The organism is Pseudomonas sp. 2, from assembly GCF_056627435.1.
This window is the reverse complement of the sequence record NZ_JBWXNG010000003.1, coordinates 57,672-172,249: the sequence shown is the minus strand read 5'-3', so window position 1 is coordinate 172,249 and position 114,578 is coordinate 57,672. Positions and strand designations below refer to the sequence as shown.

At 61.5% G+C, this 114,578-nt stretch carries 102 protein-coding genes (2 of these 102 cut by a window edge); 48 read left to right on the top strand and 54 right to left on the bottom strand.

All coding sequences use genetic code 11. The annotated features are described in order from the left end of the window. The 16 genes from AC1MEK_RS06315 to AC1MEK_RS06240 all read left to right on the top strand — a co-directional run. Positions 1–124, top strand: partial view of a hypothetical protein gene (locus tag AC1MEK_RS06315; protein ID WP_480395412.1) — the end only. It extends 176 nt beyond the left edge of the window; 124 of the gene's 300 nt are visible here — the last part of the coding sequence; its start codon lies beyond the left edge, outside the window; it ends in the stop codon at positions 122–124. Between the two features lie 55 nt (positions 125–179). Continuing rightward, positions 180–938 (top strand): recombinase family protein, encoded by a 759-nt coding sequence (locus AC1MEK_RS06310; RefSeq protein ID WP_480395411.1) that lies wholly within the window; start codon positions 180–182, stop codon positions 936–938. After that, positions 925–2,535, top strand: coding sequence for a lambda-exonuclease family protein (locus tag AC1MEK_RS06305; RefSeq protein ID WP_480395410.1), 1,611 nt, complete (start codon positions 925–927; stop codon positions 2,533–2,535). Before AC1MEK_RS06310 ends, AC1MEK_RS06305 begins: the two co-directional genes overlap by 14 nt. A 2-nt stretch (positions 2,536–2,537) precedes the next feature. Then, complete coding sequence (locus AC1MEK_RS06300; RefSeq protein ID WP_480395409.1) at positions 2,538–2,738, top strand: hypothetical protein; 201 nt, start codon at positions 2,538–2,540, stop codon at positions 2,736–2,738. A 9-nt stretch (positions 2,739–2,747) separates the two neighbouring features. After that, complete coding sequence (locus tag AC1MEK_RS06295) at positions 2,748–3,782, top strand: DNA translocase FtsK (protein WP_480395408.1); 1,035 nt, start codon at positions 2,748–2,750, stop codon at positions 3,780–3,782. A gap of 73 nt (positions 3,783–3,855) precedes the next feature. Further along, positions 3,856–4,443: an Lcl C-terminal domain-containing protein gene (locus AC1MEK_RS06290; protein ID WP_480395407.1), complete on the top strand. Its 588-nt coding sequence runs from the start codon at positions 3,856–3,858 to the stop codon at positions 4,441–4,443. Between the two features lie 65 nt (positions 4,444–4,508). Beyond that, positions 4,509–5,123, top strand: coding sequence for an Lcl C-terminal domain-containing protein (locus AC1MEK_RS06285; protein ID WP_480395406.1), 615 nt, complete (start codon positions 4,509–4,511; stop codon positions 5,121–5,123). A gap of 56 nt (positions 5,124–5,179) precedes the next feature. Continuing rightward, positions 5,180–5,533, top strand: coding sequence for a four helix bundle protein (locus AC1MEK_RS06280; RefSeq protein ID WP_480395405.1), 354 nt, complete (start codon positions 5,180–5,182; stop codon positions 5,531–5,533). A gap of 204 nt (positions 5,534–5,737) precedes the next feature. Next, the gene (locus tag AC1MEK_RS06275) at positions 5,738–6,892 is read left to right on the top strand and encodes an RNA-directed DNA polymerase (RefSeq protein ID WP_480395404.1); all 1,155 of its coding nucleotides are present in this window, start codon (positions 5,738–5,740) and stop codon (positions 6,890–6,892) included. 64 nt (positions 6,893–6,956) lie between these two features. After that, positions 6,957–7,568: a 3'-5' exonuclease gene (locus tag AC1MEK_RS06270; RefSeq protein ID WP_480395403.1), complete on the top strand. Its 612-nt coding sequence runs from the start codon at positions 6,957–6,959 to the stop codon at positions 7,566–7,568. A gap of 43 nt (positions 7,569–7,611) precedes the next feature. Further along, a complete protein-coding gene (locus AC1MEK_RS06265; RefSeq protein WP_480395402.1) occupies positions 7,612–8,832 on the top strand; it encodes a phosphoadenosine phosphosulfate reductase domain-containing protein in 1,221 nt (406 codons plus the stop codon). Positions 8,833–8,845: 13 nt separating this feature from the next. After that, positions 8,846–9,172 carry a hypothetical protein gene (locus AC1MEK_RS06260; RefSeq protein WP_480395401.1) on the top strand — a complete coding sequence of 109 codons (327 nt, stop codon included), beginning with the start codon at positions 8,846–8,848 and terminating at the stop codon, positions 9,170–9,172. Then, positions 9,169–9,642 (top strand): hypothetical protein, encoded by a 474-nt coding sequence (locus AC1MEK_RS06255; protein ID WP_480395400.1) that lies wholly within the window; start codon positions 9,169–9,171, stop codon positions 9,640–9,642. The genes AC1MEK_RS06260 and AC1MEK_RS06255 overlap by 4 nt, the downstream gene beginning before the upstream one ends. After that, positions 9,639–9,794 carry a hypothetical protein gene (locus tag AC1MEK_RS06250; RefSeq protein ID WP_480395399.1) on the top strand — a complete coding sequence of 52 codons (156 nt, stop codon included), beginning with the start codon at positions 9,639–9,641 and terminating at the stop codon, positions 9,792–9,794. The genes AC1MEK_RS06255 and AC1MEK_RS06250 overlap by 4 nt, the downstream gene beginning before the upstream one ends. After that, positions 9,791–10,381: an Arc family DNA-binding protein gene (locus AC1MEK_RS06245; protein WP_480395398.1), complete on the top strand. Its 591-nt coding sequence runs from the start codon at positions 9,791–9,793 to the stop codon at positions 10,379–10,381. The genes AC1MEK_RS06250 and AC1MEK_RS06245 overlap by 4 nt, the downstream gene beginning before the upstream one ends. 107 nt (positions 10,382–10,488) lie before the next feature. Next, positions 10,489–10,707: a helix-turn-helix transcriptional regulator gene (locus AC1MEK_RS06240; RefSeq protein ID WP_480395397.1), complete on the top strand. Its 219-nt coding sequence runs from the start codon at positions 10,489–10,491 to the stop codon at positions 10,705–10,707. A 240-nt stretch (positions 10,708–10,947) separates the two neighbouring features. On the opposite strand, the gene AC1MEK_RS06235 is transcribed toward AC1MEK_RS06240, so the two are convergent. The 5 genes from AC1MEK_RS06235 to AC1MEK_RS06215 all read right to left on the bottom strand — a co-directional run bounded on the left by AC1MEK_RS06235 (position 10,948) and on the right by AC1MEK_RS06215 (position 17,823). Beyond that, positions 10,948–11,364: a BRO-N domain-containing protein gene (locus AC1MEK_RS06235; protein ID WP_480395396.1), complete on the bottom strand. Its 417-nt coding sequence runs from the start codon at positions 11,362–11,364 to the stop codon at positions 10,948–10,950. A 342-nt stretch (positions 11,365–11,706) separates the two neighbouring features. Then, complete coding sequence (locus tag AC1MEK_RS06230; RefSeq protein WP_480395395.1) at positions 11,707–12,075, bottom strand: hypothetical protein; 369 nt, start codon at positions 12,073–12,075, stop codon at positions 11,707–11,709. Between the two features lie 19 nt (positions 12,076–12,094). After that, the gene (locus AC1MEK_RS06225) at positions 12,095–12,940 is read right to left on the bottom strand and encodes an RNase A-like domain-containing protein (protein WP_480395394.1); all 846 of its coding nucleotides are present in this window, start codon (positions 12,938–12,940) and stop codon (positions 12,095–12,097) included. A gap of 720 nt (positions 12,941–13,660) precedes the next feature. Then, complete coding sequence (locus AC1MEK_RS06220) at positions 13,661–16,534, bottom strand: autotransporter family protein (protein ID WP_480395393.1); 2,874 nt, start codon at positions 16,532–16,534, stop codon at positions 13,661–13,663. A gap of 545 nt (positions 16,535–17,079) precedes the next feature. Next, positions 17,080–17,823 carry an SDR family oxidoreductase gene (locus AC1MEK_RS06215; protein ID WP_480395392.1) on the bottom strand — a complete coding sequence of 248 codons (744 nt, stop codon included), beginning with the start codon at positions 17,821–17,823 and terminating at the stop codon, positions 17,080–17,082. A 132-nt stretch (positions 17,824–17,955) separates the two neighbouring features. On the opposite strand from AC1MEK_RS06215, the gene AC1MEK_RS06210 reads away from it, so the two are divergent. From AC1MEK_RS06210 to AC1MEK_RS06190, 5 genes are all read left to right on the top strand, one after another. After that, on the top strand, positions 17,956–18,870 hold the full coding sequence (locus AC1MEK_RS06210; protein ID WP_480395663.1) for a LysR family transcriptional regulator: 915 nt from the start codon (positions 17,956–17,958) through the stop codon (positions 18,868–18,870). A gap of 250 nt (positions 18,871–19,120) precedes the next feature. Further along, on the top strand, positions 19,121–19,783 hold the full coding sequence (locus AC1MEK_RS06205; protein WP_480395391.1) for a hypothetical protein: 663 nt from the start codon (positions 19,121–19,123) through the stop codon (positions 19,781–19,783). A 96-nt stretch (positions 19,784–19,879) separates the two neighbouring features. Further along, the gene (locus AC1MEK_RS06200) at positions 19,880–20,470 is read left to right on the top strand and encodes a DedA family protein (RefSeq protein ID WP_480395390.1); all 591 of its coding nucleotides are present in this window, start codon (positions 19,880–19,882) and stop codon (positions 20,468–20,470) included. 227 nt (positions 20,471–20,697) lie between these two features. After that, the gene (locus tag AC1MEK_RS06195; protein ID WP_480395389.1) at positions 20,698–21,483 is read left to right on the top strand and encodes a transporter substrate-binding domain-containing protein; all 786 of its coding nucleotides are present in this window, start codon (positions 20,698–20,700) and stop codon (positions 21,481–21,483) included. An 83-nt stretch (positions 21,484–21,566) separates the two neighbouring features. Beyond that, entirely contained in the window at positions 21,567–22,529 is a 963-nt protein-coding gene (locus AC1MEK_RS06190) for an ATPase (RefSeq protein WP_480395388.1), read from the top strand. Between the two features lie 75 nt (positions 22,530–22,604). Here AC1MEK_RS06190 and AC1MEK_RS06185 read toward each other — a convergent pair whose 3' ends face one another. From AC1MEK_RS06185 to hmpA, 9 genes are all read right to left on the bottom strand, one after another. Beyond that, positions 22,605–23,228 carry a CatB-related O-acetyltransferase gene (locus tag AC1MEK_RS06185; RefSeq protein WP_480395387.1) on the bottom strand — a complete coding sequence of 208 codons (624 nt, stop codon included), beginning with the start codon at positions 23,226–23,228 and terminating at the stop codon, positions 22,605–22,607. A gap of 40 nt (positions 23,229–23,268) precedes the next feature. Next, the gene (locus tag AC1MEK_RS06180; RefSeq protein WP_480395386.1) at positions 23,269–24,171 is read right to left on the bottom strand and encodes a glycosyltransferase family 2 protein; all 903 of its coding nucleotides are present in this window, start codon (positions 24,169–24,171) and stop codon (positions 23,269–23,271) included. 250 nt (positions 24,172–24,421) lie between these two features. Further along, positions 24,422–25,312: a heme o synthase gene (cyoE, locus tag AC1MEK_RS06175; protein WP_480395385.1), complete on the bottom strand. Its 891-nt coding sequence runs from the start codon at positions 25,310–25,312 to the stop codon at positions 24,422–24,424. A 10-nt stretch (positions 25,313–25,322) separates the two neighbouring features. After that, a complete protein-coding gene (cyoD, locus tag AC1MEK_RS06170; protein WP_480395384.1) occupies positions 25,323–25,655 on the bottom strand; it encodes a cytochrome o ubiquinol oxidase subunit IV in 333 nt (110 codons plus the stop codon). Then, complete coding sequence (locus AC1MEK_RS06165; protein ID WP_274134024.1) at positions 25,656–26,282, bottom strand: cytochrome o ubiquinol oxidase subunit III; 627 nt, start codon at positions 26,280–26,282, stop codon at positions 25,656–25,658. 3 nt (positions 26,283–26,285) lie between these two features. After that, the gene (gene cyoB, locus AC1MEK_RS06160; RefSeq protein ID WP_480395383.1) at positions 26,286–28,301 is read right to left on the bottom strand and encodes a cytochrome o ubiquinol oxidase subunit I; all 2,016 of its coding nucleotides are present in this window, start codon (positions 28,299–28,301) and stop codon (positions 26,286–26,288) included. 3 nt (positions 28,302–28,304) lie between these two features. After that, a complete protein-coding gene (gene cyoA, locus AC1MEK_RS06155) occupies positions 28,305–29,240 on the bottom strand; it encodes a ubiquinol oxidase subunit II (protein ID WP_480395382.1) in 936 nt (311 codons plus the stop codon). Positions 29,241–29,708: 468 nt separating this feature from the next. Beyond that, positions 29,709–30,218, bottom strand: a complete 510-nt coding sequence (locus AC1MEK_RS06150) for a disulfide bond formation protein B (protein WP_480395381.1) — start codon at positions 30,216–30,218, stop codon at positions 29,709–29,711. Positions 30,219–30,494: 276 nt separating this feature from the next. Then, positions 30,495–31,676 (bottom strand): NO-inducible flavohemoprotein, encoded by a 1,182-nt coding sequence (hmpA, locus tag AC1MEK_RS06145; protein ID WP_480395380.1) that lies wholly within the window; start codon positions 31,674–31,676, stop codon positions 30,495–30,497. Between the two features lie 295 nt (positions 31,677–31,971). Here hmpA and AC1MEK_RS06140 point away from each other — a divergent pair, with 295 nt between their 5' ends. The 5 genes from AC1MEK_RS06140 (at position 31,972) to AC1MEK_RS06120 (ending at position 35,717) form a co-directional block, all read left to right on the top strand. Next, positions 31,972–32,868 (top strand): chemotaxis protein CheW, encoded by an 897-nt coding sequence (locus AC1MEK_RS06140; RefSeq protein ID WP_480395379.1) that lies wholly within the window; start codon positions 31,972–31,974, stop codon positions 32,866–32,868. A gap of 41 nt (positions 32,869–32,909) precedes the next feature. Then, positions 32,910–33,371 (top strand): GNAT family N-acetyltransferase, encoded by a 462-nt coding sequence (locus tag AC1MEK_RS06135; protein WP_480395378.1) that lies wholly within the window; start codon positions 32,910–32,912, stop codon positions 33,369–33,371. 54 nt (positions 33,372–33,425) lie between these two features. Then, positions 33,426–33,749 carry a hypothetical protein gene (locus tag AC1MEK_RS06130; protein WP_480395377.1) on the top strand — a complete coding sequence of 108 codons (324 nt, stop codon included), beginning with the start codon at positions 33,426–33,428 and terminating at the stop codon, positions 33,747–33,749. A 243-nt stretch (positions 33,750–33,992) separates the two neighbouring features. Continuing rightward, positions 33,993–34,745 (top strand): YkgJ family cysteine cluster protein, encoded by a 753-nt coding sequence (locus tag AC1MEK_RS06125; protein ID WP_480395376.1) that lies wholly within the window; start codon positions 33,993–33,995, stop codon positions 34,743–34,745. A gap of 9 nt (positions 34,746–34,754) precedes the next feature. After that, positions 34,755–35,717: a GlxA family transcriptional regulator gene (locus AC1MEK_RS06120; protein WP_480395375.1), complete on the top strand. Its 963-nt coding sequence runs from the start codon at positions 34,755–34,757 to the stop codon at positions 35,715–35,717. Between the two features lie 134 nt (positions 35,718–35,851). Here the strand turns inward: AC1MEK_RS06120 and AC1MEK_RS06115 are convergent, their stop codons facing one another. The 6 genes from AC1MEK_RS06115 to AC1MEK_RS06090 form a co-directional block, all read right to left on the bottom strand. Further along, on the bottom strand, positions 35,852–36,838 hold the full coding sequence (locus tag AC1MEK_RS06115) for a fimbrial protein (protein ID WP_480395374.1): 987 nt from the start codon (positions 36,836–36,838) through the stop codon (positions 35,852–35,854). A gap of 2 nt (positions 36,839–36,840) precedes the next feature. Further along, the gene (locus AC1MEK_RS06110; protein WP_480395373.1) at positions 36,841–37,569 is read right to left on the bottom strand and encodes a fimbrial biogenesis chaperone; all 729 of its coding nucleotides are present in this window, start codon (positions 37,567–37,569) and stop codon (positions 36,841–36,843) included. A 23-nt stretch (positions 37,570–37,592) separates the two neighbouring features. Beyond that, entirely contained in the window at positions 37,593–40,022 is a 2,430-nt protein-coding gene (locus tag AC1MEK_RS06105) for a fimbria/pilus outer membrane usher protein (RefSeq protein ID WP_480395662.1), read from the bottom strand. Between the two features lie 279 nt (positions 40,023–40,301). Beyond that, on the bottom strand, positions 40,302–41,057 hold the full coding sequence (locus tag AC1MEK_RS06100; protein ID WP_480395372.1) for a fimbrial biogenesis chaperone: 756 nt from the start codon (positions 41,055–41,057) through the stop codon (positions 40,302–40,304). 60 nt (positions 41,058–41,117) lie between these two features. Beyond that, entirely contained in the window at positions 41,118–41,702 is a 585-nt protein-coding gene (locus tag AC1MEK_RS06095) for a fimbrial protein (protein WP_480395371.1), read from the bottom strand. Between the two features lie 326 nt (positions 41,703–42,028). Continuing rightward, positions 42,029–42,358, bottom strand: coding sequence for a hypothetical protein (locus tag AC1MEK_RS06090; protein ID WP_480395370.1), 330 nt, complete (start codon positions 42,356–42,358; stop codon positions 42,029–42,031). A 299-nt stretch (positions 42,359–42,657) separates the two neighbouring features. Here AC1MEK_RS06090 and AC1MEK_RS06085 point away from each other — a divergent pair, with 299 nt between their 5' ends. The 4 genes from AC1MEK_RS06085 to AC1MEK_RS06070 are packed head-to-tail and all read left to right on the top strand — an operon-like array spanning position 42,658 to position 49,030. Further along, the gene (locus AC1MEK_RS06085) at positions 42,658–43,824 is read left to right on the top strand and encodes an efflux RND transporter periplasmic adaptor subunit (protein WP_480395369.1); all 1,167 of its coding nucleotides are present in this window, start codon (positions 42,658–42,660) and stop codon (positions 43,822–43,824) included. Further along, positions 43,821–46,955 (top strand): multidrug efflux RND transporter permease subunit, encoded by a 3,135-nt coding sequence (locus AC1MEK_RS06080; protein ID WP_480395368.1) that lies wholly within the window; start codon positions 43,821–43,823, stop codon positions 46,953–46,955. The genes AC1MEK_RS06085 and AC1MEK_RS06080 overlap by 4 nt, the downstream gene beginning before the upstream one ends. A gap of 43 nt (positions 46,956–46,998) precedes the next feature. Further along, complete coding sequence (locus AC1MEK_RS06075) at positions 46,999–47,673, top strand: heavy metal response regulator transcription factor (protein WP_480395367.1); 675 nt, start codon at positions 46,999–47,001, stop codon at positions 47,671–47,673. Next, positions 47,666–49,030, top strand: a complete 1,365-nt coding sequence (locus AC1MEK_RS06070) for a heavy metal sensor histidine kinase (protein WP_480395366.1) — start codon at positions 47,666–47,668, stop codon at positions 49,028–49,030. Before AC1MEK_RS06075 ends, AC1MEK_RS06070 begins: the two co-directional genes overlap by 8 nt. Before the next feature lie 162 nt (positions 49,031–49,192). On the opposite strand, the gene AC1MEK_RS06065 is transcribed toward AC1MEK_RS06070, so the two are convergent. The 7 genes from AC1MEK_RS06065 to pmbA all read right to left on the bottom strand — a co-directional run bounded on the left by AC1MEK_RS06065 (position 49,193) and on the right by pmbA (position 55,191). Beyond that, positions 49,193–49,534 (bottom strand): zinc ribbon domain-containing protein YjdM, encoded by a 342-nt coding sequence (locus tag AC1MEK_RS06065; protein ID WP_274134066.1) that lies wholly within the window; start codon positions 49,532–49,534, stop codon positions 49,193–49,195. A 160-nt stretch (positions 49,535–49,694) separates the two neighbouring features. After that, positions 49,695–50,582 (bottom strand): ZIP family metal transporter, encoded by an 888-nt coding sequence (locus tag AC1MEK_RS06060; protein ID WP_480395365.1) that lies wholly within the window; start codon positions 50,580–50,582, stop codon positions 49,695–49,697. 26 nt (positions 50,583–50,608) lie between these two features. Continuing rightward, positions 50,609–51,220 carry a superoxide dismutase gene (locus AC1MEK_RS06055; RefSeq protein ID WP_480395364.1) on the bottom strand — a complete coding sequence of 204 codons (612 nt, stop codon included), beginning with the start codon at positions 51,218–51,220 and terminating at the stop codon, positions 50,609–50,611. Between the two features lies 1 nt (position 51,221). Further along, positions 51,222–51,683, bottom strand: coding sequence for a hypothetical protein (locus AC1MEK_RS06050; protein ID WP_480395363.1), 462 nt, complete (start codon positions 51,681–51,683; stop codon positions 51,222–51,224). 43 nt (positions 51,684–51,726) lie between these two features. After that, a complete protein-coding gene (locus tag AC1MEK_RS06045) occupies positions 51,727–53,103 on the bottom strand; it encodes a class II fumarate hydratase (protein WP_480395362.1) in 1,377 nt (458 codons plus the stop codon). After that, entirely contained in the window at positions 53,096–53,491 is a 396-nt protein-coding gene (locus AC1MEK_RS06040; RefSeq protein ID WP_480395361.1) for a FagA protein, read from the bottom strand. Before AC1MEK_RS06040 ends, AC1MEK_RS06045 begins: the two co-directional genes overlap by 8 nt. 353 nt (positions 53,492–53,844) lie before the next feature. Beyond that, complete coding sequence (gene pmbA / locus AC1MEK_RS06035; protein ID WP_480395360.1) at positions 53,845–55,191, bottom strand: metalloprotease PmbA; 1,347 nt, start codon at positions 55,189–55,191, stop codon at positions 53,845–53,847. A gap of 93 nt (positions 55,192–55,284) precedes the next feature. Here pmbA and yjgA point away from each other — a divergent pair, with 93 nt between their 5' ends. After that, the gene (gene yjgA, locus AC1MEK_RS06030) at positions 55,285–55,806 is read left to right on the top strand and encodes a ribosome biogenesis factor YjgA (RefSeq protein WP_480395359.1); all 522 of its coding nucleotides are present in this window, start codon (positions 55,285–55,287) and stop codon (positions 55,804–55,806) included. A gap of 119 nt (positions 55,807–55,925) precedes the next feature. On the opposite strand, the gene tldD is transcribed toward yjgA, so the two are convergent. From tldD to mreB, 8 genes are all read right to left on the bottom strand, one after another. Then, positions 55,926–57,365 carry a metalloprotease TldD gene (gene tldD / locus AC1MEK_RS06025; protein WP_480395358.1) on the bottom strand — a complete coding sequence of 480 codons (1,440 nt, stop codon included), beginning with the start codon at positions 57,363–57,365 and terminating at the stop codon, positions 55,926–55,928. Between the two features lie 2 nt (positions 57,366–57,367). Beyond that, positions 57,368–58,219, bottom strand: coding sequence for a carbon-nitrogen hydrolase family protein (locus AC1MEK_RS06020; RefSeq protein ID WP_480395357.1), 852 nt, complete (start codon positions 58,217–58,219; stop codon positions 57,368–57,370). A gap of 248 nt (positions 58,220–58,467) precedes the next feature. Then, positions 58,468–62,283, bottom strand: coding sequence for a YhdP family protein (locus tag AC1MEK_RS06015; RefSeq protein WP_480395356.1), 3,816 nt, complete (start codon positions 62,281–62,283; stop codon positions 58,468–58,470). Positions 62,284–62,481: 198 nt separating this feature from the next. Beyond that, positions 62,482–63,939, bottom strand: a complete 1,458-nt coding sequence (rng, locus tag AC1MEK_RS06010) for a ribonuclease G (RefSeq protein WP_480395355.1) — start codon at positions 63,937–63,939, stop codon at positions 62,482–62,484. Beyond that, positions 63,936–64,547 carry a Maf family protein gene (locus AC1MEK_RS06005; protein WP_480395354.1) on the bottom strand — a complete coding sequence of 204 codons (612 nt, stop codon included), beginning with the start codon at positions 64,545–64,547 and terminating at the stop codon, positions 63,936–63,938. The genes rng and AC1MEK_RS06005 overlap by 4 nt, the downstream gene beginning before the upstream one ends. Before the next feature lie 245 nt (positions 64,548–64,792). Then, the gene (gene mreD, locus AC1MEK_RS06000) at positions 64,793–65,284 is read right to left on the bottom strand and encodes a rod shape-determining protein MreD (RefSeq protein WP_480395353.1); all 492 of its coding nucleotides are present in this window, start codon (positions 65,282–65,284) and stop codon (positions 64,793–64,795) included. Then, positions 65,284–66,453: a rod shape-determining protein MreC gene (gene mreC, locus AC1MEK_RS05995; protein WP_480395661.1), complete on the bottom strand. Its 1,170-nt coding sequence runs from the start codon at positions 66,451–66,453 to the stop codon at positions 65,284–65,286. The genes mreD and mreC overlap by 1 nt, the downstream gene beginning before the upstream one ends. Before the next feature lie 207 nt (positions 66,454–66,660). Beyond that, complete coding sequence (gene mreB / locus AC1MEK_RS05990) at positions 66,661–67,698, bottom strand: rod shape-determining protein MreB (RefSeq protein WP_020292894.1); 1,038 nt, start codon at positions 67,696–67,698, stop codon at positions 66,661–66,663. Between the two features lie 220 nt (positions 67,699–67,918). Here mreB and gatC point away from each other — a divergent pair, with 220 nt between their 5' ends. From gatC to AC1MEK_RS05965, 5 genes are all read left to right on the top strand, one after another. Further along, positions 67,919–68,206 (top strand): Asp-tRNA(Asn)/Glu-tRNA(Gln) amidotransferase subunit GatC, encoded by a 288-nt coding sequence (gene gatC, locus AC1MEK_RS05985; RefSeq protein ID WP_480395352.1) that lies wholly within the window; start codon positions 67,919–67,921, stop codon positions 68,204–68,206. A gap of 15 nt (positions 68,207–68,221) precedes the next feature. Next, a complete protein-coding gene (gene gatA / locus AC1MEK_RS05980) occupies positions 68,222–69,673 on the top strand; it encodes an Asp-tRNA(Asn)/Glu-tRNA(Gln) amidotransferase subunit GatA (RefSeq protein WP_480395351.1) in 1,452 nt (483 codons plus the stop codon). Positions 69,674–69,684: 11 nt separating this feature from the next. Next, complete coding sequence (gene gatB / locus AC1MEK_RS05975; protein WP_480395350.1) at positions 69,685–71,130, top strand: Asp-tRNA(Asn)/Glu-tRNA(Gln) amidotransferase subunit GatB; 1,446 nt, start codon at positions 69,685–69,687, stop codon at positions 71,128–71,130. 334 nt (positions 71,131–71,464) lie between these two features. Continuing rightward, a complete protein-coding gene (locus AC1MEK_RS05970; protein WP_480395349.1) occupies positions 71,465–71,839 on the top strand; it encodes a septal ring lytic transglycosylase RlpA family protein in 375 nt (124 codons plus the stop codon). Positions 71,840–71,903: 64 nt separating this feature from the next. Beyond that, on the top strand, positions 71,904–72,956 hold the full coding sequence (locus tag AC1MEK_RS05965; protein WP_480395660.1) for a calcium/sodium antiporter: 1,053 nt from the start codon (positions 71,904–71,906) through the stop codon (positions 72,954–72,956). A 117-nt stretch (positions 72,957–73,073) separates the two neighbouring features. On the opposite strand, the gene AC1MEK_RS05960 is transcribed toward AC1MEK_RS05965, so the two are convergent. The 5 genes from AC1MEK_RS05960 to ptsP all read right to left on the bottom strand — a co-directional run bounded on the left by AC1MEK_RS05960 (position 73,074) and on the right by ptsP (position 81,598). Continuing rightward, entirely contained in the window at positions 73,074–74,015 is a 942-nt protein-coding gene (locus AC1MEK_RS05960) for an AEC family transporter (protein ID WP_480395348.1), read from the bottom strand. Between the two features lie 212 nt (positions 74,016–74,227). Further along, on the bottom strand, positions 74,228–75,793 hold the full coding sequence (locus AC1MEK_RS05955; RefSeq protein WP_480395347.1) for an alkaline phosphatase D family protein: 1,566 nt from the start codon (positions 75,791–75,793) through the stop codon (positions 74,228–74,230). A gap of 246 nt (positions 75,794–76,039) precedes the next feature. Then, on the bottom strand, positions 76,040–77,782 hold the full coding sequence (locus AC1MEK_RS05950; protein WP_480395346.1) for a PTS fructose-like transporter subunit IIB: 1,743 nt from the start codon (positions 77,780–77,782) through the stop codon (positions 76,040–76,042). A gap of 16 nt (positions 77,783–77,798) precedes the next feature. Beyond that, entirely contained in the window at positions 77,799–78,737 is a 939-nt protein-coding gene (gene pfkB / locus AC1MEK_RS05945; protein WP_480395345.1) for a 1-phosphofructokinase, read from the bottom strand. Next, on the bottom strand, positions 78,737–81,598 hold the full coding sequence (gene ptsP, locus AC1MEK_RS05940) for a phosphoenolpyruvate--protein phosphotransferase (protein ID WP_480395344.1): 2,862 nt from the start codon (positions 81,596–81,598) through the stop codon (positions 78,737–78,739). The genes pfkB and ptsP overlap by 1 nt, the downstream gene beginning before the upstream one ends. Positions 81,599–81,920: 322 nt before the next feature. Between ptsP and cra the strand changes: the two genes are divergently transcribed. The 4 genes from cra to AC1MEK_RS05920 all read left to right on the top strand — a co-directional run bounded on the left by cra (position 81,921) and on the right by AC1MEK_RS05920 (position 85,778). After that, positions 81,921–82,916 carry a catabolite repressor/activator gene (gene cra / locus AC1MEK_RS05935; protein ID WP_480395343.1) on the top strand — a complete coding sequence of 332 codons (996 nt, stop codon included), beginning with the start codon at positions 81,921–81,923 and terminating at the stop codon, positions 82,914–82,916. After that, positions 82,913–83,701 (top strand): TatD family hydrolase, encoded by a 789-nt coding sequence (locus AC1MEK_RS05930; protein ID WP_480395659.1) that lies wholly within the window; start codon positions 82,913–82,915, stop codon positions 83,699–83,701. The genes cra and AC1MEK_RS05930 overlap by 4 nt, the downstream gene beginning before the upstream one ends. A 201-nt stretch (positions 83,702–83,902) precedes the next feature. Next, positions 83,903–85,024: a DUF3182 family protein gene (locus AC1MEK_RS05925; protein ID WP_480395342.1), complete on the top strand. Its 1,122-nt coding sequence runs from the start codon at positions 83,903–83,905 to the stop codon at positions 85,022–85,024. After that, complete coding sequence (locus AC1MEK_RS05920) at positions 85,008–85,778, top strand: alpha/beta hydrolase family protein (protein ID WP_480395341.1); 771 nt, start codon at positions 85,008–85,010, stop codon at positions 85,776–85,778. The genes AC1MEK_RS05925 and AC1MEK_RS05920 overlap by 17 nt, the downstream gene beginning before the upstream one ends. On the opposite strand, the gene AC1MEK_RS05915 is transcribed toward AC1MEK_RS05920, so the two are convergent. From AC1MEK_RS05915 to AC1MEK_RS05895, 5 genes are all read right to left on the bottom strand, one after another. After that, positions 85,726–87,303, bottom strand: a complete 1,578-nt coding sequence (locus AC1MEK_RS05915; RefSeq protein ID WP_480395340.1) for a sensor histidine kinase — start codon at positions 87,301–87,303, stop codon at positions 85,726–85,728. The genes AC1MEK_RS05920 and AC1MEK_RS05915 overlap by 53 nt on opposite strands. 111 nt (positions 87,304–87,414) lie before the next feature. Continuing rightward, positions 87,415–87,792, bottom strand: a complete 378-nt coding sequence (locus AC1MEK_RS05910; RefSeq protein ID WP_480395339.1) for a response regulator transcription factor — start codon at positions 87,790–87,792, stop codon at positions 87,415–87,417. Positions 87,793–87,887: 95 nt separating this feature from the next. Next, positions 87,888–88,538: a response regulator transcription factor gene (locus AC1MEK_RS05905; protein WP_480395338.1), complete on the bottom strand. Its 651-nt coding sequence runs from the start codon at positions 88,536–88,538 to the stop codon at positions 87,888–87,890. 100 nt (positions 88,539–88,638) lie between these two features. Then, positions 88,639–90,084, bottom strand: coding sequence for a mechanosensitive ion channel domain-containing protein (locus tag AC1MEK_RS05900; protein WP_480395337.1), 1,446 nt, complete (start codon positions 90,082–90,084; stop codon positions 88,639–88,641). A 69-nt stretch (positions 90,085–90,153) separates the two neighbouring features. Then, positions 90,154–91,353, bottom strand: a complete 1,200-nt coding sequence (locus tag AC1MEK_RS05895; RefSeq protein WP_480395336.1) for an NAD(P)/FAD-dependent oxidoreductase — start codon at positions 91,351–91,353, stop codon at positions 90,154–90,156. 343 nt (positions 91,354–91,696) lie between these two features. On the opposite strand from AC1MEK_RS05895, the gene AC1MEK_RS05890 reads away from it, so the two are divergent. Then, complete coding sequence (locus AC1MEK_RS05890; RefSeq protein ID WP_480395335.1) at positions 91,697–92,377, top strand: nitroreductase; 681 nt, start codon at positions 91,697–91,699, stop codon at positions 92,375–92,377. A gap of 7 nt (positions 92,378–92,384) precedes the next feature. Here the strand turns inward: AC1MEK_RS05890 and AC1MEK_RS05885 are convergent, their stop codons facing one another. Both AC1MEK_RS05885 and AC1MEK_RS05880 read right to left on the bottom strand, forming a co-directional pair. Beyond that, positions 92,385–93,386: a GlxA family transcriptional regulator gene (locus tag AC1MEK_RS05885; protein WP_480395334.1), complete on the bottom strand. Its 1,002-nt coding sequence runs from the start codon at positions 93,384–93,386 to the stop codon at positions 92,385–92,387. 196 nt (positions 93,387–93,582) lie between these two features. Further along, positions 93,583–94,800, bottom strand: coding sequence for a zinc-dependent alcohol dehydrogenase (locus AC1MEK_RS05880; RefSeq protein WP_480395333.1), 1,218 nt, complete (start codon positions 94,798–94,800; stop codon positions 93,583–93,585). 276 nt (positions 94,801–95,076) lie between these two features. On the opposite strand from AC1MEK_RS05880, the gene AC1MEK_RS05875 reads away from it, so the two are divergent. Next, positions 95,077–96,081, top strand: a complete 1,005-nt coding sequence (locus tag AC1MEK_RS05875) for a ketopantoate reductase family protein (RefSeq protein WP_480395332.1) — start codon at positions 95,077–95,079, stop codon at positions 96,079–96,081. A gap of 183 nt (positions 96,082–96,264) precedes the next feature. On the opposite strand, the gene garD is transcribed toward AC1MEK_RS05875, so the two are convergent. The 7 genes from garD to AC1MEK_RS05840 all read right to left on the bottom strand — a co-directional run bounded on the left by garD (position 96,265) and on the right by AC1MEK_RS05840 (position 105,224). Beyond that, positions 96,265–97,818 carry a galactarate dehydratase gene (garD, locus tag AC1MEK_RS05870; RefSeq protein ID WP_480395331.1) on the bottom strand — a complete coding sequence of 518 codons (1,554 nt, stop codon included), beginning with the start codon at positions 97,816–97,818 and terminating at the stop codon, positions 96,265–96,267. 11 nt (positions 97,819–97,829) lie between these two features. Next, positions 97,830–99,203: an MFS transporter gene (locus tag AC1MEK_RS05865; protein ID WP_480395330.1), complete on the bottom strand. Its 1,374-nt coding sequence runs from the start codon at positions 99,201–99,203 to the stop codon at positions 97,830–97,832. Between the two features lie 253 nt (positions 99,204–99,456). Further along, on the bottom strand, positions 99,457–100,368 hold the full coding sequence (gene kdgD, locus AC1MEK_RS05860; RefSeq protein ID WP_480395329.1) for a 5-dehydro-4-deoxyglucarate dehydratase: 912 nt from the start codon (positions 100,366–100,368) through the stop codon (positions 99,457–99,459). A gap of 346 nt (positions 100,369–100,714) precedes the next feature. After that, complete coding sequence (locus tag AC1MEK_RS05855) at positions 100,715–101,464, bottom strand: FadR/GntR family transcriptional regulator (protein WP_480395328.1); 750 nt, start codon at positions 101,462–101,464, stop codon at positions 100,715–100,717. 107 nt (positions 101,465–101,571) lie between these two features. Beyond that, positions 101,572–103,308, bottom strand: a complete 1,737-nt coding sequence (locus AC1MEK_RS05850; RefSeq protein ID WP_480395327.1) for an ABC transporter ATP-binding protein/permease — start codon at positions 103,306–103,308, stop codon at positions 101,572–101,574. 99 nt (positions 103,309–103,407) lie between these two features. After that, positions 103,408–103,968, bottom strand: a complete 561-nt coding sequence (locus AC1MEK_RS05845; protein ID WP_480395326.1) for a response regulator transcription factor — start codon at positions 103,966–103,968, stop codon at positions 103,408–103,410. Then, positions 103,965–105,224, bottom strand: a complete 1,260-nt coding sequence (locus tag AC1MEK_RS05840; protein ID WP_480395325.1) for an ATP-binding protein — start codon at positions 105,222–105,224, stop codon at positions 103,965–103,967. The genes AC1MEK_RS05845 and AC1MEK_RS05840 overlap by 4 nt, the downstream gene beginning before the upstream one ends. A 322-nt stretch (positions 105,225–105,546) precedes the next feature. On the opposite strand from AC1MEK_RS05840, the gene AC1MEK_RS05835 reads away from it, so the two are divergent. From AC1MEK_RS05835 to AC1MEK_RS05810, 6 genes are all read left to right on the top strand, one after another. Beyond that, complete coding sequence (locus AC1MEK_RS05835) at positions 105,547–106,263, top strand: SIMPL domain-containing protein (RefSeq protein WP_480395324.1); 717 nt, start codon at positions 105,547–105,549, stop codon at positions 106,261–106,263. A 258-nt stretch (positions 106,264–106,521) separates the two neighbouring features. Next, a complete protein-coding gene (locus tag AC1MEK_RS05830; protein ID WP_480395323.1) occupies positions 106,522–108,705 on the top strand; it encodes an HET-C-related protein in 2,184 nt (727 codons plus the stop codon). A gap of 84 nt (positions 108,706–108,789) precedes the next feature. Then, the gene (locus tag AC1MEK_RS05825) at positions 108,790–110,388 is read left to right on the top strand and encodes an ABC transporter substrate-binding protein (RefSeq protein WP_480395322.1); all 1,599 of its coding nucleotides are present in this window, start codon (positions 108,790–108,792) and stop codon (positions 110,386–110,388) included. A 302-nt stretch (positions 110,389–110,690) separates the two neighbouring features. Next, positions 110,691–112,319, top strand: coding sequence for an ABC transporter substrate-binding protein (locus AC1MEK_RS05820; protein ID WP_480395321.1), 1,629 nt, complete (start codon positions 110,691–110,693; stop codon positions 112,317–112,319). 337 nt (positions 112,320–112,656) lie between these two features. Beyond that, a complete protein-coding gene (locus AC1MEK_RS05815) occupies positions 112,657–114,258 on the top strand; it encodes an ABC transporter substrate-binding protein (RefSeq protein ID WP_480395320.1) in 1,602 nt (533 codons plus the stop codon). A 155-nt stretch (positions 114,259–114,413) separates the two neighbouring features. Beyond that, on the top strand, positions 114,414–114,578 hold the beginning of the coding sequence (locus tag AC1MEK_RS05810; protein ID WP_480395319.1) for an OprD family porin. It continues 1,218 nt past the right edge of the window; 165 of the gene's 1,383 nt are visible here — the first part of the coding sequence; it begins with the start codon at positions 114,414–114,416; its stop codon lies off the right edge, out of view.

Here is a 114,578-nt window from a genome sequence, read left to right as displayed (position 1 = left end):
CGATGGCGATTATCTGCGCTTGCGCGCTATCGCTGCTGGTCACGATCTGCAAAGCGTGAGTCAGTTTTTCGCGCAAGAAGCTTACAAGCAAGCCGACGCAATGTTGGCCGCCCGCTCCGTTTAACCCCTCCCTTTCCCAACCCACTCAATGCTGCGCACAGCGCCGCAAGGGATCTCTCATGTCCGAATTAGCCATCAAACAGACGTTCAGTCTGGCCCCGCAAAACATCGACGAGGCGTTGAAGTTCGCCGATTTCCTCGCCAACTCCGACATCGTGCCCAAGGACTTCCAGCGCAAGCCCGCGAACATCCTGGTGGCTGTTCAGTGGGGCATGGAGCTGGGCCTGCAACCAATGCAGGCCATGCAAAGCATCGCTGTCATCAACGGTCGCCCGTCCCTGTGGGGCGATGCGGTAATCGCTCTGGTCCGCAGCTCGCCGCTGTGTGAGTACGTGAAAGAGACCGACGACGGCGAGACGGCGACCTGCCGCGTTAAGCGCGCTGGTGAAGAAGAGCAGGTGCGTACGTTCAGCATGGCCGAGGCCAAGTTGGCTGGCCTGTCCGGTAAGCAAGGCCCTTGGAGCCAGTACCCGAAGCGTATGCGCCAGATGCGCGCCCGCGCCTTCGCGCTGCGTGACGTGTTCCCGGACGTGCTGCGCGGCATGCCGATGGCCGAGGAAGTCCAGGACATCCCGACCGAACGCGAGATAAACAGCCAGCCGCGCAGGGCCGAAGAGCCCAAGCAGTTGCCCTCCTATCCGGACGAGAAGTTCAAGGAGAGCAGCGCGCAGTGGCGGGCGCTGATCCAAGGCGGAAAGAAAAAGCCCGACGAGATTATCGCCACTGTCAGCAGCCGTTACGCGCTCAGCGAACAGCAAATTGAAGCCATCCGCGGATTCACCGTCATCGAAGGGGAAGTCGAAAATGCAAGTGCATAACGTCCAACAGGGCAGCCCAGAGTGGCTGGCCCTTCGCGCAAGCCACTTCACCGCTTCCGAAGCGCCCGCAATGATGGGCGAATCGAAGTACCAGACTCGCACCGACCTGCTGTCGATGAAGAAAACCGGCATCGTGCCGGAAATCACCGAACAGCAGCAGCGCGCTTTCGACCGCGGCCACGCCACTGAAGAGCTGGCGCGCCCGCTGGCCGAAGAGCTTGTGGGCGAAGAGCTGTTCCCCGTCGTCGGCACCAAAGGCAACCTGCTGGCCAGCATGGACGGCGCCACCCTGATGGGTGACACGCTGTTCGAGCACAAGCTCTGGAATCAGAAGGTCGTCGCTCAGATCAAGGCCGGTGAGCTGGAGCCAAACTACTACTGGCAGCTTGAGCAACAGCTGTACGTCAGCGGCGCCGAACGCGTGTATTTCGTGTGCTCGGACGGCACCAAAGACAACTTTGAGTACCTGGTGTACGAGCCGGTACCGGGTCGCGCCGAGCAGCTGATTGCAGGCTGGGCCCAGTTCGAGGAAGAACTCGGGTCGTTCGTGCCGCCTGTTGCGCACGTTGAGGTGGTCGGATCGGCGCCGGATCAGTTGCCAGCGTTGCGGATCGAGGTCACTGGCATGGTGACGGCCAGCAACCTGGACGCCTTCAAGGCTCACGCGCTGAAGGTGATCGGCGATATCAGCACCGACCTGAGCACTGACCAGGACTTCGCCGACGCTGAGACCACCGTGAAGTGGTGCAGCGACGTCGAAGATCGCCTGAAGGCCGCGAAAGAAAACGCCTTGGGCCAGACGGAAAGCATTGATGCGCTGTTCAAGGCCATCGATGACATCGCCGCTGAGACTCGCCGCAAGCGTCTGGATCTGGAAAAACGGGTCAAGACGCGCAAGGACGATATCCGCAACGACATCGTGATGAATGCTGCGAAGGCGCTGCAGGTGCACATCGATCAGATCAACGGCACGCTGAACAGCCGCATCCGCATGCCCAAGGTTCCGGCCGACTTCGCGGGCGCCATCAAGGGCAAGCGCACCATCGCGAGCCTCAATGAAGCCGCTGACACCGAGCTGGCCCGTGCCAAGATCGAAGCCAGCCGCATCGGTGATCAGATCCATGTCAACCTGAAAAGCCTGAACGAGCTGGCCAGCAAACACGGTTTCCTGTTCGCGGATGCGCAGGATCTGGTGTTGAAAGCCAACGATGACCTGGTTGCCTTGATCAAGGTCCGGATCAATGACCACGAAACCCAGCAGGCCGAACTGAAACGGCAGGAGGCGGCAGCGGCAGCAGTTAGCAAGGTCGCAGAGCCTGAGCCTCAGAAGGCTGAACCGGCGCCGATTGCTGCTGTGGCAACGGCCACCGTTGCGAACATCGCCAAAGACGCTTCAGACGACGGCCAGCGCATCAAGCTGGGCGAAATCTCCGAGCGTCTTGGGTTCTCCATCCCTGCCGAGTTCCTGCGCACCCTGGGCTTTGAGCCTGCCGAACGTTCAAAAGGCGCTGTGCTGTACAAGGCCGCTGACTTCCAGCGCATCTGCTTCGCCCTGATTGCTCACATCCAGCAGGCCAGTGTTGGCCAGGCGGCATAGCCATGGCCGGCCTGACCGTGGAAGAGCAATACGACCGGGTCGAGGAATTCGCCGCCATCCTTGCTGCCGCTGAGCTGTACGCCAGCGGCGCATGGGAAATCGAGTTCACCGAGAACATGCGGGCCTGCTTCAAGCGTTACGGCCCGCACACCCACCTGAGCCCCGCCCAGCGTTCAAAGCTTGAACGCATTGCCAAAGTCTGAGGATCACCCATGAAAATTGAACACCTGGAAGCCATCGAGCGCGCACAGCTCCACGGTTGCATGCCGTCGATGTTCGATCACACGCTGCTACACCGCGATCTGGTCGAGGCTGCGATGTTCGAGTGGAAGAACATTGCCGCACCGTACAGCAAGCTGAATGAAGGTCAGCAGCAGGAGGTCATTGACCGTATAAGCGAGAAGGTCAAGGATGCGGTGAACACTGCAATCGCGATCATCTCGTCCCGCGCCACCATCTCGATCCCGGTGACGGTGGCCGATGCTAAATTCAAAGCCAAGAGCATCACGATCACTTCGGTGGTCGACGCTCAAGACCCGAACCGTCACGGCCTCATCGATGTTGCCGGCAAGCTGTGCCTGTTGGTGCTGGCGCCGAACGATTACAACGAAGGGCTCGACAGCATCAAACCTGACCGTGATCAGCCTGATTTGCCGCTGCATGTCAGCGAATTGACCGGAAGCCTGTTTGAAAACAAGCCATCTGGACCGTCGGAAGCCGGCTTCACTACCGATACCGGCACCGATCCGCTCTACGAGAAGGCCGCGGCCTTCGTGATTGAGAGCCGCAGGCCGACCATCGCCAGCATTCAGCGCGAGCTGGGCATCGGTTACAACCGCGCTGCCGTGCTGATGGATGCTCTTGAACTGAATGGCGTTGTCACCCCAATGGACAGCCACGGTGCCCGCGAGGTGCTGCTGAACCCACGGGGGGAGCCAAAGCTTCAGATCCCGCCTGACGACGAAGAAGAAGCCTTGATCGACTCCATCGCCAAGGGCGGAGACGAACCCTTCAAGGAGTTCGGCGACTTCACCTACGAAGACGCGGCCCAACTGTTGGTGCTCAAGGCTCCGAAGAAAGGCTTCGACGCCGACTGGCTGCAAGGTCGTCTCGCTATCAGCAGCGACCAAGCCACCACCCTGCTGTTGCGCCTGATCGACAACGAGGTGATCAAGGTCGAGACCGAAGGCGACAGCGCCCTGACTCACAAGTACGTGGTCACCGCCAAGCTGGAAGACGTGGCCTAGTTATCCACAGAAAAAACTACACACCCGGCGCCGTATGGCGCCATTTTTGTGAGATGGACTCATGAAACCTGAAATGATCACCCTTACCGTAGGCGAAGCGAAGATCAAAATCCCGGCGGCGACCGTCGCGGGTCTGGCTCTCGCCAGCGTCGTCGCGCAGATCTCGCCGCAGACGGTTCAGCCTGCCGTAAATGCTCCATTCGCTGTTCCTGCTGTAGGCGACATCTGGCCAGGCCAAGGCGGCTTCAACGCCGGTTTCGTTGCGGCTCGCGGCGATGTCCCGGCGCACTACCTGATCGTCGCAAAGGACGATGCCGGGAAACACAAATGGGGCGGCTACGAAAAGGAATCAGGCGCCACCAGCAAGACAGATGGCGTAGCTAACACTGCCGTCCTGATTGAGGAAGGCAGTCACCCAGCCGCCGAGATCGCCAACGCCTACCAGGCAGAAGGTCACGCTGACTTCTATCTGCCCGCCTGCGCCGAGCTGTACCAATGCTGGGTGAACTTGCCTGAGCTGTTCCAGAAAGACTGGTACTGGTCGTCAACGCAGCGCTCCGCCCACTACGCATTCTACATGGGCTTCGATGATGGCTTTCAGTACTACGGCGCCAAGACCAACGAGCTTCGCGTTCGTCCCGTCCGCAGATTGTTCATTTAATCCTTCATTCATTCAAAAACGGGCGCATCGGCGCCTTTTTTGTTGCCTCCAAAAAGGAAAATCACATGACCGCAACCGCACAAGCAGCACAGGCGTTTCAACTTCCGGAGATCGGCCAGCCTTTCGAGGGCGGCTTTCTTACCGGAATTTTGCTGCAAGATGGCAAGCGCTACGCAATCGTCACAGCACCGGCAAGCGCCGAGCTGGAAGGCAAGTGGGGCGAGTACGGCACGAAGATCGAAGGCGCCGACAGCTTCACAGACAGCCGTGCTAACACCGAGGCCATGGTCGCATCTGGTAGCGAACTGGCGATGAAGGTACTGTCTCTCAACATCGGCGGCTTTACCGACTGGGCGATCCCAGCACGCGACGCGCAGGAGCTGCAGTACCGGCACTTCAAGCCAACCACCCAGAGCAACTGGTGCTACGGGCGTGACGGTGACAACCCGAACAGCGTGCCAGTCGGCTTGCTGTACACCGATGAGTCGCCGGTTCAGACGGCTGTTGATCTGTTCCGCAAGGGCGGTGCCGAAGCCTTCCGTGACACCTGGTACTGGTCCTCAACGCAGCGCTCCGCCTACTACGCATTCTACATGTACTTCGCTGATGGCTTTCAGTACTACTTCGGCAAGGGCATCGAGCTTCGCGTTCGTCCCGTCCGCAGCGTGCTTATTGATTAATTCGCTCATTCAATCCGGCCGCTTGCGGCCGGTTGCTTTTCAGGGAGATTTGCCGGATGGCAATGCACACGGATTTGCAGATACACAAGGTTGCCTTTGACCTGCTCAGCCTTGCTACTGACCTGACTCGAAACATCCCCCGGGATTTCAAAGTCAGCCTTGGCGCCAAGGTCAGAGACGAATGCATCGAGATCATGGTGCTGATCGCTCGAGCCAACGCAGCAAGGGACAAGACACCGCATCTCGGATCGCTCGTCGAGCGAGTCCAGGTGATCGAGTTCCTGATGAGACTATTCAAGGAGAAGCGATTCATCAGCATCCCACAGCACGCCAAGGCCATTGAGCTGACAGCGTCAATCGGGAAGCAGGCCAACGCCTGGAAAAGACACTCCGCCGCGCCCGCTACCTGAGAGCCAAGGCTTTCAGGTCTGTGCGATTTGAATCTGGTCGTGCCGCTAACTCGATGAGTCACCGCCATGCGCATCAGAGATACCGCCGGTCTAAAGCGTCCGAGTAGGTCTCGCGCAGTTTCCCCGATGAGCAATCGCCGGGGCGACGTAGATAGCACGACAGGTCGCAGCGCTCCGCCAACAACGCATTCAACATGAACTTCGATGATGGCAATCAGAACAACAACGACAAGAACAACGAGCTTCGCGTTCGTCCCGTCCGCAGATTCAACCCCCTACCCGTTTCAGGATTTGGTTCAGGCCTACTACGATTGCCGACGCTCGAAGCGCAACAGCGCCAGTGCGCTGGCATTCGAGCAGGATCTAGAGGGAAACCTGATTCAACTGCACGACGACCTGGTCACCGGCAATTACCGGCCAGGCCGATCCATCTGTTTCGTGGTGACGCGGCCAAAGGCCCGCGAGGTGTGGGCCGCAGATTTCCGCGACCGCCTCGTTCACCACCTGCTCTACAACCATATAGGCCCAGGCATCGAGCGCACTTTCATTGCGGACAGCTGCGCTTGTATCCCAGGACGCGGCACGCTCTACGCCGGTAAGCGGCTTGAGGCGAAGATCCGCAGTGCAACGCAGAACTGGTCGAAGGCGGCATTTTATTTGAAGTGCGACTTGGCCAACTTCTTCGTCGCGATTGACAAAGGCGTGTTGGCGCGGCAGTTGGCTGAGCGGATCACGGAACCGTGGTGGTTGCAGCTCGCGCTTAAGGTGCTGGTGCACGACCCGCGCGAGAACTACTCGCTGCGCAGTCCCGCGCATCTGTTCAATCGCGTACCGCAGCACAAGCGGCTTGATGCTCAACCAGCGGATCGCGGCTTGCCCATCGGCAACCTGTCGTCGCAGTTCTTCGCGAACATCTATCTCGACGCGCTCGATAAGTTCGTGAAGCACAGGCTGCGCTGCAAGCACTACATCCGGTACGTCGATGACTTTGTTCTGCTGCATGAGTCGCCGCAGCAGTTGAACGAATGGTTGGCAGAAATCGAAGCATTTCTACCGAGTCTCGGTGCCAGGCTAAACCCGTCGAAAACCATCCTGCAGCCGGTTGATCGCGGCGTCGACTTCGTCGGGCATGTGATCAAGCCTTGGCGCCGCACCACGCGTAAGAAGACGGTAGCCGTTGCAATGAAACGAACTGCGGCCGTCGCGCCCGAAGACCTGCGAGAAACAGCCAACAGCTATTTCGGTCTTCTCACCCAAGCCAGCCATAGCCAGAGAGGACGGGCGAATCTGGCCAACCTACTGCTTAAGCGCGGTCAAGTCGTAAACGGCGACCTGACCAAGACCTATCGAAAGACCTGATCCATAAATTTAACCAACAACACAGGCGCCAATCGGCGCCTTATTTTCGTCTGGAGAAAACCCAATGTCCGATCTGATCCTCATCTACGACACCGAAACCACCGGCCTGCCTCTGTTCCGCGACCCAAGCGACGACCCGCGCCAGCCTCACCTTGTCGACATCTGCGGCCTGCTCTACACGCCCGCTGGCGAACTGGTCGATTCGTTTGAAGCCCTGGTCAAGCCTGACGGCTGGGTGATCCCCGACGACGTCGCAGCAATCCATGGCATCACCACCGAGATGGCCCTTGAACAAGGCATCCCGGAAGCGGACGCCCTGACAGGCTTCCTGTCGCTGTTCGAGCGCGCAGGACTGCGGGTTGCGCACAACGTCAGCTTTGACGACCGCATCGCACGCATCGCCATGATGCGCTTCATCGGTCAGGAGTACGCCGACAAGTTCCGGGCCGGGCCGAGCTACTGCACCTGCCTGAACTCCACGGCCATCGTGAAGTGCCCACCCACGCCGAAGATGATCGCCGCCGGGCGTGGCCGTCAGTTCAAGCAGCCGAGCGTGGCCGAGGCCCTGCTGCACTTCACTGGAGAAGAGCTGGTAGGTGGGCACCGCGCACGTCCGGACGCAGAAGCCTGCGCCCGGGTGTACTTCGCACTGAATCCGCCTGCTCAGGTGGCTTGAAATATCCCACGCGCCGGGTAGCCGGCGCTTTCAGGAGAACGCCATGGGCGCCCAAATTGATATTTTCGCCGCAGGCGCGCAGCGCTTGCAGATGACCGAGAGCATCGAGCTCACCATCCAAAGCCTGCAAGCCTATGGCGCCGACCATGAACACTGGGGAATTGCATGGTCCGGGGGGAAAGACAGTAGCGCCACCCTCACCCTGATCATCTGGCTGATAGAAACCGGACGTATTCCAAAGCCAAAGACACTGACTGTCTTCTACGCAGACACCCGACAGGAACTGCTGCCGCTGGCCAATGCTGCCCAGCAGATCATGGATGACCTGGAAGAGCGCGGGATTGCCGTCGAGGTTGTTACCGCGCCGCTCGACAAGCGCTTCATGGTCTACATCCTTGGGCGCGGGGTACCACCACCGAACAACAACACGCTGCGTTGGTGCACCCGACAGATCAAGATCGACCCTATGCAGCACGCCTTAGAGAAGCGCCTGGCCGAACTTGATGGCAACGTGCTGATGATCACCGGCGTTCGCCAGGGCGAGAGCGCGATCCGCGATAAGCGAATAGAGATGAGCTGCGGAAAGGACGGTGCTGAATGCGGCCAAGGCTGGTACCAGAAGGTTTTGCCCGAGGCCAAAGGCTTAAAGGGACGACTTGCCACTCTCGCCCCGTTGCTGCACTGGCGAGTATGTCATGTGTGGGAATGGCTCAAGCACTGGGCGCCCCAAGCCGAGTTTGGAGACTGGTCAACAGCCACCATTGCGGACGCCTACGGAGGCGATGAGGCAGAAGAAATCAACGCGCGCACCGGTTGTACCGCCTGCCCACTGGCAAGTGAGGACAAGGCGCTCGACACCATCCTGCTCAATCCGGATTGGACTTACCTCGCCCCGCTTAAGCGCATCAGGGCCGTCTGGCGAGAGCTGCGCGAACCTCAGCACCGCTTGCGCAAGGCCGGTATCGAGAGGCTGAAAGACGGCAGCATCGCTGCAAACCCACAACGGATGGGTCCGATTCTGCTCGAATCCCGCCTCATGGCCCTTGAGCGGCTACTCGATATCCAGCGTGAAATAAATGATGCGGCCCAGCAGCTTGGGCGACCCGTGGTAGACATGATCAATACAGAAGAAGAGACGCGTATCCGCGAACTCATTAGCGCTGAAACTTGGCCAGATGGCTGGGATGGCGACGAACCCATCGCCACAACCCCTCTCGACAAAGTATTCGCCGACGGCGCCGTGCAACCACTCCTGTTCCCGTAACCGAGGCAACCCCATGAACCCCATCGCAAACGCGGCCCTCGCAAAGGCCCGCTCTTCCGCTGTGCCCACGATTCCCACACCACCCAAACCGGCGCCGGTCGAGCCGAAGAAGATCGCGCTGCCCGGCAAGCCTGAGCGCCCCAAGAACTTCGATCAGTGGGGCTTTCGCGAAGGCCACAAGGACGCCACCGACATGGTCCTGTCGATGAAGGATGACCTTCAGCAGCCGCACGGCGTGCGCAAGGTTATCGATCGACTGAAGCAAGCGGCGAGTCAGCGGCCCGCGTCTCAGGCGCTGGGCTTTTGGCATGTGATTGAGTTGTTGGAGGGGCAGGTATGAGCCAGACCATTGCAGAACGCGCCGTTGCCGCAATCATCCGCTACGAGCGTGCTGCCGCCGATCTGGGCGCAATCAAGAAAGGGATCGTGGCTGAGTTGGAGAAGTGCCCGATCACCATCGAGGCCTACCACGGCAACGACATTCACAGAGGCATCTTCAGCAGCATCAGTGACGCCGACTACAAAAGACTGTGGGACGGCTCGCGGGTCAGACACCACCTGCATGAAGTGCTTCAACTGACATCCCACGACGGTGGCGAATACGACCGTGAGCGCAAGCTGCGCGATGACGAAATACGTGCAGAGCTTGAAGGCTACAGCGAAGACGAGTCGCAGCCTTACCAGTGCGAACACTGTCTCTCCGCCTGGCTGTTGATCGAGCGCCGTAAGATCGCCCGTCAGGAGTTCGGCCAAGCCAAGCGCACGGTTCGCGCCTTGGGCAAGCTGGCCATCAAGGCGGCTTCGCCATGAACACCTACTCCACCTTCCACGTCCGGCCCCTATACGCCGAAACCATCTGCGACGTCTGCAAGAAGTCGCGCACCCACGGAAACCACGACAAGTGCAGCCGCCAGCGTCAGCTTGACTACGCCCTGCAGCGTGCACGGGAGATGCAGAAATGAGCCGTCAATACGATTCCCGCACAGCCGAGAAATTTGTAATGCGCTTGCCGCCTGGCCTGCGGTCTGAGGTCGAAGAGGCCGCAAACGCTGCTGACACCAGCATGAACACCGTGTTCATTCAGGCTGTGCGCCAGCATCTTGATGGGCAACGGCGCCAGACCATGCTGCTGAATGCGCTTGACGAGGCCGTTGGCACGAAGACCCGCCTGCTGCTAGAGCGCCTGGATAAGGCAGACCAGCGGGTCGACGATCTGGAGAGCCTTCTTTCTCGATGGGCTGACTTGATGGGGGTGGGCGCCCCACACCTGCGCGATGAAACGCTAGCCTTCATCAAGCCAGCCGCGAAAGATGGTGCCCTCACTGGTGAGGGTACCAAACCTGACGACATCCCCGACTTCAGTCCGGGCAACGGCAACAAGGCGCGGCGCCGAGCCGAAGCGCTCGGCTTAAAGATCACTGAAGATCCATCGCTTGCGCCGGATGAAATTAAGTTCGTTCAACCGATTGATCATTGGCAAGAGCGTGTTTGCCCTGGCTGCGGCAGTAAGGGATGGCCTGCCAATTGCGATCAGTGCATCCCATTCTGAGGTGATGCCATGACCTTCCTCGCCTGCTGGGCCATCCTCTCGATCATCACCGCCGTGGTGGTCTGCCGCTTCATTCACATATCGAAAATCAAACAAGGTGAGTAACCATGACCAATCCACCACCAGGCCGCGTGCTGCTGTCCATCAAAGACGTGATGCTCAAAATGAGCATCAGCCGTACCACGCTTCACCGGCTGCGCGAAAACGACAAGACCTTTCCAAAACCGATCAAAGACGGCAAGCACCGGTCGGCAATGACACACTTCGTGCTCGATGAGATCGAGGCGTACATTCAACGCCGGATGGACAGCCGCGACGTCGCGTGACCACAATACCCCTCTCGCCCCGCCATCAGCGCGGGGCAATATCCCCGTAAATTCGCTTCAGCCAAAACTTTCCTGTATGGCCAGATGTATGGCCACCCACGCACCGCCTTATAAACCCCGGCTTTGTTGAAATATTCAATGCCCCCTCGGGGCACCAAACAGCAGTACCTTCAAGGGGTTACGCGACTTGAAGATGAAAGGAACCGGCCAGGATTGAGCCGGTTTTTTTGTGCCTGGGATTCAAGCCGCGCTCAGCGAGCCCATCAGCTTCTGCCACCACAGCCCGGCTTTTTTCCACGGTGGTCGCCGACTGCTTGCCTCCTGCAAATACGACCCCGTCCCCTCTCTCAACACTGGCAGCACTTCGTGTGTCAGCCAATGCCTCAACGCACGATTTTCCGGAACGTAGTGGTGCACGAGCATCGCGAACAATGCTGACTCGCTGATGAGGGTTTGCTTGCTCCATTGACCATCATTGTTAAGCCAGGCGGTTCTGTGCTGATCGGGGTCGAGCTTTCGCAGGGAGCGTTCGTCGAGGGATTTGCCCATGAGGCGCGCGGTGTCCTGGAGGCAGAACCAGGCCTGGTGATCGAGTTGCAGGGCGCGGAGTTGGCGGTGGTGGCGGATGAAGACTTGGGGTTCGGAGCAGTCGGTCATTGCCTTGGTCCTCTTGGAGAGGATGGCGCTGGACGGGGCGATCGTTGAGTGTGCAGTGCCTGCATGGGTGAAGCTCCTTTAGCTAGAGCGACCACCTGATGTCGTCAAACATTAAGGGTGGCAGCTGTGCGAAGGTTGACGAACCGGCCCCAAAGACACCGGCAGACCCGAAGGCCTCCGACGCACAGCCGCCATGACGCAGGCCTCAAGCAGTGAGCTTAATGCACGGCATGAACGCTGATGCGCTTCGGGAAGATCGGATCGTCAAATCCGGTCACTGATTTCAGCGACGGCGGGGAGACTAGCGCTGGGCTTTTTGCTGAACAAGGCACCAGGAGAAATTCAGAAACGTCCTACACGTCGTAAGCCTCTGATAAGGTCATCCAGCAGCGATCTACGCTGCTCAATCACCTTAACATCGAGCATGCGAAAGACTTCGCTGAGTAGTTCCCCCTCCTCACATCCAAACCGCTCAGGTACGAACAAAAGGTCATACCACGCGAAAATCTCGTCAATTTCGTAGTCGCCCGCGGTGTGTTTGCTCACGTATCGCTGGATGTCTCTACGCAGTGATCGGATGGCCCAGTACGACTTGGCAGCCATCCATTGATCGACTACTTCATTCAGGGACATGACCTGCGTGCGCTGCCCTGCTGGCAAATGTTCCTGTATGCCATCCGCCAACTCACGCATGAAATCCAGAAGCTGCATGTATCCGCGCATAGATGCCTCACAGGGTTGGATAGGCCGTTACTATAAACGCAGGCATGTGATTGTATTGGGTGAACTCCACAACCACGACGATGTTTTTCATACCGACAGGAGTATTCGGAGCGGCTCGGGTTACACCCCAGCCGATATCCTCAACAAATTTCATCTTCAACGTAACGCGATTGCTTGAGCGTATGAACGATGCTTTGGAATACGCCAGAATCTTGTATCGGTTCATGGCAAGCGTATGACTTACCGCCCATTCAGCTTTCTCCAGACTGCTGAACGTCGACATCGTGTCAGAGGTTCTGTTTCGCTTGAACCTTTTCTGCAATGCGGCCAGATCTTGATCGATATGCAACTTTTGTGTGTGGCCGCCCGGACCTTTATTTGGGGCATGGGGAAATTTTTCGCTGACCACAATGGTCATCTTGCCCGCCTGAACGGAAGACGCCCTAAGCGCTCCGTATATGGAAGCGGTAGAAAAAGGGACGGCAAACTCCGTCGCGAGCCCGACCACACGGCCGGTGGCTTTCGAAGCCCCAACGACCTCGGCAGCGGACGCGCCTATTTTGAAAGCAAAGGAATCCGTGGCTCTGCCGGTGACGAACTGGTGAGCGCCTGCTGCCAGTTGATCAGAGCCATGGACACCCATTGCAATACAACCGGCTTTGGTTATCAGGGTGGGCTCAGGCGCCGCACAAAGCACACCAGCACCAGCGAGTTCTACAATCCCGCCCAACAAACGCAGACTGCCGAATATTCGATTTACGCTGATTTCATGCTCAGAAAGTGTTTCATGCTCAAGAATGGCTGCCATTTGAGCAAAACTCAAAACTACCCGAAAATCGTCCTGATCTGACATCCATTTCCTATCGTTTTTCAGCAGCGGGAGAATTGATTTTAGAAGATAGAGCTTCGTGACATCAATAAAATATGTCGCTTCTCAAACTAACCAAATGGTCGCGTCATCCGACGGCTGGATCGAATGCGTGGTGAAAACTAGCGAGAGAAAATTGCGTATACAAGCAGACTGTGTGAGAAATAGCGTTTTCCATCCGATTCTTACTTCACTCTCGGAATAGTCCTACAACAGCTTCATACAACCCAATATCTATAAAGCTTTTCAAATACACGGCTGAATCGTCCGGAACCCAATTCCCGTAGCAGTCCGGCGTTAGCCGCTCGCTTTTGATCTTGATCTTCATGCGCAATAGCCCAGACAACGCAAAACGCGACTTGGGTGCAGGCTGAGCGGAGGTCTCGCGGAGTGGGTCGAGCGGCATGGATGCCGCGAGAGGCGTGTGGGCCATGGATGGCCCTTTCACGCCGGGCCCACGGAGCGAGACCTTCGTTCAGGAACCCGACGCAGGAGGGCCCAACCAGGAGCAGGACACCTTAGTTACTTGGGTGTGGTGCGGCATCCCGACTTTTCCAAGTAACTCGGCGAAGCCGAAACAGGTCTGGCGTTAGCCAGAACAAGACGGCAGGTCAGCCACCTCAAGGTTGATGACCCACCGCAATCGCGGGCAAGCGCGCTCCTACGGTCTGTCGACCGCACCACCGCCGCCATCACCCAAACGATCTACCACATCACCCGAACCCCGACCCTGGCCCCCACCGAATGGCTGTCGCCAAAGTCCTGCAGGCTGGTGCGGCCCAGCAGTTCGCCGAACAAGGTGGATTGGCGGTTGTCCCAGTTCAGCGCGCCGCCCACGCCCAGGCCTGCCCACAACGCCTGTTCTTTGCTGCGCACGTGCAGGTCGGAGATGTCGGCAGAGGTGCCGTCGTCGAAGTCGTAGTAGAGGTTGCTGATGCCGTACAGCCGTGAGCCGCTGAAGGTGCCGTCACTCGCTTTCCAGCGGGTTTCGCGGTCGAGCATCACGCCCAGGCGGGTGACCAGGCTGTTGCCGTCATCCTGGGAAACATCGGCACCGTATTGATCGGTGAAACCGTCGAAGCGTACCCGCGACCAGGAAAGCTGGGCTTGCGGTGTGACCGACCAGGTGTCATCCAGGGCCAGTCGATGGCCGACCTCGATGCTCGCCGCCACCCCGTGGCCGCGGTTGCCTTCCACCAGTTTGCGGCCCAGTTGCGACGAACGCAGATCGCTGTCATAGCGCGTCACGGTCGTCTGGCCATCGACGTAGGTGCCGTCGTTGCCGTACCAGGTGGCGGTGAGGCCTACCCCGTAACCGGTGACGTCGACCGAGCCGTCGCCGTACAGCGACGAAACGCTGGAATCGGCCTTGCCGTAATGCGCAGTCGGGCCCACCACCAACGTGCCGGCCGGGCTCTCGTAGACCGGTACATCAAAGCCAGTTTCGAAGGTGCGGCTGTGAACGTTGAAGTCGGCGCCGGTGGTGCTGGTCGCCGGGTTGATATCGGCCTCAGAACCTTCGACGCGCACCCAGGCACCGCGTCCGATGGCAGGCATGCCAGCACTGGACTGAGCCTGAACTTCGGCATCGGGCTGCCAGTAACGGTTGCCGATGCGGTCATGCAGGGTGCCGAGTTGGTTGAAGCGTTGCAGCACGCTGGCGTAGCTCTCATACAGGCCCACGGTCGGTGCCAGCAGCGGGGCCGACGGCGTCGTGGGCGACACAGTATCGGTGCTGTCCAGCGTCGAGCGCAGGTACCAGTCACCATCACTGCTGTCGGTGACGCCGTTCTTGTAGAGCCGGTAGGCATAGGCGCCGGAGACAATGGCTGCCTGCCCTTGGTAACGGTAGTCGCCCGCGAGGCTGAATACGCCATTGGACAGGCCCTGCACATCGATCAGCTTGATGCCTTCGACTGTCTGCGCGCCAAGGCCTGCAAGGTTGGTGACCGCGATGGTGCTGGTACCGGAGGTATCGCCGGTGACGACGAGGCGACCGGTGCTGGAGCTGTCATCGCCCAGCACGCTGTTCAGCCGGATCACACCGCCGTTGCCGATGTAGTTGCCGTCAATGGTCAAGGTGCCCGAGCCACCGCCCGGGGTGATGGCGCCGCTGTTGGTCACGTCGCCAAAGACGGTGCCGCTGCCCGACAGCGTGCCGCTTGCCATCACGCTCACCGGGCTGTTGATCGAGCCGTCGACTGCCAGGGTGCCGAAGTTGATGGTGGTGGGGCCGGTGTAGGTGTTCACGCCGGTCAGTGTGGTGGTGCCGCTGCCGTTGTGCACCAAGGCCCCATCGCCGGAAATGACACCCGCATAAGTGGAGGCATCGCTACGGTTGAAGGCCAGGGTCGCGCCGCTTTGCACTTCGACGTCGCCGGCCAGCGAACCGCTGGTGCCACCGTTGCCGACCTGCAGCGTGCCTTGTTTGACGGTCCATGGCGCGGTAGAGGTACCTTCGCCGATCAAGGCCCAGGTGCTCGCGCCGGTCTTCTCGAGGAGGTCGAAGTTGCGATACTGGGCGGCATTGCCGATGCTCGAAACGTCGAACACGCTGTCCGTGTCGCCACCCAGACGCAGGACATCAGTGGTGCTGACAGCGCTGGCAATGACATTGCCGACAATGGTGGAGCCTGCCTGCAGCTCCAGGGTTGCAACGCCGGTGCCGGTGGCGAATTCAATGGCGTTGGCACCGCTGCCGCCACGGATGGTGCCTGAGTTGACGATGGAAATGCTGGAAGAGGCATTGGACATGAAAATGGCTGGCGCACCCGCCCCGGCCTCGATCAACCCGGAGTTATTGAGGGTTGTTCCGAAGGCAGTGGCAAACCTGATACCTATGCCACCGGCCGAACCACCGCTCAGGTCGGTGCCGCCACGAATGATCCCCTGATTGTCCAGCGTGGAATTTACGGTGTTGGCGACGTAGACGCCGGTACCGCCGGTACCGAATCCGCTACCACCCGCTATTACGCCAGAGGCAGCGTTGAGCAGCACATCTCCGTTCTGCAACGAAACGCCAGCGCTGAGGGAACTGTTGGCCGTGCTGAAGCCCGATGCCGCTCGGCCACCGGTGATCGTTCCATTGTTGGTAATGGTCTCGCGTTGACCGAACGAAACACCCACCCCGCCCCCACCTGTGGCGCCCGTCTGATCACCACCTGTCACAGTACCGTTAATGGTGACCTGCCCGCCGCTGCCGCTCACAATCGCGATGCCATTTCCCGCCGTAGTGGCCGACTCTCCATTGAAGGTGCCGTTGAAAACCAACGATGCTGCAGGGGAAGTGACAAACGGAATGACCGAACCGCCCGGGTTCTTGGTCGAGGTCAGAACGAAGCCATTGGAGTCCACGACAATCGGCTTGCCCGGCTGGGCAAGACTGACCCCAAGATCCAGGGTGAAACTGGAAGTCAGGCGGATCGTCGCGCTGGGATCACCGTCCGTGCGTGCAGCCAGCATGGCTGCACGAAACTCGGCATCGTTCGAAACCAGGTATTCGGCGGCATGCGCGTGCTGGGGCAGCAGCCAAGCCGACGCCAGCGCCAGGCTGAGCAGGGAAAGTTGCGGGGCGCGCACGCAAGTACGCCGTGTTCCATTTTTGCGGGATGGTTGCTTCATGCATTAAGGCTCGTCGTTATTAGTTATGCTGCAAGTCCAATACTGCCGAGCCTGTATCCGCCACCAACTCCAATACTTTAGTTAACACATGAATCAATGCTTATTGAACACACTCAAACAGATTAAATACTGGCTTTTGGATATCAAACAAAATTGTTAGTGGAACTGGCGTACCAATTAGTTGAAAAAAAGCGCTTTGTGATGGCACAGAAATTCGCTTTCAGCGAGACGACCAAAGCATGAGAGAGGGAGAGACGAACCGCTCGGAATAGAGGGGTTATGGCAGCAAATAGCCATAACTTAGTTCAATTTTGTACAACTGCGTGTAAATGCGATCGACAACTAATAGCGCGACACGCAACTGTGGATTCGAGCCAATAACTGTAGGAGCGAATTCATTCGCGAAAGAGGCATCAGGCGACAGAGATGTATCGCCTGACCCGCCTTCGCGAATGAATTCGCTCCTACAGGGCTACTACACAGCTATGGGGTCGATATCTCGATCAGAAATCCTGCGAAGTTGGGCGCAACACGATTTCGTTGATATCGACATCACTCGGCTGTTCGATCGCGTAGGCAATCGCGCGGGCCACGGATTCGGCCGGGATGGCCTGTTTGTAGAACTCTTTCACCACATCGGCGCTAGGCTGGTGGCCGCTGCCGAATTTGAGTTCCGAATCCACCGCACCCGGTTCGATGGTGGTGGTGCGGATCTTGCCGCCGACTTCGTGGCGCAGGCCGTCGGAGATGGCGCGCACAGCGTATTTGGTGCCGCTGTAGACCGAGCCGCCCGGGCTGAAGACCTTGATGCCGGCCACCGACGAGATGTTGATGAAGTGGCCGAAGCCCTGGGCTTCGAACTTGGGCAATGCGGCGGCGACGCCGTAGAGCACGCCTTTGATGTTGATGTCGATCATGCGGTCCCATTCGTCGACCCGCAGTTCGGAGATCGGGGCGATGGCCATGAGGCCTGCGTTGTTGATCATGACGTCGACTTTGCCGAAGTCGCGTACGGCGTTTTCGATCAGTGCATTGAGGTCTTCGCGGCGGGTGACGTCGACGGTGTAGGCCGAGGCCTGGCCGCCTGCTGCCTTGATTTGCTCAACGATCACGTCCATGCGCTCTTGACGGCGGGCGGCGAGCACGACTTTGGCGCCGAGCTTGGCCAGATGGCGGGCGGTGGATTCGCCCAGGCCGCTGCTTGCGCCGGTGATGACGACAACCTTGTTTTGAATGCCATTGCTCATTTTGGATCTCCTCAAGCGAGTGGTAACTGGTTGAGGCAGATATTGAAGTGGATATACGCTCCAGAAAATGGAAGAGTTCGGATTTTAGAATTCCACTTTTTGGAATCATCTTTTCGAAACGTGAGGCACGTGATGCTCAACCGGATGGAAATGCTGCGGGTGTTTCTGGTGGCCGTGGAGGCGCCAAGTTTTCGTGAAGCAGCGCACCGGCTAGGCACTTCGCCGCAAAAGGTGACGCGGGCGATCAAGGAGCTGGAGCGTACCTTCGCCGAGCCGCTGTTTCACCGCAGCACGCGGCAGGCCCATGTCACGGCGTTCGGGCGGCAGATTGCCGAACAGGCGCGGCAGACGCTGAATCAGTTCGATCAGCTGTTCGTCGCCCACAGCAAGTCCGGCAGCAGCGAGATCTCCGGACGAGTGGGGATTACCGCGCCCCATGCGATCGGCAAGCTGTATTTGCCGGGGTTTCTGAAACCGCTGATGGAGCAGCACCCGGGATTGCGGATCGAGCTGAGCCTGGATGACCAGTTGACCGATGCGGTGGCCTCGCGCATCGATATCGGCATACGCGTCGGTGCGGTGCGCGACCGGCGTTATATCGCGCGGGCCGTGGCGCAGGTGCCGTTGAAGGTCGTCGCCGCACCATCGCTCATTGCCAAAACAGGAACGCCTGTGAGCCTCGAAGATTTAAAGGCGCTGCCCATGTCGCTGTTGATCGACCGCAATCATGGCCGACCCTGGCCGTGGTTTTTCGTCCAGGGCCAGGGCCATCTGCCGCCCTCCCCGGCGTTCAGTTGCGACGATCCGGAAACCGAACTGGAGTTCGTGCTCGGCGGACTGGCCTTTGCGCAGATGCCGCACTACCTGGCCGAGCCGCATTTGAGCGAGGGGCGGCTGGTCGAAGTGCTGGCCGAATTCGCGCCGCCTTCGACGGATCTGATTATTTACCGCACGCAGTCGGGGCCGGTACCGCCGCGTGTAAGGTTGGTTTACGACCACCTGATGAAGTGCCTTTCGGATTCTCAGTTGTTCCCGCACCGCCACTGACAGCCAACACCCCCGCGCATCATCGCCCCCCCCGTAGCAGCACGGCTTGCCGGCGGGTGGCCCTTGAGAGCAATGGAGATCTCAAGGGCCACCCGCCGGCAAGCCGTGCTGCTACGGGGGCCTGCGGTACTTGTAAGCAATCATTTCGTCACCCTGCCTGCAAATCCCCAGTTCTCAACTAGCCTGAAAATTGACTGATCCAGAGCGAATGGACCGAATGTTTAACCTCGCTGATCGGATAAAAACAACAATGAAAGATCCCTATGCGTTTGGTTTCTACTGTGCCCTTTTTGCCCTTGCGGCAATGACCGGGGCTGTCTTCTACGAGTCTTACACCGGCGCCGGTGTTTCCGGTTCGGCCCGGGCGTACGACGTCATCAACTCCTGTTCGGCCCTGGTGCAGGCGCTGGCAGCCATCGGTCTGGTGGGCCTGGCGTTCAAGGCGTACCGGGCCTGGAAAAACGAGATCATTCACAACAAGGCGCTGGGCATCATCTGGGATGCCAATGTGGCCTTTCGTGAGATCGAGCTCAGTTTCAATGAGTGGTTCTTCGGCCCCAATGCGGTGGACAAGGCCAACAGCGACGGCTCGCGCATCACCTCGCAACTGGCCGCCAGCCCGTTCGGTGCGAGCCTGCGCAGCTTCAAGAAGCAGTGCATTCTCATCGACAAGCTGGTGATCAAGGACAATTGGCAGTGGGTCAACCACGCCACCGAGCTGGACATGCTGGCGCGGGTGTTGAGCATGGACGCCTTTCGTCCCACCACCAAGGCCAAGGAAACCGCCAACGTCATCGACTTCCTCTACTCGCGCGAAGGCGAGGCGATGAAACGTACCCAGGGCGAGTGGGAAATGTTGATGAAGGTGATCGAGAAAGATCTCGCCGCGCTGGAAGCCGAGTACAGCGAGTGAGCATCTGAATGCGATAGAACTGTTGGCGAAGCGCTCAGGTCGAACGGCAAACCGTCCGCCCCATGCGGCGGGTCCTGCCAGAGGCCGCTTTCGCCCATGTTCGAACACCTCGACATCAACGCACTGCTCGTCAATTACGGCTACTGGGCCGTGTTCATCGGTTGCCTGCTGGAAGGCGAGACCATTTTGATTCTCGGCGGGCTGGCCGCACACCAGACTTCACTGCGGCTGGTGGACGTCATCCTCATCGCCACCCTGGGCGGCATGCTCGGCGATCAGATCCTGTTCTGGACCGGGCGCTATTTCGGCCCAAGGATTTTGCCGCGCCTGCATCGTCAGCAGGCAACGATCGACCGGGTTTCCGGGCTCATTGAACGCTATCCCATGGCATCCGTGTTCTCGGTCCGGTTTCTCTACGGCATGCGCCTGATCGGGCCGCTGGTGATCGGCGCCAGTCGCCTGTCGCCGCTACGTTTTTCCGCCATCAACCTGCTCGGTGCCGCCGCGTGGGCCACGCTGTTCGTCATGGCCGGCTACTGGGCCGGCGAAGCGCTGCAGAACCTGCTGGGTAATCTGAAACCCTATCGCCTGCCGATCTTCATCGGCGTGGTGGTGATTGCTGCGGCGGTGGCGTTGTTTCGGCATCCTCGGGCGAAGGTTCGGGCGGGTCGGTCAGCGGGAGAGTGATGGGAACCGGCAGGTAGCCCTGACTGCGTAGTACATCTGACACGCCTGAGGTGTCTGGTTTTACTGCTGCTGCGCAGCAGATCGCGAGCAAGCTTGCTCCCACGGCCTTCGGCCAGAATCAAAAGCCGATCGGATTCGCAGGCTGATCATGCAAACCGCCCCCTTCCCATCCCTCTCCCCCACCTCTATAACAACACCTCGGACTTCTTCTTACAGGGATCGACCACATGAACAAGAACATCACTGCCACCCTGCTGCTGAGCCTGCTCGGCGTGGCTCAGGCGCAGGCGGGCGAGGCGGTTTCGCGGCTGGATGGGGTACAGCAGAGCGGCACGCTGTCGGTGTGCACCACGGGGGATTACAAGCCGTACACCTTCCACCGCGCGGACGGCGAGTACGAGGGCATCGATATCGAGTTGGCGCAGTCGCTGGCGCAGAGTCTGGGGGCGAAAGTTGCCTGGGTGCCGACCAGCTGGAAAACCCTGATGACCGACTTCACGGCGGGCAAGTGCGACATCGCAGTGGGCGGGATTTCGGTGACCCTGGAGCGGCAGAAGAAGGCGTTTTTCAGCGACACGCTGGACGTCGACGGCAAGGTGCCACTTGTACGCTGCGAGGATGAAGCCAAATACCAGACCATCGCCCAGATCAACCAGCCAGGCGTGCGCCTGATCGAGCCCCAGGGTGGCACCAACGAAGCATTTGCCCGGGCGTTTTTACCCAATGCGAAGCTGGCCTTTCACGACAACAAGACCATCTTCCAGCAACTGCTGGACAAGAACGCCGATGTGATGATCACCGACGCCTCCGAGGCCCTGTATCAGCAGAAGCGCATGCCGGGCCTGTGCACCGTGAACCCGCAGCGCTACATGCAGTACGGCGAGAAGGCGTACCTGCTGCCCCGCGACGATCTGAGCTGGAAGGCCTACGTCGATCAGTGGCTGCATCTGGCCAAGGCTACCGGGGCTTACCAGAAAGTGGTCGGCGAGTGGTTGGCGGTGCCGGGCCAGTAATGCGTGTGCCGGGGGTTGTGCCGGGCACTGGCTATTACGCATCATGCCCCCATGACCTCTCGGCACAGGATTCGCCCGCGTTCATGAAGACCAGCAAGAGCATCACCCGCGCGTTTTGCGTCGAGCTGCAGCAGGAGCTGTCGATCGTCGCGGCGCGGCGTGAGTATTTTTCCCAGGAGCCGCCGCGCGCGCGCTTCAGCTTTCTGTGTTCGAGCGAGGCCTGCCGCGCCCTGGGCGTAAAGGTCACTGGCGTACGCTATGACGTCAAACCCCAGGAAAATCCCGCGTTCGTCGCCGCGCACTTTCGCGCCAATCCCAACTACGAACACCACGCCGATTGCGAGTGGGTCGACGATACCGCCGAGGATAAACCGGCACCCGAAGAAACCGAGGCTGAGAGTGCGTTGCGCAAGGCCAGGCGCAAGCTGGATGACTACATCGATGTGTTCGATCCCTCACTCAAAGAGAGGGTGAAGCCGACAGGCTCTACCGAAAAGCCTGACAAGCCACAGGAAGAAACACCTGCACAGCCAGCGTCCGAATCCGACACATCGAAAGGCACTCAAGCCAAGGAAACCCGCACCAGCAACCTGGAACGGCTGGTCGACAGTTTCCGCCAGGCCCAGGCCGAACTGACCAAAGAAGAATTCGCCCTGCTGACGTTGCGCATCCCCGGCCAGGGCGAGGTGACGCTGCGCTCCTACTTTCGCCACATCAAGTACGCGCAGGTCGGGGACGAGCAGCGGGTGCTGTATGGCGGCGGGTTGGTGGAGCGTTACGGCACCGGCTTCAAATTCAAGTTCTTCGACCGTTTGCAGGGCAAGCTGGCGACGCTGTATGTATCGCCCGCGCAGATGCAGGCCTACCGTTCCAGCCGTTACATCAGCGAGTTGCTCAGCCATGCCGACGAGGTGAAGTTCTTCACAGTGTTCGCGCTGGGGACGCTCAAGGCGAGCCCCTCAGGCAAGAGCCTGAGCGTGGAGATCGAGGATTTGCGCCATCTGGCGATTGTGCTGGGGCCGCAGAAGGACGCCCCGGCTACGTAGCAGCATGGCTTGCCAGCGGGAACGATCTTGAGGGCGCGCCCGCCGGCAAGCCGTGCCGCTACGGGGTGAGGCGCGTCACGCCGCTTTGCGCGACTTCGCGTAGTCGAGAAACGCATCCAGGTCGGAACCCGACAGCATGCGGGCCACGGATTTGACCTCGTCCATTGGCCAGTCCCACCAGGCGGTCGCCAGCAATTGCTCACGAACCGCTTCTTCAAAACGCCAGCGAATGAATTTGCACGGGTTGCCGCCGACCACGGCAAACGGCGGTACGTCGCGGGTCACCACTGCACCCGCAGCGACGATGGCGCCATGCCCCACGGTCACGCCGGAAAGGATCGTGGCGCCGGCGCAGATCCAGCAGTCGCTGCCGATCACCACGTCGCCTTTGCTCGGCGCGTAGTCCTTGATGTCTTCAAGTCCCTTCATCATGGCCGGGAATGGGTAGGTGGTCAGCCAGTCGGTGCGGTGCTCGCCGCCCAGCAGGATTTTCACGCCCGCCGCGATGGAGCTGTAGGAGCCGATGCGCAGGATGGTATCGTCGCCGAACTCGAAAACCTCGGGAATACCATAGGTACCGGTGCCCACTTCATAACGGGGATAGCGCAGGCGAATCTTCTCCGGGGCACGTTCGAGTTTGTCCAGGCTGCGCAGGTGCTTTCTGGTTTTGCGGGTTTTCAGCAGTTCGAGGAATTTCATGCAAGGGTCCGTGAACGAAAGCAGACGCGGCAGAGGCTGATCAACTGCTCTGACGGTGTAGCAGAAGGCGCTTGAAGCGACGGAACGTCGTCCTGTTGAACTGACGCAGCGGAATGGACCGCAGCAAGGTCCAGGCGTACTTCTTGTCGTTGACCACTGCGTACTTCAACGCTTTGTTGATGATGGCAGTCAGCCCGCGATTGTAGGCCGGATGCGCGCGGTAAGGCGCAATGGTGCGCATGTCGGCTTCAAGCAGCACCTTGTAGCGACGCGACAGGTTATTGGGGTGGCGCCGATAGCGGGTCACGCTGACCGGCAGGACGTGAACCTCGTAGCCTTTGCTGGCGATCTTGAGGGTCATCTGAAAATCCTGGACCTTGATGTCCGGATCGTAGAAACCCACGGTGCGCAGGGCATCCATCCGGTACAGCGACACCGGCGCGCCCACCACAATTGCGTCACCCAGAATCTCGTCGAAGCTGAGTTTTTGAATACTGGACAGTTTCTGCGACTTGGTGTCGTTGCCGTCCGAGTCCATGTAGATGATCAGTGCGCCAACACAGCCCACTTCCGGGTGCTGATCAAGGTACTCGGCCCGCAGGCGCACCGAAGCTGGCAACATGATGTCGTCCAGGTCCGGGGTGCAAACATACTCGCCACGGGCATGGCGCAGACCATGATTGAGGGCAGCGCTGACGCCCTGGTTGGCCTGGGAGTAGAGCTGGAAATCGTACCGGGCCTGCAGCGCCTGGAGCATTGCCATGCTGTTATCGGTCGACCCGTCATCGACGATGATGACCTCGAAGTTCGGGTAGTCCTGGGCGAAGATGCTGGCCATCGCAACGTCCAGATATTTCTCTGCGTTGTAGCAGGGCGCGATGATCGACACGAGCGGAATCGAGTCGTTTTTCGGCCGGATTTCTGGAGTGAGGTTGTCAGTCATAATTCTGTTTATTTGTATCACTACGACTGGATCAGTGCGGTTTTTTTGCCACGATCCTTGTACAAAACAGGTACATGATGCGGTAAGTCGATGGCCTTTGTCATGGCCTGATTAGAGCCTGAGCCTGTCAGACTCCGGACTTTCCCTACAGAGAACTACCCTCATTCGAGGTGGGACATAAACCTTTGATCAATAAAAAACCCCGTAGCTCTCGCGAACTACGGGGTTTTGAGTGTTTCAGTTCAGGCAATCAAGGCGCTGCGTAAGTGACCAGCAGCTCCTTGGTGACCTGAAAGTCCAGCGACATCGCCACGCTCAACGCCGTGATGGTGAAGATGGAGAACACGAACAGCTTGCGTGCCCAAACGGTATCATCCTTGGCCTTGTAGCCCGTCCACGCCATGTACAGCCAGTACATGCCCATGGCAGCCGCGACGGCCAGATAGTTCATTCCTGCGGCACCGCAGAAGGTCAGCATCAGGGTCGCGACCAGGAAGGCCAGGATGTAGATCAGGATATGACGCTTGGCGACCCGGATACCGCGCTTGACCGGCAGAACCGGAATCGAGGCAGCCAGGTAGTCGTTGAAACGGAAGATCGCAATGGCGTACGAGTGAGGCATCTGCCAGAGGCTGAACATCACCAGCAAGGTCAGCGCCGCGAGGTCGAAGGTGTTGCTGACCGCGACGTAACCGATCACCGGTGGCATCGCGCCCGACAGGCTGCCGACCAGCGTGCCATGAACGGATTTGCGTTTGAGGTACAGGCTGTAGAAGCCGACGTAAATCACGAATCCGATCACCGCGCACAGCGCCGCCAGCGGGTTGGCCTTGTAGTACAGGAGGCCAACACCGGCAACGCCGAGCACCGTGGCGTAGACCAGAGCCAGTTTCAGAGAAACCAGCCCTTGAACCAGCACACGATTCTTGGTGCGTTCCATCTTCAGGTCGATGTCACGGTCGATGCAGTTGTTGAATACACAACCGGACGCAACCACCAACGAAGTACCGATCATCGCTACAAGGAACAGGGCGAAATCGACATGCCCCTTGGACGCCAGGAAAAAGCCACCTGCCACCGAAAGCACGTTACCGAAAATGATCCCCGGTTTGGTGATTTGGATAAAGTGCTTCAGTGACATCAGTGTTTCCTCACTTCGCCATCATGACGGTGTGAATGCTGAACATGATCCAGACGGACAGGCCGACCAGCAGCAGGATGACCAGCGACGCGAACGCAAATGTGATCACGTTGTTGCGCTGCGCGGCCGAGCGGTCCAGGTGCAGGAAGTACACCAGGTGAACCAGAACCTGCACGACTGCGAAGATCAGCACGACCCACAGGGTGGCGACTTTCGAGATGGTCGGGAACATCACCAGACCGAAAGGAATCGCGGTCAGGATGATCGACAGGACGAAACCGACCATGTACGACTTGAAGCTGCCGTGGCTGGAGTCGTCGTGGTTGTGATGCGAATTAGCCATTTAAATGGTCCCCATCAGGTAGACAACGGTGAACACGCAGATCCAGACCACGTCCAGGAAGTGCCAGAACAGGCTGAGCATGCTCAGGCGAGTCTGGTTGGTCGAAGTCAGGCCGTTTTTCGACACCTGATACATCAGGATCGCCATCCAGATCAGACCGCTGGTCACGTGCAGACCGTGGGTACCGACCAGCGTGAAGAACGCCGACAGGAAGCCGCTGCGGTTAGGACCATAGCCTTCGGAGATCAGCAGGTGGAATTCGTTGATTTCCATGCCGATGAAGCCCAGGCCGAACAGGAAGGTCACGAACAGCCAACCCAGTACGCCGCCTTTGTTGCCTTTGTGCATCGCCAGCATGGCGAAGCCGTAGGTGATCGAGCTGAGCAACAGGCAGGCGGTTTCGCCCAGCACGTATGGCAGCTCGAAGATGTCGTGGCCCGAAGGACCACCGGCGACGTTGTTAACCAGTACTGCATAGATTGCGAAGATCGACGCAAACAGGATGCAGTCGGTCATCAGGTAGATCCAGAAGCCGTAGATCTTCATCTCGCCGGCATCGTGGTGATCATGGGCGTGGTCATGATCGTGATCGTGACCTTTCGCCCCATCAAATACTAAGTTGGACATTGTTTATGCCTGCTCCAGCTTGTTGACAGGAGAGTTTGCCTGGGCGCGAACCGAGGCCAGGATCTTGTGTTGCTCGCCTTCGATGCGGGCCACTTCAGCAGCAGGAACCATGTAGCCCTGATCGTCACGTGCAGCATGGATGACGAAGTAGACGACAGTACCTACCAGGCTCGCAGCGGCCAGCCAGAAGATGTGCCAGATCATTGCGAAACCGAAGACGGTCAGCAGGGCACCCATCACCAGACCGGTCGCGGTGTTGTTCGGCATGTGGATGTCGGAGTACTTGGCCGGAACCTTGTACGCCTCGCCATCACGCTTGGCTGCATAGAACGCGTCGATCTCGTTGGCCTTCGGCAGCTCAGCGAAGTTGTAGAACGGCGGTGGCGAAGAAGTGGACCACTCCAGGGTGTGGCCATTCCATGGGTCGCCGGTGACGTCCAGGTTCTGCTTGCGATCACGGATACTCACGTAGATCTGGATCAGCTGGCAGGCGATACCGATCATGATCAGTGCCGCGCCCCAGAAGGCTACGTGCAGGTACGGCGTCCAGTCAGGGTTGTCAGTGGTGTTCAGACGACGGGTCATGCCCATGAAGCCCAGCGCGTACAGCGGCATGAATGCCACGTAGAAGCCCGAGATCCAGAACCAGAACGCTGCCTTGCCCCACTTCTCGTTCAGCTTGAAGCCGAACGCTTTCGGGAACCAGAACGCGAAGCCAGCGATGTAACCGAATACCGCACCACCGATGATCACGTTATGGAAGTGCGCGATCACGAACAGGCTGTTGTGCAGAACGAAGTCGGCACCCGGGATAGCCAGCAGAACGCCGGTCATACCACCGATGGAGAAGGTGATCATGAAGCCCAGGGTCCACATGACTGGCGCGGTGAAGCGCAGACGGCCCTGGTAGATGGTGAACAGCCAGTTGAACAGCTTCACACCGGTCGGGATGGAGATCAGCATGGTCGCCAGGCCGAAGAAGGCGTTGACGCTTGCGCCCGACCCCATGGTGAAGAAGTGGTGCAGCCAGACCATGAAGCCCAGTACGGAAATCGCGCCCGATGCGTAGATCATCGAGTGATGGCCGAACAGACGCTTGCCGGTGAAGGTCGAGATGACTTCGGAGAAGACACCGAAGGCCGGCAGAATCAGGATGTAAACCTCAGGGTGACCCCATGCCCAGAACAGGTTCACGTACATCATCGGGTTACCACCCAACTCGTTCGTGAAGATGTGGAAGTCCAGGTAACGGTCAAGAGTCAGGAACGCCAGGGTGCCGGTCAGGATCGGGAACGAAGCCACGATCAGAACGTTGGCCCAGGTGCAGGTCCAGGTGAAGATCGGCATGTCCATCAGCTTCATGCCAGGAGTACGCATCTTCAGAACGGTAACCAGGAAGTTCACGCCCGTCAGTGTCGTACCCAGACCCGATAGCTGCAGGGCCCAGATGTAGTAGTCAACACCCACGCCCGGGCTATAGCCCAGTTCGGACAGCGGCGGATAGGCAACCCAACCGGTACGTGCGAATTCGCCGACGCCCAGGGACACGTTGACCAGCACCACGCCGGAGATCAGCAGGTACAGGGACAGCGAGTTCAGGAACGGGAAGGCAACGTCGCGAGCGCCGATCTGCAGAGGCAGAACGATGTTCATCAGGCCGGTGAAGAACGGCATCGCCATGAAGATGATCATGATCACACCGTGAGCGGTGAAGATCTGGTCATAGTGTTCAGGCGGCAGGTAGCCGGGCGAACCCTCAGTGGCCAGGGCCAGCTGGGAACGCATCATGATGGCGTCGGCAAAGCCGCGCAGCAGCATGACCATGGCGATGATGATGTACATCACACCGATTTTCTTGTGGTCGACCGACGTCAGCCACTCGGTCCACAGGTAGGTCCACTTCTTGAAATAGGTGATCAGACCCAGAACCACTGCACCGCCGATCGCGATCATGGCGATCGTGATCATGACTATCGGTTCGTGGAACGGGATCGCGTCCAGACTTAATTTACCAAACATCGTTTACTCCTCTGCCTGCGCAGCTGAATTCTTACCCATGTCCATCCCTTCCATACCGGCCACTTCTTTCTTCTCGTGGACAATCTTGCCCGGCTTCATACCTTCATACTTGTCGATGATGATCTGGAACAGGTTCGGAGTGACCGTGGAGTAGAGTTCAACGGGGTTACGTTCGCTAGGCTTGGCCAGAGCTTCGTACTCAGCTGATGCCAGCTGTTTTGGGGAATTCTTGACTTCGGCAACCCAGGCGTCGAAACCAGCCTGATCGGTTGCAGTCGCCTTGAATTTCATGCCGGTGAAACCTGCGCCGCTGTAGTTGGCGGAGATACCATCGAACTCGCCGTTTTCGTTGGCGATCAAGTGCAGCTTGGTCTGCATGCCGGCCATCGCGTAGATCTGGCCACCCAGTGCAGGGATGAAGAACGAGTTCATGACCGAATCAGAAGTGATGCGGAAATTGATCGGCGTGTGGGCCGGGAAAACGATCTTGTTGACGGTGGCGATACCCTGTTCCGGGTAGATGAACAGCCACTTCCAGTCCAGCGCGACCACTTCGATGGTCACAGGCTTGACGTCGGATTCAAGCGGACGGTAGGGGTCCAGCGCGTGGGTGGACTTGTAGGTGATGTAGCCCAGCACGATGATGATGGCCAGGGGCACCAGCCAGACGACCAGTTCGATCTTGGTCGAGTGAGCCCAGTCAGGGGTGTAGGTAGCGCTCTTGTTCGAGGCGCGGTATTTCCAGGCGAAGATGATGGTCATGAAGATGACCGGCACCACCACCAGCAGCATGAGCAGAGTTGCGGTGATGATCAGATCACGCTCTTGCATGCCAATGTGGCCCTTGGGATCCAGCAAGGTGTAATCGCACCCGCTGAGCAGGAGCATGCTGAAAAGGGCCAAGAAGCCAAACAATCTGGGGTACCTTTTTTTACTCATCTCACGACCTCTAAAAGCAGCTTTCGCATCGCAGTTGGGTTTCGACCGCCAACACTTCACCCTGCCAGGTGCTGGCAAATTCTTGGATTGAACAGGGGCCTGTCAGGAAGCTTGTGGCCTCGTAACAATTCCGGTTTTGCTGTGGTTTCTTATTCGAATGGTGGCAACTGCCATTGCGGACCAAATCCCTTGGCGCAGACATTCAGAACTTGACGCATGAGGCCATCCAAACGGCGTCTACAAAGGCGTAAAAACGCTTTCTGACCTCGATTTACGCGACCGCCAGGGGCGGAGGGGCGTTAAGTGGGGGCGATTGTAGATACGTAAAGTTTTATTGACTATGAGTTATTGCGCAACAGTTAATTTCCCATTCTGTAAGAATGCGCTCATATGTCGCACCCAATTCTGTCGGTATGGCCCCAGATTTCTTGAGGAATTCGAGGCGGTTTTTTACGCAACATCCTGTAATCAACGCGCTTTCATCCGGTTGCGGATGATGCCCGCCGGTACCAGAATTACCGTCAGAACAAAAGCGATCAGTGCCCACTGCGCCAGCGAAAGTCCGAAAACTGGCGGATATGGCGTCTCGCAGAAGCCGGCGACCTGGAAACCCAGGGGAAACCACGATGCTAGCGGCAAGCCATCAACGATCGGCTGCAGTACGTCGATGCCGCAGCTTTCGGTCGGATGGGTCTGAATCCAGACATGACGCCCCGCTGCAACAATCCCGCCCACGGCGCTCAGGGTCACCAGCGCTTCACAGATGGTCAGGCTCAAGCGCCCGGGCATCGCTGCGCCGATGAAGGCGAAGATGGCGATGAACAGCAAGGCGTAGCGCTGCAGGATGCACAGCGGGCATGGCGCCTCGCCGAGCACGACCTGCATGTACAGCGCCCCGCCGATCAGCGCCAGGCAGATGATGCCCAGCAGAACCAGGAACTGTTTTTCGCGCCGCAGGTAAATCATCTCGTCAGTCATTCACATGCCCTTTGCATTGGGTGTCCATTCAGATCTGTGGTGTCGCGTGCCCGGTTGCCCGGAAAGCCGGCAATTCTACCATCGTCGCGGGCGCGCGCCGGTGCAGATGGTGAACACAGGGGCATTACCCGAACATTAAGCAAATCCGCAACAATCCACAGACACCCGGGCCGACTCCTTCCTTATATATAGAAGCGTGCGACGCTTTGCCGCAGGGTCATGACGTCGCACCTCTTCCTTATATATAGAAGCATGCGTCTATTTGTCGCAGATGGATCACTCCAGCGCCGAAGCCGGGCCGAAGAATTCGTAACGGGCCTGCTTGTCCGGCACGCCTGCCGCCTTCAACTGGCGCTTGATCGCCGCCATGAAGCCTTTCGGACCGAGGAAGTAGGCATCCAGATCGCGATCCTCTGGCAGCCACTGTTCCAGACGCGCCTGGTCGAGCAGGCCGACTGCATGGGCCGCCGGGCTCACGCCGTCGTCTTCGGTGTAGCAGTAGAAGCGCTGGAGTTGCGGATACTGCGCGGCCAGTTGCTCGATCCAGTCGCGGAAGGCATGGACCGCACCATTGCGCGCACAGTGAATGAAGTGGATCGGACGCTGAGTGTCCAGCGCCGCCTGCAGCATGGCCAGCGTCGGGGTGATTCCGACGCCGCCGCTGATCAGCACCAGCGGTTTGTCACTGTGGGACAGCGTGAAGTCGCCTGCAGGCGGATACAGATTGATGCTGTCACCCACCTGCACCTGATCATGCAGGAAGTTGGAGGCGCGACCGCCAGGCTCGCGTTTCACGCTGATGCGGTACTGGCCATTGCCGGCCCGCGCCGACAGCGAATAGTTGCGGCGAATCTCTTCACCATTCACGAACAGCTGCATGCCGATGTACTGGCCAGGAGTGAAGTCCAGGATCGCCTGACCATCGGCCGGGGCGAAGTAGAACGAGGTGATCTCGGCGCTTTCCTGCACCTTGCCCACGACCTTGAACGCGCGAGCCCCACGCCAGCCGCCGGCGGCCAGTTCCTTGTCCTTGTAGATGCCTTCCTCGGCCCCAATCAGGATCTGCGCCAGTTGGCCGTAGGCATTGCCCCAGGCGTTGATCACTTCGTCAGTGGCGATTTCGGCGCCCAGCACTTCGCGGATCGCTTCGAGCAGGCACTCGCCCACCAGCGGGTAGTGTTCAGGCAGAATCTGCAGCGCCACGTGCTTGTTGATGATCTTGGCCACCAGATCGCCCAGCTGCTCGAGCTGATCGATGTGGCGCGCGTACATCAGCACGCCGTTGGCCAGGGCGCGAGGCTGGTCGCCGCTGGCCTGGTGGGCCTGGTTGAACAGCGGGCGGACCTGCGGGTAGCGCTGCAGCAGCTTCTTGTAGAAATGCGTGGTCAGCGCTTCCCCACCGCTTTCCAGCAGGGGAACAGTGGATTTGACGATGGCACGATCCGAAGCATTCAACATGATGGACTCCTGAGACTCGATGGGTAAGGACTGCTATCGTTATTTCAGGATCCGTGCCAGAAAATATCTCGTTATAAATCAACAACCTACTTAAAATTTGTCATTTTGACCAACAGCCGCTTGCGGTCATAAAGACTCCACACAGGTCTTTATGACTCCAGCCAGAATCACCCCCACCGCGCATACAGCGGGCCGAAAACGCTAAAGCCTGCAATCGCCGGGTCGATAAACCGTCATCGACAGCTGTTCGCGCCTCCCGATGCGCCAGCCAGACACCGCATCACAGAAGGTTCATATGTCCAAAAACGTCCGTGCAGATTCCCTTTCGCTTCTGCTGTTCACGTTACGCAGCGGAAAGCTGATGGCGATCAACCTGCTCAAGGTCAGTGAAATCATCCCCTGCCCTCCCCTGACCCGGCTGCCCGAGTCGCACCCGCACGTCAAAGGCGTGGCCACGTTGCGCGGCAATTCGCTGTCGGTGATCGACCTCAGCCGTGCCATCGGCGAGCGCCCGTTGCTCGACCCCGATGGTGGCTGCCTGATCGTCACCGATGTCAGCCGCTCCAAGCAGGGCCTGCACGTGCAGGCGGTGAGCAAGATCGTCCATTGCCTGACCACCGACATCCGCCCGCCGCCGTTCGGCTCGGGCAACAAGTCGTTCATCACCGGCGTGACCCAGGTCGACGGCACACTGGTTCAGGTGCTGGACATCGAGAAGGTCATCCACGGCATCGCACCGATGCAGGTGACACCGGAGCCTGCCGAGCTAAGCCCGGAAGAAGTCGAGGTGCTGAACAAGGCGCGCATCCTGATCGTCGACGACAGCCAGGTCGCGCTGCAGCAGTCGGTGCTGACCCTGCGCAACTTGGGGATCGACTGCCACACCGCGCGCAGTGCCCGCGAAGCCATCGACCACCTGCTCGATCTGCAAGGCACCGCGCAGCAGATCAATGTGGTGGTCTCGGACATCGAGATGTCGGAGATGGACGGCTATGCCTTCACCCGCACCCTGCGCGAGACCCCGGACTTCCAGCAGCTGTACGTCTTGCTGCACACTTCGCTGGACAGCGCGATGAACGCCGAAAAGGCCAAGGCCGCCGGCGCCAACGCAGTGCTGACCAAGTTCTCCTCACCCGAGCTCACGCGATGCTTGATCGAAGCCGCACGTACGGTCGAGGCCCAGGGCATCTGAGGCCCGGCCCGCACGACGCATCGGCCAGCCATTACTGGCTGATGCGCCGCGATCTGCGCCACCCCGTCCCCACGGCTGTCTGGCCAGATTCGACGCATCTGCTGGCGTTCAACGACGACAACGCCGTCGCCATTCACCAGCTGTTCACGCTGGGCGCTGAACTGGGCGGCGGCCATGTCGGTGATTTCAACACGTGGCTGCAAGGCTTTCAGACCGACCCGGAATTCGACCCTGCGCTGTGCCTAGTGGTGGAGGATCCGCTGGGCGTGGTGGCCGTCGCGCAATGCTGGACCAGCGCCTTCATCCGCAATCTGGTGGTGCATCCCCGGGCACAGCGCTGCGGTCTTGGGCTAGCCTTGTTGAATCAGGCGTTCAAGATCTTTGCAGAGCGACATGAAGGACAGGTCGATCTCAAGGTCATGGAAAGCAATCTGGCGGCACGGCAGCTGTATGAGCGCGCAGGGATGCATTATGTGCAGCGTTGCGAACTCGATCCCCGTTGAGTCAGTCCAACAGGCTTTCAAACGCCTGCCCGGATGACAACAACGGAGATTGCCATGAAAACCACCACCCTGCTGCTACTCGCCCTGACTGCGGTCGCCGGACAGGCCAGCGCCTCCAGCGATGAAGCCTGGAAGGCCTTCGATAAAACCCTGGTCGACAGTTGCGTGGCCGCCAGCTCCCTGAAAAACGCCAAGCCGGCCGGCAGCTCGGCGATGTTCGATGACAGCATCGGCTACAGCGCGCTGCTGATCAAAGGCCAGTACAAACAGGCGTTCATGAAGAACAAGACCGGCACCGAGCTGTGTCTGTACGACCGCAAGAACAAGAAAGCGCTGATCACCGAGTGGGATAACGTCAGCACCTTGCCGAAGAAATAAGCACAAGGTGCGGGCACATATCACCCGTAGCCGCACGGCTTGCCGGCGGGTGGGCCTTGAGAACGCTCCCGCCGGCAAGCCGTGCTGCTACGGGACCAGTTAGGCCGTGCAGTTTGTGTCAGACACCTTACTGGCGCATAACTTGCTGCAAATCCCGCCACTTTCAGAATTGCGCCCTGCAGCGACACGCAAAAGCCGCAGAGCGCAGCGCTGATTTCTTTTGAGCGGGCGGCGTTTCTTTCGATGAATACTCAGTTTTCCTGCGTCGGTTGCGGCAAATGCTGCACCGACCATCACGTCCCGCTGACCCTGGCCGAAGCCGCGCAGTGGGCGGCGGACGGCGGTTCGGTGATCGTGCTGACCGAGGCGTTTCTGGCCAACGGTTATGGTGTCCCGCCAGATCAAATCATCCATGCCACACGCAGGTCACACCCGGTCACAAGCGGTTCGGCCCAGGCGCTGGTGGCCATCACCTTTGCCGCCTACAACGCCGGGCGCTGCCGAAATCTTGACGCGGATAACCTCTGCCGCATTTACGAACGTCGCCCGCTGGTCTGCCGCATTTACCCGATGGAGATCAATCCGCACATCCCGCTGCGCCCTCAGGCCAAGGACTGCCCGCCCGAATCCTGGGAACAGGGGCCGGATCTGATCGTCGGCGGGCAACTGGTGGATCAGCAACTGATGACCCTGATCGAGCGCTCCCGCCAGGCCGATCGCGACGACATCGCCCGCAAACAGGCGATCTGCATGGCGCTGGGCATCAACATCACCGCGCTCAAGGGCAACGGCTTCGTCGCCTACCTTCCCGATATGGACGCTTTCGCCTCAGCCGTTACTCGTTACCAGACAGGCGAGTTGCCCGCCGTCTGCGAAAACGGCTGGCGCTTCCGGGTGGCCGGTGAAGCGGCGACGCAATCCCTGCAACAGGCCGGCGCGCGGCTGGAGACAGGCGAAGCCATAAGCTATATGTTCATCCCCTTGCAAAGCAGCTGAGACGTTTCGATGAAGAGCGTTGCCATCGTGCTGTTCCCCGGCGTTCAGGCTCTGGACGTGGCTGGCCCGCTGGATGTATTTGCCGAAGCCAATCGCTTCGTGGGCCAGGATCAGGGCTACACGATCACCACCATTGGTGCGGCGCCCTACCCTATCGTCGCGTCCAACGGCATGCCGCTGGGCGCTCGGTTCGACATCAACAACGCCCCCCTTGAGTTCGACATTCTCTTGGTGCCCGGTGGCCCGCACTTGCCGGAGAGCGCCGAGATGCCACAGGTGTCCGCGTGGCTGCGCCAGGCCACTCCACTGGCTGGCCGCTTCGGTTCGATCTGCACCGGGGCATTCATTCTGGGTCACGCCGGATTGCTCGATGCCAGGCAGGTCACCACCCACTGGAGCCATGCCGGGCAACTGGCCGAGCTGTTTCCTCTTGCCCAGGTCGAGGCTGACCGTATCTATGTGCGCGACGGCAAGATGATGACCTCGGCCGGTGTCACCGCCGGGATCGACATGGCCCTGGCGCTGGTGGCTGAAGACCACGGCACGGCGGTTTCCCTGTTGGTCGCCAAACGGCTGTTGGTGGTGGCACAGCGTCAGGGCGGCCAGTCGCAGTTCAGCCCTTACCTCAATGCGCCCGCCGATGACGAGTCACCGGTGGCCAAGATCCAGCGTTACGTCATGGAGCACATCAGCGAGCCGTTCTCGGTGGAGCGCTTGGCCGAAGTGGTTGCCATGAGCCCGCGCAGTTTTGCCCGGGTGTTCGCCCGCGAGGCCAAGGTCACCCCGGCCGAGTTCGTGCAGCGCGCCCGCATCGACGCCGCCCGGCATTTGCTCGAAGGCAGCGAGATGGTGATCAAGGCCGTGGCGTACCACTGCGGTTTCGGCAGCGCGGCCCGCATGCGCCTGATCTTCACCCAGCGTCTGGGCGTGACGCCGACGCAATACCGCGACAGTTTTCGCAAGCAGAGCTGAGCGCAATCCCGGCCAACGACACACGTCCGTAGCAGCACGGCTTGCCGGCGGTAGCGTTCTTGAGATCGCCCCGCCGGCAAGCCGTGCTGCTACGGGGCATTCATTGAAGATCAATGTGGGCGTGCAAACACGGCCTACTTGTAAAACAGATCCACCATCACCTCTGCCGAGAACGCGCCCGGCGTGGGCGTGTTGGTCTGCCAGATCAGCTCGGCATTCAAGTCAGCGGTGGCCGAGTAGTTTTCCCCCAGCAGATCCGTGGCGTGAAACGGCTCGTTGTAGCGCAGCGGCACGTTCGTGCGCGCGTTGGTGATGCGGATACCGATGCTGTCATTGTTCACCGGCACCAGCACATCGCCCGACAACCTTCCTGACACCGGGGTGAACCGCGCATTGAGGCTGAACGGCGAATCACAGATCCGGCTGGTGGCCAGGGCAAAGCGCTCGAAGGTCGCGACCTCCCCCACCCGCACATTGCGGATCGCCACATCGCCGAACTCCACGGTCTCGGGCATCACCCGCAGCTCGGCGCTGCACGCGACGAAACGCAGGCCCTGCAGGTTGTTGATGACGTAGTTGAGGTTGTTGTCCGGCACCGGGTTCAGGCCATTGCCGCTGTCGATCTGGAACATGCGGTAATCCAGCAGATTACTGGCTGCGCCCGAGGGCGGCGTGGCGCCGTACTTCTGGATGAACACCGAAAATGGCAGGTTGAAGCTGACCTTGGGGCACGCTGCCAGGTTGGCGTCATTGCACGCGGGGACCGTCTGCCGTGTAGGAATCCGACCGCCGCTCTGCAGGTAATCAGTGCCGTTGAGTGTCAGCCCGGCGCGGATTCCCTGGCCGATTTGCAGGTTTTCCGGGTTGAGATAGACGAACACGTCCTCGGCCACCCCCGGCGTTTCACGGGCGCATTCGACCGCAAGGTTCAGGCGCTCGGAACGCCAGACCGCGCTGCCGTTGGGCAAGGTGGCGGGAATCGCGACGCTGCTGCTCAGGTCGGCGCGCACCACCGCTTCGCCTGTGCCTTGGGTCTTGCAGGTCATGGCCAGACCTGTCGCAGGCAACAGCAAGGCCGCCAGAAACGTCGGACACCAGCGGGTAACAGATAAGCTCGTCATGATCAGCATTTCCCTACGAAAGATGGGGTGCCCGAGTTCTCCTCCCGGGCATTGAATGGCGTGTCCTCGCGAAGCTGCGCGCAGAACGGGCGCGAGCCACCGTAGTCGGTGAGCGCGATGAACCTCAGGCTCCCCGCAGCGATGCCAGCTCCGACCGGCAGTGGCAGCCGGTGCTGGGAAAACGGCTCGACCATCAGGTCTTCGGCGAGTGGCAGGCCGTTGATGGCCAGATCGTGCAGCGACACATGAAAAGGCGTGGGATTGCGCACGCCAATCACCGCCCGCTGCCCTTGCGACCATTGCCACTCCAGCGCCTGCGCGGCTTCGGCTGGGTCGCCCGGCAACCCCACAGGTCGGTAGAACAGGTTGATGCGCTGGCGCACGGCGATGTTCAACTGAGCGCGCCCCTCCTGCCGCCTAGGCACCTGCAACACGTACAGATGGAGCAATGACTCTCGGTCCGACGGTGCGCCGACGCCCTCGTACAGAATCCGCAGCAGATGCCGACCTTGCGCCGGCAACTGCAGCAGATGAGGCGTAACGGCGAAAGGCAGGGATTGTGCCTCGTCGCCTGTAGCATTGGCCGGACTCAGCCAGGCCTGGATCAGCGCCTGGGTCTGATCATGGTTAGTGACTTCGATGGTCGCCTCACGAAACCTTCCATCGAACACCAATCGCGTCCCGGTCAAGGACACCACCGCCTGGGCCTGCTGACAGAAAAAAAATGCCATCGCCCACAGCATCCTCGTCCACTTCATTGGCACACCACCCGGATTCGATCGAAGGCGCGCTGAGGATCCCGGGGCGGCAAGTCGAACGGCGCCCGGCACTGCTGCTCCGCCCATTTGACGATCAGCTCGCCTTTGTCCTGCTCACTCAACACCAGTGCGTGACTGGTGGGGTCGACGGCGGCCAGCAGCTTGCCTTGTTCGTTCTCCACAACGGCGCCCAGCGGCAAGCGACTGCCATCGGTACGCACCAGCTCGAACTGCACCCGACGCCCCACCGAAGCGTCGAAACTGACCAGCGGCACCGCCCCACGGCGCGGCACCACTTGGCTCACGGCGTTTTCCAGCTCGACATCGGCGCCCAGCTGGCGGGTATCCAGGCTGACCCAGTTGGCGCGATACGGCTGGGCGTACGGCAGCACCGCGTAGCCATTGCTGCCGGTGGCAACGTTGCTGTTGCTGGAAAGGCGCGCACCTGCGACGTCCTTGACCTGCACCAATGCAAAGGTCTCGCCCAATGACTGGCCAAAGTTCACACCGCCCGCATGGGCGACCAGTGAACCGGCAGCACCGACGTTGAACGCACGGTAATCACTGCCCTGGCCATAGCCGGCATCGAAACGCCCGAAAGAAGTGGTGGTGTTGAGTTTGCCGAACCCCGCCGAGCCCGAGCGGTTGTCGTGAGCGGCCTGCAGCGAGTAGAAGGTGTTGCGGTCATCCAGCATCTGGCCGTTGAGCCCGGCCTGCACGTCATGGTCGCCGGCACTGTCACGCACGCCGTTGAAAAATGCCCGCGAGGCACCGGGGCTGTCGCCCAGCGGCAGGCTCAAGGTCAGGGCGATACGGTTGTCGCTGCGGCTCTGACCGTCGCGCTCGAACACCTGATTGCGTTCGACAGAAAGTCCATAACTCAAGCTGCGCCAGGCGGCGTTCCAGGACAGGTAAAGCTGGCGAGTCTTGCCAGAAACATCCCAGTAGCGCTGCTCGGATCCGGTAAGGCTCAGCGACGCCAACTGCTCGGGCAACGCTTGAGTGAGGTTGATTTCAAAACGGTCTTTCGCCCGCCCCAGCCCCGCACCGTTACGCGCCTGCAACTCTTCGACATGCTCGTCGAGGGTACGGTACTGGTCCGTCGAGTAGCGATAACCCGCCACCGCCAGCGTGGTGTTGGTCAGATCCAGTGTGTTCGCGTAGCGCACGCGCAGGCTTTGCCCGCTGTGGGTTTGCTGGTGCTGGCGGCTGACCGACTGGGTCACGTCCAGCGAGACCGCACCCACCCCGGTGTTGACCCCGGCGCCAAGGTTGCCAGCCTGGTAGTCCTCGGCCACTTGCGCACCGCCAGCTGCGGTCACCAGATCGCTCACGCCGTAGATCAGCGTGGCACTGGCCAGATTCGGCGACTGCCCACCGTCCAGGTAGCTGTCGTACCGGCCGGCCGCCAGGCTGTAGCGCAACGCGCCCTTGGGCACCATGATCGGCAACGACGCATAGGCCTGGACGAACACGCGCCGGCGCCCGTCCGCTTCGACCACGGTGACTTCCAGATCGCCGTTGGAGCCGCTGGGGTAAATGTCGGTGATCTCGAACGGCCCCGGCGAGACGTTGCCGCTGTAGAGCATGAAACCGTTCTGGCGCACCTCGACCGTCGCGTTGGTTTCGGCGATGCCGCGAATCACCGGCGCGTAAATGCGCTCGCTGTCGGGCAGCATCCCGTCGTCGGAAGCCAGCGCAGCACCGAGAAACCGTACGCTGTCGAAGACCTGCGAGTCGGTGTAGGTTTCGCCCAGGGTCAGTTGGCTCTTCAGCGCAGTGATGTCGCGCTGGACGAAAGTGCGATTACTGCGAAACCGGTAAGGCTGATCATTGCCATACACCAGCGACGACTCGTTGCGCAGCCGCCACGCGCCCAGGTTCACGCCATTGCGCAGGCCCAGATAGTACTGATCCTGGGTCTCGTTACCCCGGGTGCGGCGGGCGCCGCTGAAGCTGTAGTTGACGAACCCTGCGGTCAGCCCTTCGTCCCAGAGTTCGGGCGCCACATAGCCGCGGTTGCTGCGCGACATCATGGCCTGGGGAATGCTGATGTACAGCCGCAAGCTGCCCGGTTGGTACTCGACGTGGGAAAATTCGACATTCGCCGCCAGATCGAAGCACTGCGCTCTTGCGGCCTCGCTGCCACTCAAGGTGGAGATATCCATGCCCAGTTGCTGCAGCATGTCGAGAGTCAGGCACGCCTCCACCGTTCCTTTGCTCGGGTTGGCAACGAAACTGATGTCGCGGCGCCCGCTCAAGGTGCGGTTGACGTAGATGTCCACCCGATAAGTGCCGGGCACCACGCTGTTGCCTTCCAGAAAGCTGTCCAGCTCCGCCGGCTGATCGGTTCCCTGAATGAAGGCAGTGTTGAATTTCGGCCTTGTCTGGGGGCCGCCCTGACCTGGGCCATCGGTCAGGGCCATGGCACTGGAGCCGACCATCCACGCCGCAGTGGCAATGAAGCAGGACGACAGCGATTGTCGTTTGAACACTGTGTGCTTTGCCGGTGTTCGCTTGCGCATGCAAGCCGGGACGGACTTTTGGCTCCAGCCCTTGTTCTTCTTGTTTCGCCGTTCCATTAGCTGTTTTCACTCGATTCCTGAGTGTCGATGCACTGCCGAATCCTTTCTTGCAGGCGTGCGACGATGAAGCCGGAAAAAACCCGGCTCGAAAAAATGGGTCAACGAAAAAATCCCGACGATTCACTCGCCAGGATGATGTTCGGCCTTGCTGGCCTGGGTGAATGGTTCGCCCGAAACCCTGGCGCGAAAGGGTTCCTGCGCCCCGAAATCGTTGATGCTGATAAAGGCCAGGTCCACTGGCCCGCTCGCGCCTGATGACAAGGGCAGCCTTACTCGTTGCATCGGGGCAAGCATCCGGCTGTCTTCCTTGAGGATGGCCCGCCCGTTGTGCCGAGCTTCGAGCTTGATCATCGAGACGTGATAGGGCCCGGGATTGGTAGCCTCAAGCACTCCGTCCCGCACTTGCCATTGCAGCGCCTGAGCGGCCTTGAGCGGGTCGGCCACCAGCCCTCGCGGGCGGTAGAAGAGCTTGATCCGTTGCCGGATCGCAATCTGCAGTTCGTTTTCATTGGCCGTCTGCGGAATCTCCTGGACGTTGATCCAGAACACCGACTCGCGATCGTTGGGCAGGCCTTCGCCCGCATAGATGATCCTGATGAGCTGCTTGCCATCGCCGGACATTCGCGCCAGTGCCGGGGTGATGGCGAACGGCAGGTTGGCCGGGGCACCACTGGCGCCTTCGCTCTCCAGCCATGACTGCGCGAGGATGTCACCCGTGCCGGTATTGTGAACCGTCAGACCGGCTTCCTTGTCGGCGCCATTGAGGATCACCCGCGTGGTGTTGAGCACGATGCCCGCCTGTGACGGCACGGCCAGAGTCAATGCCAGCGTTGGCCAGAGCCAGAACGTCATGCGACGAATGAGTGTGGAATACATGCGCTGATCGCCTCGATAACAGAACAGGCGGGGAGCGCTGCGCCCTCCCCGCCCGTGGCATCACTGATAGTCCATGACGAACGGCAGGAAGCCGTCGGCGTTACCCGGATTGGTGGCTGCCCCGTTGAGCACATACACCGCGCCGAAGTTGATCTCCGCCGTTGCGCCGTCAGCGCCATCCTTGACCAGCGGAGTGTCGATGGTTTCGTTGCCGCTCAGGTCCATGAGCTGAAACGATGAGTTGAGCAGGCCGATACCCACACCGTCGGCTGCGCCGGTGGTGCGCAGCAGTTTGTTGTCCAGGTTGTCCAGGCCGCTGCCCTGCCGTGCGATGAAACGCATGTTCACGGTGTCGTACTGCGAAGCACCGCCTGTGCAGTTGACCAGCAGTTGAATCGGCGATGCGGTTTCCAGCTTGTTGTCGGCAAAACGACCGATATCGGAGAACGACACGTTGCCCAGATCGACGTTGATCTCGCCAGGATTGGTGCCCGGGCTGGTACCGGTGCCTGCGCCGATATCGCAGGTGATGTTGGTAAGCGTTCCATTGAAGACGAGCTTGCCGTTGTTTGCAGCGTTGGCGGTGCCCGCTACGCTCAGGCCCATTGCAGCCACGACAGCCAGAGAAAGAGTAATCTTTTTCATGTTAACGACGTTCCTTGTGTCAGTTCGTGTGTGCCCCGGAGGACGGCGAGAACTATAGGGGGGGCGTTGATCGGCGGATGTCAGGCCTTTTCCCTTGTGCCTGCAGAAACGACAGTGGCGTATGAAGGAAATTTCTGTAGGACCCGACAGGCACGGACTCTAGCCCGCGAATTGCGCAGCTTTGTGCAGAAACAGATGAAAAAAGGGTCAGGCAGGATTTACCGCTCATTTGTGGGCAGAGGCCGACACCGGAGTGTTTCCGGGCATAAAAAAACCGCCTCGACGGAGGCGGTTTTCGGCGCAGGTCCAGGCACGTCGCGGCCGAACTACTGGTAGGTCAGGGTGACGATCGCACTGTGTGCATCGGCCTGTACGGACGTGCGCTCCACATAGGCGATGGTAATAGGCAGCGCCGCTTCGCCACAAGCATCGTCATGGCTGACCAGGCTCAAGGTCAGGCGGGCATTGACCCTCAAAGGCTTCTGGCTGGATGACGCCTCGCCCGGGCCTGCGACCCTGGCCTCGCAGGCCGCGTTGACGAGCTGTCCGTGGAACATCAGGGCGTCGCCCATCGCCATGGACGTTGGAACGGTGAACAAACCGGCCCCGAAAAACGCGATCGAAAAAAACACAGAGACTGCCTTGTCACTTTTCATCGCCACACTCCGCAGTGAAGACTCGTTAATAGCAGTTAAGTCGAGTTAGGAACTGTCGACCAGAAATCGCGATTTCCCTTGTAGGATTTATCCCCACCAGGACGCTTCGCCCGTCTGTGATCGCTCTGCCCTTGTCTCGCTATCGCCCTGCAACGCTCTTTCTTTATGCCCCTCCATGCTCTGCTCTTGTTCACCTGACAATATTGACAGGTAGCAGTCATTTTGCTGACCGGGTCCAGGGTTTATAAAGGAAGCTCTCGATTCTCCGGATTCCCCACCTTCGCTGGCGTTATTCCTGTATGCATAAAAATAGAAAATCTGTGATAGCCGTTACTGCGGTCCTCGCGCTCGTCGCAGTGGGTATCTGGATGGCAACGCGCCCTGCCACGCAAAAAGTCAGCGCACCGGTGGCCGTGCCGGTTCAGGTCATTCATGTGCAGCAGCGGGACGTGCCGCGTTACGTGACCGGCATCGGCTCGGTGCTGTCGCTGCAGAGCGTGGTGATTCGCACCCAGGTGGACGGCATCCTGACCAGGCTGATGGTCAAGGAAGGCCAGCAGGTCAAGACCGGGGATCTCTTGGCAACCATCGACGACCGTGCCATTCGCGCAGCGCTGGAACAGGCCAAAGCGCAACTGAGCCAGAGCCAGGCGCAACTGGATGTGGCTCAGGTAGACCTCAACCGCTACAAACTGCTGACGGTCGACAACAGCATTTCCAAGCAGCAGTACGACCAGCAGCAGGCGCTGGTCAATCAACTCAAGGCCACCGTTCAAGGCAATCAGGCGTCGATCAACGCCTCGCAAGTACAACTTTCCTACACCCAGATTCGCTCACCGGTGACAGGCCGCGTTGGCATTCGCAATGTCGATGAGGGCAATTTCCTGCGGGTCAGCGATGCGACCGGGCTGTTCTCGGTGACGCAGATCGATCCGGTGTCGGTGGAGTTTTCCCTGCCACAGCAAATGCTGCCGACCCTGCACGATCTGCTCGCGTCTCCTACGCCGGCCAAGGTCAATGCCTACGTCGGTGAAGGCGGCAACGGCACATTGCTGGGTGAAGGCAAACTGACACTGATCGACAACCAGGTGGCCGCCACCACCGGCACCATTCGCGCCAAGGCGGTATTCGACAATGCCGCCGAAAAACTCTGGCCCGGCCAGTTGGTCAATGTGCGCATTCAGACGGCAATCGACCGCGATGCGCTGAAGGTGCCACCCCAAGTGGTTCAGCGCGGCATCGATCAGCATTTCGTCTACCGCGTCAAAGACGACAAGGTCGAAGTGGTGAAGGTCAAGGTGCTGTACCAGGACAGCGATCTGGTGCTGATCAGCGGCGTCAACGCCAACGATGAACTGGTCAGCGATGGCCAGTCGCGCCTGAAGAACGGCTCGCACATTGAAGTGGTCAAGGCCGGCGCGGTCGATACCCTGGCTGACGCCGGCAATAATGAGGCCCAGAAATGAAAGGCCACGGCTCGATTTCCGCGTGGTGCGTCAATCACCCGATCGCCACCGTATTGCTGACTTTCGCGTTGGTGTTGCTGGGCTGCATCGCCTTTCCTCGCCTGCCGGTCGCCCCGCTGCCGGAAGCGGAATTTCCGACCATCCAGGTCTCGGCCACATTGCCCGGCGCCAGCCCGGAGACCATGGCCTCGTCAGTGGCGACACCGCTTGAGGTGCAGTTCAGCGCCATTCCCGGCATGACCCAGATGACCTCCAGCAGCGCACTGGGCTCGACCAACCTGACCCTGCAATTCGTGCTGAACAAGAGCATCGACACCGCAGCCCAGGAAGTGCAGGCGGCGATCAACACCGCGTCCGGCCGCCTGCCGGCGGACCTGCCCACCGCGCCGACCTGGCGCAAGGTCAACCCGGCCGACAGCCCAGTGCTGATCCTCAGTGTCAGCTCCAGCCTGATGCCGTCCACTGAACTGAGCGACATCACCGAATCCCTGCTGGCCCGCCAGATCAGCCAGATCAACGGCGTCGGCCAGGTCGCCATTACCGGGCAGCGTCGACCGGCGATCCGCGTGCAGGCCGCTCCGGAAAAACTCGCCTCCATCGGCCTGACCCTCGCCGACCTGCGCACCGCACTGCAACAGACCAGCCTCAACCTGGCCAAGGGCGCGTTGTATGGCAAGGACAGCGTGTCCACACTGGCCTCCAATGACCAGCTGTTTCAGGCCAAGGATTACGATCAATTGATCGTTTCCTACAAGGACGGCGCGCCGGTTCATCTGCGCGATGTGGCGCGGGTCATCGACGGTTCGGAAAACGCCTACGTCAATGCCTGGTCCGGCGACCAGCAGGGCGTGAACATCGTGGTGTTCCGCCAGCCCGGCGCCAACATTGTCGAAACGGTCGACCGGGTGCTGGGCGAGCTGCCACGCCTCCAGGAAATGCTCCCCGCGTCGGTGGATGTGACGGTGCTCAGCGACCGTACCAAGACCATTCGCGCCTCCTTGCATGAAGTGGAAATGACCCTGCTGATCGCCATCGGCCTGGTGATCGCGGTGATGGCGCTGTTCCTGCGACAGATGTCCGCAACGCTGATCGTGACCGCCGTGCTGGGGGTGTCGCTGGTCGCCAGTTTCGCCCTGATGTACGTGATGGGGTTCAGCCTGAACAACCTGACGCTGGTGGCGATCGTGGTCGCCGTAGGCTTCGTGGTCGACGATGCCATCGTGGTGGTGGAGAACATTCACCGGCATCTGGAAGCCGGCGAAAGCATGCGCGACGCGGCGATCAAGGGCGCGGGGGAAATCGGCTTCACCGTGGTGTCGATCAGTTTCTCGCTGGTGGCGGCGTTCATTCCGCTGCTGTTCATGGGCGGCGTGGTCGGGCGGCTGTTCAAGGAGTTCGCCCTGACCGCGACCTCGACCATCCTGATTTCGGTGATGGTGTCGCTGACGCTCGCGCCTACACTGGCCGCGCTGTTCATGCGCGCGCCCAAACACGACGCCCATGCCAACCCAGGTTTCAGCGAAAAACTGCTCGCCCGCTATGCCCATGGCGTGCGTTACGCCCTGGCCCATCAGCGCCTGATGCTGGGGGTGTTCGGCCTGACGCTGGTGCTGGCGGTGGCCGGCTATGTGTTGATCCCCAAAGGCTTCTTCCCGGTTCAGGACACCGGCATGGTGCTGGGCACCAGTGAAGCGGCTGCAGACATTTCCTACCCGGACATGGTCGAGAAACACAAGCAACTGGCGAAGATCATCGGCGAGGATCCGGCCGTGAAAGCCTTCTCCCATTCGGTGGGCGTGAGCGGCAGCAACCAGACCATCGCCAACGGCCGGGTGTGGATCGCCCTGAAGGACCGCAAGGATCGCGACGTGTCGGCGAGCGAGTTCATCGACCGCATCCGGCCCAAGCTGGCGAAGATTCCGGGCATCGTGCTGTACCTGCGCGCGGGCCAGGACATCAACCTCAGCTCCGGCCCCAGCCGCGCTCAGTATCAGTACGTGCTCAAGAGCAACAACGGCGCGCTGCTCAACGAGTGGACGCAGAAACTCACCGAAAAGCTCAAGACCATCCCGGCCTTTCGCGACCTGTCCAACGACCTGCAACTGGGCGGCAGCGTGACCCACCTGGACATCGACCGCAACGCCGCCGCGCGCTTCGGTTTGACCACGGCCGATGTCGATCAGGCGCTGTACGACGCCTTCGGCCAGCGCCAGATCAACGAGTACCAGACCGACATCAACCAGTACAAAGTCATTCTCGAACTCGACCCGATGCAGCGCGGCAAGGCCGAAAGCCTGAACTACTTCTACCTGCGCTCGCCGCTGACCAACGAGATGGTGCCGCTGTCTGCGCTGGCCAAGGTCGGCGCGCCGAAGATGGGCCCGCTGTCGATCAGCCATGACGGCATGTTCCCGGCCGCCAACCTGTCGTTCAACCTGTCGGCTGGCGTAGCGCTGGGCGATGCGGTGCGCTTGCTTGATCAGGCCAAGAACGAGATCGGAATGCCGGCTGCGATCCTCGGCAATTTCCAGGGCGCGGCCCAGGCGTTCCAGAGCTCGCTGGCCAACCAGCCCTGGCTGATTCTGGCGGCGCTGGTGGCGGTGTACATCATTCTCGGCGTGCTGTACGAAAGCTTCGTGCACCCGCTGACGATCATCTCCACCCTGCCCTCGGCCGGTATCGGCGCGCTGTTGCTGCTGTGGCTGATGGGCCAGGATTTCTCGATCATGGGCCTGATCGGTATCGTGTTGCTGATCGGTATCGTCAAGAAGAACGGCATCCTGCTGGTGGACTTTGCCCTGGAAGGTCAGCGCCATCGCGGGTTGTCGCCGCAAGAGGCCATTTATGAAGCCTGCCTGACGCGTTTTCGCCCCATCATCATGACCACGCTGGCGGCACTGCTCGGTGCTTTGCCGCTCATGCTCGGCTATGGTGTGGGGTCCGAGTTGCGTCAACCGCTGGGCATCGCGGTGGTGGGCGGGCTGTTGGTCAGCCAGGCGCTGACGCTGTTCACGACGCCGGTGATCTACCTGCAACTGGAGCGGATTTTCCATCGCAGGCACCCGGACGCCAAACCGACGTCGACAACGAAGAGCAAGCAGCCAGCGGCCCTGCTGGTGACCGAGAAATGAGCAACACAGAAGCGATGAGCATCAAGGACTTGAGAGTGCACCCATGCGTGTCCTGATTATCGAAGACGAAGAAAAGACCGCCGATTACCTGCACCGCGGCCTGACCGAACAGGGCTACACCACCGACGTCGCCCGCGATGGCATCGAAGGCCTGCACATGGCGCTGGAAGGCGAGTACGGGGTGATCATCCTCGACGTCATGCTGCCGGGGCTCGACGGCTACGGCGTGCTGCGGGCCCTGCGCGCACGCAAGCAGACGCCGGTGATCATGCTCACCGCGCGGGAGAACGTCGACGACCGGATTCGCGGCCTGCGCGAAGGCGCCGACGACTACCTGGGCAAGCCGTTCTCCTTCCTCGAACTGGTGGCGCGCCTGCAAGCCCTGACCCGGCGCAGCGGTGGCCACGAACCGGTGCAGATCAGCATCGCCGACCTGTGGATCGACCTGATCAGCCGCAAGGCCACCCGCGCCGGCAGCCGTCTGGACCTGACCGCCAAGGAGTTCTCGCTGCTCAGCGTGCTGGCGCGGCGCCATGGCGAAATCCTCTCGAAAACCTCGATTGCCGAGATGGTCTGGGACATCAATTTCGACAGCGACGCCAACGTGGTGGAAGTCGCGATCAAGCGCCTGCGGGCCAAGCTCGACGGGCCGTTCGAGCAGAAACTGCTGCACACCATCCGTGGCATGGGTTATGTGCTGGAGAGCCGTCGTGTCTAGCAACTCCATCGCCCTGCGCCTGTCCGGCCTGTTCGCGCTGGTGGCGCTGCTGGTCTTTCTATTGATCGGCTGGGCGCTGTATCTGCAAGTGGGCAAGAACCTCGGGCTGCTGCCCCAGGCCGAAGTGGACGCGCGTTACAGCGTGCTCGAATCACAGGTGCAGCGCTTCGGCGATCTTGAGCACTGGGGCAAGCTCAGCGCCAAGCTCCGGCTGCTCAGCGAAGAAGACAAACGCTTGCGCTTCTGGGTGGTCAGCGACAACCCCGCTTACGAATTCGGCAACCCCGACGCCAGGATCCGCACATTCGCCCAAGGCCCGCTGGGCATGCGCGACCTGCGTTTGAGTGACCACGACTACCCGTTCAAGGTGCTGGTCAGCGAGTTCCCGGCCAAGGATCAGCGTCCGCCGCTGCGTTTTCTCACCGCCATCGATACCGACACCTTCCGGCAAACCCAACATTCGCTGCTGATCGCCCTGCTCAGCCTGGCGGCGATCGGCATCGCGCTGGCGTCGGCATTGGGTTACTGGGTGACGCGGATCGGGCTCAAACCGCTGTACGCGCTTTCGCTGGAGGCGCGCAAGCTGGCGCCGCCACGGCTGTCCGGGCGTTTGCAGTTGTCGGCGCTGCCACCTGAGCTGGACCAGTTCGTCACCTCGTTCAACTCGACGCTGGAAAGGGTCGAGCAGGCCTATGCCCGGCTCGAATCGTTCAATGCCGACGTGGCCCACGAACTGCGCTCACCACTGACCAACCTGATCGGCCAGACCCAGGTCGCGCTGACCCGGGGACGCTCGGCAGAGCATTATTTCGAGGTGCTGCAATCGAACCTCGAAGAGCTGGAACGGCTGCGTTCGATCATCAACGACATGCTGTTTCTGGCCAGCGCCGACCAGGGCAGCAAGGCCACGGAGCTGACCCAGGTGTCGCTGGCCGAAGAAGTGGCCAAGACTCTGGATTATCTGGATTTCATTCTGGAAGACGCCCAGGTGCAGGTTCAGGTCCGCGGCGACGCCTGCGCGCCCATCGAAAAGGCCCACCTGCGCCGGGCCCTGATCAACCTGCTGCACAACGCGGTGCAGCACACCTCGCCTGGGCAGATCATCCACGTGGACATCAGCGACGAAGGCAATCACGTCAGCATAGGCGTGGCCAACCCCGGCGCGCAGATTTCCGGCGAGCACCTGCCCAAGCTGTTCGAGCGCTTCTACCGGGTGGATGCCTCACGCACCAACAGCGGCGGCAATCACGGGCTGGGGCTGGCGATCGTCAAGGCCATCGCGCTGATGCACGGCGGCACCGTGTTCGCCCGCAGCGAGCGGGGCGTGAACACGTTCGGGATCAACCTGCCGGTTTGACTGTTCGACCTCACACCCCTTGAACACCGGCTTGCGAACGCCGTACCTGTGGGAGCCGGCTTGCTGGCGAATGAGGTGGGGCAGGCGACTAAGATGTTGAATGACACACCGCATTCGCCAGCAAGCCGGCTCCCACAGGACCGGATCCCAATCGGTGTAGCTTCAGCCCTTCTTGACGAACTCGGACTTGAGCTTCATCGCGCCAATGCCATCGATCTTGCAATCGATGTCGTGGTCGCCATCCACCAGGCGGATGTTCTTGACCTTGGTGCCGACCTTGACCACCAGCGACGAACCCTTGACCTTCAAGTCCTTGATCACGGTGACGGTGTCGCCGTCCTGCAACGTGTTGCCCACCGCGTCCTTGATGATTTTCACATCGTCGTCAGCATCCGCCGCGCCGTTGGCGGACCATTCATGGGCGCATTCCGGGCAGACGAGCTGGGCGCCGTCTTCGTAGGTGTACTCGGAATTGCATTTTGGGCACGGCGGTAGGCTCACGATGGATCTCGCATCACAATGAAATAGGCGCGCGATTATAAGGGTTTTTCTACCGATGGGGATGGATCGCTGAATGTCCCGTAGCAGTCCGGCTTGGCGGCGACAGCGTTTTTGCGAGCGCTGTCGCCGGCAAGCCGGACTGCTACGGGGAATTTTGTAGGGTCTACGCCAACGCCGTATCCATCACCATCATCAGACAGAACCCCACCAGCAGCCCGAAGCTGGCGATCTTGTCGTGGCCGTTGCGGCGGGACTCGGGGATGATTTCGTGCACCACCACCAGCAGCATCGCCCCCGCCGCCAGGGCCAGACCGACCGGCAGCAGCATCGCGGCGATTTCCACCAGCCACGCGCAGAGCACGGCGAACACCGGCTCCACCAGACCGGAAGCGGCACCGATCAGAAAGGCGTTGAGCCGCGACATGCCCGCCGCCGCGAGCACCAGGGCAATCACCAGCCCTTCAGGGACGTCCTGCAAGGCGATGCCCATCGCCAGACTGTCGGCGTGGGCCAGACCGCCGCCCGCCGACACCCCCACCGCCATCCCTTCCGGAATGTTGTGGGCGATGATGGCGATGACGAACAGCCAGATATTCGAGGGGATGGCCGGCTTATCGGTGACATCCGACAGCTGCGGCCCCTGTGACACCAGAATGTCGACCAGAAACAGCCCGACCGCGCCAGCCAGAATGCCGGCGCTGACCAGGGCGCCAGCACCCCAGGCCGAGAAGCCCAGGCTTTGCGCCGCGCTCAGGCCCGGCACGATCAGCGAAAAGGCCGTGGCGGCGAGCATGATGCCCGCGCCAAAGCCCAACAGCGCATCGGACACCGCCACCGGCATGCCGCGGATCACCAGTACCGGGACCGCGCCCAGTGCCGTGCCCAATGCGCACAGCGCACCGCCTTCCAACGCCCTGAGCATGCGCGGTTCGAGGCTCAACCAGGTGAGCCCCTGGGCAATCAGCAGCCCCGTGCCGGCCAACAGCAAAATCGAACCAATGGCCAGACGAAACAAGCGTCCGCTGCTCAGCGTGAGGAAATCCGAAGGCATAGATCGTCTACTTCTTGTTGTGGGTTTCAGGCCAAGGCATCGGCATAACGCTTCGCCACTTCGTCCCAGTGGATAACGTTGTAGAAAGCGGCGATGTATTCAGGGCGACGGTTCTGATAACGCAGGTAGTAGGCGTGCTCCCAGACGTCCAGGCCGAGGATCGGCGTGTTGCCGTTCATCAGCGGGCTGTCCTGGTTGCCACTGCTCTCGACAACGAGTTTTTTCTGCGGGGTCACGCTCAGCCAGGCCCAGCCGCTGCCGAAACGGGTCAGCGCCGCCTTGGTGAACGCGTCCTTGAACGCCTCAATGCCGCCCAGTTGCTCATCGATAGCCTTGGCCAGCGCGCCGCTCGGCAAGCCGCCGCCCTTGGGGCTCATGACTTCCCAGAACAGCGAGTGGTTGGCGTGGCCGCCGCCCTGGTTGATCACCGCCGGGCGCAGTTTTTCCGGCAGTTGATTGACGCTGGCGACCAGCTTCTCGATCGGCCACTCGGCGTATTCAGTGCCATCGACCGCTGCATTGAGGTTGTTGATGTAGGTCTGGTGGTGCTTGGTGTAGTGGATTTCCATGGTCTGCGCATCGATGTGCGGCTCGAGGGCGTCGTAGGCGTACGGCAATGCAGGCAAGGTATACGGCATATCAATGGACTCCAAAGGACAGGGTGCCAGCCGCCGCAGCGTTACGCTGAAGGGCCGAGCGTGAGTGTTCGCCGCTGCTGTTGAGCAGGCGCTGGGTGCGTGGGTATTCACCGTGTTCGTTGATGAAGCCCAACAGTTCGCTGTAGGTCTTGTTGCTGTGACGGAACGCGGCTTGGCGCAGCTCGGCGCTCAGGCGCTGGTTCTGGATCACCTGCAACAGCCGCTGGTGCGCCGCGCACAGGTACTCGGCGCTTTCCTCCGGCTGGTTCAGGCTCAGGTGCAGGTCCGCCAGGTTGTGATGGGAAATCACGAACGCCGCCACCGCCTCATCCGCATCGCTCCAGCGCTCGAGCAGCACCTGGGCCAGTGCCAGCGCTTGCAGGTAGAGCTCGCGCGCGTCGATCAGGTCGCCACGGTTGAAACAGCTATTGCCTTTCAGAATGGTGCTTTTCCAATGCTCCATGGCGCGTCTCCTGGACGGTTGCGTGGGTGATGGCGACGGAGGATTAGATCCCACCGGCCGTGAGTTTTTCCGGGTTGAGCAGGGTTTCCAGCTGCCCGCGGTCGAGCTCTGTGTGCTCCAGCGCCACGTCGATGATCGGCCGACCTTCCTTGTAGGCGGTCTTGGCGATTTCCGCGGCCTTCTGGTAGCCGATGATCGGGTTCAGTGCGGTGACCAGGATCGGGTTGCGCGACAGCGCTTCCTTGAGCTTGGCTTCGTTGACCTTGAAGCTGGCGATGGCCTTGTCCGCCAGCAGGCGGCTGGAGTTGGCCAAAAGTTCGATGCTCTGCAGCAGGTTGTGGGCGATGATCGGCAGCATCACGTTCAGCTCGAAGTTGCCCGACTGCCCCGCGACGGTGATCGCCGCGTCATTGCCGATAACCTGCGCAGCGACCATGGCGGTGGCCTCCGGGATCACCGGATTGACCTTGCCCGGCATGATCGAGGAGCCCGGTTGCAGGCCTTCCAGTTCGATCTCGCCCAGGCCTGCCAGGGGGCCGGAGTTCATCCAGCGCAGGTCGTTGGCGATCTTCATCAGCGACACGGCAGTAGCCTTGAGCTGGCCGGACATCGCAACGGCGGTGTCCTGCGAGCCGATCAGCGCGAACAGGTCCTTGCCCGGGACGAAGCCCACTTCGCTCAAACGGCTCAGGTGGCCGGCGAAGCGCGAGGCGAACTCAGGGTGAGCGTTGATCCCGGTGCCGACGGCAGTACCGCCCTGCGCCAGTGCCTGAAGGCTCGGCAGCAGGTTTTCGATGTGTTCGACGTTGGCCTTGAGCTGCTGCGCCCAGCCGCCGAGCACCTGGCTCATGCGCACGGGCATGGCGTCCATCAGGTGGGTACGGCCGGTCTTGACGAACGGGTGCACCTGGGCGGCCTTGTGCTCGGTGACCTGGATCAGGTGCGCCAGCGCCGGCAGCAGTTGCTCATGGATCGCCAGCGCGGCGCTGACGTGGATGGTGGTCGGAATGATGTCGTTGCTGCTCTGGCCACAGTTGACGTGGTCGTTGGCGTTGACCGGTTCGCCCAGTACGCGGGTGGCCAGGGTCGCGATGACCTCGTTGGCGTTCATGTTGGTGCTGGTGCCGGAACCGGTCTGGAACACGTCCACCGGGAAGTGCTGCATGTAGTCGCCCGCCAGCAGTTCCTTGCAGGCGGTGACGATGGCCTTGCTCTGGCCTTCGCTGATCTGCTTGAGTTCCAGGTTGGCCTGGGCGGCCGCGGCCTTGGCCAGCAGCAACGCACGAACGAACTGGGCCGGCATGCGCAACTGGCTGATCGGGAAGTTGTTCACCGCACGCTGGGTCTGCGCGCCGTACAGGGCCTGGGCCGGGACCTGCAACTCGCCCATGCTGTCGCGTTCAATACGGGTATTACTCATCTAGAGATCCTTGCATCAGTTCAGCGAGAGAAATCGAGGGCTGCAACACGCAGGTCGCCAACTGATGGGCGTAGGCCTGCCAGCGTTGGCGTTGATGATTGCTGTGGGCGAGCATCTTGAGGTCGCGCAGCGGGCGCCAGGCCTGGTCCAGACACAGGCAGCGCCAATGCCAGGGCAGCGCGGTGTCGCGGGCGGTGTCGAGCAGCAGGCGGAAGGTGCTTTCGGCGATCAGGGTCTGCGGCGTGGCGGTGAAACGCGCCAGGTAACGGCCTTCGGCCAGGTAGTGTTCGATGCCCCGCGGCTCGTCCGGCGCCACGGCGCAGCGCACGCGCAGGCTCAGCGCGCGCCAGTTTTCCAGATACGGCGACTCTTGCAGAACAGTACCCATTGACCCAGGCTCGATTGGCAAATGAGTTTTATTATTAGTTGAGTATTTATCTCAATACAAGTCGTAATGAGATTTAATCGCGTTTGACGGCATTTTGCCGGTACCGTTTCTGCCCGGAGGGCGTGGGAGTCCGGCTTGCCGACGATCTGACGCGAAGCGGCAGTAAAACCAGACAACCCGGCCTTGTCAGGCACACCGCGTGGGCAGAATTTACTGCCGCTGCGCGCCAGATCGCGGGCAAGCCACGCTCCCACGGCCTCCGGCCAGAAGCGTTAGCGGGGAAATGTTGGGGGCATAAAAAACCCGCGCACCGAGTGGTGAGCGGGTCTTTTTGAGCGATGGACCGCGGTAAATCAGCTCCCCGCCACCATCATCTTCTCGATCAGCACGGAGCCGGTGCGGATGTTGCTGCGCATCTCCAGATCGCTGCCAACGGCGACGATCTGCTTGAACATGTCGCGCATGTTGCCGGCAATGGTCACTTCCTGCACGGCAAACTGGATCTCGCCGTTCTCGACCCAGTACCCCGCCGCGCCACGGGAATAGTCACCGGTGACCATGTTCAGGCCGCTGCCCATCAGTTCGGTGACCAACAGCCCGCGGCCCATGCGGCGGATCAACGCGGCCTGGTCTTCGGTGCCATGGGAGACGAACAGGTTGTGCACGCCGCCCGCGTTAGCGGTGCTCGGCAGGCCCAACTTGCGGCCCGAGTAGGTGCTGAGGATGTAAGACACCAGGTCTCCATTTTCGACGAACGGCTTGGCGTAGGTCGCCAGGCCGTCGCCGTCGAACGCCGCGCTGCCCATGGCGCGCATCAGGTGCGGACGCTCATCGATGGTCATCCATTCGGGGAACAGCCGCTGACCCAGCGCGCCTTCGAGGAACGACGACTTGCGGTACAGGTTGCCGCCGGAAATCGCCCCCAGGAAGCTGCCGAACAGGCCGCCTGCCAGTTCTGCCGAGAACAGCACCGGCACTTCGCAGGTCGGCACCGGGCGCGCCCCCAGGCGGCTCGCGGCACGTTCGGCAGCCTTGCGGCCGATCAATTTGGCGTCCATCAGCAGCTCGCCCTGGCGGTTGACGTCATACCAGTAATCGCGCTGCATCTGGCCGTCTTTTTCGGCGATCATCACGCAACTCAGGCTGTGCCGGGTCGAGGCATAGCCGCCGATGAAGCCGTGGCTGTTGCCGTACACGCGGCAGCCCTGGTGCACGTTGAGGGTGGTGCCGTCGGCGTTCTTGATCCGGCTGTCGGCGTCAAACGCCGCGGCTTCGCAGATCAGCGCCTTTTCAATGGCCTGCTCCGGGGTGATGTCCCAAGGGTGGAACAGGTCAAAATCCGGTTGCTCCTTGGCCATCAATGCGGCATCGGCAAGGCCCGAGCTTTCGTCTTCGGAGGTGTGTTTGGCGATGGCCAGCGCGGCCGCGACGGTTTCGCGAATCGCGTCCGGGCCGCTGGCCGAGGTGCTGGCCGAGCCCTTGCGGTGGCCGACGTACAGGGTGATGCCAAACCCCTGGTCGCGATTGAACTCGACGGTTTCGACTTCGCGCTGGCGAACCGAGGTCGACAGGCCCTGCTCCAGTGACACGGCGACTTCACAGGCACTGGCGCCCTGGCGTTTGGCTTCGGCAACGATCTGCTCGACCTGTTGCTGCAGTGCGGGCAAGGCCTGTGGGCCGACGCTTTCTGATGCACTCATGACTTACTCCATCAAATTCCGATTTCGGCAGCCAGGCCGGACAATTGGCCCCTGACTGGTTATCATGGCGGCGTTTATTTGCGGACGGCCCCCATGGTTGATTCTTACGACGACTCCTTCGACGGAGAGAAAAGCAAATCCCAGGTCAAACGAGAGCTTGCCGCTCTGGTGGAACTGGGCGAACGCTTGACGACATTCAAACCCGATGTGCTGGCCAAGCTGCCTCTGACCGACGAACTTCGTCGCGCTCTGGCCGATGCGCCCAAGCACACCGCGCACATCGCGCGCAAACGCCACATTTCCTTCATTGGCCGGTTGATGCGCGACCAGGACCTGGACGAAATCCTGGTCCTGCTCGATCAACTCGACGCCTCCACGCGCCAGTACAACGAGCGCTTTCACAACCTGGAGCGCTGGCGCGATCGCCTGATCGGCGGCACAGACGAGACGCTCGAACAGTTCATGGGCGACTACCCTGACGCCGACCGTCAACAACTGCGCTCGCTGATCCGTCACGCCCAACACGAGGCCAAGCAGAACAAGACGCCGACCGCGGCCCGGAAAATCTTCAAGTACATCCGCGACCTGGACGAAACCAAGCGCGGCCTGCGTTAAATCCACTGCACCACCTGTGGGAGTGAGCTTGCTCACGATTGCGTCAGATCAGACACTTCATTGTCTATTGACACACCGCCATCGTGAGCAAGCTCACTCCCACAATGCGTTATTCAAACTTATGCGCCTGTACCGCCCACGGTAATCGCATCGATCTTCAGGGTCGGCTGCCCCACACCCACCGGCACCGATTGCCCGTCCTTGCCACACGTGCCCACACCGCTGTCCAGCGACAGGTCGTTGCCGACCATCGACACCCGGCTCATGCACTCCGGACCGTTGCCGATCAGGGTCGCGCCCTTGACTGGCGCGGTGATCTTGCCATCTTCGATCAGGTAGGCCTCGCTGGTGGAGAACACGAACTTGCCGCTGGTGATGTCGACCTGACCGCCGCCGAGGTTGGCGCAGTAAATGCCCTTCTTCACCGAGGCGATGATTTCTGCCGGATCGCTCTGGCCGCCCAGCATGTAGGTGTTGGTCATGCGCGGCATCGGCAGGTGCGCGTAGGACTCGCGACGGCCGTTGCCGGTGCGCGCGACGCCCATCAGGCGGGCGTTGAGCTTGTCCTGCATGTAGCCCTTGAGCACGCCGTTCTCGATCAGCGTGGTGCATTCGGTCGGCGTGCCTTCGTCGTCCACGCTCAGCGAACCGCGACGCCCGGCCAAGGTGCCGTCATCGACGATGGTGCAGAGCTTGGACGCAACCATTTCGCCCATGCGCCCGCTGTAGGCCGAACTGCCCTTGCGGTTGAAATCGCCCTCCAGGCCGTGGCCCACGGCTTCGTGCAGCAGCACGCCGGACCAGCCGGAGCCGAGCACCACAGGCAGCGTGCCCGCCGGCGCCGGAATGGCTTCCAGATTGACCAGCGCCTGGCGCAACGCCTCACGGGCGTAACCCATGGCGCGGTCTTCGTTGAGGAAGTAACGGTAATCGGTACGCCCGCCGCCGCCATGGCCGCCGCGCTCGCGACGGCCGTTCTGCTCGACGATCACGCTGACGTTGAAGCGCACCAGCGGGCGCACGTCAGCGGCCAGGCCGCCATCGGTGGACGCCACCAGAATGCGCTCCCAGACCCCGGCCATGCTCACCGAAACTTGCTGAATGCGCGGGTCCAGCGCACGGGTGGCGGCGTCGACGCGCTTGAGCAGGTCGACCTTTTCAGCGCGGGTCAGCACTTCCAGCGGGTTATCCGGTGCGTAAAGCTGGGCGACGTCCTGGGTGGTGAAGGCCTGCACCCGGCCGTTCTGCCCGGCGCGGGAAATCGAACGGGCGGCACGGGCCGCCTGGCTCAGCGCGTCGGCATTGATGGCATTGCTGTAGGCGAAACCGGTTTTCTCACCGGACTGCGCGCGCACGCCCACGCCCTGATCGAGGTTGAAGCTGCCTTCCTTGACGATGCCGTCTTCCAGCGCCCAGGACTCGGAAATCTGGCCCTGGAAATACAGGTCGGCGGCGTCGATCCCGGGACCGGCAAGCTCACCGAGCACCGATTGCAGGCTGTCGATGCCCAGGCCGCCTGGCGCCAGAAGGTGTTCGCTGACTGAGGACAAGTCGCTCATATTCACTCCGGGGTATTGGCAGGCCGCAAGGCGTCCTGCGAGAAAAATCGCCGGTGGTTCGATACCGGCATCCGCGTCCGTATGGACGCTTGTTCATCACTGTCTCGTTCGGCCAGCAGCACGGCTTCACCCTGTGCCTGCTGGGCCAGCACGCGGCCCCATGGATCTATGATCGCCGCGTGCCCAAATGTTTCCCTTGGCCCCGGGTGAACCCCGCCCTGCGCGGCCGCCAGCACATAGCACTGGGTTTCGATGGCACGCGCGCGCAGCAGGATTTCCCAGTGCGCCGCGCCGGTGACGGCAGTAAAGGCCGACGGCGCGGTAATCAATTCGGCGCCCGCTTCACGCAGGGCGGTGTACAGCTCGGGGAAGCGCAGGTCGTAACACACGCTCAACCCCAGTTTTCCTACCGGTGTATCGGCGACGACCACCCTGTTGCCATGAGCGTAGTCGTCAGACTCACGATAGCGGCCCCGGGTATCGGCGACGTCCACATCGAACAGATGCAGCTTGTCGTAGCGCGCCACGGTCTGGCCCTGATCGTCGATCAATAACGAACACGCCGTGACCTTGCCGTCTGGCTGGCCTTCGGGTGGCAGGGGAATGGTCCCGCCGACAATCCATAACTTGAGGTCGCGGGCGGCGAGTTTCAACCATGGCAGGATCGGGCCTTCGCCCAAGGCCTCGGCACGGCCGATGGCCGCGACATCCCGGCGCCCCATGGCCGTGAAGTTTTCCGGCAGCACGGCCAGCTTCGCGCCAGACGCGGCGGCCTGCTCCAGCAGGGCCCGGGCGCGGTCGAGATTGGCCTGGATGTCGCTCTGGCTGACCATCTGAATCACAGCGAAGGACATGGGGGATTCCTTGATCGGTGGTAGTGCACTGTACTCCAACGCGGTCCGATGGACACGGCGATCTGCCTCTGGCCGCAGGCCGTAGGAGCGTGGCTTGCCCGCGATCGGCTGCGCAGCAGTCGTAAGATCGGTGAACGCGGTGTATCAGGTGGATGCGAGTCGTCGGGTTTTGCTGCCGCTTCGCGCCAGATCGCGGGCAAGCCACGCTCCTACGGCCTGCGGCCAGAAGCGGGTCGCCGCAACCTGGGTTACTGCGGCTTCTCGAACGGCTTGTCGAAGGTAATCTTAGGCTCTTTCCACGGGCCTTCGACCTTGTATTGCACGCTGGCGAAACGCGCCACGCGGTCGCCCAGCAATTTGTCGACCAGAAACAGCGCTCCGCCAATGGCCGGCGCGCCAACGATCAACGCAGCGATCGGCAGGTTGTTGGTCACAGGCAACGTCACCAGCAACTTGGCATCGACCCGGTCGCGGACCATGTCCAGCGTGCCGTTGAGCTCCAGATTGCTTGACGGGCCGATCATGGTGATCGGGTCGCGGGTCACGTACACGCCGTCACTGGCCACCAGCAATCCCTTGACCTTGTCGTAGCTCAGGCCCTTGCTCAGCAAGTCGGAGAAATCCAGGCGCAGGCGCCGGCCGATGGAGTTGAAGTTGAGCAGGCCGAACACCCGCAGCGCCTGGGCGCCACCTTCCACTTCGACGAACTGGCCGTTCTTCAACGTGGCATCCAGGCTGCCGGAGTAGCGTTTCAGGCCTACCCACGCCGGCGAACCCGGCCAGCGGCCATCGGCGTTCATTTCGAACTCCTGGCTGGTCACGGTCGGGGCAAACCCCCAGGCCTTGAGCACATCGGCTAGGTTCTTGCCGGCCACCTGCCCCTTGAACCAGCTGCTGGTCGCCCCCGGCGTGCCCTCCCAGCCGCCGTTGCCCACCAGCGAAATGCCTTTGAGGCCCAGGTCCATGTCGCTCAGCTGCACGCCGTTGGCGGTCGGACGAGCCTTGAGCGACCAGGCGCCAACCAGTTGATCACCCTGGAACAGCTGGGTGATCTTGATGTTCATCGCCGGAATGTTGTGCGGGTCGACGTCGGCCAGCGGGTCCGGCGCGTTTTCCACCACCGCCGCGTTCGGGTCCGGCGCCGGCAGGCGCACGTAGAGCAGATTGATATCGGCCGGGGTCGCCTTGTTGTCCGGCAGGGTCGCCGAGCCCTTGATCTTCGTGCTGTCCAGCGCCAGGCCCCAACTGCTGTCGTTGCGTTTGACCTGGACGCTGGCCTGATCGAGGGTGGTGCCCATCGCCGTCAGCTTGCCGATTTGCAGATCGACACCGCTGAGCAACTGCTTGGCGCTGCCACCCGGGTCGTTACCGGCATAGCGCTGGGCCATGGCCTGCCACGGCGCGATATCCAGCTCGGACAGCGAGCCGCGCACGCGCAAGCCCTTGGCGTCCGGCACGATGGCCCCGCCCTGGCCGAGGAACAACTCGCCGCGGCCCTCGGCAAACTTGCCCGCAGGCGCCGCAAACGCGAGGTTGGCCAGATCGCCATACCCCACGCCGATCCGCCGCTCAGGCCCTTGCAGGTTCATACGGAAATCGGCGTCGCGGGTTTCATCGGCGGTCTTGCCGAACGGCGCTGGCAGATCGACGGCCACGCCTTTGAGATTCGAGTTGATCTGCAACTGGCTATCGGCGCCGTTGAGCGTCAACTGCAGCTGGTAAGGCAGCTCGCCGGAGACCGGCAACGGCTGGGTGACGCCCAGCCAGTCGGTCAGGCGCTTGCTGGTGATACTGCTGCTGCCAGCGATGCGGGTAACCAGCGCACCCGGCTTGCCCTCGGCGAAGATCTCGGCGGTCAGCGGTTTGTCGAAGGCCATGGCCTTGATGTTCTTGCCGCTGAGACCCTTGTTGTAGTCGAAGCGGAAATTGCCCTTGAGCTGGGTCAGTTCCAGCGCAGGGTCAGGCAGTTTCAGGCGAGCGCTGTCGGTGTTGAAGTCCACCGCGACCTTTGGCTCCTGACCCTTGACCAGCGGCACATCGAGGTTGATATGGCCTTGCAGCGGGCCTTCGGCCAGCCAGCCGGCGAAGGTCTGGCCAGTGCCGATGGGCGCTTCCTGAAGGATCTTCATGCCATCCTGCAGGCTGCCGTCGAAGTCGCCGTCCACCAGCAAGTGGCTGGGCTGGCCGGACGGCACGTGGGGCACGTCCACCGCCACGTTGCGCACCTGAGTGCCGAGCAACTGGCCCTTGCTGGCGCGGATGCGCACGCCGCTGTTTTCCACGAACACGTTGCCGTCCACGCCGGTCAGCTGCGGCCAGCCGGGCTGGAAGTCGAGGTTGGCGTTGTGCACCTTGAAGAACAGGCTGATCACCCGCGCCACATCCGGCGCGTCGTGATTGAGCGAGCCCTGATACTGAAAGAAGCTCTGCTCGACATCGCCGCTGAGGATGGCCGTGCGCAACCAGTGATCCAGCGCCGGGCTGAGCACGGCGGGCAAGTACTTGCCGGTGTAGCGACCATCGGCGTCGACCAGGCCGACGCGCAGGTCCATGTAGTCTTCCTGATCCTTGTCGAAGTGCAGGCGAATCAGGAAATCCGCCGCGATCTTGCCTTCGTCGCCGAGCACCTTGATGTACGGCGCGATCAGGGTGAAACCCTGGTCGTCCAGTGCCCAGGTCAGGCGCGCGTTGGCCTGGCGGTAGTTCCAGGCGTTCTTGAAGATCGGGTCCAGGTGCAGCATGAAATCGTCGGTGTTCAGACGCAGCTCGCCGCCCGCCAGATCGCCGCTGATCGCGCCGCTGACATTCCCGGCGGCCGGCGCGCCGTGATAGGCGTCGAAACCGACCTTGTCCAGGTTCGCGGCAAAACTCAGGCGTTTGGCGCCCTCGGCCTTGGGTCGGTAGTCGAGCAGCACGTTGCGCAAGCCGCCGGTGACCTTCAGATGGTCGAGCACCACCATGAGTTTGTCCGGCAACGGCGCCAGTGAGTCGAGCAACGGCGTGACCGGCGTGAGGTCCAGGCGATCCGCCTGCACGTGCCACAACTCTTCGCTGTCGGACGTTGCTACGGTCTGCGTCAGTTGAATCCGGCTCTCCCAGCGCTTGCTGGCGATGTCCATGGCCAGCGAGTCCAGAGCGACGGTGAAGCCTGAATCGGTGCGCTGAAACCAGGCGTTGAGCGCGATGTTGTCCAGTTTCGACGCCTTGCGGCTGGCATACGCGCCCTTGAACTGCGGGGCGTTGAGGCGGGTCGTGGCGGTCTGCAACGCGCCCTTGCCCCAGGTGAACCACAGCTCGCCACCGGCCTTGAGGGTCTTGATGTTCCAGTCGCGGGTCAGGCTTTTCGGCAGCCACTTGGCCCAGTCGCTCTGCGGCAGGCTCAGGTAGCCCTCGGCCTCGGCGTCGCGCCAGGCGCTGGGGCGCATCTTGCTGCGCAGGTTGAGCGACAGCGGCTGGCCGTCGGGCAGCGTCAGACGCGCGTCCAGGCGTTGGTGATAGCTGCCGGTCTTGAGGGTCATGCTGACGTAGGTCAGGGTCAGCGGAGATTGCTCGTAGGGTTGCAGGGTGATCTGGCTGTCGAACAGCGACAGCTGCGAGATCATGCGCATCTGGGTCAGGGCCTGTTCGGGGTCGAACGGCTTGTCGTCCTGCACCGGCAGGCCCTGCAGCGCCCAGTGGCCGTCCTGATCTTCCTTGAGCGACAGCTGCAGGCCGTCCAGCTCCAGCCGCGCGATGCGCACCTGGCGGGCTTTCAGGCTGGCCCACAGGTCGGGAACGGCACGCACGTGGTCGAGGCGCACGGTACCGGCGCCCTGCCCGACCATCACGTCACGGGCGACGAAGATCGGCGCAAAGCCGCTCCAGCTGCCTTCCAGGCGGCCGATGTTGACCGGCATGCCCACGGCCGCCTGGGCCTTGAGTTCGACGTCGGCGCGGTACTCGGCCACCATCGGCACCAGTTGCCGCCCGACGCTGACGTACAGCGCCACCAGCACCACGAACAGCGCGCACAGGCTCAGCCCCCAGCGCGTCAGGGCGGCGAACAATCGGGTCAGACGTTCCATGCCAGCGGGCCTCCATTCAGAGAGACTGCAAATGGCATCCGGCTCATTGGTGCGGTTGCAGGTACGTCCGGGTTTTGCTCATTCGTCACGCATCAATCTCTTTGGAGGGCTTCTTTACCATCGGGCCCTTCGGGCTGGGTATCGATGCCATCGGCCCATCCGGGCTCAGTGTTCTGTCAGCAAACGTTTTGAGCCAGATCAGAGCAGCACAACGTCATATTGTTCCTGGGAATACATGGTTTCGACCTGAAAACGGATGGTCCTGCCGATAAACACTTCAAGCTCGGCCACGTTACCCGACTCCTCGTCGAGCAGGCGATCCACCACTTTCTGATTGGCCAGCACCCGATACCCCAGCGCCTGATAGGCACGCGCTTCGCGCAGGATCTCGCGAAAAATCTCGTAGCAAATGGTTTCTGGGGTTTTCAGCTTGCCCCGCCCCTGACAGCTGATGCACGGCTCGCACAGCACCTGCTCCAGGCTTTCACGGGTGCGCTTGCGGGTCATCTGCACCAGCCCCAGCTCGGTGATGCCGATGATATTGGTCTTGGCGTGGTCGCGCTCCAGCTGTTTCTCCAGCGTGCGCAGCACCTGGCGCTGGTGCTCACCGTCTTCCATGTCGATGAAATCGATGATGATGATCCCGCCCAGGTTGCGCAGGCGCAGTTGCCGGGCAATTGCGGTGGCGGCTTCCAGGTTGGTCTTGAAAATGGTCTCTTCGAGGTTGCGATGGCCGACGAAGGCGCCGGTGTTGACGTCGATGGTGGTCATCGCTTCGGCCGGGTCGATCACCAGATAGCCGCCGGACTTGAGCGGCACCTTGCGCTCCAGCGCGCGCTGGATTTCGTCTTCGACCCCGTAGAGGTCGAAAATCGGCCGTTCGCCCGGGTAGTGTTCCAGGCGGTCGGCGATTTCCGGCATCAGCTCGGCCACGAACTGAGTGGTCTTCTGGAAGGTTTCCCGCGAGTCGATGCGAATCTTCTCGGTGCGCGGGCTGACCAGATCGCGCAGTGTGCGCAGGGCCAGGCCCAGGTCTTCGTAGATCACGCTGGCCGGGTTGATGGTCTTGATCTGCTCGCTGATCTGGTCCCACAAGCGGCGCAGGTAGCGGATGTCCATCATGATCTCGTCGGCACCGGCGCCTTCGGCCGCGGTGCGCAGGATGAACCCGCCCTTTTCCTTGATCCCTTCCTTGGCCACGCAGTCGCTGACCACCTGTTTGAGGCGCTCGCGTTCGGCTTCGTCTTCGATCTTCAGGGAAATGCCGACATGTGCCGTGCGCGGCATGTACACCAGGTAGCGCGACGGAATGGACAACTGAGTGGTCAGGCGCGCGCCCTTGCTGCCGATGGGGTCCTTGGTGACCTGCACCACCAGGCTCTGGCCTTCGTGCACCAGCGAGCTGATGGTCTCCACCGCCGGGCCTTCGCGCATGGAAATTTCCGAGGCATGGATGAACGCCGCGCGGTCCAGGCCGATGTCGATGAACGCCGCCTGCATGCCCGGCAGCACCCGCACCACCTTGCCCTTGTAGATGTTGCCGACGATCCCGCGACGCTGGGTCCGCTCGACATGAACCTCTTGCAACACACCGTTCTCGACGACGGCCACGCGCGACTCCATCGGCGTGATGTTGATCAGAATCTCTTCACTCATGGCTTGTTACCTTCCAGGCATTGCCAACAGGGTATGCCGAAACGCTGCAGGATTTCTGCGGTTTCGCACAGCGGCAGGCCGACCACCGCCGAATAACTGCCGCTCAGGTGCTCCACGAACACCGCGCCCAGCCCCTGGATGCCATAGCTGCCGGCCTTGTCCCGCGGCTCGCCGCTGGCCCAGTAGGCGCGGGCCTCATCCGGGGAAATCGGGCGAAAGCGCACACGGCTGGTGACCACGCGGGTCTCGCAATGCTGTTCGTCGACCACGGCGATGGCCGTCAGCACTTCATGTTCGCGGTTGGACAGCGCGGCGAGCATGGCCAGCGCGTCGGCTTCATCGACCGGCTTGCCGAGGATGCGACCGTCCAGCACCACGGCGGTGTCGGCACCGAGCACGCAGGCGGTGGGATAGGCAGGATCGTTGGCCAGCTGCAGCAGCCCGGCATCGGCCTTGCCCCGGGCCAGGCGCTCGACGTAGGCGGCGGGGGTTTCGTCTTTGAGCGGGGTTTCGTCGATATCGGCGCTCAGAGTGCTGAACGGCACGCCGATCTGGGTCAGCAACTCCCGACGACGCGGGGAGCCGGAGGCGAGCAGAAGTTGGGGCATGGGACGTCTCCGTGTCAGTGATCACAAGCTTAGGCGTTGCGTGAACCCAATGACGCTTGCACCGGCCTGCTTCTGCCCGAAGGGCGTGGGAGCAAGCTTGCTCGCGATCTGGCGCGCAGCGGCAGCAAAACCCTACAACCTTGTTCTACCAGACAGACCGCATTTGCCGGTTTTACTGCCGGTTCCCGGCAGATCGCGGGCAAGCCTCGCTCCTACGGCCTCTGGCCAGAATCAAAAGCAGCCGTTCAATTGATCTTCAACCGCAACCGCAACCCGCGCAGACCGTAACTGACCCACGGCCAGAGCAAGGCGCTGACCAGCGCAGGCAGCACCAGCGCCAGGGTCGGCTGGCGGTTGCCGGTCAGGGCGCTGAGCCACAGTTGCACCAGTTGCGCCAGGCCGAAGATCACCAGTATCACCAGGCACTGTTGCCACATCGGGAACATGCGCAAGCGCTGTTGCAACGACAGCACCAGAAAGGTGATCAGCGTCAGGATCAGCGCGTTCTGGCCCAGCAGCGTGCCATACAGCACGTCTTCGGCCAGCCCGAGCATCCAGGCGGTGACCATGCCGACCTTGTGCGGCAGGTTCAGCGCCCAGAACGCCAGCAGCAGCGCGAGCCACAGCGGGCGAAAGATTTCCATGAATTGCGGCAGTGGCGAAACACTGAGCAGCAGGCCGATGGCGAAGGTCAACCAGACCACCCAGCCGTTTCGTGCAGGGGCGTGACGCACCATTATTCTTCCCTCTCACGTGGCGCAGCAGGCGTGGCCGCGGGCGTAGACGGTTTAGCCGCGGGCTTGGCCGGTGGCTTGCTGGCAGGCTTGGCAGGCGTCGCCGCCGGGGCAGTCGCGGGCGCAGTCGCAGCCGCCGGAGCCGCTGAAGTGCCGTGGGCGTTGGCTGCAGGTTTGCTCGCAGGCGCTGGCGTCGCAGCCGGGGTCGCGGCTGGGGCGGCAGGCTTGTTCGGCGTGGCGGCTGGCGCTGCGCCCGGCACGGTTGCCGAGGGCACGGCCGAAGGGTCGGCGGCCTGACGTTCCAGCGATTCCTGCTGCTGCGCCGCATCGGCAGCGCGCTCTTCCGGCGAACGACCATCGGAGAACACCAGCAGCAGATAACGGCTGCGGTTCAGCGCGGCGGTCGGCACGGCGCGCACGATGGCGAAAGGCTGGCCGGAGTCGTGAATCACTTCCTTGACCGTCGCCACCGGGTAACCCGCCGGGAAACGCTGACCCAGGCCAGAACTGACCAGCAGGTCGCCTTCCTTGATGTCGGCGGTGTCGGCCACGTGGCGCAGTTCCAGACGCTCGGGGTTGCCGGTGCCGCTGGCAATCGCCCGCAGGCCGTTGCGGTTGACCTGCACCGGAATGCTGTGGGTGGTGTCGGTGAGCAGCAGCACGCGGGAGGTGTACGGCATCAGCTCGACCACCTGACCCATCAGGCCGCGCGCATCGAGCACCGGCTGGCCCAGCACCACGCCATCGCGCTCACCCTTGTTGATGATGATGCGGTGGGTGAACGGGTTGGGGTCCATGCCGATCAGCTCGGCCACCTCGACCTTCTCGTTGACCAGCGCCGAGGAGTTGAGCAACTCGCGCAGGCGCACGTTCTGCTCGGTCAGGGCGGCCAGTTTTTGCAGGCGGCCTTGCAGCAGCAGGTTCTCGGTCTTGAGTTTTTCGTTTTCGGCGGCAAGCTCGGTGCGGCTGCCGAACTGGCTGGCAACACCCTGATACAGACGCTCGGGCAGGTCGGCGATCCAGTAGGACTGCATCAGCACCAGCGACATCTGGCTGCGAACGGGCTTGAGCAGGGTAAAACGCGCGTCCACGACCATGACGGCCACGGACAGAACGACCAGCACCAACAGACGAACGCCCAGCGAGGGGCCCTTTGAGAAAAGCGGTTTAATAGGCCGCTCCTTGAAGGGATGCTTGAGTTTGGCTGTGCTTATTCATGGGACATGAACCCGGCCCGGTGCGGTGGATGGAAATACGAAGCATCAGACTTGCGACATCATGCTTGCTACATCGAAGCAGGACGTCAACAGGTCCGAAACGAACAGGCAGCACCGCGAAGTGCCGCCCGTTCGGTTCAACTGGAGTGCATCGCCAGCGGCTTATTCGCTGGAGAGCAGGTCCATGGTGTGCTTGTCCATCATTTCCAGCGCACGGCCACCGCCGCGAGCGACGCAGGTCAGCGGGTCTTCGGCGACGATCACCGGCAGGCCGGTTTCCTGGGCCAGCAGTTTGTCCAGGTCACGCAGCAATGCGCCACCACCGGTCAGCACCAGGCCGCGCTCGGCGATGTCGGAAGCCAGTTCCGGAGGCGACTGCTCCAGCGCGCTCTTGACCGCCTGAACGATGGTTGCCAGGGATTCCTGCAACGCTTCCAGCACTTCGTTGGAGTTCAGGGTGAAGGCACGTGGCACGCCTTCGGCCAGGTTACGGCCGCGTACGTCGACTTCACGCACTTCGCCACCCGGATAGGCGGTACCGATTTCCTGCTTGATGCGCTCTGCGGTGGATTCACCGATCAGGCTGCCGTAGTTGCGACGCACGTAAGTGATGATCGCTTCGTCGAAGCGGTCGCCGCCCACACGTACGGATTCGGCGTAGACCACGCCGTTGAGCGAGATCAGGGCGATTTCGGTGGTACCACCACCGATGTCGACGACCATCGAACCGCGGGCTTCTTCGACCGGCAGGCCGGCACCGATGGCGGCGGCCATTGGCTCTTCGATCAGGAAGACTTCACGTGCACCGGCGCCCAGGGCCGACTCGCGAATGGCGCGGCGCTCAACCTGGGTGGACTTGCACGGAACGCAGATCAGCACGCGCGGGCTTGGCTGCAGGAAACTGTTTTCATGCACTTTGTTGATGAAGTACTGGAGCATCTTTTCGCACACGCTGAAATCGGCGATCACGCCGTCTTTCATCGGACGAATGGCAGCGATGTTGCCCGGGGTACGGCCCAGCATGCGCTTGGCTTCCATCCCGACAGCAACGACGCTCTTCTGATTTCCGTGGGTCCGGATGGCCACAACCGATGGCTCGTTCAGGACAATACCGCGCTCACGCACGTAAATAAGGGTGTTGGCAGTGCCCAGGTCGATGGAAAGATCGCTGGAAAACATGCCACGCAGTTTCTTGAACATGGGAAAGGGACCCTAGGGAACGCGTGGGTAAAAAAGTGCGGCAAACTCTAACAACGACAGGGATTTTGGGCAAGGAGCCAATATGTTAAATTGGCTGTTTTTCCGAGCACTACCCCCGACGATCGAGGCGTTAAGACCGTCTGGATCGCGATGTGTTCCCTAATGTAGTTTCCGCAATCTGACGTACGGTCCTCCGTATGTCTTCCACTGGAGATCTCCCATGGCGCTTGAACGCGGCGATGTGGAAAAAATCGCTCATCTGGCCCGACTGGGTCTCAATGACGCCGATATTCCGCGTACTACCGAAGCACTGAACAGCATTCTCGGGCTGGTTGACCAGATGCAGGCGGTGGACACCACCGGTATCGAACCTCTGGCACATCCGCTCGAAGCCTCGCAGCGTCTGCGTGACGACGTGGTCAGCGAAGCCAACCATCGCGATGCCTATCAAGCCATCGCACCTGCGGTCCAGGATGGCCTGTACCTGGTGCCGAAAGTCATCGACTAAGGGAATGAGCCTGCAATGCACGAAATGACTCTGGCCGAGATCGCTCGCGGACTCGCCGACAAAAAGTTTTCCTCCGAAGAACTGACCCGTTCGCTGCTGGCGCGCATCGCCCAGCTCGATCCGCAGGTCAACAGCTTCATCTCCGTAACCGAAGACCTGGCCATCACCCAGGCCCAGGCCGCCGACGCCCGTCGCGCTGCTGGCGAGACCGGTGCCCTGTTGGGTGCCCCGCTGGCGCACAAGGACCTGTTCTGCACCAAAGGCATCCGCACCAGCTGCGGCTCGCTGATGCTCGACAACTTCAAGGCACCGTACGACGCCACCGTGGTGTCGAAACTGGCCGCCGCTGGCACCGTGACACTAGGCAAGACCAACATGGACGAATTCGCCATGGGTTCGGCCAACGAGTCCAGCCACTACGGCGCGGTGAAAAACCCGTGGAATCTTGAACACGTGCCCGGCGGCTCGTCTGGTGGTTCGGCTGCGGCCGTTGCCGCCCGTCTGCTGCCTGCGGCCACCGGCACCGACACCGGCGGTTCGATCCGCCAGCCTGCTGCGCTGACCAACCTGACCGGCCTGAAACCGACCTACGGTCGTGTATCGCGCTGGGGCATGATCGCCTACGCGTCGAGCCTGGATCAGGCCGGCCCCATGGCCCGCACCGCCGAAGACTGCGCCCTGCTGCTGCAAGGCATGGCCGGTTTCGACATCAATGACTCCACCAGCATCGACGAACCGGTGCCGGATTACAGCGCCAGCCTCAACGGCTCGCTGCAGGGCCTGCGCATCGGCGTGCCGAAGGAGTACTTCAGCGCGGGTCTCGATTCGCGCATCGCCGACCTGGTCATGGCATCTGTCGAGGAGTTGAAGAAGCTCGGCGCCGTGGTCAAGGAAGTCAGCCTGCCGAACCTGCAACACGCGATCCCTGCCTATTATGTGATCGCCCCGGCCGAGGCCTCCTCGAACCTGTCGCGTTTTGACGGCGTGCGCTTCGGCTATCGCTGCGAAGACCCGAAAGACCTGACCGACCTGTACAAGCGCTCCCGTGGCGAAGGTTTCGGCCCTGAAGTGCAGCGCCGGATCATGGTCGGCGCCTACGCGCTGTCCGCCGGCTACTACGACGCCTACTACCTGCAGGCGCAGAAGATCCGTCGCCTGATCAAGAACGACTTCATGAACGCGTTCAAGGACGTCGACGTGATCCTGGGCCCGACCACGCCGAACCCGGCCTGGAAGATCGGCGCCAAGAACGCCGACCCGATCGCCGAGTACCTGGAAGACTTCTACACCATCACCGCCAACCTCGCGGGCCTGCCGGGCCTGTCGATGCCGGCCGGTTTCGCCGACGGCCTGCCGGTTGGCGTGCAGTTGCTGGCGCCGTACTTCCAGGAAGGCCGCCTGCTCAACGTTGCCCATCAGTATCAGCAAGTCACTGACTGGCACACTCGTGCGCCAGCGGGCTTCTAAGGAGAAAACACATGCAATGGGAAGTCGTCATCGGGCTGGAGATTCACACCCAGCTCACCACCCAATCGAAGATTTTCTCCGGTAGCGCCACCACGTTCGGCTCCGAGCCCAATACCCAGGCCAGCCTGGTCGACTTAGGGATGCCCGGCACCCTGCCGGTGCTGAACAAGGAAGCGGTACAGATGGCGGTCAAGTTCGGCTTGGCCATCGACGCCGAAATCGGCCAGCACAACGTGTTCGCGCGCAAGAACTATTTCTACCCGGACCTGCCCAAGGGCTACCAGATCAGCCAGATGGAACTGCCAATCGTCGGTAAGGGCCACCTGGACATCACCCTTGAAGACGGCACCATCAAGCGCATCGGCGTGACCCGCGCGCACCTGGAAGAAGACGCCGGCAAGAGCTTGCACGAAGATTACAGCGGCATGACCGGCATCGACCTGAACCGTGCCGGCACCCCGCTTCTGGAAATCGTTTCCGAACCGGACATGCGTTCGGCCAAGGAAGCGGTGGCCTACGTCAAGGCGATGCACGCGCTGGTGCGCTACTTGGGCATCTGCGACGGCAACATGGCCGAAGGCTCGCTGCGTTGCGACTGCAACGTGTCGGTGCGCCCGAAAGGCCAGGTCGAGTTCGGCACCCGCTGCGAGATCAAGAACGTCAACTCGTTCCGCTTCATCGAGAAGGCGATCAACAGCGAAATCCAGCGCCAGATCGACCTGATCGAAGACGGTGGCAAGGTCATTCAGCAGACGCGCCTGTACGACCCGAACACCAACGAAACCCGCGCCATGCGCAGCAAGGAAGAAGCCAACGACTACCGTTACTTCCCCGACCCTGACCTGTTGCCGGTGATCATCGAGGATTCGTTCCTTGAGCAGACCCGCGCCAGCCTGCCCGAGCTGCCGCCGCAGAAGCGCGAGCGCTTCCAGTCGCAGTTCGGTCTGTCGCTGTACGACGCCAGCGTGCTGGCTTCCAGCCGCGAGCAGGCGGACTACTTCGAGCAAGTGGTCGGCATCGCCGGTGACGCGAAGCTCGCGGCCAACTGGGTGATGGTGGAGCTGGGTTCGCTGCTGAACAAGCAGGGCATCGAGATCGACGAATCGCCGGTCAGCGCCGAGCAACTGGGCGGCATGCTCAAGCGCATCACCGACAACACCATCTCCGGCAAGATCGCCAAGATGGTCTTCGAAGCCATGGCCAATGGTGAAGGCAGCGCCGACGAGATCATCGAGAAGCGCGGCCTCAAGCAAGTGACCGACAGCGGCGCCATCGAAGCGATCCTCGACGACATGCTGGCGGCCAACGCCGAGCAGGTCGAACAGTACCGCGCGGCCGACGAAGCCAAACGCGGCAAGATGTTTGGCTTCTTCGTCGGCCAGGCCATGAAGGCGTCCAAGGGCAAGGCCAACCCGGCCCAGGTCAACGAGCTGCTCAAGCGCAAGCTGGAAGGTTGATGCCCAGGCCCTGATTCGGAACTTCCGTCGTCAGGGCCGCCCCTTTCGTGAGCAAGCTCACTCCCACAGACTGTATGAACCTGTGGGAATGAGCTTGCTCCCACAGACTGTATGAACCTGTGGGAATGAGCTTGCTCCCACAGACTGTATAAAACCTGTGGGAGTGAGCTTGCTCCCACAGACTGTATGAAACCTGTGGGAATGAGCTTGCTCACGAAGCGGATTTATTAGCGATTCGATGTGTCAGACACATCGCTATCGCGAATTCATTCGCGAGGCATCATCCCAGGTGACATAGAATCGCCGGGTAATTACCACCCAAAGGACTGTACTCATGTGGCGGCTCCTCGGCGCATGCGCCCTGCTCTCCCTGCTGGCCGGTTGCGCCAGCGAAGGGGTCATCGACCCACACGGCTACAACGCCACCGGCGGCGCTTCGTATTACGGATCGCGCCATCAAGGCAAGCGCACCGCCAGCGGTGAACGCTTCGACCAGCATTCCCTGACCGCCGCCCACCGCCAGCTGCCGTTCGGCACCCGGGTGCAGGTCACCAACCTGGACAACGATCGCAAGGTCGTGGTCCGCATCAACGACCGCGGCCCGCATACCCGCGGCCGGATTATCGACGTTTCCCGCGCAGCCGCCGAACAATTGGGTATGCTGCGCAGCGGAACCGCCCAGGTGCGGGTGCAAGCCCTCGACGACTGACCCGATCACGACCAACCCAAAGGTGCACTGAATTCTCGCCCTATCGACCCTGCCGCTGCCCACGCTGATCGAGCTGGCCTGCGGCCTCGTGCTGATGATCATCGGTGCCGAACTGTCGGTGCGCGTCGCCGTGACGCTGGCCGCCCTGCTGAAAACCCGCCCGCTGTTTCTCGGCCTGACCGTGGTCGCCCTGGGCAGCAGCGCGCCGCAAATGGCGGTCGGCCTGCAGGCGGCGCTGACCGACAGCACCGACATCGCCGTGGGCAGCGTGATCGGCAGCAACATCTTCAATGTACTGGTGACCCTGGGCCTGTCAGCATTGATCATTCCGCTGCGCGTGGCCCGGCAACTGGTGCGGGTGGATTTGCCGTTGATGATCGGCGCTACTGTGCTGGTGGCAGCGCTGGCCTGGAACGGCGAGCTGAGCAATCTGGACGGCGTGATCCTGTTGATCGGCCTGGCAGGTTACCTGATCGTGATCTCGCGCCAGTTCGCCCACGGCGTACGCCACACCGCCAGCACCGACGAACTGCCACGACGCAGGACCTGGCCAATCATCCTGCGCCTTTCGCTGATGGGCTGCGGGCTGGCGCTGATGATCCTCGGCAGCCATCTGCTGGTGGGCGCGGCCGTAGTGGTCGCCACCGATCTTGGCCTGTCGGAGCGGGTCTTCGGCCTGACCGTGATCGCCGGCGCCACCTCACTGCCGGCGCTGCTGACCTCACTGGTCGCGGCCCTGCGCGGCGAGCGGGACATCGCCGTGGGCAACATCATCGGCAGCAACCTGTTCAACCTGCTGGGCGTGCTGGGCCTCACCTCGCTGATCGCCACCGGCCCGCTGTCGATCTCGCCCAATGCGCTGGACTTCGACCTGCCGGTGATGCTCGGCGTCGCCCTGCTGTGCCTGCCGCTGTTCTACTCGGGCTACCGCATCACCCGCCTCGAAGGCCTGCTGCTGCTGGGGCTATACGCGGTGTACGGCCTGCACATCGTCTCGTTCACCACCGGCATGCCGCTGGCCGAGCGCCTGGAACGGCTGATGATTCACTATGCGTTGCCGGTGTTGGGGGTGGCGGTGCTTTTCAGCACCATTCGAGCCTGGCGCAGGCAGCATTGAAAGGCCCCCCCGTAGCAGCACGGCTTGCCGGCGGGGCGGTGTATCAGACGACATCTTCATCACAGACATATCGCTCCCGCCGGCAAGCCGTGCTGCTACGGGAACGATGAGTGCCTGTCAGATCCACCCGCCCCACTGCAGAATGAAAATCCCGATATTGGTGGTGACCGCTGCCGCCAGCGTGGTCATGACGATAATCGACGCCGCCAATTCATGATTGCCTTCCGCCGCCCGCGCCATGACGAAACTGGCCGAGGCGGTGGGCGCGCCGAAGTACAGGAACAGAATGCCAAGCTCGGCGTGGCGGAAGCCCAGCAGCCAGGCACCGACGGTGCAGATCAGCGGCAGCCAGACCATCTTCATCATGCTCGCGCCGATGGCCAGCGAACCGCTTTCACGCAGAGACCTGAGCGACAGCGTGCCGCCGATGCAGATCAGCGCCAGCGGTAGCGTCATCTGTGCCAGGTAACTGCCGGAGGTGTCGAGCCACTTAGGCAGACCGATGCCGAAATAGGCGAAGGGCGTGGCCGCGACGATGCTGATGATCAGCGGGTTGGCCACCACGCTTTTGCAGATGCTCCACGGGTCAGACTTGATCACCGGGCTGTACACCGCCAGCACCACGGTGGAGAGGGTGTTGTAGAACAGGATCACCAGCGCGGCGAGGATCGCGCCCAGGGAAATGCCGTAGTCGCCGTACATGCTTGCCGCCAAAGCCAGGCCGATCACGCCGTTGTTGCCACGAAAGGCCCCTTGCACGTAGATGCCGCGCTCGACGAAAGGCACCCGGTAAATGGCCCATCCCCAGACCAGCGCGAACCCGACAAGGGTGGCGACGATGAAGTAGATCAGCACGCCCGGTTGCAGCGCGGCATGCAGGTCGGCGTGGATGATGCCCAGAAACAGCAGCGCGGGCATGGTGCAGTTGAAGACCAGTGAAGACGCGGTGTGGATGAAACCGTCATCGATCCAGTTGACCCGTTTGAGCACCACGCCCAAGAACAGCATGGCGAACACCGGCGCGGTGATGTTCAGCGTTTCCCAGAAGATTGCCAGCATGCACGCTAAACCCTGTCCCGTCGTTAGGTGGCTAATGATAGGCCAGGCGCGGTGCAAGTGTTACCGGCAATTGCAGAGTTATCGTACAACCAACCCAAAAGTTTTCAGGCACCGCAACGTAGCAGCACGGCTTGCCGGCGGGTGCGGTGTGTCAGCCGACATCCTCGTCACAGACATACCGCACCCGCCGGCAAGCCGTGCTGCTACGAGGGTTATACGATTTGCCCAGCCGGCTGCAACTTCTTCTCGAACACCGCCACCCCATCCAGATCGCGCAGGGTCACGGTCATCTCGCCGCTTTGGCCGTCGATACTCACCTCACCGAAGAACTGGAACCCGGCAAAGGGCGAGGTGTTCTGCGCAGGCGGGGCTTTCTGGAACACCAGCTCCGGGCCGAAGGTCTTGTCCAGCGTGTTCGGGCCAAAACTGCCCGCGTTCAGAGGCCCTGCGACAAATTCCCAGAACGGGTCGAAATCCTGGAACACGGCCTGATCCGGCTGGTAGTGGTGGGCCGCACAGTAGTGCACATCGGCAGTCAGCCACACCGTGTCGCGGACCTTCTGCTGGCGCAGGAAACCCAACAGCTCGGCCACCTCCAGTTCGCGGCCTTTCGGCGCGCCATTGTCGGTGTTGGCGATGGCTTCCCAGCGCATCACCCCGGGGCTGATTTCGCCGTCCGGCACACCCAGGCCGATGGGCATGTCGGCGGCGATGACCTTCCACTGCGCCTGCGAGCCCTGCAATTCGCGCTTGAGCCAGTCCAGTTGCTCGCGGCCGAGGAACGCCGTAGTCGGCCCCGGTTTGTCGGCCAGGTTCGCGTCGTTGCCGTCGCGGTAGCTGCGCATGTCGAGCACGAACACATCCAGCAGCGGCCCGTAGCTGAGCTTGCGGTAGACCCGCCCGCCGTTGTCGGCGCTTTGCAGGCGCATCGGTGCGTATTCGAGAAAGGCCTGGCGCCCGCGCGCGGTCAGCAGCTTGATGTCCTTGACCTTGTAGCGATCGTCCAACTGCTTGCTCGGCGACCAGTTGTTGGTGATTTCGTGGTCGTCCCATTGCCAGATCTGCGGCACCTCTGCGTTGAAGCGGCGCAGGTTTTCGTCCATCAGGTTGTAGCGATAGGCGCCACGATACTCGTCCAGGGTCTCAGCAACCTTGCTCTTGGCTTCGGTGGTGATGTTGCGCCAGATGCGCCCGTTCTCGGTGACCACTTCGGCGGGCACAGGGCCGTCGGCGTAGATGGTGTCACCGCTGTGGATGAAGAAATCCGGCAGACGCAGGCGCATGGCTTCGTAGATGCGCATGCCGCCGATGTCCGGGTTGATGCCGAAACCCTGGCCGACGGTGTCGCCGCTCCAGACGAATCGAATATCGCGGCGGGTTTGCGGCACGCTGCGCAAGTGGCCGAACCAGGGCTCACTGGCGACGCCGGTCTGGGCATCTTCGAAGAACACGCGATAGAAAATCGCCTGATCGGTGGGCAGGCCGGTCAGTTCGACCCGAGCGGTGAAATCGGTGCGTTGGTCGGCCAGCAGCGACACCGCCCGGCGCGGGTTGCTGAACATGCTGCGGGTGTCCCACTCGACCACCATGCGCGAGGGCCGGTCGCTGCGGCTCCAGACCATGGCGCGGTCGCCCAGCAGATCGCCGGACTGCACGCCGTCGGTCATTTTCGGCCGGTCCTTGACCGAGGCGATCACCGCCGGCGCCAGCCCCGGCAGGAGAATACCGGCGCCAGCGGCTTGAATGAGGCGGCGGCGTGTCAGGTCGAACTGCGTCATCACTATCCCTCTTGAGCGAAATGCCAAAGACAGGAACCTAGCAGTGCAATGTGACAGCAAAATTGGGCGCGCACTCTGTAGGAGCGAATTCATTCGCGATGCGGTGGTACATCCGACGCATCTGTGTCGGATGTACCATTTTCGCGAATGAATTCGCTCCTACAGGGGGCGCGGTGTGTCAGACGACATCTTCGTCACAGACCTATCGCTCCCGCCGGCAAGCCGTGCTGCTACGGGGTGCAGAGATCATGCACCGGCGGGCACCGCGTCCAGCTCCACCACCTCAGGCCGCTTGAGCAGCGCATACAAAACGCCGGTCACCACGCTGCCCGCGACGATCGCCAGCAAATAGAGCAACGCATGGTTGATCGCATTGGGGATCAGCAACACGAACAGCCCGCCATGGGGCGCCATCAGTTTGCAGCCGAAGAACATCGACAGCGCGCCGGTCAGCGCACCGCCGGCGATGCTCGCCGGGATCACCCGCAGCGGGTCCTTGGCGGCGAACGGAATCGCGCCTTCGGAGATGAAGCACAGCCCCAGCACGAACGCCGCCTTGCCCGCTTCCCGCTCGCTCTGGGCGAACTTGCGCCGGGCGATCAGCGCGGCGATGCCCATGCCGATCGGAGGCACCATGCCGGCCGCCATCGCCGCGGCCATCGGTGCGTAACTCTGCGACGCCAGCAGCCCCACCGAGAATGCGTAGGACGCCTTGTTGATCGGCCCGCCAAGGTCGACGCACATCATCGCGCCCAGCAATACACCCAGCAGGATCGCGTTGGTGGTGCCCATGCTGTCGAGGAAATGGGTGAGCCCTTCGAGCATCCCCGCCACCGGCTTGCCGACCACGTAGATCATCACCAGCCCCGTGAACAGACTGGCCAGCAGCGGAATGATCAGGATCGGCTTGAGCGCTTCGACGCTGGCGGGCAGCTTCGCGTAGCGGTTGATTGCGGCGGCGCTGTAACCGGCCAGAAAGCCTGCGACGATACCGCCGATAAACCCGGCGCCCAGCGTGCTCGCCAGCAAGCCGCCGATCATGCCGGGCGCAAGGCCGGGGCGGTCGGCGATGGAATAGGCGATGTACCCGGCCAGCAGCGGCACCATCAGTTTGAACGCGGCGTCGCCACCGATCTGCATCAGCGCTGCCGCGAGCGTGCCCTGCTCCTTGTAGGCGGTGATGCCGAACACAAACGACAGCGCGATCAGCAAGCCGCCGGCCACCACCATCGGCAGCATGAACGACACGCCGGTGAGCAAATGTTTGTAGACGCCGGTTTTGTCTTTCTTCGCCGGTGCCTTGGAGCTTGTGGCCTGAGACTCGATTTCGCCTTCTGCCAGCGCTTTTTTCAGCGTGGCCTCGGATTGCTTGAGGGCGATCCCGGTGCCGCAGCGGTAGACGCGCTTGCCGGCAAAACGCTCGGTCGCCACTTCGATATCCGCCGCCAGCAGCACCACATCGGCCTCGGCAATGGCCTGGGCGCTCAGCGGGTTGCGTGCGCCGACCGAGCCTTGGGTTTCGACCTGCAACTCATACCCGAGCTTTTTCGCCGCCTGTGCGATGGCTTCGGCGGCCATGAAGGTGTGCGCCACGCCCGTCGGGCAAGCGGTCACCGCCACCAGACGCGGCACCTTGCCCGCCGCGGCTTGCGGTTCGGCACTGGCGCTTTGTTGCGGGGCATGGACAGTCGCCAGCTCACTGGCCGAGCGCAGGAACGCATCGACGTCCTGCAACGCCTGGGCCGGCGTCGACTGATACAGCCGCTTGCCGGAGAAGCGCGTCAGGTCCAGCGGCCCTGTGTTGACCACCAGCACCCAGTCGGCAGCCTGAATGTCGCCCGCCGACATCTGTTTCTCGGGCTGGCGCGGGTCGTGCACTTCAACGCAGGTGCTCCAGCCCTGGCGCTGCGCCGCTGCGTCGAGCAAACGGGCGCTGAGGACGCTGCTGATCTTGCCGTTCGGACAGGCCGTAACGATGGCTAACTTCATCACACTTCCTCTCTTGTTATTGGGGCAAGACCGACACGCTGACGCCGCTTTCCAGCCGCTTGAGCTGCGCCTTGTCGTTGATGCCAAAACCGATCTGGGTCACGGCCATCGCCGCGATGGCCGTGGCGGTGCGCAGCGTCTGCTCGGGTTTGTGCCCGGCGATCAGGCCGTGAACCATGCCCGCCAGCAACGAGTCGCCGGCGCCCACGGTGCTGGCGACGCTGACCTTGGGTGGCAGCGCCTGCAGGCCTGCGTCGCCACTGAACCAATGCACGCCCTCGGCGCCCTGGGAAATCACCACATGCTCGATGCCGCGCTGGCGCAAGGCCGCAGCAGCCTGGGCCTGGGCGGCGATGGAAATGATCGGCGCATCCAGCGCGTCCGCCAGCTCCTCGGTGTTGGGCTTGATCATCCACGGCGCCGCTTCCAGCCCTGCGCGCAAGGCTTCACCGCTGGTGTCCAGCGCCACTTTCAGGCTTTTGCCGACGAGCATCTGCAGCAACGCTTTCAGCCACTGTGCACTGACGCCCCGGGGCAGGCTGCCGGCCACGACCACCGCGTCGAAACCTTGCGCGATCTGTTCGACCCGCGCCGCCAGCGCCTGTTGCGCCTCAAGGCTGACTTCCGGCCCCGGGCCGTTCAGATCGGTGATTCGGCCACTGGTTTCGGCCAGCTTGATGTTGCTGCGGGTTTCGCCCGGCACCCGGACGAACTCATCGACAAACCCGCGTCGGGCAAACAGCGCCTCGAATGCCTGCTGGTTGTCGACCCCGAGAAACCCGCCAACGGTCAGCTCATGGCCCAGATCGGCCAATACCTGAGCGACGTTCAGCCCCTTGCCCGCCGCATGGGTGATCATGCATTCGCTGCGGTTGACCTGCCCGGCCTCCAGGTGGCCCAGCTGCACCGTCAGGTCCAGCGCCGGGTTCATGGTCAGTGTCAGAATCTTCGCCATCACAGCCCCTCCACGAGGGCACGTACTTCTGCGGCGCTGCCCACCGCCAGCGCGTTCTGCGCAAGCGAGCGGGCGCCGCTGATACTCAAATCGCGCACGCAGGCTTTGACTTCGCCAATGCTGCGCGCCGCGACACTCAATTCATCCACCCCAAGACCGACCAGTACCGGCACCGCCAGCGGGTCGGCGGCCAGCTCGCCACACACGCCCACCCACTTGCCGTGGGCATGGGCGGCGCGCACGGTGATGTCGATCAGTTGCAGCACCGCCGGGTGCAAGCCATCAGCCTGGGCCGACAGCGTCGGGTGGCCGCGGTCGATGGCCAGGGTGTACTGGGTCAGGTCGTTGGTGCCGACGCTGAAGAAGTCCACTTCCTTGGCCAGCACTGGCGCCAGCAAGGCTGCCGACGGCACCTCGATCATGATCCCCAGCTGCAAGTCGGCGACCGGAATTTCGCCGCGCAGGCGCTCGGTCATTTCCCGCGCCTGGCGCCACTCCTCGACGCTGCCCACCATGGGAAACATGATCCGCAGCGGGCGGTTGTCGGCGGCTCGCAGCAACGCTCGAAGCTGGCTTTCCATCACCTCGGGGCGCTGCAGGGTCAGGCGGATGCCGCGCACGCCGAGGAAGGGGTTTTCTTCCTTGTCGATGGGCCAGTACGGCAAGGGTTTGTCGCCGCCGACGTCGAGCGTGCGCACCACCAGCGGGCGGCCTTGAAGGTCATCCAGCACGCGGCGGTATTCGGCCTCCTGAGTGGCCTCGTCGGGCGCTGAGCTGTGGGCCATGAACAGCAATTCGGTGCGCAGCAGGCCGATGCCTTCGGCGCCCTGCTCCACCGCTGCCGGCGTGGCGCTGCTGTCGCCGATATTGGCGCAGACTTCCACCGGATGGCCGTCGCGGGTGATCGCCGGCTCCATGCGCAGCGCCGCTGCCGCCTTGAGGCGGGTCTCGCGGGTGTCGCGCTCGAGCAGCGCGCGCTGCAGCGTCGCGTCATCCGGTGCGACGTCCAGCCGCCCGCGCTGGCCGTCGATCAACAGCGGCGTGCCGGACTTGATCAGCAGCACGGCATCGCCCGCCCCCACCAGCGCCGGAATGCCCAGTGCGCGGGCGACGATGGCGCTGTGGGCGGTGGCGCCGCCGCGTGCGGTGAGAATGCCCGCCACACGCGCCGGATCCAGACGCGCGACGTCCGAGGGGCCGACTTCGTCCATCACCAGAATGTAGGGTTCCTGCGGTTCGGCCAGCGCCTCGACGCCGCAGATCTGCGCCAGCACCCGGCGCCCGACATCGCGCAAGTCTGCGGCACGTTCGGCCAGCAGGGCGTCCTTGAGTTGCTCCTGTTGCAGCGCCGCCGCTTCGACCACGTTGATCCAGGCCGCCGCCGCGCTCTCGCCCTGCTTGAGGCGCAGGACCACCTCGTCGACCAGTTCGGGGTCGTCGAGCATTTCCTGATGGGTGACGAAAATCTCGCGGATGGCCTTGGCGGTGCTGCGCTGAATCAACTCGCCGATGTCCTGGCGCACCTGCACCAGCGCGGCCTGCAAGCGCTCGTGTTCAACGCTATGGGACTCGCCCTTGAGCGGATAATCGATGCTTGGCAGCACCTGAACATGGGCAGGCCCCACGGCAATGCCCGGGGCGGCAGGCACGGCCTGAATCTGCGAGCCGGCAGCCGGAGCGATTTTTTCCACCACGGCAGCGACAGCAACAGACTCGGGCGCGGATTCGGCGGGCAGCGGCTCAACCTCTTCGCCCAACCCGTCCAATACGGCAGCGACCAGCGCCGGCAGCGCATCAGCGGCGATACCGGGCTCGGCGATAAACTCCAGCGTCTGGCCACGGCGCACACCCAGACTCAGCAACTTGCTCAGGCTTTTCACCGAGACCGGATTTTCCGAGGACTCGACCACGCGCACCCGCACATCACCCTCGAAGCCCTTGGCCAGTTGCGCCAGCTCCTTGGCCGGACGCGCATGCAGCCCGTGGGCGTTGGCCAGTTTCACCTGGGCGCCGGGCCAGTCCGGCGGCACGTCGCCACCCAGCGCTTGCAGCACCGCGCGACTACTGGTGGCCTGACCCAACTCGCTGCCGCGCCCTTCGATCAACAGCGCGCACAAGCGCTCAAGCAGCGCCTGATGGGATTCGCCAAGGCTGGCCAGGCAGAACAGCCCCGTGAGTGGCTGGCCCAAGTGGCGCATGGGTTTGTCCGGGGTGACGAAGGCAAGGCCGGGTTTGTTTACCGTCTGCTCGCTGTGCAGCCACCACAGGCCATCGCCCAGCGGCAGCGCATCGACCTGCTGCAGAATCGCGGCGAAACCGTTGCTCACACAGTCGGCCTTGCGCAGCAGGCGGGCGCCGCGCCAGACCAGTTCTTCGAAATCATCGACCGACGCGCCCAGACAGATCATCTGCGCATCCAGCGCCAGCTCCTGCGGCGCGCCTTGCAGCAGCTTGAGCAGCGCCTCGGGGGTTTTCGCCTGACGCAACGCTTCGCCCAGATCGGTTTCGCCCAGGGCGCGGGTCAGCAGTTGCAACAGGCGCAGGTGCTCGTCGGATTTGGCCGCGATGCCGATGGCCAGGTAGACGATCTGGCCGTCGCCCCAGTCCACGCCTTCGGGAAATTGCATCAGGCGCACGCCGGTGGCGAACACCTGATTGCGGGTCTGCGGCGTGCCGTGGGGGATGGCGATGCCCTGGCCGAGAAAGGTCGAGCCCTGTGCTTCACGCGCCTGCAAGCCTTGCAGGTAGCCAGGCGCCACCAATTGGTCGGCGACCAGCAGATCAGCGAGCAGTTGCAATGCGGCGGGTTTGTCCACAGCCGCCTGGGCCATGGAAATTTGCTCAACGGTCAGTTCGAGCATGCCTTTCTCCTTCGCAGCGCAGGTGTGCGCCTGATTCTTGTTGTAGGGCCGGTGGGGCCCGATGATGGTGCGGTCACGGGTCTGGCAGAGATCTGCGTTATTTGCCGAATATCGCCATAAACAGGCTTGCTGAATCGTTTAATCTAGTTTGACCGGCACGTTACTCGATAATCTGCGCAGATTGAAGCTCATCTCATCGATTGGTGTAGGACACATCCTGAAAAAAGCTCGGAAGCTTCCGACATCGCGATGGTCTGCTGTAATGATGACCGCGAATCAGCGAAAATCCCCGGCGCATGCCATAACAAAAGGAAAGCCCGGCTTGAAACTCAGTGATATTGCGCGTCTTGCGGGTGTCTCGGTGACCACCGCCAGCTACGTGATCAACGGCAAGGCCGAACAGCAGCGCATCAGCAACGCCACGGTCGAGCGCGTGCGCGCGGTGGTCGAGGCCCATGACTTCCGGCCCAACCCGCAAGCGGCCGGCCTGCGCAGCCGCCATACCCGCACCCTGGGTTTTATCCTGCCGGACCTGGAAAACCCCAGTTACGCGCGCATCGCCAAGCAGCTGGAACAAGGCGCCCGCGCCCGAGGTTACCAGTTGCTGATCGCCAGCTCCGACGACGATCCCATCAGCGAACTGCAACTGCTGCAGCTGTTCCGCGCCCGGCGCTGCGATGCGCTGTTCGTCGCCAGCTGCTTGCCCTCCAGCGATGACAGCTACCGCGACTTGCAGAAGCACGGCATCCCGGTCATCGCCATCGACCGCGAGATGGACCCGGCGCATTTCTGCTCGGTGGTCAGCGACGACCACGACGCCAGCCAGCAACTGACCCGCAGCCTTTTGGAAACCCGTCCGCGCCACATCGCCCTGATCGGCGCCCGCCCGGAGCTGAGCGTCAGCAAGGCGCGGGCCAGCGGTTTCGAGGATGCGCTGGAAGGCTTCAAGGGCGAGGTGATCATCGAACATGGCGAACCTTTCAGCCGCGACACCGGCCTTGAAATCGCCGGCAAGATGCTCGACCGGCTGGGCTATTTCCCCGACGCGCTGATCACCACGTCCTATGTGTTGCTGCAAGGTGTTTTCGACCTGTTGCATGAGCGCCGCCTCAATCCCGATCAACTGCACTTGGGCACTTTCGGTGACACCCAGTTGCTGGACTTCTTGCCGCTGCCGGTCAACGCCATGGCCCAGCAGCATGCGCTGATCGCCGAAAAAGCCCTGGCGCTGGCCCTCGATGCGGTGGAAAAGGACGCCTACCACCCCGGCGTGCACGCCATCGTGCGCACCTTCAAGCAGCGTATTCATCAGGACTGACCGTGAAGCTGATCGACACCCACACGCACCTGGATTTCGACGATTTCGACGCCGATCGCCAGAGCGTACTGCAGCACTGCCAAGAGCGGGGAGTAGAGCGCATGGTGGTGCTGGGGGTCTATCAGCGCAATCTGCAACGGGTGTGGGATCTGGCGCTGAGCGAGCCTTCGGTGTATGCGGCGCTGGGCTTGCACCCGATCTATCTGGACGAACACCTGCCTGAACATCTGCAGGAATTGCGCGGCTGGCTGGAACGCCTGGCGGGCCATCCCAAACTGTGCGCGGTAGGTGAAATCGGCCTGGATTACTACGTCGAAAGCCTCGATCGAACGCACCAGCAAGCCGTGCTCGACCAGCAACTGCAGATGGCCGCCGACTTCAACCTGCCGGCGCTGCTGCACGTGCGCCGCAGCCACGCCGACACCATCGCCACCCTCAAGCGCTTCAGGCTCAAGCGCGCCGGGATCATTCACGCCTTTGCCGGCAGCCGTGAAGAAGCCCGCGAGTACATCAAGCTCGGTTTTAAACTCGGCCTTGGCGGCGCCGCCACTTGGCCGCAGGCGCTGCGCATGCATAGGGTGCTCAAGGAACTGCCGCTGGACAGCGTGGTGCTGGAAACCGATTCCCCCGACATGGCCCCGGCCATGTACCCCGGCCAACGCAACAGCCCCGAGCATTTGCCGGAAATCTGCGAAGCGCTGGCCCGGATCATGGAGATCGCGCCCGAGCAACTGGCCGAGGCGAGTACCGCGAATGCCTGTGCGGTGTTTGGCTGGGCGGGCTGACCGCTAATCAGGGCTGTTGAACTCATGCGCCGCGCGATCTTCAGAGTTACGAGGCGTTTCGGAAGATACGTCGTACACCTGTAGGAGCGAATTCATTCGCGAAAAATGTTCCAGGCGACACCGATGCGTCGAATGTTCCGACGTATCGCGAATGAATTCGCTCCTACAGGTCTGAGCAAATCCCGACAGGGAGTTGACCCCATGAGCGGATCACCCGGCACTGCAAAGTCTGAAGTCGTTCTGCTGGCCACCCACAAGCAACTGGCGACCCACGAAACCGTGGTCCAGCAAGCCTTGGCCAAGCGCATCGCCACGTTGCTCGGCGCCGAATTCGCAGGTACTTACGATCCCGCGCTGCACCGGGGCCACTCGCTGTACTACATCCCGTCCGACACGCTGATCGGCAAACACTCGGGCGATGCGCTGAATATTCGTACCGTCGATGACTTCTTCGGCGGCTTGATCGATTACCCGTTCATGGCCACCAAGGCCATCTCCCATCCCCTGCTCAAGGACGCCACTGCCCGGCCCAATGGCTGGTCCGAGCGTTTTTTCGAAGACGCCGCCGATGCCGTGCTCACTGGCTTCAGCGTATTCAACGAAGAGGACGCCAGGCGCGCCGGTCGCCAACTGCTCAAGGACGGCCCGGTGCGGATCAAGCCGGTGCTGGCCACCGCCGGGCGCGGGCAAGTGGTGGTCAACTCCGAGGCACAGCTCGATGAGGCCATCTCCGCCCAGGACATGAGTGAAGTCGAGCAATGGGGGCTGGTGCTGGAAGAGGACCTGAGCGACGTGATCACCTACAGCGTAGGCCAGGTGCAGCTTGCCGGGCTGACCGTGAGCTATCACGGCACCCAGAGCCTCACCGAAGACAACAACGGCGAGCAGGTCTATGGCGGCTCGCAACTGTGGCTGGTGCGCGGCGGGTACGACGAATTGCTCAAGCTCGATCTGCAGGAAGACGTGCGCCGCTCGGTGCTCCAGGCCATGAGCTACGAACAGGCCGCGCTGGATTGCTTCCCGGATTTTCTCGCCTCACGGCGCAACTACGACATCGCCCACGGCACCAACGCGCGCGGCGAGGTGTGCTCCGGGGTGCTGGAGCAATCGTGGCGCATCGGCGGCGCCAGCCCGGCCGAGGTCGAGGCGCTGGTGGCGTTCGCCGCCGACCCGCAACTGCAGCGGATCGGCGCTTCAAGCCATGAGATCTACGGGCAGACCACCCTGCCCGCCCACGCCCATGTTCTCTACGAGGGCGACGATCCCGACGTCGGCCTGATCAGTAAATTCACACAGGTCCAGCCTTATGACCGTACGCAGTGAAACCATCGATATTTCCGTCAGCGACCAATACATCAGCGGCACCATCCTCACCCCCGGCGCGAAAATGCCCGGCATCCTGTTCGTCCACGGTTGGGGCGGCAGCCAGCAGCGCGACCTGTCACGGGCCAGGAACATCACGGGTTTGGGTTGCGTGTGCCTGACCTTCGACTTGCGTGGCCACGAGCGCACCCACGAAATGCGCACCACGGTGTCACGCGAGCACAGCATGGAAGACCTGCTCGCCGCCTACGATCGGCTGGCCAGCCACCCGGCGGTGGACAACAACGCCATCGCGGTGATCGGCAGCAGTTACGGTGGTTATCTGGCGACGATTCTCAGCGCCATGCGCCCGGTGCGCTGGCTGGCGCTTCGGGTGCCGGCGCTGTACTGGGATGCGGACTGGGACATGCCCAAGCAGGCACTGGATCGGGACAAACTGGCGCACTACCGGCGCTCCGCCGTCACCGCCGCCGACAACCGCGCACTGGCCGCCTGCAAGGACTTCAAGGGCGATGTGCTGCTGGTGGAGTCCGAGCAGGACGACTACGTGCCCCACGCCACGCTGATGAGCTACCGGACCGCGTTCGACCTGGCACACTCGCTGACCTATCGCCTGCTCGACGGCGCCGACCATGGGCTGTCCAGCGACACCAGCCAGCACGCCTACACCACCTTGCTGACCGACTGGATCAGCGAGATGGTCATTGGCTCGCGACTGGTGGACTACCCCCATCACTCGGCGGCGTATTCCTGAGCAGAGGCAGGGCGAAAAAGAACGACGCGCCATTGCCGGTGTTCTGCGCCCAGATCCGCCCTTCGTGAAAGTCGATGATCGAGCGGCAGATCGACAGGCCCATCCCCAGGCCGCTGGCCTTGGTGGTGAAGAACGGATTGAACAGCGACGGCAGCACTTCGGGGTCGATGCCCGGCCCGTAGTCGGCGATTTCGAGGATGACCCCCTTGTCACCGAGCCGGGTGCTGATGTGCAACTGGCGTTGATGCCGCGCAAGGCCGCTCATGGCCTGACAGGCGTTGATCAGCAGGTTGATGATCACCTGCTGCAACTGAATGCGGTCGGCCAGCACCGGAAGATTGTCCGCGCTGAGCGTCACCTTTGGCGAGATGTGGTGGTGATTGATCTCGTGCTGCACGACGCCCAGGGTTTCCCTGACGATGTCGTTCAGGCGCTCGGGGCGGCGCACCGGGTCGCTCTTGCGTGACAGGTCGCGCACCCGGCTCAGCACCTCGGAGGCACGCCAGGCGCTGTCCTTGATCCGCTGCAACGCCGCGAGGGCTTCGGGAATGTCCGGCTCGGCGCGGTCCAGCCAGCGCCGGCAGCCATCGGCGCCGCTGTTGATCACCGTCAGCGGCTGTTTGACTTCATGGGCGATGGACGCGGTCAGCTCGCCCAGGGTGGTCACGCGGCAGATGTGGGTCAACTGCGACTGGGTGCGGTAGAGCATCTCTTCGGCCTCCACCCGCTCGGTGATGTCCGACAGCGCGCCCTGATATTCGAAGCGATCGTCCTGGGCGAAGATCGGAATCGCGATCAGATGAATGTGCTTGATGCGCCCGTCCGGCATCACCAGACGATGGCGCGCCTCAATCTGCGCCTCATGGCGCCCGGCTCGTTCGAATACGTCATGCACGATCGAATGCTCTTCCACCGGCGTGCGCGCCAGGATCATCGAGCGGGTCACCGGAATGTCGTGGGGGTACTCGAAGATGCGCGCGGTTTCGCTCGACCAGGTCATCTGTTCCGAATTGGCGCTGAAGCCCAGGCTGCCGGTCTGGCTCAGGCGCTGGGCACCGCTGAGGTAGATCTCGTTCTGGCGCAGGGTATCGGCGGCCTGCTTGCCGCGCATGGCCAGGAAGGCAATCGCCGACAGCGCCGTGAGGCAGCGCACGAAGCTGGTCACCGAGTCCCAGTCGCGGTAGCCCTCGTCGATGAAGAACATCGCCACCACCATGCCCATGCAGAACAGCGACACGCCGATCACCACACGAATCGAAAAGACATTGGCGGCCATCAGCAACAGCGTGAGGTAAATGATCGTCGCGGCGATGTCGCGATGATGGGCGGCTGTGTTGATGATCACGATGCCTGCGAACACCACCAGGCCGATCCCCCAGACCAGCCACTGCTCGTAGCGCTTCTTGCTGACTTCGATCAGCGGCTGACGCACGGACGCGCCGCCATCGGCCTGCCGCGAGTCGAAGCAGGACGGCGAAGCGAAGCGGTCGTATTTGTTCTTGCTGGTAGACCCTGGGATGCTCATGCGCCTGCACCCTCCCTTATCAACCCGGCGTTGGAGAACAGCAGTCTAAACGCTGACCGGCCTGATTGAACAAGCCAACAAACCCTGAAATCCGGCCATTGAAAACCCGGTTCACCGACCCGCAGAACGGATAGCGCCCTCGATGCTTTCGATCAGCATTTCACTGTCAAAGGGCTTGGCCAGGTAGCCGTAGGCGCCGAGTTTTTCTGCAGAGCGACGCGAAACCGGATCACTGGACGCGGTGATGAAAATGATCGGAATCGAGTAGCCCTGGGCCAGAAGCTGCTGGTACATCAGCAGCCCGTTCATACCCGGCATCTGGATATCCGAGACCATGCAACTGAGGCTGGGCAGCGTGCTGCAGGCGAGCAGTTTTTCCGCGCTGTCGAACAGCTGGACGCCATATCCACAGGCGCGCAGGAGGCTGTCGAGCGAGAGCAGAACATTGCAGTCGTCATCGACAATGGCGAGGTTGGGTCGGGTGAACAATTCGTACACCTTCTAATGTTGGACGGCGGAGTCCCTTGACTCTGTCCAACACACCATACGCCCTGCGCCGCGCGGCTTAATCATACATGGGTATATTATTTCTCCCCCTGCGCCTGCAGCGCCTGGGCCATGCGCACCAGATCAGCGAAAGTCTTGGCCAGCATCTTGCGCATGACGTTGGCGCGGTGAATCTTCACCGTGATTTCGCTCAGGCACAGCTGGCCGGCGATCTGCTTGTTCATCAGGCCTGAGGCCGCCAGCCCCATCACGTCTTGCTCGCGGGCACTCAGGGTGGCGAACCTGCGGCGCAGGTCGAGCTGCCCCTTGCGACTCTCGCGCTGCTGGACGTCTTTGGCCAGGGCCAGCGCGACGGCGTCGAGCAAATCCTGTTCGCGAAAAGGTTTGGCGAGAAAATCCACCGCGCCAGCCTTCATGGCCCTGACGGTCATGGCGATGTCGCCGTGGCCGGTCATGAAAACGATGGGCAAGGTTTCCCGGGCCTTGACCAGCTCGCTCTGGAACTCCAGGCCGCTGATGCCCTGCAGGCGCACGTCCAGCACCAGGCAACTGGCGACGTCGGGCCGCTTGAAATCGAGAAACTCGGCGACCGAGGCGAACACCTCCACCCGCCAGCCCACCGAACGCAGCAGGCTGCTCAGGGTATCGCGCAAGGGCTGATCATCATCGACGACATAGACCCAGGTCGGTTCGTGGTCCGTTTTGCTGGTCAGCGCAGAAATGCTCATGGGGCGGCTCGAAGGTGGCGAAGCACGGGTTGAGCAAAATTCTAAGGTCACCCGCCGCCATGCCCTATGACAAATTTCCCTGTTTTCATGCCAGCTTTTCTCACGCCACCGGACTCTTCAACCAGCGCAGAAAGCCGCCCTTTTTGATCTCCACCGGCTTTTGCAGCAACAGCGACTGGCGCACGCCCTGGCGGAACAACTGCAACTTGTTCAAGGCCACCTGCAGCTCGCCGCCCTGCTGCAAATGCTGATGCAGAACGCTTTCGTCGATGCGAAAGATCACGCAACTGCTGATGCACCTGAAATGCCCGCGAGACGGTGCGCCGGCCAGCACGCCCTCTTCGCCCAGCACCTCGCCCGGCCCCATGCGCGAGGCCTCGACCAGACATTCGCCGTTGTGCATGGACAGCGAAATCACCCCGGTGCTGATCACCATCAATTGACTGGACACCTCATTCAGATCCAGCACCACCTGATCGGCCGCGTACTCGACCGCGATCATGCTCTGGGCCAGTTGATCGCGAATATCCCGACTCATCGAGCGGAAAATCCTGACGTCTTCGAGCAGCAATCGCTGTCGGCTCCAGCCCTGGGCAGGTTCAGCCTGGGTGTCACTGCCCAGCAGCACGCCAGCGGCCTCCAGGTGACGGTGGGCCAAATCAGAGAGCTGGTTGCACACCTCGTAGCGCTGCGCCATCGACGCAATGAAACCGCGGACTTCGTACTCGCGGTACTCCAGGGTCGAAGCCTTGACGAAGGCCTTGGGGGCGGGCGTCGCCAGGAGCTGGCGGGTGCCCTGCATCGCTCGTTCGAGGGCTTCGATGACGCGGCCCGGGCGAACCCGCGATGGCACTTGCAGGATCACCGAGACGCCGTGCATGTCCGCCGGCCGGCTGAAATTGAGCAGCTGCGCATTGGCCACGACGGCGTTGGGGATGACCGCCATGCTGCCCTGTGAGGTCATCAGGTGCGTGGCCCGCCAGTCGATGTCGATGACCTTGCCTTCCAGGCTGCCGATCTGCACGTAGTCGTCGACCTGATACGGCTTGGTGGTGTTGAGCACCACGCCGCTGAACAGGTCGCTCAAGGTACTGCGCAGGGCCAGGCCCGCGACGATCGCCATGCCGCCGGACGTGGCCAGCAATCCTTTGACCGGCAACTGCATCACGTAGCCAGCAGCCGCCACCCCGGCCGCCAGGAAAACCCCGGCGCTGACGATGTCCTGGACCAAGCGCCCGCCATGGTCGGCCCGGCGAAAGAACATCGCATTGATGGCCACCGTCAGCATGCGCGCGGCGAACACCCACCACACCACCGCCAGCAAGGTGCTGAGCAGGTTGAGCGTGACATCGTCGGGCCAGGGCGAGGGTTGCAGCGGGCTGATGTCGTAGGCCACCAGCAGCCAGGTGAAGAGCACGAACATCGTCATGCGCACCAGCATGCGCTGGCGTTTGCGCAGCGGGTCGGTGAGGTGCCAGGCCAGCAGGTCCACGGCCAGCACCGCGAAGCCGAGGATCAGGGAACCTGCCTGCGAGATGGCGAACATGGTTGCTCCATGCCAACAAAAAAAGCCTGTTCCGCAGGGCCGGAACAGGCAAAGGATGATGCGCGATGTTTATGCGACAGGGATCGACGGATCCGCGGCGGCCAGTGCCGAGGCGCGGTCCAGCGGCGGATAGATCCACACCGAGTTGATGTTCTTCTTCAACTCCTTGGCCTCCTCGCGGATCAGCTTGACCTGGCGATCCCAGCCCTCGGTGTACACCGCGCCCCACTCGCCCAGATCCAGGCAGGTGACGTATTTGGGTTGGCTGTACGGACGCGGCTCGACACCCAGCAGATCGGCGACCACGTTATTGCCGGCATGGCGGCCCAGGGGGATCGCGTGCTGGCAGGACATGGCGGCGAAGTTGCCGACGTCATCGCACGCGGCGTAGGCCACGTCGCCCGCTGCGTACACCGCGTCCTGGCCGACCACCTTGAGGTTTTCATCGACGAACAGACGGCCCTGACGATCCAGCTCGCCAGCGATCTGCCGGGTGAGCGGGCTGGCCAGGAAGCCCACGGTCCAGATCACGGTGCTGGCTTCGATGTGCTCGCCATCGGCCAGGGTCACACCGTTGGCGTCGACCTTGGCGACAGTCGCGCCCAGCCGCCACTCGATGTTCATGTGCGCGCAGGCCTCGACGATCGACGGGCTGATGCCTTCGCCGAAAGCCGCGCCGATGGTGGCACCGCGGTCGACCACGATCACCCGCACCTTGGCGTCGGCACCCAGCACTTCACGCAGACGGGCCGGCATTTCAGTGGCGGTTTCGATGCCGGTGAAGCCGCCACCGCAGACCACGACGGTGTTGCGCGCAGCCGAATCCGGCAATTGCGACAGGCCCTTGATGTGTTGTTCCAGGCGCGCGGCCGACTCGATGGTGTCGACATCGAACGCGAACTCATGCACGCCTTCAAGCGCCGGACGATTCAAGGCGCTGCCGGTGGCCAGCACCAGCCGGTCGTATTTCAACCAGGATTGCACGCCCTGGGCGGTCACGTACTGCACGCGCTTGCTCTGAACGTCGATGTTTTCGGCAGAGCCTTTAACGAACTCGATGCCGGTGGCGGCGAACAACTCGGCCAGTGGCGCCTTCATTTCATGCACGTTGGATTCATAAAAGCGCGGACGGATACGCAACTCGGCCTGGGGCGCCAACACGGTGATTTTAACGTCGGCGTTTTTTTCCAGATCAAGTTTGCGGGCAGCGCCCAGCGCACTCCAGACGCCCGCGAAACCGGCGCCGAGTACCAGGATATGTTGGCTCATGTTGTTCTCCAGGTTGGCAGTCAAAGTGCTCGCATTGGCGAGGAGTCCTGCACACTTTAAGGGGCGGCCGATGCGCTGTCAGTGCTGCAAACGTTGGGGAAAATAACGCCAAAGCTGTAGCCACTCATACTTGGGTATATATCGAATCGGCGCTGTGCTTTCTGGCACGGTTTTATCCGCGAGCGATAACTTTGGTGTGACTTTCCAGTCACTTCTTAGACGTTTTCATTCTTATAAAGCGAGTATTAACGACGGAGATTAAAGACACTGGGCAACCTACAAAGAGCAGGCTAGAGTTGCCAGCTTCTACATCCGATCACACCCTTGCCGAGTACTCGCTTAGATGAACGCCCCGTTTGAAATCGATGCCCTGATCCGCGAGCGACGTTCCAAACGCGGGTATCTCGATGAGCCCGTGCCGCTGGAAACCGTGCGAGAGATTCTGGCCGTCGCCACGTCCGCGCCCAGCTCCAGCAACAGCCAGCCCTGGCGGTGCATCGTGCTGACCGGCGAGGCCCTGAAGCAGGTCACTACTGGCGCCGTCGACCGGTACCTCAGTGCCCCGCAAAGCCTGGCGCCGGAATACCCGTTCTTCCCCGAGCAGATGCCGCCACCCCATGACGCCCGGACCACCGCCTTCCGCCAGCAACTGGGCGCCGCGCAGAACAGCCCGCGGGAAGACAAACTGGCCCGCGGCATCAACATCGAAAAGCAGTTCCGCTTCTTCGATGCGCCGGTCGGCATCATCTTCACCATGGACCGCCGCCTCGAACGGGCGAGCTTCATCTGCTATGGCGCGTTTTTGCAGAACATCATGCTGGCGGCAAAAGCGCGGATGCTCGACACCTGCGCGCAACAGATCTGGTCGCTGCAGCACCGGTTTCTGCGCCAGGAATTGCAACTGGATGAAAACGCCATGGTCATCGCCGGCATGGCCATGGGCTGGGCGGACAACCAACAGTCGGAAAACCGCATGAACGTACCCCGTGCCGGGCTGGACGAGGTGGTCAGCTTCCGCAGTTGAGCGAGGCTCAGCGCGAGAAGCGGCTACGGTAGTCCCGCGGCGAGATGGCCAGGTTGCGATGGAAGGTGACGCGCATCCGCTCTTCATCGCCAAAGCCGCACTCGTGGGCCACCTGATCGATATGCCGGTCGGAATCCTCGAGCATGCGCCGCGCGGCCTCCAGGCGGAAGAACTCCAGTGCCTTGGCCGGGCTGCGACCGGTCTTGAGCTTGTACACGCGGCTGAAGTTACGCGCGCTCATGTTGGCCTGCTGGGCCAGTTGCTCGACGTCGAGCTCGGCGCGGTGCAGGTTGCGCGTCAGCCACAGATGGAAATCGGCGAACACGTCGCCGTCCTGCATCTGCGCCTGCAGCATGGTGCTGAACTGCGACTGGCCGCCCGGGCGCTTCATGAACACCACCAGCTCGCGCGCCACCTCCATGGCCACCTCGCGCCCGCAGTCGGCTTCCACCAGCGCCAGCGCCAGGTCGATCCCGGCAGTCACCCCGGCCGAGGTCCAGACCGTACCTTGCTGAATGAAGATCGCATCCTGGTCGACATCGACCGTCGGAAAGCGCGACTTGAGCATGTCGCACATGGCCCAGTGCGTTGCCACCCGTTTCTCGCCGAGCAGCCCCGCCTGGGCCAGCAGAAAGGCGCCACTGCACACTGACGCCATGCGCCGAGCGTGAGGCGCGATTTCACGCAGCCAGGCGATGGTGTCGGGGTTGTTTTCCAGCGCCTGAAGGATTTCCGGCGCGCCCGGGACGATCACGGTGTCGACCACCCGGCCTGCCAGCGAGGACAGGTCCTCGGCGTTGACCTGTACGCCTTCGGCAGTGAGGGTCAGGCCGCCGGCAAGGCTCACGGTCGGCCGATCGTAGCCAGCCAGGCCGCGCTTGTGCATGGCTTTGGTGGCGGCCCAGAACACCGTCTGCGCGCCGGTCAGATCCAGCAGGCCCATCTGCGGGTAGGCCAGAAACACGACGGTACGGGGCTGGCTGGACGGCGCGAACGCGGAGTTGGACATGGCCGCAATCCTCGGAAAGCGGCAATTATGCCAAGCGGCGCTGCTCGGCTCCACTGCGTTTCATCGCCCGCTTGCGGGCTCGCCGCCGAATCTCACACCTGCGTAGCAGCACGGCTTGCCGGCGGGAGCGATCTGTCTGTGACACAGATGTCGCCTGACACACCGCTCCCGCGGGCAAGCCCGGCTGCTACGCTCCTCAGGCGTCTATCGGTGGCATATCAGCCGTCGCATCCACCCGACTATCAAACCCCGGCGTGAGGATGATCTTGCGGCAATCCTGCTCGCGCTTGTCGAAGATCGCATAGCCTTCGGAGGCCTCCTCCAGCGACAGGCGATGGGTGATGATCGCCTCCGGCGCCAGCGCGCCTTGTTCGATCAGGCTGAGCAGTTCAGGCAGGTAGCGGTGCACGTGAGTCTGGCCCATCTTGAAGGTCAGGCCCTTGTCGAACGCATCGCCGAACATGAAGCCATGAATGAACCCGGAATAGACACCCGGCACGCTGACCGTGCCGCCCCGGCGCACTGCGGCGATGCATTGCCTGAGGGCCTTGCCGCTGCTGCCTTCCAGCTTGAGGGTCGCGAGGATGGTCTCGGTGGTGCTGCCCTTGGCCTCGAAGCCCACGGCGTCGATCACCGCATCGACGCCGCGCATGCCGGAGGTCTGGCGAATGATGGTGTCCGCCGGGTCGTCATCCTCATCGAAGTTGACCGGGATCGCGCCATAGGTGAACTGCGCGTAGGCCAGCCGGTAAGCGTGGTGATCGACGATAAATATCTGCTCGGCGCCGAGCATTTTCGCGCAGGCCGCGCTGAGTAATCCGACAGGGCCTGCGCCATAGATCGCCAGGCTCGACCCCGGGCCGACACCGGCATTGAGCACCGCCTGCCAGGCGGTGGGCAGGATGTCGGAGAGAAACAGTACCTTCTCGTCGGCCAGTGTGCCCGGCACCTTGAACGGCCCGACGTTACCCTTAGGCACCCGCACGTATTCGGCCTGCCCGCCCGGCACGCCACCGTACAGATGGCTGTAACCGAACAGCGCGGCGCCGGGGGCGATGGACTTCTTGTTGAGAATCGCCCCACGTCCGGTGTTGGTGGTTTCGCATGCGGCAAATGCCTGCATCTGACAGAAGAAACAACTGCCACAGGCGATCACGAACGGAATCACTACCCGGTCGCCCGGCTTGACCGCCGTGACTTCGGGGCCGACCTCTTCGACGATGCCCATGAATTCATGACCGAAGATATCGCCCTGCTCGGTGGCGGGGATCTTGCCGCGATACAGGTGCAGGTCAGAGCCGCAAATGGCAGTGGCCGTCACCTTCAGCAGCACGTCGTCGGGCTCCTGGATCATCGGGTCGGCAACGGTCTCCACCCGTACGTCGTGGGCACCGTGGTAGGTCAGTGCGCGCATGAACTTCTCCTTGTCTGGCAGGCCGGAATGCATGGAATAAGGATAGGTGCGGCCTTGGTGAAGTTCAGGCGGCTACATCACAGGTGACCAGCGGACACCAGACGCTTGCGTAGCAGCACGGCTTGCCGGCGGGGCGGTGTGTCGGGCGATGCATTCGTTACAGACAGACCGACCCGCCGGCAAGCCGTGCTGCTACGGGGGCTACCTGCGACAGGTGCAGATTCCAGCGATTCAGGTGATAGTGCTCGCAGTTCTCGTAGTGTTCGGAGTCCCCCCATGAGTTCCTCCCCCATGCGCATCTGCATCGCCGGCGCGGGCGCCATCGGCTGTACGCTGGCCGCGCGCATTGCGCTGAGCGGGCGCCCGGTCAACGTCTTCGCCCGAGGCCGCACACTCGCTGCGCTGCAACGCAACGGCATTCACCTGCAGGACTTGCAGGGCCGCCACCATGTGCAGGTCAACGCCAGCGACAACGCCGAAACCCTGGGCGAACAGGACCTGTTGTTCCTCTGCACCAAGGCCCCTTCGCTCAGCGGCCTGCTGCCGAACATCCGCCCGCTGATCGGCCCCAATACCGTGGTGGTGCCGGTGATCAACGGCGTGCCCTGGTGGTATTTCCATGGTGAAGGCGGCCAGTTCGACGGCCATCGCGTGGAAACCGTCGACCCTGACAGCCGCATTACCGACACCCTGGACCTGCACAAGGTCATCGGCTGCGTGGTGTTCATCACCGCGCAAAGCTCGGCGCCTGCGGTGGTCAAGACCCACAATCCGTATCGCATCATTTTCGGGGAGTTGAACAATCAACTGACGCCGCGCCTGCAGAGCCTGGTGCAGTTGATCGAAAGCGCCGGTATCGAAGCCCAGGGCACCGACCGGATTCGCGATCAGCTGTGGACCAAGATCATCGCCAACCTGACGTCCAACCCGGTGTCAGTGGTGACCGGCGCGACCCTGGAGCAGATCTACGGCCTGCCGGACATGCGCGAGCTGGCGCTGGCAACCTTCAACGAGGCCATGCAAGTGGCAGCTGCCTATGACGCGAAACTGAGCATGGAGCCCACGACCTTCATGCAGTTCGGCGCCAGCATGGGGCCAGTGCGCACCTCGATGCTGCAGGATTTCGACAAGGGCCTGCCGCTGGAACTGGCGGCGATTGGCGATGCGGTGCTGGAGCTGGCGGCGAAGGTGAGCATCCCCATGCCGATCACCCGGATGGTGCTGACCCTGGCACGGTTTTGCGGGGAGCATCCGCACCATAAGGAACATGCGCGGCATTGATTCAAGGGCTGAAAACAACCCGATTTTGCTGCCGAATCCAAATCCCTGTGGGAGTGAGCTTGCTCACGAATGCGGCAGCACGGTCACATCTGCAGTGACTGGCAGGACCTCTTCGTGAGCAAGCTCACTCCCACAGTTCTGTGCGTCACCCACAAAACAGGCTCCGCGCAGAGGGCCTACGAATTAGGTAATCGGCGCCGGGTTGAACAGGGTGATGTCGTTGTGCAGGCGATAGTGCTCGGTCCAGGTCTTCTTCTTGCCGCTGGCGACGTCGAGATAGAAATGGAACAGCTCCCAGCCCAGCTCTTCGATGCTGGCACGACCGGTGGCGATGCGCCCGGCATCGACGTCGATCAGATCAGGCCAGCGGTGAGCCAGTTCGGTGCGGGTCGAGACCTTGACCACCGGTGACATCGCCAGGCCGTACGGCGTGCCGCGCCCGGTGGTGAACACGTGCAGGTTCATGCCCGCCGCCAGTTGCAGCGTGCCGCAGACGAAGTCACTGGCCGGCGTGGCGCAGAAGATCAGGCCTTTGCGCGTGACCCGCTCGCCAGGGCCGAGCACGCCGTTGATCGCGCTGTTGCCGGATTTGACGATCGATCCCAGGGATTTCTCGACAATGTTCGACAACCCGCCCTTCTTGTTGCCCGGCGTGGTGTTTGCACTGCGGTCCGCTTCGCCCTTGGCCAGGTACCGGTCGTACCAGTCCATCTCGCGCACCAGTTCCTCGGCCACTTGCGTGGTTTCGGCGCGGGAGGTGAGCAGGTAGATCGCATCGCGCACTTCGGTCACTTCCGAGAACATCACGGTCGCGCCAGCGCGCAACAGCAGGTCCGAGGCGTAGCCCAGCGCCGGGTTGGCGGTGATGCCGGAAAAGGCATCACTGCCACCGCACTGCATGCCCAGGATCAGCTCGGAGGCCGGCACCGTTTCGCGACGGCGCTGGTCGAGCTTCTTCAGGCGCACTTCGGCCAGCTCCATGATCTGCTCGATCATTTCGTTGAAGCCTTGCTTGGAATCCTGCAGGCGGTACATCCACTCATCGCTGAGGTCGACCGACGGGTCGTTCTGATGCATCACCTGCTCGGCCTGCAGCTTCTCGCAACCCAGGCCGATCACCAGCGCTTCGCCACCCAGGTTCGGGTTGCGCGCCAGGTTGCGCACGGTGCGGATCGGGATGTACGCGTCCTTGGCGGTGATCGCCACGCCACAGCCGTAGGTGTGGGTGATGGCGACCACGTCATCGACGTTCGGGTATTTGGGCAGCAGTTCTTCGCGGATGCGCTTGACGGCAAAGTCCAGCACGCCAGTGACGCACTGCACCGTGGTGGTGATGCCCAGAATGTTGCGCGTGCCGACGGTGCCGTCGGCGTTGCGATAGCCTTCGAAGGTAAAACCTTCCAGCGGCTCGCCACGGCCCGGCACTTCGGTGGACAGCGGCAGGCTGTCCAGCGGCGGTGCGCTAGGCATGCGCAACTGATCTTCCTTGACCCAACTGCCGCGCGGGATCGGCTTGAGGGCATAACCGATGGTCTGCCCGTAACGGATCACTTCCCCGCCCTCGGGGATGTCCACGGTGTTGACCTTGTGGCTCTGGGGCACGTTATCAATCGTCACCAGGCCATTGTCGAATTCAGTCCCCGCCGGAACGCCCTGGTCATTGACCACGACGACAACGTTATCGCGCTCATGCAAGCGGATGTAACGCGGCGAGTCGGCATGTTGAATCAAGTTCATCACGGTTTTCCTCAAATTTTTGCTTGAGAGACTTCGCCTGCTTCGCTGACAGGCTTTTCACCCAGCGCCGGGGTGTCCTTCAATTCCACGCGTTTGATCTCGCCCACGATGAACACGTAGCTGATCACGGCCACCAGCGCGTTGGCGCCGACGAACACCAGCGCCCACTTGAACGAGCCGGTGGAGCTGATGATGTAGCCGATGACGATCGGCGTGGTGATCGACGCGATGTTACCGAACATGTTGAACAGACCGCCGCTCAAACCGGCGATTTGTTTCGGCGAGGCGTCGGACATGACTGCCCAGCCCAGTGCGCCCACGCCCTTGCCGAAGAAGGCCAGTGCCATGAAGCCCACCACGACCCATTCGATATCCACGTAGTTGCAGGTGACGATGGAAGTCGACAGCAACAGGCCGCCAATGATCGGCACCTTGCGCGAGAAGGTCAGCGAGTTGCCGCGACGCAGCAGCCAGTCGGAGATGATCCCGCCGAGCACGCCGCCGACGAAGCCGCAGATCGCCGGCAACGAGGCGATGAAACCGGCCTTGAGAATGGTCATGCCGCGTTCCTGCACCAGGTACACCGGGAACCAGGTCAGGAAGAAGTAGGTGATGCCGTTGATGCAGTACTGCGCCAAGTAGATACCCAGCATCATGCGGTTGGTCAGCAACTGGCGAACATAGTCCCATTTCGGGCCGCCAGCCTTCTTGCCCTTGCCGTCCGAATCCATGTCGACCATGCCGCCGTTGTTGGCGATGTGGTCCAGTTCGGCCTTGTTGATCATCGGATGGTTGCGTGGGCTGTGGATGACTTTCAGCCAGATCAGCGAGAACACGATGCCCACGCCGCCCATGACGACAAACACATGCTGCCAGCCGAAGGTGAAGACGATCCAGCCCATGATCGGGGCGAACAGAACGGTGGCGAAGTATTGCGCCGAGTTGAAGATCGCCGAGGCCGTGCCGCGCTCGGAGGTCGGGAACCAGGCCGCGACGATGCGCGCGTTACCGGGGAAGGACGGCGCTTCAGCCAGGCCCACCAAAAAGCGCAGCATGAACAGCGCGACGATAGCGGTGGAGAGACCGAATTCACCGACATAGCCTTGCAGCACGGTGAACAGCGACCAGGTGAAGATGCTCAGCGCGTAGATCTTCTTCGAGCCGAAGCGGTCCAGCAGCCAGCCGCCGGGAATCTGACCGGCCACGTAGGCCCAGCCAAAGGCGGAGAAGATGTATCCGAGGGTTACTGCGTCGATGCCAAGGCTCTTTTGCAGGCTGGAGCCGGCAATGGCGATGGTGGCGCGGTCGGCGTAGTTGATCGTGGTCACCAGAAACAGCATGAGCAGGATCAAATAGCGGACGTGAGTCGGCTTGGTTTTTTGCATTGTTCGAAACTCCCACTAATTATTTTTTTGCGCGGGTAAAACGATCTTTTATGTGTGTGCTGCTCGCCTCTGCCCCTAAATCCAGATGCGATTGAAGCTTGACCTCAAGGTGCTGCCACGGGTGACGCCTAGGGTAGAACTCACGCGACGGCAACCTTGCCGACGCGAAACGCTGCATGACGCAGCGCTCGGGAAATAACCTTCCTACGGCAAAAAACCGCTGATCGCTCAGCGGTTTTCCGGCAGGTGGCAGTTACTGCTTGCCTTGCTTGTCCATCAGTGCAGCGAGCATTTCGAACTCTTCTGCGGTCAGGTCGGTCAGCGGCGCGCGAACCGGGCCTGCGTCGTAACCGGCGATCTTGGCGCCTGCCTTGACGATGCTCACCGCATAGCCGGCTTTGCGGTTACGGATGTCCAGGTATGGCAGGAAGAAGTCGTCGATCAGCTTGCCAACGGTGGCGTGATCGTCTTTGGCGATCGCGTGGTAGAAGTCCATCGCCAGCTTCGGCACGAAGTTGAACACGGCCGAGGAGTAGACCGGCACGCCCAGCGCCTTGTAGGCCGCGGCGTAGACTTCAGCGGTCGGCAGGCCGCCCAGGTAGGAGAAACGGTCGCCCATGCGGCGGCGGATCGAAACCATCAGCTCGATGTCGCCCAGGCCGTCTTTGTAGCCGATCAGGTTCGGGCAGCGCTCGGCCAGTTGTTCCAGCAGAGCCGGGGTCAGGCGGCAGACGTTACGGTTGTAGACGACCACGCCGATCTTGACCGATTTGCACACGGCTTCAACGTGAGCGGCAACGCCGTCCTGGGAAGCCTCAGTCAGGTAGTGAGGCAGCAACAGCAGGCCTTTGGCACCCAGACGCTCGGCTTCTTGAGCCTGAGCGATGGCTTGACGGGTCGGGCCACCGACACCAGCCAGAATTGGCACGGACTTTTCGCAGGTGTCGACGGCAGTCTTGATGATTTCGGAGTATTCGTTGCCCGACAGGGAGAAGAACTCACCGGTGCCGCCAGCAGCGAACAGCGCGGAGGCGCCGTAAGGGGCCAGCCATTCCAGACGCTTGATGTAGCCAGCGCGGTTGAAATCGCCCTGGGCATTGAAGTCGGTGACCGGGAAGGACAGCAGACCGTGGGAGAGGATGGACTTCAGTTCTTGTGGATTCATTATTCGAACACCCTGAGGAGCTAATTGTGAGTATGGATCACCAGACCTGCGCTGATGTCGTAAGTCATCGTACAACTAGGAATGACATGACTCAATAGGGTGTCGAATATTTTTTCGGGGCGAGCGGACGGAAGGTCGATCGGGCCTTATTTATGGGGGTTCGAGGGAAATCAGGGGTATGGCGGGGGTTTGTCGGTTGTCTGCTGTCTCCCAGACAACATAGTCCCGTAGCAGCACGGCTTGCCGGCGGGAGCGTCGTGTCAGGCGCTGCATCATTTGTAGATACACCGCCCCGCCGGCAAGCCGGACTGCTACGGGTTATTCGAACACCATCAAAACAGGACAATCACGCGCGTTGCGATTCAGCCTCTTCATGGGCATGACGCAACCGCTCGCGGCTGTTGGTCAGGTGCAGGCGCATGGCGGCGCGGGCGGCATCGGAATCCTGGCGGGCGATGGCCTCGTAGATTTCCTCGTGCTCGCGGCTCAGGCGGCTCATGTAATGCTGCTGGTCGTCATGGGCCAGGCGTGCGGAATTCAACCGGGTACGCGGAATGATGCTGGTGCCCAGGTGATTCATGATGTCGGTGAAGTAGCGGTTGCCCGTGGACAGCGCGATAGCCATGTGGAACTGGAAATCGGCGCCGACCGCATCACTGGCGTGGGCCGCGCTTTCGTTCAGCGCATCCAGTGCCGCACGCATCTCGGCCAGCTGCTCAGTGCTGCGGCGCTGGGCAGCGAGGCCCGCCGACTCGACTTCCAGGCTGATGCGCAACTCAAGAATCGCCATGACATCACGCAGGGTGACGATGGTCGCCGGGTCGATACGAAAACCGCTCGCGCTCGGCGTGTCGAGCACGAAGGTGCCGATGCCATGGCGGGTTTCGACCAGGCCCGAGGCCTGCAGGCGAGAAATGGCTTCGCGCACGACCGTGCGGCTGACGCCCTGCTCTTCCATGATCGCGGACTCGGTGGGCAATTTGTCGCCACGCTTGAGCTCGCCGGTGCGAATGCGCTCGGAGAGTTCGGTGACCAACTCCTGCGCGAGGCTGCGGTGCTTTCTACGTGCGCGAGGCGGAGCACTCTGATTTTCCATATCCAACATGCATCTCTAAATACGCTGAAAGACTCATCATAGCTCACCGGGTTGTACGATCACATAACAAACCCGGCGACTTCGTAGGTTTTTGCGGCATCGTGCTGCTAAATCACCGTTTCAGCGTGGGGTTGCTCGCGCAATTGACCGCCCTCGATGCGCAGATGGCGTCGATGGAAGCGCTTGAGGCTGCTGCGATGGCCGATGCTGAGCAGGGTCACGCCCGGCAACTCATCGAGCAGGGCCTGATACAGCGCCGCTTCGTCTTCTTCGTCCATGGCCGACGTGGCTTCGTCCAGGTACAGCCAGTCCGGCGCGTACAACAATGCACGAGCGAAGGCCACTCGCTGCTGCTCACCCGGCGACAGCATGCGCTGCCAGTGATTGCTCTCGTCCAGACGCGGCACCAGATGGCTCAGGCGACAGGTTTCCAGGACCTGGGCGAAGCGCTCGGCCGGATAGACCTCCGGCGCCTGTGGATAACTCAGGGCTTCGCGCAGGGTGCCGATGGGCAGGTAGGGTTTCTGCGGGAGGAACAGATAACGTCCGGCAGGCAGTTCCATGTTCCCCGAGCCATCACTCCACAATCCGCCCATCGCCCGCAGCAACGTGCTCTTGCCACTGCCGGATCGACCGCTGAGCATCACTTGCTCACCGGCAGCGACTCTGACGCTTGCGTGATCGAGCAATTGACGATCACCCACCAGGTCCAGGCTCAGTTGCTCAAGTTTGAGTTCATGCCCTGTCCGGCTGATATTGATTGCCGATTGACGCTCTTCGTTGTCGGTCATGGCTTGACGGAAACCCAGCAAGCGATCGGACGTAGCCCGCCAGCCCGCCAGCGACACATAGGCATCGATGAACCAACTGAAGTTTTCCCGAACATTGCCAAATGCCGAGTTGATCTGCATCAGCTCGCCCAGCTCTATCTTGCCGGAGAAATACCGAGGCGCAGCAACCGCGAACGGGAAGATGATCGCGATCTGTCCGTAACCTGCGGTGAAGAATTTCAGGCGCTTCTGCACGCCCATCATGTCCCGGAAGTTACTCCAGACCAGTTTGAAGCGGGAGGTCAGGCGGCGATTCTCGTTGGTCTCGCCGTCATACAGGGCGATGCTCTCGGCATTTTCGCGAATGCGTACCATCGCGAAACGCAGGTCGGCCTCGTAGCGCTGCTGTCTGTTACTCAATCCAATCAAGCGCCGCCCGATCAGATGCGCCAGCCAACTGCCGATGCTCGCGTACAGCAAGGCTGCCCAGAACATATAGCCGGGAATCTCAATGCCAAAAACTTCGATACTGCCGGAGACGCCCCACAGAATGATCGAGAAGGACACCAGACTGACGACGGTGCTGATCAGCCCGAGAACGAGCCCGAGTGTGGTAGACGTAAAACTGTTGAGGTCTTCGCTCAGCCGCTGGTCAGGGTTGTCGGTATACCCCCCCTGCTCGAGACGATAGTAATTCTTGTGCTCCAGCCAGCGGGCGAAGTGTTTCTCGGTAAGCCAGGTTCGCCAACGGATAGTCAGCATTTGTGTGAGATACAGCTGGTACACCGCCGCCAGAATAGACACCGCTGCAATGCCGCAGAAATGCAGCATCAGGTGCGTGAACGCACTCAAGTCTTTCTGTTGCAGCGAATTATAGAAGTCGCGATACCAGCTGTTGACCCAAACCGAAACCCCCACGTCGAACAGCACCAGCGCGATGAGGACGATCAGCAGCAGCCAGGCGATGCCTTTCTCCTCGCTGCGCCAGTAGGGCGTGATCAGGTGCCAGACTTTCTTGAAAAATTGCCCACGAGACGTGTCGTTGGCCGCAGAGTACTCAGCGTTTTGATTCATGTGATAACTCGATGGCAGGCATTTAAGTGGCGTCAGCCCCAATGTGCCAGACGCCACACGAGATCTTCCATGAAGAAAACTTTAACCAGCGATCCCTGCTTAGCGGCGGACCGGCCGTTTCTGCAGCTTGCGCTGTAGCGTGCGGCGATGCATGCCCAAGGCGCGAGCCGTGGCGGAAATATTGCCCTCGTGCTCGGTCAGTACCCGCTGGATGTGCTCCCACTGCAGGCGGTCCACCGACATCGGGTTATCCGGCACCAGGGTGTCCAGGTCCGCGTGCTCGGACAGCAGCGCGGCCAGCACGTCGTCGGCGTCGGCAGGCTTGCACAGGTAGTTGCAGGCGCCGCGCTTGATCGCTTCCACCGCGGTGGCGATGCTCGAATAACCGGTCAGTATCAGGACCCGCATTTCCGGGTCCAGTTCCAGCAGCTTGGGCAACAGCACCAGCCCCGAGTCGCCTTCCATCTTCAGGTCGACCGTGGCGTAGTCCGGCAAGTCCTGCTGGGCCAGGACCAGCCCTTCTTCGGCGGAACCTGCGGTGCTGACGCGAAAACCGCGGCGGGCCATGGCCCGGGCCATCACGCGGGTGAAGGTGGCGTCGTCGTCCACCAGCAGCAGGTGCGGCAGTTCTTCGCCTTCAACCTGGATTTCGTCAGTCATGCTTCTTCTCCTGGTGCTTGACGGGGCAGACGCAGCTCGGTGAGCGTGCCGCCTTCCTCATGAGGATAGAGTTTCACCGAGCCGCCGGCGCGGGTCACGCTGGCCTTGCTCAGGAACAGGCCCAGGCCGAAGCCCTTGCCCTTGGTGGTAAAGAATGGCTTGCCGATCTGCTCGGCCACGGCCAGCGGTACACCGGCGCCGTGGTCGCGAATGGCGATGCGGATTTCCAGGGGAGTCCAGTCCAGCGAGACTTCCAGGTTTTCCGGGCAGGCATCGGCAGCGTTGTTGAGCAAGTTCAGCAGCGCCTGGGTCAGGTCGGGAGGCGGCGCGACCATCGGTACATCGCCCTGCCCCAGGCGCTGAAAGCGATAGGTCGATTCCGGACGCATCAGGTGCCAGCGGTTGAGCGCCTGATCGAGCCAGTGGGTCACGGTCTGTTCCTGCACCGCCAACCGGCGATTGGCCTCGGCGGCGCGCACCAGTTGTTGCAGCGTCTCCTTGCACAGCTTGACCTGGTCCTGAAGGATCGACAGATCCTCCTGTAGCGCCGGGTCCTTATGATCCTTCTGCATCTCTTTGAGCAGCACGCTCATGGTCGCCAGCGGCGTCCCCAGTTCATGGGCGGCGCCTGCCGCTTCCGTGGCCACGGCCAGCAATTGCTGATCCCGCGCGCCTTCTTCCCGGCGCAACGCACGCATCTGCTCCTGGCGGCGCAGCTCTTCGGCCATCCGCGCGGCGAAGAAGGTGATTACCCCGGCGGCCAGGGCGAAGCTCAGCCACATGCCGTAGATCTGCAGTTTTTCGCGGGCGAAGGCGACGGTATCGATGGGGTAGAAGTTGGCCAGCATCAGGGTGTAGAGCGCCAGCGCGATGCCAGAAAGGATCAGCGAGTACCGCCACGGCAGCGTCACGGCGGCGATGGTCAGCGGCACCAGATAATAGGACACGAACGGGTTGGTCGAACCGCCCGAATAGAACAGCAGCGCGCTGTGGATAAACAGGTCGAAGGCCAGTTGCACGGCGTATTCGAGTTCGGTGACCGGCCACGAGGTGCGTAGGCGGATGGCCGTCAGCAGACAGACGATGGCCGAGAAACCCAGGGTGATGTCCAGTTGCAGCCAGGGCAAGGGCAGCAGGTTGAACAGATAGGCGAAGCCCACCGAGCCGGCTTGGGCACCGAGCACCAGAATGCGGACGAAGGTCAGCCGCCAGAGGTTCTGACGGGTAGCGGAAAGGACTTGTACGGGGGCGAGCATGTGCGCTCCTGATGCGCTCCTGGCGAATCGCAAGGAGTATAACCAAAGCTGTCGGGCTTTCCTTCAATGTGCGTCAAAGCGCCACAGCATTGAATCGATTCACGCCATTGGACCTGTAGGAGCGAATTCATTCGCGAAGGATCCTACAGTCGCAGCACATGTGTCGGATGTACCTCCGTATCGCGAATGAGTTCGCTCCTACAGAGAGATCGATGTCTCCTGCATCTCGGAACAAGACCCCGGGATTACAGTCTCATGGGCATCCGTCCGACGGGCCATACTGAAATGCGCCACAGACGGCACGCCCAACAAGGAGTTTTTCATGCTCAGCCTTCGTCCCACCGCCACCCTGTTCGCCCTGAGCGCCCTCGCGCTGGCCAGCGCCCCGGCCCTGGCCGATGACGTTCATTACAACCAGGTTTCGGTCCGCGCCGAAGTCAATCAGGAAGTCCAGCGCGACCTGATGACGGTCACCGTCTACACCGAGTCGCAGAACACCGACCCGGCCAAACTGGCCGCCGAAGTCACCAACACGCTGAACAGCGCTTTGGGCGAAGCGCGCAAGGTCAAGGAAGTGACCATTCGCCAGGGCAGCCGCAACAGCTATCCGATCTACGACGACAAGGGCCAGAAAATCACCGGCTGGCGCGAACGCGCCGAACTGCGCCTGGAAAGCCCGGACTTCGCCGCCCTGTCCAAACTGACCGGCGAGCTGCTGGGCAGCGACATGAAGATGGGCGGCATGGATTTCTCCATCTCCGATCCTGCACGCAAGGCCAGCGAAGACACCCTGCTCAAGAGCGCCGTCACCGCCTTCAAGGCCCGCGCGCAACTGGTCACCGACGCACTGGGCGGCACCGGCTACAAGCTGGTCAACCTGAACCTCAACACCTCGGGTTATCCACAGCCGTACATGCGTGCGCCGGTCATGATGATGAAAGCCGCCCGAGCCGATGCTGCTCCTACGCCCGACGTCGAAGCGGGCACCAGCCAGGTCAGCGTCACTGCCGATGGCGTGATCGAAGTCGCCATTCCTTGACTTAACTCCGCGGCAGCCTTGGGCTGCCGCTTTTTCCTCGTTTTGCTCCCGCATCTGCCCCCTCCTTGTGTGGTGAATTCTTCGCCAGTCCGATGACGCGCTCCTACATTGCCCGGCGATTCATCCGATTTTCCGCCAGCTCATAACTCGCGACACTGGACCTGCAATACAACGACATTTTCAGGCATGGAAAGCTTAAGCCAGGCACACCTGGACCAAGCAGATAGCCGCTCCACGATTTCAAGGAAGAATCCCGACATGGCTTACATCAACACCCTGCACGCACCCCACGATCTCGTTCACGAGCAGCTGCACAGCACCTTCGCCATCGATCTGATGACCCGGCTCGCCGAAAAACTGGGCCAGGAGCGCTTCACTCCTGCAATCAGGACAGTCTTTGGCGACGACCTCAGCCTCAGTGCCTGCGCCGAGCTCTGGCACCGCTTGATGCAGGGTACCCTGACGAGTCCCGACCTCGTGCTAACAGAATTTCTCGGGTACGAAGCCGACTACGACAACCGCGAGCGCGTTATACGGATCGACTGGGGCTTTTTCTCCTCCACAACCCGCCAGCCCCAACGTCATTGGTTGCTGATGACCGCCTTGCTTCACGAGTTTGGGCACCATATCGACAATCTTCTGCGACAGGATTTCAGCGACGCCCCACCAGCCAGTGACGCCCCCTGGGAAGAAGGCCATCTTTTTACCGCCTGGGTGGCCGAGCATGCTGCTCCAGCGGAGGATCAGATCACATTCGCGCGCTATTCGGTCAACGACCATCCCGATTCGAGACAAGTGTTCATTGCCTCCTGGCGGCAAACCAGTGAGGCCATCGCGAGGTTTCAGAGCACCATTGGCGTAACCCACGGCAATACGCACCACAATACTGACCGCGAGGCGTTCGAAGCAGGCGACGGAAGCGCGCAGCATCTGACCCACAAAGAGATCGAGAAAGCACTCTATAAGCTGGATTTCTCGGGATACGATCTGAGCACGATATATTTCGGAAACTGGTTGCGCGACCACTCGCAACTGGTCGACCCGAAGATTGTCCGAGCTGCCAGCATGCCCAGGAATTTCCCTGACGTGCTGTCGCGGGATGCCCTGACCCGGATCGTCGACGTGTTATCCATCAAGCCGTTCCGGGCATTGCGTCAGGGTGCTCCAGCCGTATTCACGGTCACTCCGCAGATGCTTGGGGTCTATCGTCCCAGCGAGCACATCGACAACCCGAAAACAACCGACCTCAAATCGCCGGACCCGACAACACTGGACCCTGAATTCGAGCCCCTGGTATTCCCGGACACCGAGCCACTCGGCATTGACTACGAAACCTCGATGAAGCGTTACATTTCCCGATCCGTGGATTTCATGTCGCAGGAGTTGCGCATCGCCATGGATCGCCAGCGAGCCCCGGACGGCTCTGGGCTGCGGGCATTTGGCTCAGCGCTGCATGTACTCGAAGACTTCTTTGCCCACTCCAATTTCGTGGAGCTGGCGCTCATCAAAAACGGCCACTCCAAAGTGCTGCCATGGACTTCTCCCGCCGAATGCAAGGCAGGTTTACCGCTGGTAACCGGTACCTTTGGTGCATCCGACACGGTGGCAAGCCTGGCCGGCCCACTGGCCAACATTCTCTTTTCCACTGATGACGTCACCTACATGCCAGTCAAGGCGGGTGATCGCAGCGAGCGTGAGCAAGTGCTGCTGATTCTGCTCAGCGAACACCACAACCCCAAATACCTGGAAATCTACGAAACGTACCTCCAGACCCGGGACACCTGGGTAGATTTGCCCTTCGTCGAATTTCTCCAGCGCAGCGCGGCTTATCTACAGAAGCTCTCTGCCGTTGTGGGCAATGCGACGGGCATCATCATGAACGACATGCTCAAGGTTTTCGGTGAAAACATCGACGAATGGCAGATCCGTTATGGTCAGGATCCTCACAAGAATGGTTCGACCGATCCTACCCACTCTCAGCTTGCGAAGGATCACGCAGAACACCCCCTGCACCTGCTGGCAGGATCGCTGGCGTCGGTCGCCGTGAAAGAGGTCGCCACCGCCATGGCAGATTACTGGAGTGGCGACGAAAGCGCCGATCCGATTGCCATCGCCCGCGCCTTTTTTGCCCATCCCCATGACACCGAATGGCAAGACGAGATCGTCGGTGCCTGGGCGGTTGCCAACCCGCAAGATCTAGCGCGCAGCACATCAAAGGAGGAGTTGTTCGAAATCTACAAACAGCTGGCGAAATCCGGACGCAGAGCACTCGACCAACTGAGAAGAGACGGTACTGCATACCTGAGTTTCCTTCGCGGCGAACTCGTCGATAGCACCTCGCCACTCTGGCTTCTTTCCTTGCTGACACCGACGGGCCCCCTCGCTCACAGCGTCTTGCTCCATCTGGGACTCATCAAACCTGGGGGCAGAGACGCCGTGTAGAAATCTCACCGGTGTGGCCTTCACACTGTCTATCATCGGTCGATGATTTTTCAGGCACGAATGCCGCATTTGCATGAGGTTTCCATGGAGAAAGTCTTCAACCCCCTGTTGCTGGCCAGCGCGATGGCGCTGTGTGTTCCGACAGCCCACGCTGCCAGCACCCTGGTCTACTGCTCCGAAGCCAGCCCCGCCGGTTTCGACCCCAGCCAGTACACCAGCGGCACCGAGTTCGACGCCTCGGCCGAAACCGTCTTCAACCGCCTGACCCAGTTCAAGCGTGGCGGCACCGAGGTGGAACCTGGGCTGGCAACGAAATGGGAAGTGTCCGACAACGGCCTGACCTACACCTTCCACCTGCGTCAGGGCGTGAAATTCCACACCACGGACTACTTCACGCCCACCCGCGACTTCAACGCCGACGACGTTCTGTTCACCTTCAATCGCCTGCTCGATGCCAATGACCCGTTCCGCAAGGCCTACCCGTCCGAGTCGCCGTATTTCACCGACATGGACATGAACACCACCATCAAGCAGGTGGAAAGGGTCGACGCGCAGACGGTGCGCTTCCACCTGAACAACATCGACGCCGCGTTCGTGCAGAACCTGGCGATGAGTTTCGCCTCCATTCAGTCGGCCGAGTACGCCGCGCAGTTGCTCAAGGAAGGTAAGGCGGCGGACATCAACCAGAAGCCGATCGGGACCGGCCCGTTCGTGTTCAAGCGCTATCAGAAAGACGCGCAGATCCGTTACGTCGGCAACAAGCAGTACTGGAAACCCGAGGATGTGAAGCTCGACAACCTGATCTTCTCGATCAACCCCGATGCCGCCACGCGCCTGCAGAAACTCAAGGCCGGCGAGTGCCAGATCAGCGGCTACCCACGCCCGCAGGATATCGAAGAAGCGCAGAAGGATCCGAACCTGAAAGTGCTGAGCCAGGCCGGTTTCAATCTGGGCTTTCTGGCCTACAACGTGACCCATCCGCCGCTGGATCAGCTCAAGGTGCGTCAGGCGCTGGACATGGCCATCGACAAACCGGCGATCATCAAGGCGGTGTATCAGGGCGCCGGCCAGCTGGCGCAGAACGCACTGCCACCGGCGCAGTGGAGTTATGACCCGAACATCAAGGACGCACCCCACGACATCGAGAAGGCGAAGCAACTGCTCAAGGAAGCCGGCGTGGCGCCCGGCACACAGATCAACCTGTGGGCGATGACGGTCCAGCGCGCCTCCAACCCGAACGCGCGGATGTCGGCGCAGATGATCCAGTCCGACTGGGCGAAGATCGGCATCAAGGCCAACATCGTCAGCTACGAATGGGGCGAATACATCAAGCGCGCCAAGGCTGGCGAACATGACGCGATGATCTATGGTTGGACGGGTGACAACGGCGACCCGGACAACTGGCTGGGCGTGCTGTACAGCTGCGCAGCGGTCAAGGGCAGCAACTACGCCAAATGGTGCAACACCGGTTACGACAAGCTGGTGACCCAGGCCAGGCTGACCACCGACCGCAACGAACGGATCAAGCTGTACCAGCAGGCGCAGAACATTCTGAAAAACGACGTGCCGATCACGCCGATCGCCAACTCCAAGGTTTTCCAACCCATGCGCAAGGAGGTGCAGGACTTCAAGCTCAGCCCGTTCGGCCTGACGCCTTTCTATGGCGTAAGCCTTTCCCACTGACCGGGCGCCGCTCAAAGCACGACAGTTGATCAACAGTGAAGTAACACTTATGGATCAAGCGGGTGCATTCGCCACGTTCGAATGCACCAGATTAGTGCCACAAACATATCGATATGCGACACGCAAACGTTCAACAGCGTCAGGAATTACAGTTTTGCGACATTCGTGTACGTTCGTGCCACTCTTTGTCACTTGATTGGCGCCAGCATCTTGCTTTGGGTATGGCGCCTGCATAAGTATCCCCGGGATCGACCCACAAGGTCGTAACCCTCAATTAAAAAATGACAACAACTGAGGCCACCATGCTCAAAAAAGCGGTCATTCCGTTTCTTCTCGGCGCAGGTTTGATCGCCAGCGCTCCCTTCGCTCAGGCAGCATCGAATCTGGTGTTCTGCTCCGAAGGCAGCCCCGCTGGTTTCGACCCAGGTCAATACACCACCGGCACCGACTTCGACGCTTCTGCGGAAACCATCTTCAACCGTTTGAGCCAGTTCGAACGTGGCGGCACCGCTGTTATTCCAGGCCTGGCCACCAGCTGGGACGTCTCCCCGGATGGCCTGACCTACACCTTCCACCTCCGTGAAGGTGTCAAGTTCCACACCACGCCGTACTTCAAGCCGACCCGTACCTTCAATGCCGATGACGTGCTGTTCACGTTCAACCGCATGATCAACAAGGACGATCCGTTCCGTAAGGCGTACCCGACCGAATTCCCGTACTTCACCGATATGGCGATGGACACCAATATCAAGAAGATCGAGAAGGTCGACGATCACACCGTCAAGATGACCCTGGGCACTGTTGACGCCGCGTTCATCCAGAACCTGGCCATGAGCTTCGCCTCCATTCAGTCAGCTGAATACGCAGCCCAGCTGCTCAAGGAAGGCAAGGCCGAGGACATCAACCAGAAGCCGGTCGGCACTGGCCCGTTCGTGTTCAAGAGCTACCAGAAAGACTCCAACATCCGCTTCACCGGCAACAAGGACTACTGGAAGCCTGAAGACGTCAAGGTCGACAACCTGATCTTCGCCATCACCACCGACGCTTCGGTACGTGCGCAGAAGCTGAAAAAGGGCGAGTGCCAGATCACCGCTTACCCGCGTCCGGCCGACCTTGAACCGCTCAAGGCCGATCCTGCGCTGAAGATGCCGGATCAGGCAGGCTTCAACCTGGGTTACATCGCCTACAACGTGATGCCGACCATCAAGGGCGAGACCAAGCCTAACCCGCTGGCCAAGCTGGAAGTGCGTCAAGCGCTGGACATGGCGGTCGACAAGAAAGCCATCATCGGTGCGGTCTACCAGGGCGCAGGCCAGCTGGCCGTCAACGCCATGCCGCCGACCCAGTGGTCCTACGACACCACCATCAAGGATGCGCCGTACGACGTCGCCAAGGCCAAGGAACTGCTGAAAAAGGCAGGCGTACCGGAAGGCACCGAAATCACCCTGTGGGCGATGCCGGTTCAGCGTCCGTACAACCCGAACGCCAAGCTGATGGCTGAAATGCTGCAGAACGACTGGAAGAAGATCGGCATCAACGCCAAGATCGTTTCCTACGAGTGGGGCGAGTACATCAAGCGTGCCAAGAACGGCGAAAACGGCGCGATGCTGATTGGCTGGAGCGGTGACAACGGTGACCCGGACAACTGGCTGGGCACCCTGTTCGGCTGCGACGCGGTCAACGGTAACAACTTTGCCAAGTGGTGCGACAAGCCGTTCGACACCCTGATCCACCAGGCCAAGGAAACCACCGACCAGGCCAAGCGCACCGAGCTGTACAAACAGGCTCAGCACCTGCTCAAGGACGCGGTTCCGATGACTCCGATCGCTCACTCGACTGTCTACCAGCCGATGCGCAAGGAAGTCCAGGACTTCAAGATCAGCCCGTTCGGTCTGAACTCGTTCTACGGTGTCAGCGTCAGCGGCAAGTAATACTTCAAATGTGACTTCACGGTCGCGTTACTTTCGAGTAATGCGACCGTGTCGTTGCGTGCGCGGGTTATGGATGAAAATGAATATCGTTAGTTGAGTCGTACGCCGTCGGATCCTGCCTACTAACAATATGCATTTTTCCTACAAACTTTGAAGCACTTATAACTATTTACTGTGGAACCGAACGGACATACCGTTTCGAGTTGCCGCACCTGATATTTGCTGTCTATCGGCCGGCCGGGTTTTCATCGCCCTGAAAACTTCATTTGCGCAAACGATTGCGAAAGAAGTTTCCATTGCGCGATGGCCATTTACGCACCAGACGATAAGGATTGTCATGAATAAGAATATTGTTTTGCCATCACTGTTAGTTACCGCAACACTGGCTATCGCGCCTGTTTCACAGGCCGCCAGCAAAAGCCTGGTGTTCTGCTCCGAAGGCAGCCCCGCCGGGTTCGATATCGGCCAGTACACTTCCGGCACCGACAACGATGCCGCCGAGCCCTTGTACAACCGCCTGGCAGAGTTCGAGCAAGGCGGAACCAGCGTGGTACCTGCGTTGGCGACGAGCTGGGATGTGTCTGCCGACGGCCTGACCTACACCTTTCACCTGCGCGAAGGCGTGAAGTTCCACAGCAACAAGGCGTTCAAACCGACCCGCGACTTCAACGCCGATGATGTGCTGTTCACCTTCAATCGCATGTTGCACAAGGATCACCCGTTTCGCGTGGCCTACCCCACCGAGTTCCCTTACTTCACCAGCATGGGCCTGGACAAGAACATCAAGTCGGTAGAGAAAACCGGACCGATGGTGGTTGTATTTACGCTAAACAAAGTGGATGCGGCATTCATCCAGAATATCGCGATGAACTTCGCGTCGATTCTTTCCGCCGAATACGCTGACCAATTGCTGGCATCCGGCAACTTGCGGGATATCAATCAGGCGCCGATTGGCACCGGCCCGTTTGCCTTTGGCCGATATCAGAAAGATTCGCAGATTCGTTACGTGGCCAATAAACAGTTCTGGGATCCGGCAAGGGTCAAGGTCGATCAACTGATCTTCGCCATCAACACCGACGCCTCGGTGCGCGCGCAAAAACTCAGGAAGAACGAGTGCCAGGTCACGCTCAATCCGCGCCCGGCCGATGTCGATGGGCTCAAGGCCGACAAGCAGCTGAAGGTCATCGAAGAGCCTGGCTTCAACCTCGGTTACATCTCCTACAACGTGCGCCACGCCCCACTGGACAACCTGCAGGTTCGCCAGGCGCTGGACATGGCGGTCAACAAACCGGAGATCATCAAAGCCGTTTACCAGGGCGCAGGCCAACTGGCGCAGAACGCCATGCCGCCGACCCAGTGGTCCTACGACGAAACGGTCAAGGACGCCCCGTATAACCCGGAAAAAGCCCGCGAACTGCTGCGCGCTGCGGGCGTCAAGGAAGGCACCGTGCTGAACCTCTGGGCGATGCCGGTGCAGCGCCCGTACAACCCCAACGCCAAGCTGATGGCGCAGATGCTCCAGGCTGACTGGGCCAAGGTCGGGATCAAGGTCAACATCGTCAGCTACGAATGGGGCGAATACCTCAAACGCAGCAAGAACGGCGAACACGACATCTCGCTGATCGGCTGGACCGGCGACAACGGTGACCCGGACAACTGGCTGGGCACGCTGTACAGCTGCGCGTCGATCGGCGGCAACAACTACTCGATGTGGTGCGACGAGCACTACGACGCGCTGGTCAAGGCCGCTGTGGCGACCGCCGACAAGGACAAACGCATCGAGCTGTACAAGCAGGCCCAGCACTACCTCAAGCAGCAGGTGCCTATTACCCCCATCGCCCACTCGACCGTCAGCCAGCCGCTGCGCGCTGAAGTCGAAGGTTTCCAGGTCAGCCCCTTCGGGCGCAACAACTTCTCGGGCGTGACCCTCGCCGATTGATCCGAACCACCGTGCCAGGGGCGCTTGCGCTCTTGGCACCGCTTTATCCGCAAACAGCGGAAACGGCAAAAAAGGCCCACAAGGCCGCACCACCAAAGCCGGCCAACTCATAAAAGCCGGCCTTTAAAAAAAGCAGTAAACGGGAGCTTCAAAACGTGAAAAAAGCCAGCACCGCTGTATTCGCCTTGTCCGTGCTCACCCTGAGCATGGCCGCACAGGCAGAGCCCACCAGTCAGGAATTCGTCCCTACGACCTTGGCCACCACCAATGCCCAGAGCGAAGCCAAGGGCTTTCTGGAAGACTCGAAGATCACCGGGTCG

What these genes read in the sequence shown, in the direction of transcription:
- AC1MEK_RS06135 (WP_480395378.1), top strand. Translation starts at nt 32,910, where the DNA reads ATGCGCCGCGATCTGCGCCACCCCGTCCCCACGGCTGTCTGGCCAGAT.
- AC1MEK_RS06215 (WP_480395392.1), bottom strand. Translation starts at nt 17,823, where the DNA reads ATGAGCAATGGCATTCAAAACAAGGTTGTCGTCATCACCGGCGCAAGC.
- hmpA (WP_480395380.1), bottom strand. Translation starts at nt 31,676, where the DNA reads ATGTTGAATGCTTCGGATCGTGCCATCGTCAAATCCACTGTTCCCCTG.
- AC1MEK_RS05835 (WP_480395324.1), top strand. Translation starts at nt 105,547, where the DNA reads ATGCTCAGCCTTCGTCCCACCGCCACCCTGTTCGCCCTGAGCGCCCTC.
- AC1MEK_RS06040 (WP_480395361.1), bottom strand. Translation starts at nt 53,491, where the DNA reads ATGGGTACTGTTCTGCAAGAGTCGCCGTATCTGGAAAACTGGCGCGCG.
- AC1MEK_RS05825 (WP_480395322.1), top strand. Translation starts at nt 108,790, where the DNA reads ATGGAGAAAGTCTTCAACCCCCTGTTGCTGGCCAGCGCGATGGCGCTG.
- gatA (WP_480395351.1), top strand. Translation starts at nt 68,222, where the DNA reads ATGCACGAAATGACTCTGGCCGAGATCGCTCGCGGACTCGCCGACAAA.
- cyoD (WP_480395384.1), bottom strand. Translation starts at nt 25,655, where the DNA reads ATGGCTAATTCGCATCACAACCACGACGACTCCAGCCACGGCAGCTTC.
- AC1MEK_RS06060 (WP_480395365.1), bottom strand. Translation starts at nt 50,582, where the DNA reads ATGCCTTCGGATTTCCTCACGCTGAGCAGCGGACGCTTGTTTCGTCTG.
- AC1MEK_RS06200 (WP_480395390.1), top strand. Translation starts at nt 19,880, where the DNA reads ATGTTCGAACACCTCGACATCAACGCACTGCTCGTCAATTACGGCTAC.
- cyoB (WP_480395383.1), bottom strand. Translation starts at nt 28,301, where the DNA reads ATGTTTGGTAAATTAAGTCTGGACGCGATCCCGTTCCACGAACCGATA.
- AC1MEK_RS05820 (WP_480395321.1), top strand. Translation starts at nt 110,691, where the DNA reads ATGCTCAAAAAAGCGGTCATTCCGTTTCTTCTCGGCGCAGGTTTGATC.
- AC1MEK_RS06195 (WP_480395389.1), top strand. Translation starts at nt 20,698, where the DNA reads ATGAACAAGAACATCACTGCCACCCTGCTGCTGAGCCTGCTCGGCGTG.
- AC1MEK_RS06050 (WP_480395363.1), bottom strand. Translation starts at nt 51,683, where the DNA reads ATGGAGCATTGGAAAAGCACCATTCTGAAAGGCAATAGCTGTTTCAAC.
- AC1MEK_RS06270 (WP_480395403.1), top strand. Translation starts at nt 6,957, where the DNA reads ATGTCCGATCTGATCCTCATCTACGACACCGAAACCACCGGCCTGCCT.
- AC1MEK_RS06005 (WP_480395354.1), bottom strand. Translation starts at nt 64,547, where the DNA reads ATGCCCCAACTTCTGCTCGCCTCCGGCTCCCCGCGTCGTCGGGAGTTG.
- AC1MEK_RS06280 (WP_480395405.1), top strand. Translation starts at nt 5,180, where the DNA reads ATGGCAATGCACACGGATTTGCAGATACACAAGGTTGCCTTTGACCTG.
- AC1MEK_RS06265 (WP_480395402.1), top strand. Translation starts at nt 7,612, where the DNA reads ATGGGCGCCCAAATTGATATTTTCGCCGCAGGCGCGCAGCGCTTGCAG.
- AC1MEK_RS06080 (WP_480395368.1), top strand. Translation starts at nt 43,821, where the DNA reads ATGAAAGGCCACGGCTCGATTTCCGCGTGGTGCGTCAATCACCCGATC.
- AC1MEK_RS06095 (WP_480395371.1), bottom strand. Translation starts at nt 41,702, where the DNA reads ATGAAAAAGATTACTCTTTCTCTGGCTGTCGTGGCTGCAATGGGCCTG.
- AC1MEK_RS06300 (WP_480395409.1), top strand. Translation starts at nt 2,538, where the DNA reads ATGGCCGGCCTGACCGTGGAAGAGCAATACGACCGGGTCGAGGAATTC.
- AC1MEK_RS05905 (WP_480395338.1), bottom strand. Translation starts at nt 88,538, where the DNA reads ATGAGCATTTCTGCGCTGACCAGCAAAACGGACCACGAACCGACCTGG.
- AC1MEK_RS06230 (WP_480395395.1), bottom strand. Translation starts at nt 12,075, where the DNA reads ATGCAGCTTCTGGATTTCATGCGTGAGTTGGCGGATGGCATACAGGAA.
- AC1MEK_RS05875 (WP_480395332.1), top strand. Translation starts at nt 95,077, where the DNA reads ATGAGTTCCTCCCCCATGCGCATCTGCATCGCCGGCGCGGGCGCCATC.
- pfkB (WP_480395345.1), bottom strand. Translation starts at nt 78,737, where the DNA reads ATGGCGAAGATTCTGACACTGACCATGAACCCGGCGCTGGACCTGACG.
- AC1MEK_RS05885 (WP_480395334.1), bottom strand. Translation starts at nt 93,386, where the DNA reads ATGTCCAACTCCGCGTTCGCGCCGTCCAGCCAGCCCCGTACCGTCGTG.
- ptsP (WP_480395344.1), bottom strand. Translation starts at nt 81,598, where the DNA reads ATGCTCGAACTGACCGTTGAGCAAATTTCCATGGCCCAGGCGGCTGTG.
- AC1MEK_RS06260 (WP_480395401.1), top strand. Translation starts at nt 8,846, where the DNA reads ATGAACCCCATCGCAAACGCGGCCCTCGCAAAGGCCCGCTCTTCCGCT.
- garD (WP_480395331.1), bottom strand. Translation starts at nt 97,818, where the DNA reads ATGAACTTGATTCAACATGCCGACTCGCCGCGTTACATCCGCTTGCAT.
- AC1MEK_RS06210 (WP_480395663.1), top strand. Translation starts at nt 17,956, where the DNA reads ATGCTCAACCGGATGGAAATGCTGCGGGTGTTTCTGGTGGCCGTGGAG.
- gatC (WP_480395352.1), top strand. Translation starts at nt 67,919, where the DNA reads ATGGCGCTTGAACGCGGCGATGTGGAAAAAATCGCTCATCTGGCCCGA.
- AC1MEK_RS06295 (WP_480395408.1), top strand. Translation starts at nt 2,748, where the DNA reads ATGAAAATTGAACACCTGGAAGCCATCGAGCGCGCACAGCTCCACGGT.
- AC1MEK_RS06180 (WP_480395386.1), bottom strand. Translation starts at nt 24,171, where the DNA reads ATGACTGACAACCTCACTCCAGAAATCCGGCCGAAAAACGACTCGATT.
- AC1MEK_RS05920 (WP_480395341.1), top strand. Translation starts at nt 85,008, where the DNA reads ATGACCGTACGCAGTGAAACCATCGATATTTCCGTCAGCGACCAATAC.
- AC1MEK_RS05845 (WP_480395326.1), bottom strand. Translation starts at nt 103,968, where the DNA reads ATGACTGACGAAATCCAGGTTGAAGGCGAAGAACTGCCGCACCTGCTG.
- AC1MEK_RS05955 (WP_480395347.1), bottom strand. Translation starts at nt 75,793, where the DNA reads ATGACGCAGTTCGACCTGACACGCCGCCGCCTCATTCAAGCCGCTGGC.
- AC1MEK_RS05960 (WP_480395348.1), bottom strand. Translation starts at nt 74,015, where the DNA reads ATGCTGGCAATCTTCTGGGAAACGCTGAACATCACCGCGCCGGTGTTC.
- AC1MEK_RS06310 (WP_480395411.1), top strand. Translation starts at nt 180, where the DNA reads ATGTCCGAATTAGCCATCAAACAGACGTTCAGTCTGGCCCCGCAAAAC.
- AC1MEK_RS06185 (WP_480395387.1), bottom strand. Translation starts at nt 23,228, where the DNA reads ATGAAATTCCTCGAACTGCTGAAAACCCGCAAAACCAGAAAGCACCTG.
- AC1MEK_RS06290 (WP_480395407.1), top strand. Translation starts at nt 3,856, where the DNA reads ATGATCACCCTTACCGTAGGCGAAGCGAAGATCAAAATCCCGGCGGCG.
- rng (WP_480395355.1), bottom strand. Translation starts at nt 63,939, where the DNA reads ATGAGTGAAGAGATTCTGATCAACATCACGCCGATGGAGTCGCGCGTG.
- AC1MEK_RS06190 (WP_480395388.1), top strand. Translation starts at nt 21,567, where the DNA reads ATGAAGACCAGCAAGAGCATCACCCGCGCGTTTTGCGTCGAGCTGCAG.
- AC1MEK_RS05890 (WP_480395335.1), top strand. Translation starts at nt 91,697, where the DNA reads ATGAACGCCCCGTTTGAAATCGATGCCCTGATCCGCGAGCGACGTTCC.
- AC1MEK_RS06140 (WP_480395379.1), top strand. Translation starts at nt 31,972, where the DNA reads ATGTCCAAAAACGTCCGTGCAGATTCCCTTTCGCTTCTGCTGTTCACG.
- AC1MEK_RS06205 (WP_480395391.1), top strand. Translation starts at nt 19,121, where the DNA reads ATGAAAGATCCCTATGCGTTTGGTTTCTACTGTGCCCTTTTTGCCCTT.
- AC1MEK_RS06120 (WP_480395375.1), top strand. Translation starts at nt 34,755, where the DNA reads ATGAAGAGCGTTGCCATCGTGCTGTTCCCCGGCGTTCAGGCTCTGGAC.
- cyoE (WP_480395385.1), bottom strand. Translation starts at nt 25,312, where the DNA reads ATGTCACTGAAGCACTTTATCCAAATCACCAAACCGGGGATCATTTTC.
- AC1MEK_RS06245 (WP_480395398.1), top strand. Translation starts at nt 9,791, where the DNA reads ATGAGCCGTCAATACGATTCCCGCACAGCCGAGAAATTTGTAATGCGC.
- AC1MEK_RS05925 (WP_480395342.1), top strand. Translation starts at nt 83,903, where the DNA reads ATGAGCGGATCACCCGGCACTGCAAAGTCTGAAGTCGTTCTGCTGGCC.
- AC1MEK_RS05970 (WP_480395349.1), top strand. Translation starts at nt 71,465, where the DNA reads ATGTGGCGGCTCCTCGGCGCATGCGCCCTGCTCTCCCTGCTGGCCGGT.
- kdgD (WP_480395329.1), bottom strand. Translation starts at nt 100,368, where the DNA reads ATGAATCCACAAGAACTGAAGTCCATCCTCTCCCACGGTCTGCTGTCC.
- mreB (WP_020292894.1), bottom strand. Translation starts at nt 67,698, where the DNA reads ATGTTCAAGAAACTGCGTGGCATGTTTTCCAGCGATCTTTCCATCGAC.
- tldD (WP_480395358.1), bottom strand. Translation starts at nt 57,365, where the DNA reads ATGAGCGACTTGTCCTCAGTCAGCGAACACCTTCTGGCGCCAGGCGGC.
- AC1MEK_RS06090 (WP_480395370.1), bottom strand. Translation starts at nt 42,358, where the DNA reads ATGAAAAGTGACAAGGCAGTCTCTGTGTTTTTTTCGATCGCGTTTTTC.
- AC1MEK_RS05850 (WP_480395327.1), bottom strand. Translation starts at nt 103,308, where the DNA reads ATGAATCAAAACGCTGAGTACTCTGCGGCCAACGACACGTCTCGTGGG.
- AC1MEK_RS06130 (WP_480395377.1), top strand. Translation starts at nt 33,426, where the DNA reads ATGAAAACCACCACCCTGCTGCTACTCGCCCTGACTGCGGTCGCCGGA.
- AC1MEK_RS06275 (WP_480395404.1), top strand. Translation starts at nt 5,738, where the DNA reads ATGATGGCAATCAGAACAACAACGACAAGAACAACGAGCTTCGCGTTC.
- AC1MEK_RS06110 (WP_480395373.1), bottom strand. Translation starts at nt 37,569, where the DNA reads ATGGCATTTTTTTTCTGTCAGCAGGCCCAGGCGGTGGTGTCCTTGACC.
- AC1MEK_RS06235 (WP_480395396.1), bottom strand. Translation starts at nt 11,364, where the DNA reads ATGACCGACTGCTCCGAACCCCAAGTCTTCATCCGCCACCACCGCCAA.
- AC1MEK_RS06240 (WP_480395397.1), top strand. Translation starts at nt 10,489, where the DNA reads ATGACCAATCCACCACCAGGCCGCGTGCTGCTGTCCATCAAAGACGTG.
- AC1MEK_RS05830 (WP_480395323.1), top strand. Translation starts at nt 106,522, where the DNA reads ATGGCTTACATCAACACCCTGCACGCACCCCACGATCTCGTTCACGAG.
- AC1MEK_RS06250 (WP_480395399.1), top strand. Translation starts at nt 9,639, where the DNA reads ATGAACACCTACTCCACCTTCCACGTCCGGCCCCTATACGCCGAAACC.
- AC1MEK_RS06055 (WP_480395364.1), bottom strand. Translation starts at nt 51,220, where the DNA reads ATGCCGTATACCTTGCCTGCATTGCCGTACGCCTACGACGCCCTCGAG.
- AC1MEK_RS05855 (WP_480395328.1), bottom strand. Translation starts at nt 101,464, where the DNA reads ATGGAAAATCAGAGTGCTCCGCCTCGCGCACGTAGAAAGCACCGCAGC.
- AC1MEK_RS06105 (WP_480395662.1), bottom strand. Translation starts at nt 40,022, where the DNA reads ATGGCCCTGACCGATGGCCCAGGTCAGGGCGGCCCCCAGACAAGGCCG.
- AC1MEK_RS06115 (WP_480395374.1), bottom strand. Translation starts at nt 36,838, where the DNA reads ATGACGAGCTTATCTGTTACCCGCTGGTGTCCGACGTTTCTGGCGGCC.
- AC1MEK_RS05815 (WP_480395320.1), top strand. Translation starts at nt 112,657, where the DNA reads ATGAATAAGAATATTGTTTTGCCATCACTGTTAGTTACCGCAACACTG.
- AC1MEK_RS05895 (WP_480395336.1), bottom strand. Translation starts at nt 91,353, where the DNA reads ATGAGCCAACATATCCTGGTACTCGGCGCCGGTTTCGCGGGCGTCTGG.
- gatB (WP_480395350.1), top strand. Translation starts at nt 69,685, where the DNA reads ATGCAATGGGAAGTCGTCATCGGGCTGGAGATTCACACCCAGCTCACC.
- AC1MEK_RS06225 (WP_480395394.1), bottom strand. Translation starts at nt 12,940, where the DNA reads ATGTCAGATCAGGACGATTTTCGGGTAGTTTTGAGTTTTGCTCAAATG.
- AC1MEK_RS06100 (WP_480395372.1), bottom strand. Translation starts at nt 41,057, where the DNA reads ATGTATTCCACACTCATTCGTCGCATGACGTTCTGGCTCTGGCCAACG.
- AC1MEK_RS06045 (WP_480395362.1), bottom strand. Translation starts at nt 53,103, where the DNA reads ATGAGTAATACCCGTATTGAACGCGACAGCATGGGCGAGTTGCAGGTC.
- AC1MEK_RS06020 (WP_480395357.1), bottom strand. Translation starts at nt 58,219, where the DNA reads ATGTCCTTCGCTGTGATTCAGATGGTCAGCCAGAGCGACATCCAGGCC.
- pmbA (WP_480395360.1), bottom strand. Translation starts at nt 55,191, where the DNA reads ATGAGTGCATCAGAAAGCGTCGGCCCACAGGCCTTGCCCGCACTGCAG.
- AC1MEK_RS06255 (WP_480395400.1), top strand. Translation starts at nt 9,169, where the DNA reads ATGAGCCAGACCATTGCAGAACGCGCCGTTGCCGCAATCATCCGCTAC.
- AC1MEK_RS06075 (WP_480395367.1), top strand. Translation starts at nt 46,999, where the DNA reads ATGCGTGTCCTGATTATCGAAGACGAAGAAAAGACCGCCGATTACCTG.
- cyoA (WP_480395382.1), bottom strand. Translation starts at nt 29,240, where the DNA reads ATGAGTAAAAAAAGGTACCCCAGATTGTTTGGCTTCTTGGCCCTTTTC.
- AC1MEK_RS05915 (WP_480395340.1), bottom strand. Translation starts at nt 87,303, where the DNA reads ATGAGCATCCCAGGGTCTACCAGCAAGAACAAATACGACCGCTTCGCT.
- mreD (WP_480395353.1), bottom strand. Translation starts at nt 65,284, where the DNA reads ATGGTGCGTCACGCCCCTGCACGAAACGGCTGGGTGGTCTGGTTGACC.
- AC1MEK_RS05840 (WP_480395325.1), bottom strand. Translation starts at nt 105,224, where the DNA reads ATGCTCGCCCCCGTACAAGTCCTTTCCGCTACCCGTCAGAACCTCTGG.
- AC1MEK_RS05880 (WP_480395333.1), bottom strand. Translation starts at nt 94,800, where the DNA reads ATGCGCGCACTGACCTACCACGGTGCCCACGACGTACGGGTGGAGACC.
- AC1MEK_RS06305 (WP_480395410.1), top strand. Translation starts at nt 925, where the DNA reads ATGCAAGTGCATAACGTCCAACAGGGCAGCCCAGAGTGGCTGGCCCTT.
- AC1MEK_RS05900 (WP_480395337.1), bottom strand. Translation starts at nt 90,084, where the DNA reads ATGTTCGCCATCTCGCAGGCAGGTTCCCTGATCCTCGGCTTCGCGGTG.
- AC1MEK_RS06015 (WP_480395356.1), bottom strand. Translation starts at nt 62,283, where the DNA reads ATGGAACGTCTGACCCGATTGTTCGCCGCCCTGACGCGCTGGGGGCTG.
- AC1MEK_RS06285 (WP_480395406.1), top strand. Translation starts at nt 4,509, where the DNA reads ATGACCGCAACCGCACAAGCAGCACAGGCGTTTCAACTTCCGGAGATC.
- AC1MEK_RS05950 (WP_480395346.1), bottom strand. Translation starts at nt 77,782, where the DNA reads ATGAAGTTAGCCATCGTTACGGCCTGTCCGAACGGCAAGATCAGCAGC.
- AC1MEK_RS06165 (WP_274134024.1), bottom strand. Translation starts at nt 26,282, where the DNA reads ATGTCCAACTTAGTATTTGATGGGGCGAAAGGTCACGATCACGATCAT.
- AC1MEK_RS06125 (WP_480395376.1), top strand. Translation starts at nt 33,993, where the DNA reads ATGAATACTCAGTTTTCCTGCGTCGGTTGCGGCAAATGCTGCACCGAC.
- AC1MEK_RS05865 (WP_480395330.1), bottom strand. Translation starts at nt 99,203, where the DNA reads ATGCAAAAAACCAAGCCGACTCACGTCCGCTATTTGATCCTGCTCATG.
- AC1MEK_RS06085 (WP_480395369.1), top strand. Translation starts at nt 42,658, where the DNA reads ATGCATAAAAATAGAAAATCTGTGATAGCCGTTACTGCGGTCCTCGCG.
- yjgA (WP_480395359.1), top strand. Translation starts at nt 55,285, where the DNA reads ATGGTTGATTCTTACGACGACTCCTTCGACGGAGAGAAAAGCAAATCC.
- AC1MEK_RS06150 (WP_480395381.1), bottom strand. Translation starts at nt 30,218, where the DNA reads ATGACTGACGAGATGATTTACCTGCGGCGCGAAAAACAGTTCCTGGTT.